General features: G+C 69.8%; 110 protein-coding genes (1 of these 110 running past the window's edge). 48 read left to right on the forward strand and 62 right to left on the reverse strand.

The window, feature by feature from the left end:
• Positions 1–25: 25 nt before the first annotated feature.
• Complete coding sequence (locus FB600_RS05055; RefSeq protein WP_046581949.1) at positions 26–424, reverse strand: VOC family protein; 399 nt, start codon at positions 422–424, stop codon at positions 26–28.
• A gap of 171 nt (positions 425–595) precedes the next feature.
• Positions 596–970, reverse strand: coding sequence for a c-type cytochrome (locus FB600_RS05060; protein WP_052747534.1), 375 nt, complete (start codon positions 968–970; stop codon positions 596–598).
• Positions 971–1,267: 297 nt separating this feature from the next.
• On the opposite strand from FB600_RS05060, the gene FB600_RS05065 reads away from it, so the two are divergent.
• Positions 1,268–2,101: an AraC family transcriptional regulator gene (locus tag FB600_RS05065; RefSeq protein ID WP_181164066.1), complete on the forward strand. Its 834-nt coding sequence runs from the start codon at positions 1,268–1,270 to the stop codon at positions 2,099–2,101.
• 83 nt (positions 2,102–2,184) lie between these two features.
• Positions 2,185–3,282, forward strand: coding sequence for a threonine aldolase family protein (locus FB600_RS05070; protein WP_145756333.1), 1,098 nt, complete (start codon positions 2,185–2,187; stop codon positions 3,280–3,282).
• Positions 3,283–3,334: 52 nt separating this feature from the next.
• On the opposite strand, the gene FB600_RS05075 is transcribed toward FB600_RS05070, so the two are convergent.
• The 5 genes from FB600_RS05075 to FB600_RS05095 form a co-directional block, all read right to left on the reverse strand.
• Positions 3,335–3,706, reverse strand: coding sequence for a DUF779 domain-containing protein (locus tag FB600_RS05075; protein ID WP_013699610.1), 372 nt, complete (start codon positions 3,704–3,706; stop codon positions 3,335–3,337).
• A gap of 52 nt (positions 3,707–3,758) precedes the next feature.
• Positions 3,759–4,199: a tautomerase family protein gene (locus FB600_RS05080; protein ID WP_036034854.1), complete on the reverse strand. Its 441-nt coding sequence runs from the start codon at positions 4,197–4,199 to the stop codon at positions 3,759–3,761.
• 151 nt (positions 4,200–4,350) lie between these two features.
• On the reverse strand, positions 4,351–4,785 hold the full coding sequence (locus FB600_RS05085; RefSeq protein ID WP_046581863.1) for a MarR family winged helix-turn-helix transcriptional regulator: 435 nt from the start codon (positions 4,783–4,785) through the stop codon (positions 4,351–4,353).
• Between the two features lie 157 nt (positions 4,786–4,942).
• Positions 4,943–6,130, reverse strand: a complete 1,188-nt coding sequence (locus FB600_RS05090) for a thiolase family protein (RefSeq protein ID WP_025099398.1) — start codon at positions 6,128–6,130, stop codon at positions 4,943–4,945.
• Positions 6,131–6,457: 327 nt separating this feature from the next.
• The gene (locus FB600_RS05095) at positions 6,458–6,958 is read right to left on the reverse strand and encodes a winged helix-turn-helix transcriptional regulator (RefSeq protein ID WP_046581868.1); all 501 of its coding nucleotides are present in this window, start codon (positions 6,956–6,958) and stop codon (positions 6,458–6,460) included.
• A gap of 125 nt (positions 6,959–7,083) precedes the next feature.
• Between FB600_RS05095 and FB600_RS05100 the strand changes: the two genes are divergently transcribed.
• Positions 7,084–7,470, forward strand: coding sequence for a lysozyme inhibitor LprI family protein (locus FB600_RS05100; RefSeq protein ID WP_046581870.1), 387 nt, complete (start codon positions 7,084–7,086; stop codon positions 7,468–7,470).
• A gap of 118 nt (positions 7,471–7,588) precedes the next feature.
• Here FB600_RS05100 and FB600_RS05105 read toward each other — a convergent pair whose 3' ends face one another.
• Both FB600_RS05105 and argG read right to left on the reverse strand, forming a co-directional pair.
• Positions 7,589–8,131, reverse strand: coding sequence for a hypothetical protein (locus FB600_RS05105; RefSeq protein WP_145756334.1), 543 nt, complete (start codon positions 8,129–8,131; stop codon positions 7,589–7,591).
• A 187-nt stretch (positions 8,132–8,318) separates the two neighbouring features.
• Positions 8,319–9,662 carry an argininosuccinate synthase gene (gene argG, locus FB600_RS05110; protein WP_017921466.1) on the reverse strand — a complete coding sequence of 448 codons (1,344 nt, stop codon included), beginning with the start codon at positions 9,660–9,662 and terminating at the stop codon, positions 8,319–8,321.
• A gap of 343 nt (positions 9,663–10,005) precedes the next feature.
• Here argG and FB600_RS05115 point away from each other — a divergent pair, with 343 nt between their 5' ends.
• The 6 genes from FB600_RS05115 (at position 10,006) to FB600_RS05140 (ending at position 18,397) form a co-directional block, all read left to right on the forward strand.
• Positions 10,006–10,380, forward strand: coding sequence for a hypothetical protein (locus FB600_RS05115; protein ID WP_046581873.1), 375 nt, complete (start codon positions 10,006–10,008; stop codon positions 10,378–10,380).
• A 117-nt stretch (positions 10,381–10,497) separates the two neighbouring features.
• Positions 10,498–11,421 carry a LysR family transcriptional regulator gene (locus FB600_RS05120; protein ID WP_047836880.1) on the forward strand — a complete coding sequence of 308 codons (924 nt, stop codon included), beginning with the start codon at positions 10,498–10,500 and terminating at the stop codon, positions 11,419–11,421.
• 9 nt (positions 11,422–11,430) lie between these two features.
• Positions 11,431–12,105, forward strand: a complete 675-nt coding sequence (locus FB600_RS05125; protein WP_096750079.1) for a response regulator transcription factor — start codon at positions 11,431–11,433, stop codon at positions 12,103–12,105.
• A 308-nt stretch (positions 12,106–12,413) separates the two neighbouring features.
• The gene (locus FB600_RS05130; RefSeq protein ID WP_096750078.1) at positions 12,414–15,668 is read left to right on the forward strand and encodes an efflux RND transporter permease subunit; all 3,255 of its coding nucleotides are present in this window, start codon (positions 12,414–12,416) and stop codon (positions 15,666–15,668) included.
• On the forward strand, positions 15,658–16,863 hold the full coding sequence (locus FB600_RS05135) for an efflux RND transporter periplasmic adaptor subunit (protein WP_098153532.1): 1,206 nt from the start codon (positions 15,658–15,660) through the stop codon (positions 16,861–16,863). The genes FB600_RS05130 and FB600_RS05135 overlap by 11 nt, the downstream gene beginning before the upstream one ends.
• The gene (locus FB600_RS05140) at positions 16,856–18,397 is read left to right on the forward strand and encodes an efflux transporter outer membrane subunit (RefSeq protein WP_098181498.1); all 1,542 of its coding nucleotides are present in this window, start codon (positions 16,856–16,858) and stop codon (positions 18,395–18,397) included. Before FB600_RS05135 ends, FB600_RS05140 begins: the two co-directional genes overlap by 8 nt.
• A 120-nt stretch (positions 18,398–18,517) precedes the next feature.
• Here FB600_RS05140 and FB600_RS05145 read toward each other — a convergent pair whose 3' ends face one another.
• Positions 18,518–19,435, reverse strand: a complete 918-nt coding sequence (locus tag FB600_RS05145) for an AraC family transcriptional regulator (RefSeq protein WP_096750075.1) — start codon at positions 19,433–19,435, stop codon at positions 18,518–18,520.
• A 182-nt stretch (positions 19,436–19,617) separates the two neighbouring features.
• On the opposite strand from FB600_RS05145, the gene FB600_RS05150 reads away from it, so the two are divergent.
• On the forward strand, positions 19,618–20,382 hold the full coding sequence (locus tag FB600_RS05150; RefSeq protein WP_145756335.1) for an SDR family NAD(P)-dependent oxidoreductase: 765 nt from the start codon (positions 19,618–19,620) through the stop codon (positions 20,380–20,382).
• 160 nt (positions 20,383–20,542) lie between these two features.
• On the opposite strand, the gene FB600_RS05155 is transcribed toward FB600_RS05150, so the two are convergent.
• Positions 20,543–21,337, reverse strand: coding sequence for an SDR family NAD(P)-dependent oxidoreductase (locus FB600_RS05155; protein WP_047836874.1), 795 nt, complete (start codon positions 21,335–21,337; stop codon positions 20,543–20,545).
• Positions 21,338–21,494: 157 nt separating this feature from the next.
• Between FB600_RS05155 and FB600_RS05160 the strand changes: the two genes are divergently transcribed.
• Entirely contained in the window at positions 21,495–22,376 is an 882-nt protein-coding gene (locus FB600_RS05160) for a LysR family transcriptional regulator (RefSeq protein ID WP_017918624.1), read from the forward strand.
• A 249-nt stretch (positions 22,377–22,625) separates the two neighbouring features.
• Here FB600_RS05160 and FB600_RS05165 read toward each other — a convergent pair whose 3' ends face one another.
• Positions 22,626–23,801, reverse strand: coding sequence for a porin (locus FB600_RS05165; RefSeq protein WP_046581884.1), 1,176 nt, complete (start codon positions 23,799–23,801; stop codon positions 22,626–22,628).
• 329 nt (positions 23,802–24,130) lie between these two features.
• Here FB600_RS05165 and FB600_RS05170 point away from each other — a divergent pair, with 329 nt between their 5' ends.
• A complete protein-coding gene (locus tag FB600_RS05170; protein ID WP_096750072.1) occupies positions 24,131–24,424 on the forward strand; it encodes a DUF4148 domain-containing protein in 294 nt (97 codons plus the stop codon).
• Between the two features lie 93 nt (positions 24,425–24,517).
• Positions 24,518–24,673, forward strand: a complete 156-nt coding sequence (locus FB600_RS37090; protein ID WP_013699628.1) for a hypothetical protein — start codon at positions 24,518–24,520, stop codon at positions 24,671–24,673.
• Positions 24,674–24,772: 99 nt separating this feature from the next.
• Here FB600_RS37090 and FB600_RS05175 read toward each other — a convergent pair whose 3' ends face one another.
• From FB600_RS05175 to FB600_RS05190, 4 genes are all read right to left on the reverse strand, one after another.
• The gene (locus tag FB600_RS05175; RefSeq protein WP_046581886.1) at positions 24,773–25,462 is read right to left on the reverse strand and encodes a response regulator transcription factor; all 690 of its coding nucleotides are present in this window, start codon (positions 25,460–25,462) and stop codon (positions 24,773–24,775) included.
• A gap of 43 nt (positions 25,463–25,505) precedes the next feature.
• Positions 25,506–26,870 (reverse strand): sensor histidine kinase, encoded by a 1,365-nt coding sequence (locus FB600_RS05180; protein ID WP_046581888.1) that lies wholly within the window; start codon positions 26,868–26,870, stop codon positions 25,506–25,508.
• 49 nt (positions 26,871–26,919) lie between these two features.
• A complete protein-coding gene (locus FB600_RS05185) occupies positions 26,920–27,597 on the reverse strand; it encodes a response regulator transcription factor (RefSeq protein WP_046581953.1) in 678 nt (225 codons plus the stop codon).
• 261 nt (positions 27,598–27,858) lie between these two features.
• Positions 27,859–28,104, reverse strand: a complete 246-nt coding sequence (locus FB600_RS05190; protein ID WP_124076560.1) for a hypothetical protein — start codon at positions 28,102–28,104, stop codon at positions 27,859–27,861.
• A 284-nt stretch (positions 28,105–28,388) separates the two neighbouring features.
• Here FB600_RS05190 and FB600_RS05195 point away from each other — a divergent pair, with 284 nt between their 5' ends.
• Entirely contained in the window at positions 28,389–28,688 is a 300-nt protein-coding gene (locus tag FB600_RS05195; protein ID WP_046581893.1) for a DUF4148 domain-containing protein, read from the forward strand.
• Positions 28,685–29,041 (forward strand): DUF4148 domain-containing protein, encoded by a 357-nt coding sequence (locus FB600_RS05200; protein WP_096750071.1) that lies wholly within the window; start codon positions 28,685–28,687, stop codon positions 29,039–29,041. Before FB600_RS05195 ends, FB600_RS05200 begins: the two co-directional genes overlap by 4 nt.
• A gap of 117 nt (positions 29,042–29,158) precedes the next feature.
• Here FB600_RS05200 and gor read toward each other — a convergent pair whose 3' ends face one another.
• The 5 genes from gor to FB600_RS05225 form a co-directional block, all read right to left on the reverse strand.
• Positions 29,159–30,520, reverse strand: coding sequence for a glutathione-disulfide reductase (gene gor / locus FB600_RS05205; RefSeq protein ID WP_036034812.1), 1,362 nt, complete (start codon positions 30,518–30,520; stop codon positions 29,159–29,161).
• Between the two features lie 235 nt (positions 30,521–30,755).
• Positions 30,756–31,886, reverse strand: coding sequence for a porin (locus FB600_RS05210; protein WP_096750070.1), 1,131 nt, complete (start codon positions 31,884–31,886; stop codon positions 30,756–30,758).
• 323 nt (positions 31,887–32,209) lie between these two features.
• Complete coding sequence (locus FB600_RS05215; RefSeq protein WP_096750069.1) at positions 32,210–32,575, reverse strand: glyoxalase superfamily protein; 366 nt, start codon at positions 32,573–32,575, stop codon at positions 32,210–32,212.
• A 265-nt stretch (positions 32,576–32,840) separates the two neighbouring features.
• Positions 32,841–33,368 carry a chromate transporter gene (locus tag FB600_RS05220; RefSeq protein WP_096750068.1) on the reverse strand — a complete coding sequence of 176 codons (528 nt, stop codon included), beginning with the start codon at positions 33,366–33,368 and terminating at the stop codon, positions 32,841–32,843.
• A complete protein-coding gene (locus tag FB600_RS05225; protein WP_096750067.1) occupies positions 33,365–33,955 on the reverse strand; it encodes a chromate transporter in 591 nt (196 codons plus the stop codon). The genes FB600_RS05220 and FB600_RS05225 overlap by 4 nt, the downstream gene beginning before the upstream one ends.
• 106 nt (positions 33,956–34,061) lie before the next feature.
• Here FB600_RS05225 and FB600_RS05230 point away from each other — a divergent pair, with 106 nt between their 5' ends.
• Positions 34,062–34,946 carry a transcriptional regulator GcvA gene (locus FB600_RS05230; protein WP_036048908.1) on the forward strand — a complete coding sequence of 295 codons (885 nt, stop codon included), beginning with the start codon at positions 34,062–34,064 and terminating at the stop codon, positions 34,944–34,946.
• Between the two features lie 28 nt (positions 34,947–34,974).
• On the opposite strand, the gene FB600_RS05235 is transcribed toward FB600_RS05230, so the two are convergent.
• The 13 genes from FB600_RS05235 to flgB form a co-directional block, all read right to left on the reverse strand.
• On the reverse strand, positions 34,975–36,279 hold the full coding sequence (locus FB600_RS05235) for a solute carrier family 23 protein (RefSeq protein ID WP_098181493.1): 1,305 nt from the start codon (positions 36,277–36,279) through the stop codon (positions 34,975–34,977).
• Between the two features lie 244 nt (positions 36,280–36,523).
• Positions 36,524–37,753 carry a flagellar hook-associated protein FlgL gene (gene flgL, locus FB600_RS05240; protein ID WP_145756336.1) on the reverse strand — a complete coding sequence of 410 codons (1,230 nt, stop codon included), beginning with the start codon at positions 37,751–37,753 and terminating at the stop codon, positions 36,524–36,526.
• A 14-nt stretch (positions 37,754–37,767) separates the two neighbouring features.
• Positions 37,768–39,753 carry a flagellar hook-associated protein FlgK gene (gene flgK / locus FB600_RS05245; protein WP_145756337.1) on the reverse strand — a complete coding sequence of 662 codons (1,986 nt, stop codon included), beginning with the start codon at positions 39,751–39,753 and terminating at the stop codon, positions 37,768–37,770.
• A gap of 122 nt (positions 39,754–39,875) precedes the next feature.
• On the reverse strand, positions 39,876–40,631 hold the full coding sequence (locus tag FB600_RS05250; RefSeq protein WP_098153528.1) for a flagellar brake protein: 756 nt from the start codon (positions 40,629–40,631) through the stop codon (positions 39,876–39,878).
• Between the two features lie 254 nt (positions 40,632–40,885).
• Complete coding sequence (flgJ, locus tag FB600_RS05255) at positions 40,886–41,863, reverse strand: flagellar assembly peptidoglycan hydrolase FlgJ (RefSeq protein WP_098153527.1); 978 nt, start codon at positions 41,861–41,863, stop codon at positions 40,886–40,888.
• Positions 41,863–43,044 carry a flagellar basal body P-ring protein FlgI gene (locus FB600_RS05260; protein WP_096750062.1) on the reverse strand — a complete coding sequence of 394 codons (1,182 nt, stop codon included), beginning with the start codon at positions 43,042–43,044 and terminating at the stop codon, positions 41,863–41,865. The genes flgJ and FB600_RS05260 overlap by 1 nt, the downstream gene beginning before the upstream one ends.
• 5 nt (positions 43,045–43,049) lie before the next feature.
• Positions 43,050–43,748 carry a flagellar basal body L-ring protein FlgH gene (flgH, locus tag FB600_RS05265; RefSeq protein ID WP_096750061.1) on the reverse strand — a complete coding sequence of 233 codons (699 nt, stop codon included), beginning with the start codon at positions 43,746–43,748 and terminating at the stop codon, positions 43,050–43,052.
• A 17-nt stretch (positions 43,749–43,765) separates the two neighbouring features.
• Positions 43,766–44,554: a flagellar basal-body rod protein FlgG gene (gene flgG / locus FB600_RS05270; protein WP_036034786.1), complete on the reverse strand. Its 789-nt coding sequence runs from the start codon at positions 44,552–44,554 to the stop codon at positions 43,766–43,768.
• Between the two features lie 26 nt (positions 44,555–44,580).
• Positions 44,581–45,333, reverse strand: coding sequence for a flagellar basal-body rod protein FlgF (flgF, locus tag FB600_RS05275; protein ID WP_013699648.1), 753 nt, complete (start codon positions 45,331–45,333; stop codon positions 44,581–44,583).
• Positions 45,334–45,363: 30 nt separating this feature from the next.
• Positions 45,364–46,608, reverse strand: a complete 1,245-nt coding sequence (flgE, locus tag FB600_RS05280) for a flagellar hook protein FlgE (RefSeq protein WP_013699649.1) — start codon at positions 46,606–46,608, stop codon at positions 45,364–45,366.
• 34 nt (positions 46,609–46,642) lie between these two features.
• Positions 46,643–47,410 carry a flagellar hook assembly protein FlgD gene (locus FB600_RS05285; RefSeq protein ID WP_096750060.1) on the reverse strand — a complete coding sequence of 256 codons (768 nt, stop codon included), beginning with the start codon at positions 47,408–47,410 and terminating at the stop codon, positions 46,643–46,645.
• 88 nt (positions 47,411–47,498) lie between these two features.
• Positions 47,499–47,924, reverse strand: coding sequence for a flagellar basal body rod protein FlgC (gene flgC, locus FB600_RS05290; RefSeq protein WP_013699651.1), 426 nt, complete (start codon positions 47,922–47,924; stop codon positions 47,499–47,501).
• Positions 47,925–48,021: 97 nt separating this feature from the next.
• Positions 48,022–48,510, reverse strand: a complete 489-nt coding sequence (gene flgB / locus FB600_RS05295; RefSeq protein ID WP_047836852.1) for a flagellar basal body rod protein FlgB — start codon at positions 48,508–48,510, stop codon at positions 48,022–48,024.
• A gap of 216 nt (positions 48,511–48,726) precedes the next feature.
• Between flgB and flgA the strand changes: the two genes are divergently transcribed.
• From flgA to FB600_RS05310, 3 genes are all read left to right on the forward strand, one after another.
• Entirely contained in the window at positions 48,727–50,346 is a 1,620-nt protein-coding gene (gene flgA / locus FB600_RS05300) for a flagellar basal body P-ring formation chaperone FlgA (RefSeq protein WP_145756338.1), read from the forward strand.
• A 136-nt stretch (positions 50,347–50,482) separates the two neighbouring features.
• Positions 50,483–50,809: a flagellar biosynthesis anti-sigma factor FlgM gene (gene flgM, locus FB600_RS05305; RefSeq protein ID WP_013699654.1), complete on the forward strand. Its 327-nt coding sequence runs from the start codon at positions 50,483–50,485 to the stop codon at positions 50,807–50,809.
• Positions 50,810–50,876: 67 nt separating this feature from the next.
• Positions 50,877–51,317: a flagella synthesis protein FlgN gene (locus FB600_RS05310; RefSeq protein ID WP_013699655.1), complete on the forward strand. Its 441-nt coding sequence runs from the start codon at positions 50,877–50,879 to the stop codon at positions 51,315–51,317.
• 162 nt (positions 51,318–51,479) lie between these two features.
• Here FB600_RS05310 and FB600_RS05315 read toward each other — a convergent pair whose 3' ends face one another.
• From FB600_RS05315 to FB600_RS05330, 4 genes are all read right to left on the reverse strand, one after another.
• Positions 51,480–52,733, reverse strand: a complete 1,254-nt coding sequence (locus FB600_RS05315; protein ID WP_145756339.1) for a multifunctional CCA addition/repair protein — start codon at positions 52,731–52,733, stop codon at positions 51,480–51,482.
• A gap of 65 nt (positions 52,734–52,798) precedes the next feature.
• Complete coding sequence (locus FB600_RS05320) at positions 52,799–53,431, reverse strand: glutathione S-transferase family protein (RefSeq protein WP_096750702.1); 633 nt, start codon at positions 53,429–53,431, stop codon at positions 52,799–52,801.
• A gap of 58 nt (positions 53,432–53,489) precedes the next feature.
• Positions 53,490–54,449, reverse strand: a complete 960-nt coding sequence (locus FB600_RS05325; RefSeq protein ID WP_145756340.1) for a complex I NDUFA9 subunit family protein — start codon at positions 54,447–54,449, stop codon at positions 53,490–53,492.
• Positions 54,450–54,622: 173 nt separating this feature from the next.
• Positions 54,623–56,575 (reverse strand): lytic transglycosylase domain-containing protein, encoded by a 1,953-nt coding sequence (locus tag FB600_RS05330; RefSeq protein WP_098153524.1) that lies wholly within the window; start codon positions 56,573–56,575, stop codon positions 54,623–54,625.
• Positions 56,576–56,595: 20 nt separating this feature from the next.
• Between FB600_RS05330 and FB600_RS05335 the strand changes: the two genes are divergently transcribed.
• Positions 56,596–57,198 carry a 5-formyltetrahydrofolate cyclo-ligase gene (locus tag FB600_RS05335; RefSeq protein WP_096750701.1) on the forward strand — a complete coding sequence of 201 codons (603 nt, stop codon included), beginning with the start codon at positions 56,596–56,598 and terminating at the stop codon, positions 57,196–57,198.
• Between the two features lie 26 nt (positions 57,199–57,224).
• On the opposite strand, the gene FB600_RS05340 is transcribed toward FB600_RS05335, so the two are convergent.
• The gene (locus FB600_RS05340) at positions 57,225–57,761 is read right to left on the reverse strand and encodes a winged helix DNA-binding protein (RefSeq protein WP_013699660.1); all 537 of its coding nucleotides are present in this window, start codon (positions 57,759–57,761) and stop codon (positions 57,225–57,227) included.
• A 133-nt stretch (positions 57,762–57,894) separates the two neighbouring features.
• Between FB600_RS05340 and pxpB the strand changes: the two genes are divergently transcribed.
• From pxpB to pxpA, 3 genes are read left to right on the forward strand one after another with little or no spacing between them, the layout of a single operon-like run.
• On the forward strand, positions 57,895–58,551 hold the full coding sequence (pxpB, locus tag FB600_RS05345) for a 5-oxoprolinase subunit PxpB (RefSeq protein ID WP_098153523.1): 657 nt from the start codon (positions 57,895–57,897) through the stop codon (positions 58,549–58,551).
• The gene (locus FB600_RS05350; protein WP_096750056.1) at positions 58,548–59,636 is read left to right on the forward strand and encodes a biotin-dependent carboxyltransferase family protein; all 1,089 of its coding nucleotides are present in this window, start codon (positions 58,548–58,550) and stop codon (positions 59,634–59,636) included. The genes pxpB and FB600_RS05350 overlap by 4 nt, the downstream gene beginning before the upstream one ends.
• A gap of 32 nt (positions 59,637–59,668) precedes the next feature.
• Positions 59,669–60,421, forward strand: coding sequence for a 5-oxoprolinase subunit PxpA (pxpA, locus tag FB600_RS05355; RefSeq protein ID WP_036048879.1), 753 nt, complete (start codon positions 59,669–59,671; stop codon positions 60,419–60,421).
• 525 nt (positions 60,422–60,946) lie between these two features.
• On the opposite strand, the gene FB600_RS05360 is transcribed toward pxpA, so the two are convergent.
• The 9 genes from FB600_RS05360 to FB600_RS05400 form a co-directional block, all read right to left on the reverse strand.
• Positions 60,947–62,095 (reverse strand): TraB/GumN family protein, encoded by a 1,149-nt coding sequence (locus FB600_RS05360; RefSeq protein ID WP_181164069.1) that lies wholly within the window; start codon positions 62,093–62,095, stop codon positions 60,947–60,949.
• Positions 62,088–63,104, reverse strand: coding sequence for a peptide ABC transporter ATP-binding protein (locus tag FB600_RS05365; RefSeq protein WP_046581917.1), 1,017 nt, complete (start codon positions 63,102–63,104; stop codon positions 62,088–62,090). The genes FB600_RS05360 and FB600_RS05365 overlap by 8 nt, the downstream gene beginning before the upstream one ends.
• Entirely contained in the window at positions 63,101–64,096 is a 996-nt protein-coding gene (locus tag FB600_RS05370) for an ABC transporter ATP-binding protein (RefSeq protein ID WP_145756341.1), read from the reverse strand. The genes FB600_RS05365 and FB600_RS05370 overlap by 4 nt, the downstream gene beginning before the upstream one ends.
• A 2-nt stretch (positions 64,097–64,098) precedes the next feature.
• A complete protein-coding gene (locus tag FB600_RS05375; RefSeq protein ID WP_145756342.1) occupies positions 64,099–65,010 on the reverse strand; it encodes an ABC transporter permease subunit in 912 nt (303 codons plus the stop codon).
• Between the two features lie 4 nt (positions 65,011–65,014).
• Positions 65,015–66,025, reverse strand: coding sequence for an ABC transporter permease subunit (locus FB600_RS05380; protein WP_013699668.1), 1,011 nt, complete (start codon positions 66,023–66,025; stop codon positions 65,015–65,017).
• Positions 66,026–66,138: 113 nt separating this feature from the next.
• Positions 66,139–67,755, reverse strand: coding sequence for an ABC transporter substrate-binding protein (locus tag FB600_RS05385; protein ID WP_145756343.1), 1,617 nt, complete (start codon positions 67,753–67,755; stop codon positions 66,139–66,141).
• Positions 67,756–68,147: 392 nt separating this feature from the next.
• Complete coding sequence (locus tag FB600_RS05390; protein WP_373421848.1) at positions 68,148–69,500, reverse strand: MFS transporter; 1,353 nt, start codon at positions 69,498–69,500, stop codon at positions 68,148–68,150.
• 135 nt (positions 69,501–69,635) lie between these two features.
• A complete protein-coding gene (locus tag FB600_RS05395; RefSeq protein ID WP_013699671.1) occupies positions 69,636–69,947 on the reverse strand; it encodes a high-potential iron-sulfur protein in 312 nt (103 codons plus the stop codon).
• Positions 69,948–70,276: 329 nt separating this feature from the next.
• Entirely contained in the window at positions 70,277–71,257 is a 981-nt protein-coding gene (locus FB600_RS05400; protein WP_096750052.1) for an AAA family ATPase, read from the reverse strand.
• Between the two features lie 502 nt (positions 71,258–71,759).
• Between FB600_RS05400 and FB600_RS05405 the strand changes: the two genes are divergently transcribed.
• From FB600_RS05405 to FB600_RS05430, 6 genes are all read left to right on the forward strand, one after another.
• Entirely contained in the window at positions 71,760–72,290 is a 531-nt protein-coding gene (locus FB600_RS05405; RefSeq protein WP_096750699.1) for a hypothetical protein, read from the forward strand.
• 3 nt (positions 72,291–72,293) lie between these two features.
• Positions 72,294–73,100: an endonuclease/exonuclease/phosphatase family protein gene (locus FB600_RS05410; RefSeq protein ID WP_013699674.1), complete on the forward strand. Its 807-nt coding sequence runs from the start codon at positions 72,294–72,296 to the stop codon at positions 73,098–73,100.
• Between the two features lie 235 nt (positions 73,101–73,335).
• Entirely contained in the window at positions 73,336–74,106 is a 771-nt protein-coding gene (locus tag FB600_RS05415; protein ID WP_013699675.1) for a ferredoxin--NADP reductase, read from the forward strand.
• A gap of 394 nt (positions 74,107–74,500) precedes the next feature.
• Positions 74,501–75,361: a sensor histidine kinase gene (locus tag FB600_RS05420; protein WP_098153520.1), complete on the forward strand. Its 861-nt coding sequence runs from the start codon at positions 74,501–74,503 to the stop codon at positions 75,359–75,361.
• Between the two features lie 9 nt (positions 75,362–75,370).
• Entirely contained in the window at positions 75,371–76,033 is a 663-nt protein-coding gene (rqpR, locus tag FB600_RS05425; protein WP_013699677.1) for a response regulator transcription factor RqpR, read from the forward strand.
• A 228-nt stretch (positions 76,034–76,261) separates the two neighbouring features.
• Positions 76,262–77,665 carry an amino acid permease gene (locus FB600_RS05430; RefSeq protein WP_013699678.1) on the forward strand — a complete coding sequence of 468 codons (1,404 nt, stop codon included), beginning with the start codon at positions 76,262–76,264 and terminating at the stop codon, positions 77,663–77,665.
• A gap of 150 nt (positions 77,666–77,815) precedes the next feature.
• On the opposite strand, the gene FB600_RS05435 is transcribed toward FB600_RS05430, so the two are convergent.
• Positions 77,816–78,553 carry a PepSY-associated TM helix domain-containing protein gene (locus tag FB600_RS05435; protein ID WP_046582915.1) on the reverse strand — a complete coding sequence of 246 codons (738 nt, stop codon included), beginning with the start codon at positions 78,551–78,553 and terminating at the stop codon, positions 77,816–77,818.
• Between the two features lie 467 nt (positions 78,554–79,020).
• Here FB600_RS05435 and FB600_RS05440 point away from each other — a divergent pair, with 467 nt between their 5' ends.
• The gene (locus FB600_RS05440) at positions 79,021–80,682 is read left to right on the forward strand and encodes a rhomboid family intramembrane serine protease (protein ID WP_096750050.1); all 1,662 of its coding nucleotides are present in this window, start codon (positions 79,021–79,023) and stop codon (positions 80,680–80,682) included.
• A gap of 123 nt (positions 80,683–80,805) precedes the next feature.
• On the opposite strand, the gene FB600_RS05445 is transcribed toward FB600_RS05440, so the two are convergent.
• The 5 genes from FB600_RS05445 to fliE form a co-directional block, all read right to left on the reverse strand.
• Complete coding sequence (locus FB600_RS05445) at positions 80,806–81,162, reverse strand: EscU/YscU/HrcU family type III secretion system export apparatus switch protein (protein ID WP_013699681.1); 357 nt, start codon at positions 81,160–81,162, stop codon at positions 80,806–80,808.
• Positions 81,159–82,610 (reverse strand): flagellar hook-length control protein FliK, encoded by a 1,452-nt coding sequence (locus tag FB600_RS05450; protein ID WP_145756344.1) that lies wholly within the window; start codon positions 82,608–82,610, stop codon positions 81,159–81,161. The genes FB600_RS05445 and FB600_RS05450 overlap by 4 nt, the downstream gene beginning before the upstream one ends.
• Before the next feature lie 72 nt (positions 82,611–82,682).
• On the reverse strand, positions 82,683–83,015 hold the full coding sequence (locus FB600_RS05455; protein ID WP_013699683.1) for a flagellar protein FliT: 333 nt from the start codon (positions 83,013–83,015) through the stop codon (positions 82,683–82,685).
• Complete coding sequence (fliS, locus tag FB600_RS05460) at positions 83,012–83,449, reverse strand: flagellar export chaperone FliS (protein ID WP_013699684.1); 438 nt, start codon at positions 83,447–83,449, stop codon at positions 83,012–83,014. The genes FB600_RS05455 and fliS overlap by 4 nt, the downstream gene beginning before the upstream one ends.
• A gap of 145 nt (positions 83,450–83,594) precedes the next feature.
• Positions 83,595–83,933, reverse strand: a complete 339-nt coding sequence (gene fliE / locus FB600_RS05465) for a flagellar hook-basal body complex protein FliE (protein ID WP_145756345.1) — start codon at positions 83,931–83,933, stop codon at positions 83,595–83,597.
• 289 nt (positions 83,934–84,222) lie between these two features.
• On the opposite strand from fliE, the gene fliF reads away from it, so the two are divergent.
• From fliF to FB600_RS05495, 6 genes are read left to right on the forward strand one after another with little or no spacing between them, the layout of a single operon-like run.
• Positions 84,223–86,022 carry a flagellar basal-body MS-ring/collar protein FliF gene (gene fliF, locus FB600_RS05470; protein ID WP_096750048.1) on the forward strand — a complete coding sequence of 600 codons (1,800 nt, stop codon included), beginning with the start codon at positions 84,223–84,225 and terminating at the stop codon, positions 86,020–86,022.
• The gene (gene fliG / locus FB600_RS05475; RefSeq protein ID WP_096750047.1) at positions 86,012–87,007 is read left to right on the forward strand and encodes a flagellar motor switch protein FliG; all 996 of its coding nucleotides are present in this window, start codon (positions 86,012–86,014) and stop codon (positions 87,005–87,007) included. The genes fliF and fliG overlap by 11 nt, the downstream gene beginning before the upstream one ends.
• A complete protein-coding gene (gene fliH / locus FB600_RS05480) occupies positions 87,000–87,683 on the forward strand; it encodes a flagellar assembly protein FliH (protein ID WP_098153516.1) in 684 nt (227 codons plus the stop codon). Before fliG ends, fliH begins: the two co-directional genes overlap by 8 nt.
• A 4-nt stretch (positions 87,684–87,687) precedes the next feature.
• On the forward strand, positions 87,688–89,118 hold the full coding sequence (gene fliI / locus FB600_RS05485; RefSeq protein WP_013699689.1) for a flagellar protein export ATPase FliI: 1,431 nt from the start codon (positions 87,688–87,690) through the stop codon (positions 89,116–89,118).
• 2 nt (positions 89,119–89,120) lie between these two features.
• Positions 89,121–89,582 carry a flagellar export protein FliJ gene (fliJ, locus tag FB600_RS05490; RefSeq protein ID WP_013699690.1) on the forward strand — a complete coding sequence of 154 codons (462 nt, stop codon included), beginning with the start codon at positions 89,121–89,123 and terminating at the stop codon, positions 89,580–89,582.
• 18 nt (positions 89,583–89,600) lie between these two features.
• Positions 89,601–90,974 (forward strand): flagellar hook-length control protein FliK, encoded by a 1,374-nt coding sequence (locus tag FB600_RS05495; protein WP_145756346.1) that lies wholly within the window; start codon positions 89,601–89,603, stop codon positions 90,972–90,974.
• Positions 90,975–91,006: 32 nt separating this feature from the next.
• Here the strand turns inward: FB600_RS05495 and FB600_RS05500 are convergent, their stop codons facing one another.
• A complete protein-coding gene (locus FB600_RS05500) occupies positions 91,007–92,704 on the reverse strand; it encodes a GMC family oxidoreductase (protein ID WP_145756347.1) in 1,698 nt (565 codons plus the stop codon).
• Between the two features lie 220 nt (positions 92,705–92,924).
• On the opposite strand from FB600_RS05500, the gene FB600_RS05505 reads away from it, so the two are divergent.
• Together FB600_RS05505 and FB600_RS05510 are read left to right on the forward strand one after the other, a co-directional pair.
• Complete coding sequence (locus FB600_RS05505; protein WP_105820185.1) at positions 92,925–94,598, forward strand: isovaleryl-CoA dehydrogenase; 1,674 nt, start codon at positions 92,925–92,927, stop codon at positions 94,596–94,598.
• Positions 94,599–94,634: 36 nt separating this feature from the next.
• The gene (locus tag FB600_RS05510) at positions 94,635–96,053 is read left to right on the forward strand and encodes a coniferyl aldehyde dehydrogenase (RefSeq protein ID WP_013699694.1); all 1,419 of its coding nucleotides are present in this window, start codon (positions 94,635–94,637) and stop codon (positions 96,051–96,053) included.
• Positions 96,054–96,122: 69 nt separating this feature from the next.
• Here FB600_RS05510 and FB600_RS05515 read toward each other — a convergent pair whose 3' ends face one another.
• Complete coding sequence (locus FB600_RS05515; protein ID WP_013699695.1) at positions 96,123–97,154, reverse strand: serine/threonine protein kinase; 1,032 nt, start codon at positions 97,152–97,154, stop codon at positions 96,123–96,125.
• A gap of 40 nt (positions 97,155–97,194) precedes the next feature.
• Positions 97,195–97,407, reverse strand: coding sequence for a hypothetical protein (locus tag FB600_RS05520; protein WP_017920817.1), 213 nt, complete (start codon positions 97,405–97,407; stop codon positions 97,195–97,197).
• A 422-nt stretch (positions 97,408–97,829) separates the two neighbouring features.
• Between FB600_RS05520 and FB600_RS05525 the strand changes: the two genes are divergently transcribed.
• The 3 genes from FB600_RS05525 to FB600_RS05535 all read left to right on the forward strand — a co-directional run bounded on the left by FB600_RS05525 (position 97,830) and on the right by FB600_RS05535 (position 100,731).
• Entirely contained in the window at positions 97,830–99,095 is a 1,266-nt protein-coding gene (locus tag FB600_RS05525; RefSeq protein ID WP_096750042.1) for an MFS transporter, read from the forward strand.
• A 377-nt stretch (positions 99,096–99,472) separates the two neighbouring features.
• A complete protein-coding gene (locus FB600_RS05530; protein WP_098181482.1) occupies positions 99,473–100,402 on the forward strand; it encodes a DMT family transporter in 930 nt (309 codons plus the stop codon).
• A 143-nt stretch (positions 100,403–100,545) separates the two neighbouring features.
• Positions 100,546–100,731 (forward strand): hypothetical protein, encoded by a 186-nt coding sequence (locus FB600_RS05535; RefSeq protein ID WP_013699699.1) that lies wholly within the window; start codon positions 100,546–100,548, stop codon positions 100,729–100,731.
• 91 nt (positions 100,732–100,822) lie between these two features.
• Here the strand turns inward: FB600_RS05535 and mgrA are convergent, their stop codons facing one another.
• Positions 100,823–101,866 (reverse strand): L-glyceraldehyde 3-phosphate reductase, encoded by a 1,044-nt coding sequence (mgrA, locus tag FB600_RS05540; protein WP_145756348.1) that lies wholly within the window; start codon positions 101,864–101,866, stop codon positions 100,823–100,825.
• 197 nt (positions 101,867–102,063) lie between these two features.
• On the opposite strand from mgrA, the gene FB600_RS05545 reads away from it, so the two are divergent.
• Complete coding sequence (locus FB600_RS05545) at positions 102,064–102,270, forward strand: DUF3185 family protein (RefSeq protein ID WP_013699701.1); 207 nt, start codon at positions 102,064–102,066, stop codon at positions 102,268–102,270.
• Positions 102,271–102,371: 101 nt separating this feature from the next.
• On the opposite strand, the gene FB600_RS05550 is transcribed toward FB600_RS05545, so the two are convergent.
• The gene (locus FB600_RS05550; RefSeq protein ID WP_227742906.1) at positions 102,372–103,211 is read right to left on the reverse strand and encodes a phytanoyl-CoA dioxygenase family protein; all 840 of its coding nucleotides are present in this window, start codon (positions 103,209–103,211) and stop codon (positions 102,372–102,374) included.
• Positions 103,212–103,537: 326 nt separating this feature from the next.
• On the opposite strand from FB600_RS05550, the gene FB600_RS05555 reads away from it, so the two are divergent.
• Positions 103,538–103,894: a hypothetical protein gene (locus FB600_RS05555; RefSeq protein ID WP_096750038.1), complete on the forward strand. Its 357-nt coding sequence runs from the start codon at positions 103,538–103,540 to the stop codon at positions 103,892–103,894.
• Between the two features lie 213 nt (positions 103,895–104,107).
• Here the strand turns inward: FB600_RS05555 and metK are convergent, their stop codons facing one another.
• Entirely contained in the window at positions 104,108–105,292 is a 1,185-nt protein-coding gene (gene metK, locus FB600_RS05560) for a methionine adenosyltransferase (protein ID WP_013699704.1), read from the reverse strand.
• A gap of 279 nt (positions 105,293–105,571) precedes the next feature.
• On the opposite strand from metK, the gene FB600_RS05565 reads away from it, so the two are divergent.
• On the forward strand, positions 105,572–106,456 hold the full coding sequence (locus FB600_RS05565) for a lipid A biosynthesis lauroyl acyltransferase (RefSeq protein ID WP_013699705.1): 885 nt from the start codon (positions 105,572–105,574) through the stop codon (positions 106,454–106,456).
• A 124-nt stretch (positions 106,457–106,580) separates the two neighbouring features.
• Here the strand turns inward: FB600_RS05565 and FB600_RS05570 are convergent, their stop codons facing one another.
• Both FB600_RS05570 and FB600_RS05575 read right to left on the reverse strand, forming a co-directional pair.
• On the reverse strand, positions 106,581–106,961 hold the full coding sequence (locus FB600_RS05570; protein WP_325176287.1) for a HigA family addiction module antitoxin: 381 nt from the start codon (positions 106,959–106,961) through the stop codon (positions 106,581–106,583).
• Entirely contained in the window at positions 106,895–107,173 is a 279-nt protein-coding gene (locus FB600_RS05575; RefSeq protein WP_096750037.1) for a type II toxin-antitoxin system RelE/ParE family toxin, read from the reverse strand. Before FB600_RS05575 ends, FB600_RS05570 begins: the two co-directional genes overlap by 67 nt.
• A gap of 371 nt (positions 107,174–107,544) precedes the next feature.
• Here FB600_RS05575 and dapF point away from each other — a divergent pair, with 371 nt between their 5' ends.
• The 4 genes in view from dapF to FB600_RS05595 are tightly spaced (at most 59 nt apart) and all read left to right on the forward strand, a layout consistent with a single transcriptional unit that may run on beyond the window.
• Complete coding sequence (dapF, locus tag FB600_RS05580; RefSeq protein WP_096750697.1) at positions 107,545–108,411, forward strand: diaminopimelate epimerase; 867 nt, start codon at positions 107,545–107,547, stop codon at positions 108,409–108,411.
• 45 nt (positions 108,412–108,456) lie between these two features.
• The gene (locus FB600_RS05585; RefSeq protein ID WP_096750036.1) at positions 108,457–109,191 is read left to right on the forward strand and encodes a DUF484 family protein; all 735 of its coding nucleotides are present in this window, start codon (positions 108,457–108,459) and stop codon (positions 109,189–109,191) included.
• 11 nt (positions 109,192–109,202) lie between these two features.
• On the forward strand, positions 109,203–110,123 hold the full coding sequence (xerC, locus tag FB600_RS05590; protein WP_036048839.1) for a tyrosine recombinase XerC: 921 nt from the start codon (positions 109,203–109,205) through the stop codon (positions 110,121–110,123).
• Positions 110,124–110,182: 59 nt separating this feature from the next.
• A protein-coding gene (locus tag FB600_RS05595; RefSeq protein WP_096750035.1) for a class I SAM-dependent rRNA methyltransferase crosses the window boundary here: on the forward strand, positions 110,183–111,251 show its 5' portion. Its footprint extends 185 nt past the window's final position; the window shows 1,069 of its 1,254 coding nt (coding positions 1–1,069); its start codon is at positions 110,183–110,185; its stop codon lies off the right edge, out of view.

Genomic DNA, 111,251 nt, shown 5'->3' on the forward strand with positions numbered 1-111,251 from the left:
GCAGTGATGCGGGCCGGCTTGTCGATCAGCGGTAGTGGCCGTGTCGTTCCAGTACCTCGATCTTGTAGCCGTCCGGATCCTCGATGAAGAAGAAGCGGGCGATCAGTTCGCCCTGGCCGTCGCGGAACTCCTTGAGATCCCTCGGCTGCATGCCGAGCGAGATCAGCCGCGCGCGCTCGGCGGCCGCGTCGTCCACCACGAAAGCGACATGGCCGTAGCCGTCGCCATGCGTGTAGGCCGGCTCGCGGCCCTTGTTCCAGGTGAGCTCGAGTTCGGCTTCGGCCTCGGCATTGCGCAGGTAGACCAGCGAGAAATCGTCGAAGTCGAGCCGGTGCGAGGGCAGCAGCCCGAAGGCCGCCTCGTAGAACGCGAGCGAACGATCGAGCTCGCGCACGCGCACCATGGTGTGGATCAGCTTGGCCATGCGGTGCTCTCCTGGAGGCGCGATGCACATGCCGGGTAAGGCGTGGACGCGCGCCGGCGCGCGCGTGAAGTCGGTGCCGTTGCCGCGGCGCATCGGCCGGCGATGATCGGGTGGCGTCTTGCCATGTCTGGCTCCTTTGCGTGAATGGAAGGGCGGGCCGTCACGCGCGCCTCACTTCGGCCCGAGCGTGGCGATGTAGGCAGCGAGGTCGTCGATATCCCGGTCGGACAGGCCCTGCGCCATCGGCTGCATCATCTGGGCGGTGCCGCCGTTGCGCTGGCCGCTCTTGTAGGCGTGCAGGGCGGCGGCCACATAGGCCGCGTTCTGGCCGCCGATCTTCGGGAAGGCGGGCGAGGTGGGCAGGCTGCCGTTCGCGCCATGGCAGGCCACGCAGGCGCCGAATCGGGCCTGGCCCTGGGCGGGATTGCCCACCGCCTGCGCGCCGCCGGCCGCGCCCAGGCAGGCGAGCGCCAGCAGGGCCGGCGCGAGCCGTCGAGACGATGCACCCGCAATACCTGAAGCCGCGCTGCGACGAATTCGAATCATGCTTTGTCCTGTTCTCGTGGGGATGGGCCATGCATGAACGCCAGCGTAGCGAGCGCGGCCGCGGGGCTGGTAATACATGGCTAAATCCTGCCTAGGGGTTTCCCGCATGAACGCCTCGCACGCGCCGGGCTTTGCTGCACGGCAGCGAGGCCTGAGCATCGCTACCCTCGACCCGGTTGCGGAAGCTGGCGGCTCGTTCCCGAATTTTTCGAACTTGACGCGGTGGAAGATGTACCTACAATCGCCCGCATGCCCTCGCGGGCCGTATCGCGTTTCTTTCGAATCACACACATCGAGATGAGAACCTCGCGTGCCTCCCCCAACCAGGCCAGGCTCTGGCGCGAGCCCGGTTTCGCCGACGCGGAACTGCTCAGCGCCAGCTACCGCACCCACCGCTTCCCGCGCCACGCGCACGACGCGTTCGCGATCGGCGTGATCGAGCGCGGCGCGCAGGCCTTCCTCGATGGACGCGGCCGGCGCGCGATCATGCCGGCCGGCAGGCTGTGCGTGATCAATCCTGGGCAGCTTCACGAAGGGCGGCCGGCCGGCGAGGATGGCTGGGACTACCGCATGGCCTATATCCCGAGCGGGGCCCTGCTCGAGCTGCTGCGGCGGGCCGACGAAGGCTTTCGCGGCGAACTGCATTTCCCCGAGCTGGTGATCGACGACGCGCCGACGCTGCGCCTGTTCCTCGAAGCGCATCGCTGCTCCGAATCGTCCGACGCGAGCCGGCTGGAAAAGACCTCACGCCTGAACGCCGCCGTGTTCCAGCTGATCGGCCGGCACGCCAGCCTCGCGCCGATGACGCCGCCCGCGGCGGCCCTGCCCGGCGCCGTGAAGCGCGCCCGCGACTACCTCGATGCCTACCTGGCCGAGAACCCCACGCTCGACACGCTCGCCGAGGCCGCCGGCATGAGCCCGTATCACCTGCTGCGCGAATTTCGCAAGGCGATCGGCGTGGCGCCGCACGCCTGGCTGGTGCAGCGCCGCGTCGAGCGCGCGCGTCACCTGCTGCTGCGCGGCCTGCCGCTGCGGCAGGTGGCGATCGAGGTCGGCTATTGCGACCAGGGCCACCTGAGCCGTGAATTCCGCCGCTTCTTCGGCGTGCCGCCCGGCCTCGCTCGCCGCTGAAATCCGCAAGATTGTCCAAAGCGGCCGGCATCGCACCGGCCATGCTGTGCCTTTCGACCCATCGGCCCCAGGAGGTGCCCACCATGATCGATCTGCGCAGCGATACCTGCAGCCGCCCCACGTCCGCCATGCGCGAGGCGATCGCCTCGGCCGAGGTGGGCGACGACGTCTATGGCGACGACCCGAGCGTCAAGGCGCTGGAGCGCGAAGTCGCCGAATTGCTCGGCAAGGAGGATGCCGTCTACATGGTGACCGGCACCATGACCAACCAAGTCGGCATCCGCGCGCATACCGAGCCCGGCGACGCGGTGCTGTTCGACCAGCAGGCGCACGTCTACATCCTCGAGGGCGGCGCGCCGGCCGCGATCTCCGGCGTGCTGCCGCGCCTGCTGCCCGGTGCGCGCGGCATCTTCACGCCGGAGGACGTGGCAAACGTGCTCGGCGTGTCGCATCGCTTCTTCCCGGCCACCATTCCGGCGCCGCCGAAGCTGCTGTGCCTGGAGAACACGCACAACCTCGGCGGCGGCAAGGTCTGGCCGCTCGACTCGCTGAGGGCCGTCTGCGAACTGGCGCGCTCGCGCGGCCTCGCGCTGCACCTGGACGGCGCCCGGCTCTGGCACGCGACGGCCGCCACCGGCATCGCGGAAAGCGAATACGCGAGGCATTTCGATTCGGTCAGCGTGTGTTTCTCGAAGGGATTGGGCGCGCCGGTCGGTTCGGCACTGGCCGGCTCGCGCGAGTTCATCGCGCGGGCGCGCCGCTTCAAGCAGCAGATCGGCGGAGGCTTCCGGCAGGCCGGCATGATCGCGGCCGGCGCGCTGCATGCGCTGCGCCATCATCGCGAGCGGCTGGGCGAGGATCACGAACATGCGCGGCTGCTGGCCGAAGGCATCGCCGGCCTGCCCGGCATCGCGCTCGATCCCGCCACGGTGGAAACCAATATCGTGCGTTTCGGCGTCAGCTCGCTGCCGGCCGGGCGCTTCGTCGACGAGCTGCATGCGCGCGGTCTGCATGTGCTGGCGTCCGGCGCCGACGGCGTGCGCGCGATTCCCTACCTGAACATCACCCGCCGGCAGATCCAGGAAGCGATCGGCATCATCGCCTCGGTGGCCGAGGCCCACGCGGGCAGCGCCGGCTCGATGGGCGGCCCAACCATGCAGAAGGGCGGCGCCGGGTACTGACAGTGGCGATCGAGCGGGCGGCCGCGTCTCGTCTGTCGAGCCGCCGCCCCCTTCAGCGGCGCATCCCGAGCTGCTCCAATTCCTCGTCGCTGAACAGCCGCGAACGCGTCAGGAAGCGCATGCCGGTCGGCTGCTCCAGCGAGAACATGCCGCCGTTGCCGGGAATCACGTCGACGATCAGCTGCGTGTGCTTCCAGGATTCGTACTGGCTGTCGCTCATGTAGAAGGACATGCCCTCGATCGACCCGAGGCAGACGTCGGAGCCGCCTATGATCAGTTCGCCATCCTGAAGGCACATCGGCGCGCTGCCGTCGCAGCAGCCGCCCGACTGGTGGAACATCAGCTTGCCGTGCTTCTCGCTGAGCGTCTGGATCAGCTTGCGGGCCGCGTCGGTGGCAACGACGCGCGGCGGCAGTTCGGACATGGCGATCTCCTCCGGTGGACACGGCGCCGCGAGAGGCGGCTCCGATGCGGGTTCACTGGCCGATGCCGACGAGATAGGCGCGATCCTCGTCGGGCATGGCCTGCAGCCAGTTCGCCTCCTCGCCGGGCTCGGGCAGTACCCTGCCGTACTCGACCATCTGCGAAGGCGGCACATCGGCAATGTACACCCAGACGGCGCGCGGCTCGGCCTGCGCGGCGCGCGTCACGAGCTCGACGATCGCGTCGAGCAGGCGCCGCTTCTGCTCGGCGTTGCGGCCGGCACGGATCTGCCCGTTCACGTGGATCTGGTCCGACTTCAAGGGACGGCCGCCGAGGAAGTGATCGCCCTCGGCGATCGGCACGAAGATCACCTGCGCGAAAAAGCCCTGCGCGCCGGTGGCCTGGCTGTGCGCCTCGGTGATGCCGGCCGCGATCCGCGCCTTCTGCTGCGCGTCGAGGCGGCCTGCCGCCGCCGATACGACATAGGTTGGCATGACGTACTCCCGATTTCCCGATAGATGGATGTAGCTGCATCTTTCTGGCCATATGATCAGATCGATGCCGATTGGTTGTAGCTACATCTCATGTTACGGTCCGCCGCGCCGGACAGACAGGCGGGGTTAACCCGCCATCCTCGCCGCGCGCCTACTTCGCGTCGCTGGCGGCCTGCTGCAGGGATTCGAGCGCCTGCAGCAGGCGCTTGTTGGCGGGGCCCTTCATGAACTTGCGCACCTCGTCCTCGACCTTGTCCTGCGCCTCGCGCCAGTAGGGCTCGGCGCCGCGCAGCTTGGCGATGCCGCGCTTGCTGAGGCGGGCGACCTTGAAGCGCGCGTCCTCGTCGGACGAGGTATCGACCCAGCCGGCCTCGATCAGGATCTTCAGGTTGCGGGAGATGGTGGTCTTGTCGAGCGCGGCCTCGGCGGCGATCTCGGTGTAGGTGGCCGCGCCGAGCCGCTCCAGCGCGCGCAGCAGGGAGAACTGCGTGATCTTGAGGCCGGCGGGACGCAGCGCGTCGTCGTAGACGCTGGTCAGCGCATTGGCCGAGCGCCGGAATTGCGTGCAGTAGCAGTCTGTGAACATGGTCGGCGGGCGCGGCAATCGAGTGATGTGATTGCGGCCGACACTACACGCGAAGAAAACGCATGTCAAAAACGGCAAGCGCCGCCGGCGCGGCGTCCCGCGAGGCGGCGAGGCCCCGTACAGGCCCCGCCGCCCCGCCGCGCGCCGGCCCGGCGCCTTACAGCGTCTCGAGCGCCAGCGCGATGCCCTGCCCGCCGCCGATGCAGAGCGTGACCACGCCGCGCCGCTGGCCGCGCCGGCGCATCGCGTGGATCAGCCGCGTGGCGAGGATCGCGCCGGTCGCGCCGATCGGGTGTCCATGAGCCACCGCGCCGCCCTCGCTGTTGACGATGTCCTCGGCCAGGCCCAGCGCGCGCAGCGCCACGATCGGCACGGCCGCGAAGGCCTCGTTGATCTCGATCGCCTCGATGTCGCCGATGCTCCAGCCCGCGCGCGACAGCGCCTGGCGCACCGCCGGCACCGGCCCGTAGCCGAACTGGCCCGGCTCGACGCCGGCCACGCCCCAGGCCACCAGCCGGGCGAGCGGCTCGATGCCCTGCTTCTCGGCGAAGGCGCGATCGGCCACCAGCATCGCCGCGGCGCCGGTGTTCAGGCCCGGCGCGTTGCCGGCCGTGATGGTGCCGTCCTTGCGGAAGGCCGGGCGAAGCTGGGCGAGCTTCTCCTGGGTGGTATCCGGGCGGTTGTGCTCGTCCTGCACGAATTCGATCTGCTGCTTGCCGGCCTTGACGTCCAGCGGCACGATCTCGGCCGCGAAATGGCCGGCGCGCTGCGCCTCGGCGAAACGCTGCTGCGAGCGCGCCGCCCAGCGATCCTGGTCCTCGCGCGTCACGTGGTGCTCGGCGACCAGGTCCTCGGTATGCCAGCCCGAATGCTCGCCCGAGAAGGCGTCGAGCAGGCCGTCGAGCAGCACGCTGTCCTGCATGGTCGCGTCGCCCATCCGGTAGCCGCGGCGCGCGCCGGCCAGCAGATAGGGCGCGCGGTCCATGTTCTCCATGCCGCCGGCGATCGCGGCCTCGGCGGTGCCCAGCAGCACCTCCTGCGCGGCCGAGACGATCGCCTGGGCGCCCGAGCCGCAGACGCGGTTGACCGTCAGCGCCGGCACCGCCACCGGCACGCCGCCGTTGACCGAGGCCTGGCGCGCCGGGTTCATGCGATTGCCGGCCTGCACCACGTTGCCGAGCACCACGCTGCCCAGTTTCGAAGGATCGACGCCGGTCTGCGCCAGCACCGCCTTGATCACGTGGGCGCCGAGATCGGTGGCGGGAATGTCCTTGAGGGTGCCGTTGAAGGTGCCGATGGCGGTGCGCAGCGGCGCGGCCAGGATGATTTCACGGTTGAGGGTCACGATTGCATGCCTCCTGCTTGGGCCGGCGGCGCCGGCTGACTCGGTTTCAGGGAACACCACATTCAGTATCGTCATTGTAGTGATTTCCCGGTGTCGCTGCCGTGGCGAGCCGCGAGAGGGTGGCGAACGGGGACGGACCCGGCTGGCGCGGCCGGGCTCGGGCAATCAGGCAAGGGGGACGGCGGCACGAAAGGGATGCCGCACCGGGAGGAACAGGAAAGCCAAGCGCCGGGCCCGGGTCGCCTGGCAGGGCGGGAAACGGGGGGTGAACGCCAGGAAGCTGGCTAATGCAGAGGTGGCTGCGCCGTGCGGAGGTGGCTGCGCCGCTCAGTTCGTCTCGTCGAGTTCGGCGAGCGTCTTCAGGCGCTTGAGCGTGGTCTCGGACGCATGGCGCCCCGGCACGAAGGCATGCGTCTCGCGGCTCAGCACCTTGCCGGTATGACGGTCGATCAGCACCGGATCGACGGCCTTGCCGGTTTCGCGATCGACGAAATCGACGCCCCAGGGATGGCCCTTGACGTGGCGGCGCCCCCAGGCGAACAAGGTGATCAGCACCGGCGCGAGCCCGCGCCCCTTGGCCGTCACGCGATACTCGTCGCGGCTCGATTCGGGCGTGCTGCGCACGCGCTCGAGCAGGCCGCCCTCCACCAGATCGGACAGGCGCTTGGACAGCATGGTGGGCGAGATCTCGAGGCTCTCGCGAAACTGCTCGAAGCGCGTCGAGCCCTGCATCGCGTCGCGCAGGATCAGCAGGCTCCACCATTCGCCGACCTGCTCCAGCGCCAGCGCCACCGCGCAATCCATTCCGGCCAAGCTCTTCCGTTTCATCGCTGTTCCTGCTTCCCGCCCTGGTTCGTGCGGAAAGTATAGAAGATCCGCCCGCCCGCGCCACCGACAAGCTGCCTCGGCGGCACGGGTATCATCGATGGCTCCCCGAACCGATCGGAGCCGACATGCCCTATCCCTCTTGCCTTGCCCGCCTTCGCCCCGGCACGCTGCGCGCGGCCGGCCTCGCGCTGCTGCCGCTGTTGATCGCCCTGCCCCTGGCCGCCCAGGCCGCCAGCTTCGACTGCAAGCAAGCCAGGCAGGCCGACGAGCGCGCGATCTGCGCCTCGCGTGCGCTCAGCGAGCAGGATGTGGAGATGTCGGTGCGCTACGAGATGCTGATGGGGCTGGTGGCGATGGGCACCCGCGGCGACATGGGCGAGGCGCAGCAGCAGTGGCTCAAGCGTCGCGCGCGTTGCGGCGCTTCGCAGTCCTGCCTGGCCACCGCCTATCGCGAGCGGATCGACGCGCTCAAGCAGCAGTATCGCCAGTTGCAGAGCCGCGGGCCGTTCTGAGCAGGCGCGGCGGGCGCCGGAGATCGCCGCCTGTCGGCTGTCGGCGTAAACGCAGACGGCCCCGCCGCGAGGGCGAGGCCGCAGGAAAAGGCGATCGGGGCGGCGCGCCGCCCGGCGCTCATTGCGCCTCGGGCTCGCCCGCTTGCCGGCGCAGCCGCCAGGCCTGGCGCGGCAGCACGATATAGATCGCGCCGATCATGTTCAGCACCAGGAACACCAGCTGTCCCACGGCCATCACCACCGACGCCTTGCCGACCACGGCCTGCAGCAGGTAGGACAGCACGTTGACCGCCATCGACACCACGATGGTCCAGCCCCAGGTGGTGAGACCGAGCATCGCCGCCTGGCCGAAGCTGTAGTCGGGCGGCACGCTGAGCTGGTGCTTGGCGAAGGCGCGTCGTGTCATGTAGCCGATGATCGGGATGCACAGCAGGCTCACCACCAGCAGGACGCCCCCGCCGACGAGCACCAGCGCGCCCATCGAGTTGACCAGCGACGACAGCCAGTTCGCCTCGCCATGCTCGGCGCGCACGATGGAATAGAGCACGAAGCCGCCGGCGACCAGCCAGATCGGCAGCGTGGCCAGCGTCTGGCGCCAGATGCAGGACCACCACAGCGACAGGCGGCGGCCGAAGGACATCTCGGGAATCATGGTGAACATGGTGGCCTCTCTCTTTCGTTCTGCTTGGATTCGGACAGCCGATGCAAGGTCTTGCTCGACACGCGCATGCCCCTGCGCGAAGCCCCGCGACACACGCCTCTGGTGCGCGCGCCGCGGGGCCCGGGTACCGCGAGGCGCGGCGGCCGATGCCCCGGCCGCCGCGCCCGTCGCCAGCTGATTCGCCAGCTTACTTGCCGGCCTTCTCGTCCTGCTTGATCTGCGGCAGGGCCGACGCCTCGCCCGGCGTCAGCAGCCCGACCTGCGAGTACACGCGCAGCTTGTCGCGCGTATCGGTGATGTCGAGGTTGCGCATCGTCAGCTGGCCGATCCGGTCGCGCGGCGAGAAGGTCGAGGCGACCTTCTCCATCGACAGGCGCTCCGGCGCGTAGGTCAGGTTCGGCGAGATCGTGCTGAGGATCGAATAATCGTTGCCGCGACGCAGCTCGATCTTCACCTCGCCGGTGATCGCGCGCGCCACCCAGCGCTGGGCCGTCTCGCGCAGCATGATGGCCTGCGGATCGAACCAGCGGCCCTGGTACAGCAGGCGGCCGAGGCGGCGGCCGCTCTCGCGGTACTGCTCGATGGTGTCCTCGTTGTGGATGCCGGTGACCAGGCGCTCGTAGGCGATGTAGAGCAGCGCCAGGCCCGGGGCTTCGTAGATGCCGCGGCTCTTGGCCTCGATGATGCGGTTTTCGATCTGGTCGCTCATGCCCAGGCCGTGGCGGCCGCCGATGCGGTTGGCTTCCAGCAGCAGCTCGACCTGGTCGGCGTATTCCACGCCGTTCAGCGCGACCGGGCGGCCTTCCTCGAAGCGCACCGTCACTTCCTCGGCGGCGATCTTCACGTCGTCGCGCCAGAACGCCACGCCCATGATCGGGTTGACGATCTTGATGCCCGACTCCAGGCTTTCCAGGTCCTTGGCCTCGTGGGTGGCGCCCAGCAGGTTCGAATCGGTCGAATAGGCCTTCTCGGCCGACATCTTGTAGCCGAAGCCGGCCTTGTTCATGAACTCCGACATCTCGGCGCGGCCGCCCAGCTCGTCAATGAACTGCTGGTCCAGCCAGGGCTTGTAGATCTTCAGGTCCGGGTTGACCAGCAGGCCGTAGCGGTAGAAGCGCTCGATGTCGTTGCCCTTGTAGGTGCTGCCGTCGCCCCAGATGTTGACGCCGTCTTCCTTCATGGCGGCCACCAGCATGGTGCCGGTCACGGCGCGGCCAATCGGGGTCGTATTGAAATACGTGACGCCGGCCGTCGAGATATGGAAGGCGCCCGATTGCAGGGCGGCGATCCCCTCGGCCACCAGTTGCGCGCGGCAATCGATCAGGCGGGCGTTCTCGGCGCCGTATTCGCGGGCGCGTTGCGGGATCGCGTCGTAGTCGGCCTCGTCGGGCTGGCCGAGGTTCGCGGTGTAGGCGTAAGGCACGGCGCCCTTGATCCGCATCCAGTGCAGCGCGGCGCTGGTATCGAGACCGCCGGAGAAGGCGATGCCGACCTTCTGGCCGGTCGGGAGACTTTCAAGAATCGTGGTCATGACGAGGAAACCGATTAAATCGTGATCGAAAGGAGGAGCGCGTAACCCGTAAGTATCGGCGGTGCCTGATTATGAGGCAAGTCTTGTCGCCGGCCCGAATGCCGCCAGGGATATAGGGAAAATCGCCGCCGGGCGCCCGCCCGGCGCGGATCCGGGCCGAACAGGCAGCCCGCCATCCCAATTTGGGACGAGGAAGCCCGCCGTCGGCGGATCGACGCCGGCGGGGCGCTCGGCGCCCCGCCGGTCCTTAAACAAAATTTCATCCGACGATACGGTTGTTTCAGAAATGGCCCCGGCAGGCGGTCCGATAATCGACGCATCGTGACCTGGACAGGAGCCGGAGATGACACGCCCGATGAGTATCGAAATGATCAACGAATACGGAAAGCAAGCCGTGCTGGTCTCGATCGATCGAGCCTCGGTGATCCTCGATCCCGCCGACGTCGACGCGGTGATCCAGTACCTGAGCCTGCTGCGCGCCTCGATGCAGCCGGCCGTGCCGGAGACGCCCTCGCGCTCGGAGCAGTACGTGGTCGAGATGGATCCCTGCTGGTACACCGAGCAGCACGCGCTGTACGGCGGCGCGGTGCTGTTCCTGCGCCATACCGGCCTGGGCTGGAGCGGCTTCGCGCTGCCGCCGCGCAGCCTGGAGCGGCTGCACGAATCGCTGGGCCGCCACCTGGAGGAGCAGCGCGAGACCGCCGGCCTGCCGAACTGAGGCGCGCCGCGCCTCGTGCGCGGCGCGCGATTCTGAAAAAACCTTCATGTTCCGGGCGGCGAGTTGTTAACGCCACGCGCCGATCATGGATGCATCGCAATCGTTGTTCACACAACCATGAACCAGCTCCAGGCGATGCGTGTCTTCACGCGTGTAGTCGATCTAGAAAGCTTCAACCTCGCGGCGCGCCAGCTCGGCATGTCGGCCGCGGCCGTCACGCGCAGCGTCGGCATGCTGGAGGCGCACCTGAACATGCGCCTGCTGAACCGCACCACGCGCAGCCTCTCGCTGACCGAGGCGGGCCGCGAATACCTCGACGGCTGCCGCACCATCATCGAGAAACTCGACGAGATCGAATCGAACCTGGTGCGCGCCACGCGGGACCCGCGCGGCACGCTGCGGGTGGCCGCCTCGATGAGCTTCGCCGCCGGCGGCCTGGGCGAGCTGCTGGCCGCCTACCGGCTGCAGCATCCGCGCGTGGGTTTCGACGTGACCACCTTCGACACCCATATCGACATGGTGGAAGGCGGCTACGACGTCTGCTTCTCCGACGACCGCCGGCTGGTCAGCGCCACCCTGGTGTCGCGCGCGCTGACCACGGTGCGCGAGGTGCTGGTGGCCTCGCCCGCCTATCTCGCGCGCCACGGCACGCCGGCTGACCCGGGTGCGCTCAACGAGCACAGCCTGCTGACGGTGTCCGACGGCACCGCGCGCACCTGGGAATTCGCCGACCGCGACGGCGTGTGCCGCGTCTACACCGGCCAGGCGCTGGCCTCCAGCGGCAGCGCGATGGTGAGGGTGGCCGCGCTCAGCCACATGGGCATCGCCCTGCTGCCCGAGCCACTGGTGGCGGGCGACCTGGCGCGCGGCGACCTGGTCGCCCTGCTCGACGGCCACGCGGCCAACGGCGGCCCGCGCAGCATCTCGATCCTCTACCCGGGCCGCAACTATCTGTCGATGAAGGTCCGCAGCTTCATCGATTTCGCGGTGGGACGCTATCGCGGCGCGGATCGCGCCGCCACCTTGCGCGCCGTCGCCTGATACCGCTCCATGTCGAAGATCCTGACGATCGAGGACGATGTCCTGATCGCCGACAGCATCGCGCGCCAGCTCCACGCGCAGGGCCATAGCGTCGACGTCGCGCGCACCGGCCGCGAGGGCATCGCCAAGGTGATGGCGGGCGACTACGACGCCGTCACGCTCGACCGCATGCTGCCCGACCTGGATGGCCTGGCGATCCTCTCCACCATGCGCGGGGTCGGCCTCGACACGCCGGTGCTGGTGATGAGCGCGATGTCCGAGGTCGACCAGCGCATCGCCGGGCTGCGCGCCGGCGGCGACGACTACCTGGTCAAGCCCTTCTCGCTCGACGAGATGGTGGCGCGCCTGGAGGTGCTGATGCGCCGCCGCCCGCGCAACGCGCACGCCGAGACGGTGCTGCGCGCCAACGGCATCGAGCTCGACCTGGTGCGGCGCACCGCGATGCTCGGCGCGCGCGAGCTGGACCTGCTGCCCACCGAGTTCCGCGTGCTCGAATTCATGATGCGCCACGCCGGGCGCGTGCTCACGCGCACCATGATCTTCGAGGGCGTGTGGGGCTGCCGCTTCGATCCCGGCACCAACCTGATCGACGTGCACGTCGGCCGGCTGCGCCGCAAGATCAACCGCGCCGGCGAGAGCCCTCTGATCCGCACCATCCGCGGCGCCGGCTACATGCTCGGCTGAGCGCCGCGGCGCCATCCTCGCCGCCGACATCACGATGCTCCGCCCGTGCGGGGCATCGTCGTTCTGGTTGCGCGCGCAAGCATTCATCGTCGCTTCATCGGCATGTCACGCATGACGGCCAAGGCCCGGCACGCAAGCGCGCCGCCCTCGCCGCGATCGCGCCGGGCCATGAAACTTCTTTCATGTTTTTAGCGGCAGGCTGTTAGGGCGTGCTCCCCAGAATGCTGTCGTCGGCGCGTGTCCGCGTTTTCCCCAAGCGGCCGCGCCAGCCCCTCACCCGAACGACGCTTTCTACGGAGCAGCATCACATGCTGAAAATCGTCCGGCTCGCCCTGGTCCGGCCCTACACGTTCATCGTGCTGGCGCTGCTGATCCTGCTGGCAGGCCCGCTCGCGGCGCTACGCACGCCCACCGACATCTTCCCGGACATCCGCATTCCGGTGATCAGCGTGATCTGGAATTACGCCGGCCTGCAGCCGGACGACATGTCGGGGCGCATCGTCACGTACTACGAACGTACGCTCGGCACCACCGTCAACGACGTGCAGCACATCGAGTCGCAGTCGTTCCGCAGCTTCGGCATCGTCAAGATCTTCTTCCAGCCGACGGTGGACATCCGCACCGCCACCGCGCAGGTCACCTCGATCTCGCAGACCGTGCTCAAGCAGATGCCGCCGGGCACCACGCCGCCGCAGATCCTCAACTACAACGCCTCGACCGTGCCGGTGCTGCAGATCGCGCTGACCAGCAGCACGCTGGACGAGCAGAAGCTGGAGGACTACGCGGAGAACTTCATCCGCCCGCAACTGCTGTCGGTGCCCGGCGTGGCGATCCCGACGCCCTATGGCGGCAAGACCCGCGAGGTGCAGATCGACCTCGACCCGCAGGCGCTGCAATCGAAGGGCCTGTCGGCGCAGGACGTGGCGCACGCGCTGGCGCAGCAGAACCAGATCATCCCGGCCGGCACGCAGAAGATCGGCCGCTTCGAGTACAACATCAAGCTCAACAACAGCCCGCTCGCGCTCGATGCGTTGAACGACCTGCCGATCAAGTCGGTGGGCGGCACCACCATCTATATCCGCGACGTGGCCCACGTGCGCGACGGCTTCCCGCCGCAGACCAACATCGTGCGCGTGGACGGCCATCGCGCGGTGCTGATGAGCATCCTGAAGAACGGCTCGGCCTCCACGCTCGACATCATCTCGGGCGTGAAGGCCAAGCTGCCGCTGATCGAGCAGACCCTGCCGCCGGGCCTGAAGCTGGTCACCATGGGCGACCAGTCGACCTTCGTGAAGGGCGCCGTGAGCGGCGTGGCGCGCGAGGGCGTGATCGCCGCGGCGCTCACCTCGCTGATGATCCTGCTGTTCCTCGGCTCCTGGCGCTCGACCCTGATCATCGCCGCCTCGATCCCGCTGGCCGTGCTCTCGGCGATCGCGCTGCTGGCCGCCACCGGCGAGACCCTCAACGTGATGACGCTCGGCGGCCTGGCGCTGGCGGTCGGGATCCTGGTGGACGACGCCACGGTGACCATCGAGAACGTCAACTGGCACCTCGAGCAGGGCAAGGACACGCGCAGCGCGATCATCGACGGCGCGCGGCAGATCGTGATGCCGGCGCTGGTCTCGCTGATGTGCATCTGCATCGTGTTCGTGCCGATGCTGATGCTCGACGGCATCTCGCGCTTCCTGTTCGTGCCGATGGCCAAGGCGGTGATCTTCGCGATGATCTCCTCGTTCGTGCTGTCGCGCACCTTCGTGCCGATGCTCGCGCAATACCTGCTCAAGCCGCATGCCTCGGCCGGCCACGCCTCGGGCGAGATGGCCGCGATCATGGACTCGCACGCGGGCCACGCCGGCGCGCACGACGTGCCGCCCTCGCGCAATCCGCTGGTGCGCTTCCAGCGCGCCTTCGAGCGCCGCTTCGAGGCGGTGCGCGCTTCGTACCGGATCCTGCTGGGGCTGGCGCTGACGCGCCGCAAGCCCTTCGTGACCGGCTTCCTGTGCGTGGTGGCCGCCTCCTTCCTGCTGGCGCCCTGGCTCGGCCGCAACTTCTTCCCGACCATCGATTCGGGCGAGATCTCGCTGCACGTTCGCGCGCCGGTCGGCACCCGCGTGGAGGAGACCGCCGCCGAGTTCGACCGCATCGAGAACACCATCCGCGGCGTGATCCCGCCCGCGCAGCTACGCGAGGTGATCGACAACATCGGCCTGCCCAAGAGCGGCATCAACCTGACCTACAACAACAGCGGCACGATCGGGCCGCAGGACGGCGACATCTTGATCTCGCTGTCCGAGGATCACGCGCCCACCGCCGGCTACGTGCGCAAGCTGCGCGAGCTGCTGCCGCGCGCCTACCCCGGCACCAGCTTCTCGTTCCTGCCGGCCGACATCGTCAGCCAGATCCTCAACTTCGGCGCGCCGGCCCCGGTCGACCTGCAGGTGGCCGGCCCGAACCAGGCCGCCAACCTGAAGTACGCGCGCGAGCTGTACCGCCGGATGCGCCTGATCCCCGGCATCGCCGACACGCGCATCCAGCAGGCCACCACCTATCCGCAGTTCACGGTGGCGGTCGACCGCACGCGCGCCGACCAGCTCGGCATCACCGAGCAGGACGTCACCAACTCGGTGGTCGCCACCCTGGCCGGTACCAGCCAGGTGGACCCGACCTACTGGCTCAACCCGAGGAACGGCGTGTCCTACCCGATCGTGGCGCAGACCCCGCAATACCGCATGACCACGCTCTCGGCGCTGCAGAACCTGCCGGTGACGGGCGCCAGCGGCGACTCGCAACTGCTCGGCGGGCTGGCCACCATCACGCGCGGCATCGGCGACGCGGTGGTCTCGCACTACAACATCGAGCCGCTGTTCGACATCTACGCCACCACCCAGGGCCGCGACCTCGGCGCGATCGCCACCGACATCGACGGCATCGTCAAGGCCACCGCCCACGACCTGCCCAAGGGCTCGACCGTCACGCTGCGCGGCCAGGTGCAGACCATGAACGGCGCCTTCGCCGGCCTGCTGCTGGGCTTGGTGGGCGCGATCGCGCTGATCTACCTGCTGATCGTGGTGAACTTCCACTCCTGGGCCGATGCCTTCGTGATCGTCTCGGCGCTGCCCGCTGCGCTGGCCGGCATCGTCTGGATGCTGTTCACCACCCACACGCCATTGTCGGTGCCGGCGCTGACCGGCGCGATCCTCTGCATGGGCGTGGCCACCGCCAACTCGATCCTGGTGGTCAGCTTCGCGCGCGAACGCCTGGCCGAAACCGGCAACGCGCTGGCCGCCGCGCTCGAGGCCGGCTTCACGCGCTTTCGCCCGGTGCTGATGACGGCCCTGGCGATGATCATCGGCATGGCGCCGATGGCGCTCGGCCTGGGCGACGGCGGCGAGCAGAACGCCCCGCTCGGCCGCGCCGTGATCGGCGGCCTGGCCTGCGCCACGCTGGCCACGCTGTTCTTCGTCCCCGTCGTGTTCAGCCTCGTGCATCGGCGCGACGCGCACCAGCACGACGGCACCCGCGCTTCCTCCTCTTCCGCGTCCGGAGCTTCCCATGTCCACTGAGATCGAAATCAAGTCGCCGAAACGGCTGCCCAACCTCAAGCTGGTCGCCGCGGTCGCCGCGCTGGTCGCGCTCGGCATCGTGGCCACCGGCATCGCCGGGCGGGTCCACGCGAAACAGGAACTGACCGGCTGGTCCGCCGCGCAGGCGGTGCCGACCGTGGTGGCCTACACGCCCTCGAGCGGCGCCGACGGCACGTCCCTGGTGCTGCCGGGCCATCTGTCGGCGTTCGAGAACGCGCCGATCCACGCGCAGGTGTCGGGCTACCTGCATGCCTGGTACGCCGATATCGGCGCGCACGTGAAGTCCGGCCAGTTGCTCGGCCTGATCGACACGCCCGAGCTCGACCAGCAGTTGCAGCAGGCGCGCGCCGACCTGCAGAGCTCGCTGGCCAACGAGAAGCTGGCGGCCTCCACCGCCGCGCGCTGGACCCGCATGCTGGCGCAGGATTCGGTCTCGCAGCAGGAAACCGACGAGAAGACCAGCGACCTGGCCGCCAAGCAGGCGATCGTCGCGGCCAACCAGGCCAACGTGCGGCGCCTGGAGGCGCTGGAAGCCTTCAAGCGCATCGTCGCGCCCTTCGACGGCGTGGTCACCGCGCGCAAGACCGACATCGGCCAACTGATCTCGGCCGACCAGGGCACCGGGCCCGAGCTGTTCGCGGTATCCGACGTGCACCAGTTGCGCGTCTACGTGAGCGTGCCGCAGAACGAGGCTGCCGCGATCCATCCCGGCATGAACGCCACGCTCACCGTGCCCGAGCACCCGGGCGAGACCTTCCACGCGAAACTGGTCGACACCGACGATTCGATCGCCGGCGCCACCGGCACCCTGCTGGTGCAGTTGATGGTGGACAACCAGGACGGCAAGCTGATCCCCGGCGAATACACCGAGGTGCATTTCGCGCTGCCCGCCGGCAGCAGCCACGCGCTGACGATTCCCGCCAGCTCGCTGATCTTCCGCCAGGCGGGCCTGCAGGTGGCGGTGGTCGGCAAGGACAATCGCGCGGTGCTCAAGCCGGTGACGATCGGCACCGACTTCGGCACCCACGTGCAGATCGCCACCGGCCTCGCGCCCGACGATCGCGTGATCGACAATCCGCCCGACTCGCTGTCCAACGGCGACCCGGTGCGGCTCGCGCCGCCGGTCGGCACGGTCGCCTCGACGACCGGCAAGACGGAGCAGGCCAATGGGTAAACGTCGGCTCTGCGCGATGCTGGCCGGCGTCGCCTTTCTTTCCGCCTGCTCGTTCGCGCCCGTCTATCACGCGCCGCGAACGGCGCTGCCGACCACCTTCAAGGAAGCCGGCGGCTGGCAGACCGCGCAGCCGGCCGACCGCATCGAGCGCGACGGCTGGTGGAAGGCGTTCCGCGATCCGGCGCTCGACAAACTGGAGATCCAGGTGGCGGCGGCCAACCCCGACGTGGCCGCCGCCGTGGCGCGCCACGACGAGGCCAGCGCGCTGTTCGACCAGGCCCGCTCGGGGCTGTTTCCGACCCTCGGCCTGGGCGCGCAGATCTCCAGCAACCGCGCCTCGGCCACGCGCCCGCTGCGCGGCGCGACCCAGCCCGACATCTACGGCGCCAACACGCTGGATGCCGGCTTCGACTACGACCTCGACCTGTGGGGCAAGGTACGCAACGAGGTGGCCGCGGGCCGCGCCGACGCGCAGGCCGCCGCCGACGACCTGGCCTCGGTGCGCCTGAGCCTGCAGGCGAGCCTGGCCACGGCTTACTTCAAGCTGCGCGGGCTGGACCAGCAGCAGAAGCTGCTGGCCGACACGATCGACACCTACCAGCGCGCGCTGAAGCTGACGCTGAGCCGGCACGCGGGCGGCATCGCCTCCGACCTCGACGTCTCGCGCGCACGGACCCAGCTCGATTCGGCGCGCGCCTCGGCCGAGGACGTGCGCGCGCGCCGCGCGCTCTACGAGCATGCGATCGCCACCCTGGTCGGCGTGCCGGCCTCCGCGTTCTCGCTGGCGCCGGACCTGACGGTGGCCTACCTGCCCGCGATCCCGGCCGGCATCCCCGCCACGCTGCTGCAGCGCCGCCCCGACGTGGCGGCCGCCGAGCGGCGCATGGCGGCCGCCAACGCGCGGATCGGCGTGGCGCGCGCGGCCTTCTTCCCCGACATCACGCTCGGGCTGATCGGCGGCTACCAGAGCTCGGGGCTCGGCCACTGGCTCAGCGCGCCCAACGAGATCTGGTCGATCGGGCCGAGCCTGGCGCTGACGCTGTTCGACGGCGGCCGCCGCCAGGCGATCACCGACCAGGCCCACGCCAAGCTGGCCGAGAACGGCGCGCAGTATCGCGCGGTGGTGCTGGCCGCCTGCCAGCAGGTGGAGGACAACCTCGCGCTCACCCATCACCTCGGCGACGAGGCCGACCGCGAGCAGGAAGCGCTCGACGCGGCCGAGCGCACCTTGCAGTTGTCGATGTCGCGCTACCGCGATGGCGTGGTCAGCTACCTCGACGTGGTGACGGCGCAGACCACCGAGCTGAACACGAAGATCACCATGCTGGAGCTGGATACGCGCCGGCAACTGGCGGCGGTGGGCTTGATCGCGGCGCTGGGCGGCGGGTGGTCGGTGGATCGGGCGGCGACGATGGCCGCGACGACCGACAAGGCGAACGCGGCGCCAGGCGCAAAGCCGGCCACGCCGGTGCCGGCGGCGATGCCGGTTTCGACCACGCGGCCGAACCTGGCGACGGCGCGCTCGAGCAGCTAGATCTCGCGCGACATGTGTGGTGCGTGTCGCGTTTTCAGGCACCCGTCGCGAGGCGGGTGCCGTTTTTTTGGCCGGCATGCGCCGCTCGGCGCCCGAATCGCGCCGGCGCGTCCGCCGCCTTCAGATGCCACCGTCGAACATCGATTCGGACCAGGCAAAGGCCGCCCTCATCTGCTCGACTTCCTGCGTCGGCGAACGACCGAACATGCGCTTGAATTCGCGGCTGAACTGCGAGGGACTTTCATAACCGACCGAGGCCGAGGCCGCCGCTGCCGTGAGACCCCTTCGGATCATCAACAGCCGCGCCTGGTGCAGCCGGGTCGACTTGAGGTACTGGATCGGCGTGGTGTGGGTGACCGCCTTGAAGTGCCGATGAAAGCTCGGCACGCTCATGCCGCTCTCGTGACAGAGGGATTCCACGTCGATCGGCTGGCCGTAATCGGCATGGATGCGGCGCAGCGCCCGCGCGATCCGCGAGAAATGGCCGGTGGACGCGAGCGAGGCGCGCATCGCGTCGCCCTGCTCGCCGGTCAGCACCAGGAAACAGATCTCCCGCAGCGCCAGCGGCGCGACGACCCGCGCCTCGAGCGGCGAGCCCAGCGCCTCGAGCAGCCGGAGCAGGGTCGCCGAGAGCCGCTGGTTCAACGGCGTGGAATAGATGCCGCGCGGCATCGCGGGCGGCTTGCGGCCCGGCGCGTCGACCGCCAGCATCAGCTCCGCGGTGAGCCCCGGGTCGAGACGCAGCGTGACCGCGAGCAGCGGCGCCTCGGGACTGGCCTCGGTTTCGGTGGAGAACGGCAGGGGCACCGAGAGCACCAGGTAGTGATTCGCATCGTAGAGAAACACCTCGTCGCCCAGGAAGCCGCGCTTGCAACCCTGGCAGACCAGCACGATGCTCGGCTCGTACAGCACCGGCGTGCGCCCCAGCGAACGGTTCGAACGCATGAAGCTGACTCCCGGCAGCAGCGAGGCCGTATAACCCTCGTTCGGCGCCAGCCGCCCGATCAACTCGATGATGCGCGCTTGCCTGCCCGGCATGGTTCCTCCGATGGATTCGACGACGACTATAGCCGATGCCCGCGAGCGGCATGCCCGTTTGATAGTTATGGGCAAGACTGCGAGAGCGGCTGCCATGGCCGACCCGGGATGCCGCCGATACATTGGCCTGCACGGCGTCGAACCGATTTCCGGTTCGCTCGCCCCACCACATTTTCGAGGACATGGACATGCAGGACATCAATGAATTCGCCGGCAAGGTCGCGATCGTCACCGGCGCGGCCAGCGGCATCGGGCGCGCCATCACCGAACTGCTGGCGGCACGCGGCGCACGCGTGATCGCCGAGGATATCGACCCCGCCGTCGAGGCCATGGCCGGCCCCGGCGTCGTGCCGCTGGTGGCCGACATCAGCATGGACGGCAGCGCGGAGAGGGCGGTGGCCCTGGCCCTGGAGCGGTTCTCCCGCCTCGACCTGCTGGTGAACAACGCGGGCATCATCATCAACAAGCGGGTGGTCGACATGTCGCGCGCGGATTGGGAGCGGATCATGGACGTCAACGCCACCGCCGCCTTCCTGCATTCGCGCGAGGCCATGAAGGCCATGATCCCGCAGGCGCGCGGGGCGATCGTCAACGTGGCGTCCTATGCGTCCTACTTCGCCTTCCCCACCATCGCCGCCTACACGGCGTCCAAGGGCGCGCTGGCGCAGTTGACGCGCACCCTCGCCCTGGAGGCGATCGAGCACGGCATCCGCGTCAACGCGGTGGGTTCCGGCGACGTGCTCACCAACATCCTCAACACCGTGGCGGCCGACGGCGACGGCGTTGCCGCCCTGGCCGCGCATGGCGCGAGCGCGCCGATCGGGCGGGCCGCGGCGCCGGAGGAAATCGCCGAGGTGGTGCTGTTCCTGGCTTCCGAGTGCGCCAGCTTCATGGTCGGTTCGGTGGTGATGGCCGACGGCGGCATGAGCGTGAAGGTGGGCGCCTGAGCATCGCGACGCGCCGGCAAGGCCGCTGGCCCTCGGGCCGGTGCCGCAAGCCTTGGCGGCGACGTTGTCCTTCAAGGGCGCGCCCTTGATCGAAATCGGCAGCCTGCGGCACCGACACCGGCTGCGGCGATCGCCGCTTTACCCACCCGGGAGCAAGGCGTCAGGAGATGGACCGCAGCACGCCCCCGTCGACGCGCAAGGCCGCGCCGGTCGTCGCCGACGCCTGCTCAGACGCCACGTAGACCACCATGTTCGCCACCTCCTCGGTCGTGGAGAAACGCTGGATCAGCGTGGTCGGGCGCATCGTTTTCAGGAATTCCTGCTCGGCCTGGGCCGGCGTGATGCCGTGCTCCTCGGCGGTCGCCTTCATCCAGCCGGACAGGCCCTCCGAGCCGGTCGGGCCAGGCACCACGGCGTTCACCGTGACGCCGCTGCCCGCGACCAGTTCGGCCAGCCCGCGCGACACCGCGAGCAGCGCCGTCTTGCTGACGCCGTAGTCGATCATTTCCTTGGGGATGTTCAAGGCCGATTCGCTGCTGATGAACACCACGCGCCCCCAGTTGCGCGCCGTCATCCTCGGGAGATAGTGCCGCGACAGACGCACGCCGCTCAGCACGTTGAGCTGGAGCAGGTCGAGCCATTCCTGGTCGGTCTGGTCGAAGAAGTTGTTCGGCCGGGCGGTGCCGGCGTTATTGACCAGGATGTCGGCGTCCGGCGCCTGGGCAACCAGGTCGGCGCAGCCCTGCGCCGTGGCGACGTCGGCGGCCACGCCGGTCAATTCGGCACCCGGCAGCAGAGCCCGCATCTCGCGCAACGCGGCGTCGACGCGTGCCGGCGTGCGGCCGTTGATCACCACCGATGCACCGGCGCGCGCCAGCCCCTCGGCGATCGCCCGGCCGATACCGGCGGTGGAGCCGGTCACGATGGCCCTGCGGCCCTTGAGTTCGATATGCATGTCCTGGATTCCTGTCAGAAAGTTGAGGCGTCAGCCTGCGTCGCCGGCCATGCCATGGCACGACGTCCCTCACCGAAGTCGGTGTCAGAGGCATGGTAATTACTCACGATGAAGGCGATAATCCGTTTAAATTCGATAAGACTTATTCCCAAATAGAATGGATCGATTTCACGAACTGAACGCCTTCATTGCGGTGGTCGAAACCGGCGGCTTCTCCGCCGCGGCGCGCAAGCTGGGCGAGTCGCAATCGGCGGTCAGCAAGGCGGTCAACGCGCTGGAGAAACGCCTGGGCGTCGCCTTGCTCCATCGCAGCACGCGCAAGGTGAGCCTCACGGATCAGGGGGCGAAATACTACGAGCGCACCAAGCCATTGGTGGACGAGATCGAGGTGGCGGACCTCGAATTGACCAGCAGCAGCCTGGATGCCTCCGGGCTCGTGCGGATCGCCGCTCCCTCGACCTTCGGCCGCCTGCACGTGCTGCCGTTGATCCCCGCGATGCTGTCGCGCCATCCCGGTCTGCAGGTCGACGTGGTGTTGTCCGACGCGGTGCGCGACATGGTCGAAGACCGTATCGACCTTGCAGTGCGCGTCAGCCCGGTCAGCGATCCGGATTCCGTGGTCCGGCGGGTGGCGGGCACCTCACTGGTCTGCGCGGGTTCCCGTGACTATTTCGCCCGGCACGGAACACCGAAGACGCCTGCCGATCTGGGCGGCCACAACTGCCTGATCTACGGTGAAATGAGAGAGTGGCCGTTCATCGGGCCGCAAGGCCGCTTCACCGTGCCGGTGCATGGGAATCTTTCGTCCAACAGCGTGGAGACGATCCTGGCCGGCGTCGCGGCCGGGCTCGGCATCGCGATCTTCCAGCGTGCGTCGCTGGTGGGGGAATTCCGGCGTTCGGATGTGGTGACCATCCTCGACGAATTTATCGACGAGCGCCGCGACGTCAGCCTGGTATGGCCCAAGCGCCGGTTCGTGCCAACCCGCGTGCGCCGTGCCACCGATTTTCTCGCGACCGCGCTTGCCGAGCGGATCTAGCGGCGCGAGTCGGATTCGCATGATTGCGAACATAAAAAAACCCCGCGACGCATCCGCGTCACGGGGCCAAAGATCACCGCCCAAACCGTCCCGACATCGCTGCAACCAGTGCCGGGACGGCGGCGGGAACCGCACTACCGGCGCACCCGGTCGCTCACCGGATGCGCCGCCACCCAAGCGCGCGAATCGATCGATCCTCGCGCCGGGCCAGGCCGCGCGGCCTGGCCGGCTTGAACCGGCGAGGACCGGTCAGAACTTGTGACGAATGCCGGCCGCCACCACGGCCTGGCGATCGTTGCCCGAGGCGGCGAGGTTGAAGATCCCCGCATTGCCCAGCACGGCCACGCCGTCGGCGCCCGTCACGCGCTGGTACACGCCCTCCAGGTAGAGGTCGGTACGGCGCGACAGCGCGTAGTCGGCCTGCAGCATGAACTGGTTCCACTTCGGCGCGATGCTGCGGCCGGCGTTGTCGAAGCGGCCCTGCGTGAAGGTGTAGGAGCCGCCCAGCGAGAGCGCCGGCGTCAGGAAGTAGCGCGCGTTCAGCTCGTAGTTGCTGAAGGTCAGCAGCTGGCCGTTCACGCTGCCGTACGAGCCGCCCTGCGAAAGCTCGCGCGGGTCGTTCAGGATCGTGCGCGTGTAGACGAAGCCCACCGTGGCCTTGTCGAACGCGTAACGCGCGCCGGCGCCGAAGGTGCGCCAGCGCCCGCCCACCAGCATCGAATCGCCGTCCGAGCTGCTCAGCGCGCCGCCGGTGTTCTGCGGCGTGTTCACGCCGCCCGGCTGGTTCGACTGCAGGTAGGCCACGGCCAGGTTGACCGGGCCGTTCGCGTATTGCGCGCCGAGGCTGTAGGCGTTGTTGTTGCTGAACTGGCCGCCCGCGTTGCTGAAGGCGTAGGCGCCGCCGAACGTGAAGCCGCCGTAGTTCGCGCTGCGGAACTTCACGGAGTTGTTCATCCGCGTGTCGTTGGCGAGGTTGTCGTTGTCGTAGGGATGGTCGGCGATGTTGCCGCCGAAGCCCGAGCCGGTGGCCGACAGCGGCGCCACGAAGTCGACCAGGAAGTCGTACTGGCGGCCCAGCGTGACGGTGCCCCATTGCCGGCTCGCGAGACCGACCCAAGCCTGGCGGCCGAACTCGTCGCCGCCGTTGCCGAACTTGCCGTTGGCCACGTTGAAGCCGTTCTCGAGGGTGAACACGGCAGCCAGCCCGCCGCCCAGGTCCTCGTTGCCGCGCAGGCCCCAGCGCGAGGTGCTGACGTTGCCGCTCTGCACGCCGTAGGTCGGGCCCGCGCCGCCCGAGGATTTCTGGTTGCTGATGTAGTCCAGGCCCGCGTCGATCGTGCCGTACAGCGTGACGCTGCTCTGCGCATGCGCGGCGGTCGAAAGCAGACACGCGAGCGCCGCCGGGATTGCCAGATATTTCTTCATGATGGTTTCGCTAGAGTGGGTCGGTCTTCTCGCACCGCCGGCTGCGTGTGGGAAAGCCGATCCGTCCGCGATGCGATGGCGCCAATTTAGGCAGCGGGCGTGACAGCGCCGTTATGAAAACGGCCTGAAAAATGAAACCTTTTTCATCCACGCGATATGCCGGCTTCATGTCGATGCCGACAGCCCCCGGGGCGCTGCATGAATTTCTTTTCACCCTGCGTATGCCGATCCGCTATCGCCCCCCCTCTATGCTTGTCCTCAACCCGCTGCGTCACGTCGAGATGCCGCGACGGGGATGAAACCAGTCATTGATCATGAGGACAACGAAGATGAACACCACCAAGCTAGTCGCGACGACCCTGCTCGCCGCCTTCGCCGCGCTTTCGATTCCCGCCTTCGCGCAGACCAGCGCCCAGCCGATGCGGATGACGCCGGCCGCCACCAAGGACGGCGTGCCGGGCGCGGCGACCAACAGCCAGTGGGCCGCCGCCAATGGTCAGTGGGTCGCGCCCTATGGCCAGCCAGTGCACGAGAAGACGCGCGCCGAGGTCTACCAGGAGCTCGTGCAGGCCGAGCAGGACGGCCAGCTCCAGTACCTGAACTCCACGCTCTACGCGCACTGATGTGTGCCGCCTTGCGGCCGGCCCCGGCGTCCCGCTCAGGCCGCCCGCGCCGTCCGCAGCGACGCCGCTCCCTACCTGACTCGCTCGCCAATCATGAAGCTTCGTCCCCTCCTGCTGCGCTCCACCCGTCTCGCGCTGCTCGCCGTCGCCGCCGGCGCCCTGTTGTCCGGCTGCGCCGCCGCGCGGCCCAATGGCCCCGGCGACTGCGTCGGCCCGCCCGATTTCTGCGTGCCTTTCTTCGGTTCGTGATTCGATCCGTCAATGCGCGAGGGGCGCGCTGCCGTCGGCAGTGCGCCCCTCGTGTCCATGCATGATGTCGCCGCTTGGTGAAGCGGCCGCGCCGCGCGCTCAGGCGTCCGGCAGGCTCACCTGGTAGCCGTAGCGGCTCACCGTATCGATCCTGACGTCGGGCAGGTGCCTCGCGAGCTTGCGGCGCAGCCGCGACACCACCAGGTTGACGCTCGACGGATCGACATCCTCCTTGTCCTGCCACACATAACGGATCAACTGGTCGCGCGGCACCGGCGCGTTCGGATGGCGCATCAGGCATTCGAGCAGCAGGAACTCGCGGCGCGTCACCGCCAGCCGCAGCTTGCCGTCCTTGAGCTCGCGCGACAGCGTCTCGAAGCTCGACGAAGCGGAGGGCGCATGCGGGCCTTCCGCCTCGCGCGGCCCGGCCAGGCGCTGCAGGGCCTGCAGGCGCTCATGCAGCTCGATGAAGGAATAAGGCGCGCCGAAGCAGGCGTCGGCGCCGGCGCGCAGCGCGCGGATCCGTTCGCTCGCCGAGGCATGGCCGAGCAGCACCACCAGCGCCGCGCCGCCGCCGTCGGCCACGAAGCGCGGCAGCATGCCGATCAGCGCGGCGTCGGCGCCGGGCTCGAAGGCGGTCACCACGATCGCGTCGAAGGCTTCCTGCGAGGCCAGGAACAGGCCGTCGCGCAACTCGTCGGCGCGCTGCAGGCTGTGGCCACTCTCCTGCAAGGCCTTGTGCAGCCAGGACGCTTCCGGATGCGGCGACGTGACGAGCAGGACACGCATGCTCAGCAGGCCCCCCGGTGGCAGGCAGCAACACGAGCGATCCTCATACCAGCGACCTCGACCAGCATTCGATCGTGACGCGCGTGCCGGGCTCGGCGCTGCCGATGCGCAGCGTGAAGTCATGCACGTTGAGCACCGTCGAGACGATGCTCAGGCCCAGCCCCGAGCCGGCCAGGTGCCCGGTGCGGCGGCTGCGGTAGCGGTGCTGCAGCACGGCCTCGCGCTCGTCGGGGGCGATGCCGGGGCCGTCGTCGCTGACGTCGATCTGCGGCCCCTGCAGGCGCTGGCGCAGCTCGAGCCGCACCGTGCCGCCCGAGGCCGAATACTTGAGCGCGTTGTCGAGCAGGTTGGTGAGCGCCTCGAACAGCAGCGCGCGATCGCCGTGCACCGCGTCGACGCGTTCGGTGCGAACCTCGAAGCGGATATCGCGGCTCTCGGCCAGCGGCTCGAACAGTTCGCCGATATCGATCACCAGCGCCTGCAGGTCGACCTCGGCGAAACCGCCGCGCCGCTGCAGCGTGCCGATCTCGGCGATCCGCAGCATGGCGCGAAAGCGCCCGAGCAGCGCATCGGTCTCGTTGCGTGCGCGCGAGACCAGGCTCGCCATCGCCGCGTCGTCCTGCGTGCCGGCGCGCTCGGCCGCGTGCGCGAGCAGCGTATGCACGTGCGCCAGCGGCGTGCGCAGGTCGTGCGCGATGCCGTCGCACACGCCCTTGACCTCGTGCATCAGCCGCTCGACCTCGGCCAGCATGTGGTTGACCAGGTGCGAGAGCATGTCGATCTCGTCGCGCCCGCCCACCGGCAGGCGCTGGGCCAGATCGCCGCGCGCGATGCGCTGGGTGACCTGGCGGATCGCCTTGATGCGCCGCATCTGCCGCACGCTGAGGATCAGCCCGCCGAGCAGGCCCGCGCCGAAGCAGAGCACGCCGCCCACCACCAGCGCGTTGATGATGGCCTCGCGGATCCGCAGGATGTGGGTGAGGTCGCGCGCCAGCACCAGCCGATAGCCGTTGGGCCGCGTCTCGGCCATCGCGCGCACCACCGGCGCCACCTCGTCGCCGGCGATCTTCAGCGTATGCGAGAGCGTCTGGCCGGTGCGGTCGGTCTGCAGCCCTGCCGGGAACTCGAGCACGTCGCCCGCCACGTGGCGGCCGTCCGGCGCGAACAGGCCGTAGTAATTGGTGTGCATGCGCTCGTGTTCGAGGCGGCGATGGATCGCGCCGGGCAGGTTGGTGTCCGCCATCGAATTGAAGTAGATCATCTGCCAGTCGATCACCACGTCGGTCTCGCTCTTCATGTCGTGCGTGATCTGCGTGGCGATCACGCCGAGCAGCAGCATCACGGACAGCGAGAACATCACCGCGTAGACGGTCACCAGCCGGAACGTGCTGGAATACCAGCGCGGCATGCCGGTCCCGCCGGCGACCCGGCTTGCTTGTTCGATCACGATGGGCGTCTCAGGACAGGATGTAGCCGGCGCCGCGCACGGTGCGGATCATCGGCGCGACCTCAGGTGGATCGATCTTCTTGCGCAGGCGTCCCATGTGGACGTCGATCAGGTTGGTGCCGGGATCGAAGTGGTAACCCCAGACCGCCTCGAACAGCATGGTGCGCGTGATGGTCTGCCCGGCGTTGCGCATCATGTATTCGAGCACGCGGTACTCGGTAGGCAGCAGCGCGATCTCCACGCCGTCGCGGCTGGCCTTGCGGCCGATCAGGTCGAGCGCGAGCGGGCCCACCGTGAGCGAGGTCTCCGATTGCGCGGGCGCGCTGCGGCTGCGGCGCAGCAGCACCTCCAGGCGCGCGGCCATCTCCTCCGGATCGAAGGGCTTGGTGAGGTAGTCGTCGCCGCCGGCGCGCAGGCCGCGCACGCGTTCGTCCACATCGCCCAGCGCGCTGAGCATCAGCACCGGCGTGCGCACGCCGATGCTGCGCATGGTGGTGACGATGGTCAGGCCGTCCACGCCGGGCAGCATGCGGTCCAGCGTGATCACGTCGTACTCGTCGCTCAGCGCGCGCGCCATGCCGTCCCGGCCGTTGGCCACCCATTCCACCGCGAAGCCGCGATCTTTCAGTTCGCCGACGATTTCATTCGCGGTGATTTCATCGTCTTCGATGGTCAGGACTCGAAACATTGTCGTGCCGCCGGCCGCGAACAGAGGCGGCACCGGCGATTCGTGATGAGAGGAGAGGAATGTTGCCATATCCGGCCCGGGCGTTGAGCGGCCGTCGCGCATCGACAGCCATCAGCGCAGGCTACACGCGCGCGCGTGTCGCCCGGGTATCGGGTTCATTAAACATTCTTCATCCGGCGCGCGTAAACCGCCGCCGCGCCCATCGCACGCGGTGCGCGGGCGCTTCCCGCGAGACGCGATCGAGACCGAAAGCGGCTCGTCTCAAGTGGGATGATCGAGCGCCGGCGCGGGCGTGCCGGCCGGCGCTTGTGCGACGTTGCGCCGCATCTCCCCGCCGGAGCGGCGTCGCGCGTCCTCGATCGCGCGATATTGGCGCTCGACCCTCGCGTGATCGAGCACCACGTCGGCGATCGGCCCGCCGCTGCCCTGCACTTTCGCCTCGGCCAGGCTCGCCACGCAGAGCGCGACGGCGGCCAATCCTATCGATCCGATGGTTCGTCCGTTCACGCCAATCTCCTCCTGTCCTGGGTCCGGAGCCCGCGTCATCGATCGATGCGCGCCGCCATGCCCCGCACCATACGCCGACGCACCTGAACGAACGCTGGCAGCGAGGTGAAAGATATTTCAGCGAGGGCGCGCCGCCGCGAATGAAGGAAGTTTCATGTGCGCTCCACCGTTTCGACAAGCGCCCTCCACTAGCCTGCATTCCGTGATCACGACGCCTTTCGCGCCGGATCGGATGACCAGGCCGGCAGGTCGCCGGCGCCCAACCCGTCTAGAGGAACGACATCATGAAGCACCGCGCATCGACTCTGAAACACGCCCTGCTCTGCGCCGGCCTGATGGCCGTCGGCATCGCCGCCCACGCCGCGCCGCTCACGCCGCAGCAATGCGGCGACTATCCGTTCGTGAAGATGAAGGGGCCGGTCACGCATGCGCAGATCGTCAACGAGCTCTCGGAGCTGGAATCGGTCGGCTACCAGCCCTCGGCCGGCGACGACAGCAACTACCCGGATGACATCGACAGCGCCCAGGAAAAGCTGATGCAGAAGTACCAGCGCGACTGCGTCAAGCACGGCGCGGCATCGTGAGATGCGCGGCGCGCATCGGGCGCGCGATGGGCGCCGCGCTGTTCGCGGCGGGCCTGATGCTCGGCGCCACGATGGCCGCCGCGCAGGCAATGCCGCTCAGCGCGCGGCAGTGCCGCGACTATCCGTTCGTGAAGGATGGCCGGGCGCTCACGCACCGGCAGGTGATCGGCGAACTCGCCGAGCTGGAGGCCGCAGGCTATTCGCCCGAGGCGGCCAACGACAGCGATTTTCCCGATGCGGCGCGCGCCGCGCATCAAAGGCTGATGCGCGAATACCGGCGCGACTGCACGGGGCGGCTGCTCGGCAGGCCGATAGCGGCGCAGCAAGGCGAGGGGCCCAGCGCTTCGCGCTGAGCCACGCCCGCTTCGCGCGCAGGTCATTTCGTCGTGCAAGACATTGGACGCAGGGTCCAGGTTGCGAATTCGCCACGGGGCGCATGCCGCGGCACGCGCCCCGTGGCCTGCCCGTGCTCAGGCCGGATCGGGCGAGCGGGTGCGCAGCGTGACGAACTCCTCGGCCGCGCTCGGGTGGATGCCGATGGTCGCGTCGAACTGCGCCTTGGTGGCGCCCATGCGCACCGCGATCGCGATGCCCTGGATGGTCTCGGCGGCGTCGCGCCCGATCATGTGCGCGCCGACCACGCGCTGCGTGTCGCGCACCACCACCAGCTTCATGAAGATCTTCTCGTCGCGCCCCGTCAGCGTGTGCTTGAGCGCGCGGAACGAGGTCTTGTAGATGTCGAGCGCGCCGTACTCGGCGCGCGCCTCGGCCTCGCTCAGGCCGACCGTGGCCAGCTCCGGCTGGCTGAACACGGCCGAGGGAATCGCGCGGTGATCGGCCTCGATGCGCTGCTCGCCGAACAGGTTGGCCGCCAGCAGCGCGCCGTCGCGCGTGGCCACCGGCGTGAGCTGCGGACGCGAGGTGACGTCGCCGATCGCGTGGATCGAGGGCACGTTGGTGGCCGAGTAGGCATCGACGCGCACCGCGCCGCCCTTCTCCAGCTCGACGCCGGCGTTCTCCAGGCCCAACCCCGCCGTGTTCGGATGGCGGCCGGTGGCATACAGCACCGCGTCGTAGGGGCCTTGCGGCGTGCCGTCGACGTCGAGCGTGAGCGAGCCGTCGGCATTGCGCGTGATGGCGCGCACCTGCGCCTGCGTATGGATCGCCACGCCGTGCTTGCTGATCTCCTCGTGCAGCACGCGGCGCAGGTCGTCGTCGAAGTGGCGCAGGATTTCCTCGCCGCGATAGTAGAGGTCGACCTTCGAGCGCAGCCCGTTGAAGATGCCGGCGAACTCCACCGCGATGTAGCCGCCGCCGACCACCGCCACGCGCCGGGGCAGCTCGGGCAGGTCGAGCGCCTCGCGCGAGGTGATCGCGTGCTCGATGCCGGGAATCTCCGGCAGGGTCGGCCAGGAGCCGGTCGCCACGCCGATGTGGCGCGTGCTGTAGCGCTTGCCGCCGACCTCGACGGTATGCGCGTCGACGATGGTGGCGCGCCCCTCGTGCATGCTCACGCCGGCATCGTTCAGCAGCTTGATGTAGATGGCGGAGAGCCGGTTGATCTCGCGGTCCTTGGCGGCGATCAGGGTCGGCCAGGAGAATTCGCCCTCGCCGAACCGCCAGCCGTAGCCGGCGGCATCCTCGACGTCGTCGGGGAAATGCGAGGCGTAGACCAGCAGCTTCTTCGGGATGCAGCCGCGCAGCACGCAGGTGCCGCCGATCTGCTCCACCTCGGCGATGCCCACCCGGGCGCCGAGCGAGGCCGAGATGCGGGCGAGCCGCACGCCGCCGGAGCCCGCGCCGATCACGAAGAGGTCATAGTCGTAGTCCATCGAAATGCTCCGGCAGATTTGGAATCGGCACGATAGCAAGTTTTCGGGAAACGCGTGAGACAGGGCCGAGGCGCCGGCCGGGGCCCGGCTGGCGACGCCGCCGGTTTTCTGCTGGCGGGCTTCGGCGCCGATTTCGGTGGCCGATTTCGGCGCCCGTAAACGACATCGCCCCGGTCGCGACGCGAATCGCGACCGGGGCGGTGGAAGCGGCGCCGGCAGTCAGCCGGCGCGCCGCTCAGAAGATGTTGCGCAGGCCGATCGAGACGCCGGTCTGGTTGTTGCGGCCCGGCAGTTCGACCACCGAGGCGCCGGTCGCCTTGTTGAAGTCGACCGTGCCGTAGATCTCGGTGCGCTTGGACAGCGCGTATTCGGCCAGGCCGACGATCGCGTAGCGATTGCCGCTGCCGAGCACGCCGCTCGAGATCGTCGCGTTGCGCGAGTGATCGTAGTAGAACGCGCCGGTCAGCGTGATGGTCGGGCTCGCCTGCCAGGCCACGCCGGCGTACGGGCCGTCGTCGATCCGGCCGGTGCCCTTGAGCGAGCTGATGCCCGGCACGATGGCCTGCTGGGCCAGCGTCGAATCGACGAAGCCGGTATCGTCCTTCGAGCGCAGGTATCCGGCGTAGAGCTTGACCGTGCTGAACGCGTAGACCGCGCCCACGTGGTAGATGGTCTGCTTGCGGTTCGAGTTGTCGCTGTTCTGCTGCATGCCGGCGGCCACGTTCAGCGGGCCGAAGGCGTAGCCGAGCGTGAAGCCGTACATGTTGCCGGCGCCGACGTGGCCCGGCACCTGGCCCGAGAAGCCGTTCGCGCCGGTCGAGGTCGAATCGGTGCCGAACGAGTACATCGCGCCGACCGACAGGCCGCCGAACTTGCCGTTGTACTTGACGGCGTTGTCGGCGTAGAGGCCCGCGCCGAGCGCCACCGGCAGCCAGGCGTTCTCGAAGTAGTTGCCCACCGTCAGCGGGTCGTAGGTATCGGCCAGCAGGTCGAACAGCAGGGTCTTCTGGCGGCCCAGCGTGACGGTGCCGTACTGGCTCTGCAGGCCCACGTAGGCCGCGCGGTTGAACAGGCGCGAGCCGCCCGCCATCGAGCCGTCCTGCAGGTTGATGCCGCTTTCGAGGTTGAAGATCGCCTTCAGGCCGCCGCCGAGATCCTCGACGCCCTTCAGCGCGAAACGGCTGTTGGTGATCGCGCCGTTCGTCATGTAGAAGCGATTGTCGTTGTTCGCGTTCGAGTTGGTCAGGTAGCGCAGGCTGACGTCCGCGACGCCCCACAGCGTGACCGAACTCTGCGCGTGCGCCTGCGTGCCGGCGAACGCGAGCATCATGCCCCCAACCAATCCCGCGAATCTGGTCTGCTTCATGAGCGATCCTTTTCTTTATCGTTGACGGTGTCGTTATGGTCCGGGCGCGACGGCGCGCGGCCGGATGCGCGTCGCACGCTTCTGGCGCGGACGGCGTGGGCCGCATCATAAGACGGAGGCTGTAAGGAACAAAAAAGAATCGCGCCGCGCCGCGCCCGGCTGTCGCCCGCGCGCAACGCACTGGGGCAGGGCCCGATTGCGGCGGGCCGCGAGGCGCGTCAGGTTTGCGGCAATGCAGCACGCGATGCGCGGCAGCCGGGGCCGCCGCCGTGCATCGCCGCGGATCGTGGCTCGATATCCGTCGTCGATCGGTCCTCGCCGGATCAATCGCGCTTCAGTTCGGCGAAGCGCAGCCGGTTGCCGAAGGGATCGGCCACCGTCAGTTCGCGCCCCCAGTCCTGCTCCTCGATGCCCGGGCGCGCATAGCCGTATTGCTTGCCGATCAGCTCGGCGTGCAGCGTATCGATTCCCTCCATCGGCACGAATACCGTCGAACCCGGCGTGGCATCGCCGTGATGCTCGCTCAGGTGCAGCTCGAGCTCGCCGCGCTTGAGCGCCGCGTAGAGCGGCAGGCCGGGCTCGAAACGATGCTCCCAGAGCAGGTCGAAGCCGAGGAAGTCGAGGTAGAACTCGCGGGCCTTGGCCTCGGAGAAGATGCGCAGGATCGGGATCGCCGGACTCAGTTTCATGCTGGCCTCTTGGAGAGGGATGCGCGCAGCGGGCAATGCATCGGAGACCAAAGCAAGGCCCGCTCGACGCCGGGCCTGCATCTTAGCGCGGATCGCGCGGCGCACCGGCGGCGGATCGATAGCGAACCGGCACCGGATCGGGCAACCGATCGGCATCGCCGCCGGCGCGTGGCGCGGGGCGCGGGGCGCGGGGCACGGGGCACGGGGGGCGCGCGGCTCGATATCTGGCTCGATATCTGGCTCGGTGCCAGGCTCGGAACACCGCTCATAACCAGGCGCTGGCCAGCCCGATCAGCGCGCCGCCGCCGAGCAGCCAGAGCGGATGCAGGCGCGTGCGCCAGGCCAGCACCGCGCAGGCCGCGGTGATCCCCCATTGCAGCGCCGCGTGGTTCGAGGCCTGCGAGATCAGCATCGCGCTGGCCGCCACCAGGCCCGCGGTGACCGGCATCATGCCCTGCTGCACGTAGCGCCGCCACGGCCGGTCGCGAAAGCGTTCCCAGGCGTGCAGCGCCAGCATGGTGACCGCCGAGGACGGCCCGAACTTGGCCAGCGAGGCCACCAGCAGCCCCGGCCAGCCCGCCACGTGCCAGCCCACCAGCGACACGATCATCATGTTCGGCCCCGGCGCGGCCTGCGCCAGCGCGAACAGCGCGGTGAACTCGGTGGCCGGCATCCACTGGTGGATCTCGACCACCTGCCGCTGCATCTCGGGGAGGATGGTATTGCCGCCGCCGAAGGCCAGCAGCGAGAGCTGCGAGAAGATCAGGGCCAGCGCCCCCAGCGTGTGGCTCATCGTGCGTCTCCCGCGGCCTGCATGCGCCCGCGCGCGGCCAGCCAGATGCTGATCGGCGTGAGCACCAGCATGGTGGTCAGCAGGGGCAGCCGCAGCAGCGCGATCGCCACGAAGGCCAGGGCCGCCACGCCGGCGGCCGCCGGCACCTGCCGCAAGGGCCGCGCGACCTTCAGCGCCATCGCGATCAGCAGCCCCGCCGCCGCGGCCGCCAGCCCGCCGAACAGGTGCTGCACGCGCGGGTCGCCCTGGGTCCTGGCGTAGATCACGCCGAGCGCGACCACCACCAGGGTGGGCCCGGCGATCAGGCCGAGCAGGCCCGCCAGCGCGCCGGGCACGCCGCGAAAACGCATCCCGACCGCCACCGACAGGTTGATCACGTTGCCGCCGGGCAGGAACTGGCAGAGCCCGAGCAGGTCGGTGAATTCCTCGGCCGTGAGCCAGCCGCGCTGCTCGACCACGGCGCGCCGCACGAAGGGCAGCGCGCCGCCGAACGAGACCAGCCCGAGCCCGAGAAAGCCGAGGAACAGCTCGGCGATGCCGACCTCGCGCGGCGGCGCCGGGCGGTCCTGTGTGAGGGGGGAAGACATGCGGAAAATCCTGGGGAGAGTGCCATCGATGCGGCGAGAGTACGCCCGATCGCGACCCCGGCAAAACGATTTCTCGGCTCGCGTCTTGTGATCTACACTCACAAGCATGACGCGTCTACTCCCCCCTTTTCCGGCGCTGCGGGCCTTCGAGGCCGCTGCCCGCCACGAAAGCTTCAGCGCCGCCGGCGACGAGCTGCATGTGACTCACGGTGCGATCAGCCGCCAGGTGGCCGCGCTCGAGGCCTGGCTCGGCCGGCCGGTGTTCCATCGCCACGGCCGGCGCGTGCGGCTCACCGAGGAGGGCCGCCGCTACCTGGCGACCCTCTCCGAGGCCTTCGATCGCATCGCGCAGGCCAGCGAGCAGTTGCGCGAGGCCGGGCCCGCCCATGTGCTGCGCATCAACGCCCAGGCGACCATCGCGATGAAGTGGCTGCTGCCGCGGCTGTCGCGCTTCCAGCGCGAGATGCCCAACGTGGAGCTGAAGCTGTCGACCTCGGACGCGCCGCTCGACACGCTCGACGGCCAGTTCGACGTGGCGATCCGCAGCGGCCCGGGGCGCTGGCCGAACCGCGCCAGCGGCCACTTCCTCGACGAGACGGTGCTGCCCGTGTGCAGTCCGAAGCTCCTGCGGCAGATGCCGATCGCCTCGGCCGAGGATCTCGCGCGCCATGTGCTGCTGCATTCGGATACGCGGCCCTCGGCCTGGCGCGACTGGTTCGCGGCGGCCGGCACGCCGCTGCGCGCGCGCAAGCGGCAGTCCTTCGATCACTTCTACCTGGCCCTGCAGGCCGCGGTGGACGGGCTGGGCGTGGCGCTCGGCCCGCTGCCCCTGCTCGACGAGGAGCTGGCCAGCGGCCGGCTGGTCGCGCCGCTGGCGGGCCCGCGCATCGCCACGCGGCGCTACTGGTGGATCGCGGCGCGCGAGGCCTCGCCGCCGGTATTGAAGTTCTGCGCCTGGCTCGACGCGCAGGCCCGCCGCGCCGAAGCCTGAAGCGCGGCCGGCAGGCCCGCGCCGCCGCTCACACCACCGGGCCCGGCTCCTTCTCGCGGCGCAGCAGCGCGTGCAGCAGGATCGCGCCGAAGGTGGCGGTGCCGATCCCGCCCAGCGCGAAGCCGCCCAGCTTCAGCGAGAAATCGCCGGCGCCGAGCACCAGGGTGACGGCCGCCACGATCAGGTTGCGGTTGTCGGAGAAGTCGACCCGGTTCACCACCCAGATCCGCGCGCCGGTCACGGCGATCAGGCCGAACACCACGATCGACACGCCGCCCAGCACCGGCCCCGGAATGGTGCTGATCAGCGCGCCGAACTTCGGCGAGAAGCCCAGCACGATCGCGATCAGCGCCGCCACCGCGAACACCAGGGTCGAGTAGATGCGGGTGACCGCCATCACGCCGATGTTCTCGGCATAGGTGGTCACGCCGGTGCCGCCGGCGCTGCCCGACACGATGGTGGCCAGCGCGTCGCCGATGAAGGCGCGGCCGACGTAGCGGTCGAGGTTGTGGCCCGTCATCGCGCTGACCGCCTTGATATGGCCGAGGTTCTCGGCCACCAGGATCACCGCCACCGGCGCGAGCAGCAGCATCGCGTGCGGGTCGAACACCGGCGCCGTGAAATGCGGCACGCCGAACCAGGCCGCGTGGCCGACGATCGAGAAATCGATCGGCTTGCCCAGGCCCAGCCCGTTGGTGACCACCGCGTAGATCGCGTACGCGATCAGCAGGCCGATCAGGATCAGCAGGCGCTGCATCATGCCGCGCGCGAACACCGCCACGCCGCCCACGCACAGCACGGTGACCAGCGCCATCACGCTGTCGAAGGTGCTGGCGCTCACGCCCTTGACGGCGATCGGGGCGAGATTGAGGCCGATCACGGCGACGATCGCGCCGGTCACCACCGGCGGCATCAGGGTCTCGATCCAGCGCGTGCCGATCGCCGAGACGATCAAGCCGATCACGCCATAGGCCAGCCCGCAGGCGACGATGCCGCCCAGCGCGAGCGGGATGTTGGCGTTCATGCCGCTGCCGCCGTAGCCGGTCACGGCGATCACCAGCCCGATGAAGGCGAAGCTCGAGCCGAGGTAGCTCGGCACGCGCCCGCCCACCAGCACGAAGAACAGCAGGGTGCCGATGCCCGACATGAAGATGCAGAGGTTCGGATCGAAGCCCATCAGCAGCGGCGCGAGCACGGTCGAGCCGAACATCGCCACCACGTGCTGCACGCCCATCGCCACCATCTGCGGCCAGGGCAGCCGCTCGTCGGGCGCGACCACGCGATCGGCGCCGCGCTCGGCCACGCGCCAGCGCGGGAAATAGGAATCGGCCATCGCGGGCTCTCCTGTCGGAAGGGGGGGCTTGTCGGGAACGGTCGGCGCGCGCGGCGCCGCCGGGGCGGATCAGGCGCGAGTGTACGAAGCGCGAACGCCGCTGACAAGAAGGGATGACACAGGGATGATGCGCGCTGAGGGTTGAAGCCTGGCTGGAGGCGGAGCGCGGCGGAAACGGGAGGGACGGCGGGGACACCGCGCGGCGCCGGCCGAGCCGGATCGGGCCCGGCCGGCGCCGCGGAACTCAGTTCAGATACTGGAACAGCGAGAGGTTCTGCACCTGCGAGAAGGCCTTCTGCGCGGCCGTCAGCGCGTTCTGCACCTGCAGCAGCTGCGAGATCGCGGTCGGCATGTCGGCCTGCTGGAGGTCGGACAGCGAGTTGGTGGCCACCAGCGCATTGCTCGAGGTGATGGTCTGCATCGCCTTGACCTCGGTTTCGCGGCCGCCCACCGAGGCCTGCACGGTGGTGATGTTGGCCAGCGAGTTGTTGACCTTGGTCAGCGCGGTCGACATCGAGTTCACGAAGCTCGCGGTGGCGGCGCCGTCGCTGCCCACCGGCGCCTTGAGCGCGGCGATCGCCGCGTCGAGCGCACCGAAGATGTCGGCCCCGGCGGCCGGCGCGGGCGTCAGCGAGAAGCTGTCGCCGGCGTTCGGCGAACCCGAGATCACCAGGCTCTGGCTGCCGACCTGGATCGCGCTGCCGGCCTGGTAGGCCTGCGCGGCGCCGGTGGTCGGCGGCGTGGTGGAGTTGTCGGTCACCGTGTAGGTGGGTGCCGTCGAGGTGCCGCCGAAGGTGATCGTGTAGGCGTGGTTGTTGGTCGAGTCGCCCGGCTTGCCGGCCGTCACCGCGCCGATGGTGCCGGTGCCGGTGTTGCCCGCGGCGCCGGTCGGCACCGGCAGGCTGCCGGTGGAGGGCACCGAGAGGAACACGTTCACGCCGCTGTCGCCCTGCGCCACGCTCAGCGTGTCGGAGATCTGCACGTTGCGCTGGCCGGTGTCGCCCGAGAAGGTCACGCCGCCGGCCGGCGAATTGGTGAACGGCTGCGACGAGCCCTGGAAGCCCGCGAAGATGTAGTTGCCGGCGCCGTCGGTGGTGTTGGCCAGGCTCAGCAGCGTGTCGCGCTGGCCCTGCAGCTGCGAGGCGAGCGCCGCGCGGTCGCTGTCCGACATGGTGCCGTTGATCGCGCTGCTCAGGCGCGAGACGATCGAGTTCAGCGTGCCGGTCACGCTCGAGAGCGTCGAATCCTCCAGGCCCAGCGCGGAGAGCGCGGTGTTCTGGTTCGCCGAGTATTGCGAGAGCGTGGCCGAGGTGGCCGACAGCTGCACCGCCTGCGCGGCGCCCAGCGGATTGTCGGCCGGCGTCTGCAGCAGGTTGCCGCTCGCCACCTGCTGGTACAGGGTGGAGATCTGCGACTCCTGGTTGTTCATCAGCTCGATGTTCTGCGTATAGAACTGCGAGGTGGCGATGCGCATGATGATCGATTCCGTCAGTTGAAGATGCCGAGCAGCGTGCTGAACAGCGTGGAGGCGGTCTGGATCACCTTCGCGTTGGCCTGGTACATCTGCTGGTACTGCATCAGGTTCACGGCTTCCTCGTTCTGGTTCACGCCCGACACCGATTGCTGCTGGGTGGTGATCTGGCTGACCACGCCGGCCTGCACCGAACTCCTGGCCGACAGGCTCGCCGCGGCGTTGCCGACGTTGTTGACGTAGGAGCTGTAGGCCGCGCTCAGCGTGGTGCTGCCGCCGTCGAAGGCCTTCGAGGTGGCCAGCGCCGACAGCAGTTGGGCGTTGCGGCCGTCGTTGGTGCCGCTGCTGCCGCCCTGGATGGTGAAGGTGTCGCCGTCCGCGGGCGCGCCCGAGACCGACACCGTCACGTTGTTCATCAGGTTGGTGTCGGTCGGCGGCTGGACCGTGCTGGTGATGGTCAGCGTGGCGCCCTTGCTGGCGTCGTAGGGCACCTGGGTGTTCGCGTCGGTGATCGCCACGGTGGTCGGCGGGGTGGTGCCGATGGTCACCGTGGTGCCGGCCTGGAACCCCGTCAGCGACTTCGAGGCCGCGTTGTAGGTCAGCGTGGTGGTCAACGAGGGAATCTGGTAGCCGGTCGTGACGCTGCCCGCGGTGATCGCGCCGGTGCCCGTGTTGGTGGCGGTCTTCTGCGCGAACACCGGCGCGCCGGAGGCGATGGTCGCGCCGCTCACCACGCCGAAGCTGTTCAGCGCGCCGCGGGTGGGCTCGATGGTGAACGAATCGCCCGGTTGCATGGTGCCGGTGGCCGACAGCTTCAGGCCGCCGAGCGTGGCCGGCAGCGAGTTGGCGGTGCCCACCACGGTGCCGGTGGTCTTGTTGGTCAGCGTGTAGGTGCCGTTGTTGAAGGACAGCGTCAGATCGCTGGTCGGCGGCTGCTGGGCATTGTCGAAGGCCGCCGTGAGCGTGGCGTTGCCGGTGTTGTTGGCATTGGTGATGGTGGTCGGCGTCGGCAGGTTGAACAGGTTGCCGCCCACCTTGCCGTTCAGGTCCACGCCCAGCGCGTTCTGCGCATTGGTCTGGGCCGCGAAGCTGACCGCGATCGCGCCGAGCTGCGCCTCGGCCGGATCGAGCGTCTGGGTGCGGAACTGCAGCGCGCCGCCGATCGAGCCGCCGGTCACGCTGCTGTCGGGCACCACGGTGGTGGTGGCCGCGCCGTTGACGGTGCCCTGCACCGTCAACGACAGCTCGCTCGGGTCCGCCGCCGAGGGCGCGGTCGACAGTTGGTAGCTGTTGTTGCCCACCACCAGCGGCTGGCCGTTGCCGATCGAGACGTTGTAGTTGCCGTTGACCTGGGTGACCTGCACGCCCACGTACTGCGACAGGCTGGCGACCGCCTGGTCGCGCTGGTCGAGCAGCTGGTTGGGCGGCTGGCCCTGCGAGCCGGCCGCCGAGATCTGCTGGTTGAGCTGGGCGATCTGCGCGGTCAGCGCGTTGACGCTGGTGACCGAGCTTTGCAGCTGCTGGTTGACCTGGGTGCGCAGCGCGTCGAACTGCGCGCCGGCCGCGTTGATCTGGGAGGCCAGCGTCTGGCCGGCGGCCAGCGCGGTCTGCTGGGTGCTCTGGTTGCCGGCGTTGTTGGCGACCGTCTGCAGGCCCGAGAAGTAGCTGGAGATCGCCGCGCCGATCCCGGCCGACGGATTGCCGACGTAGTTGTTCAGCGTCGCGACCAGGGCCGAGTACGAGCTCAGCGCGCTGGCGGTGGTGTTGGCCGAGTTGAGCTGGTCCGACAGGTACTGGCTGAACTGTCGCTGCACCGTGACGGTGGTCACGCCGCTCGGGCTGAAGCCGTTCGGCGTGTACTGGCCGTCCGATTCGGCGAACACCGGGCGCTCGACCGAGTAGCCCGGGGTCGCCTGGTTGGAGATGTTCTGGCCGGTCGTGTTGATACCCCAGAGCGCGGCGTTGATGCCGCTGAGTCCGAGGTTCAGGAGATTGCTGGACATGAGTGCCGGCCGCGAACGGCCTCCGGGAAAGGGACACCCGGTATAACGGCCGCGCGCGGCGGAAATTGAGGCCGCGCGCGAGAAAAACCGCGGCGCCGGGAGCCGCCGACGATGACCGGAAATTACGCGCGCGCGAGCTGGCGGCGCTTCACTTCGAGCTGGGTGATCAGGCGCTGCAAGGTGTTCTCGGCGGCGCCCGGCAGCGACACGAAACGGAAGCCGAGCTGGTAGCGGCGCGCGCCGTTGGGCGAATCGGTGATGCGCTGCGAGACCAGTTGCAGGTCGAGCGCGAGCTTGCCGTGGCCGGCCAGGTTCAGCTCGACCTCGGGCAGGGTCACGCCCGGCTCGAGCGTGGCGGCGCGTTCGTCCACGGTGCGCAGGCCGATGCCGCCCAGCGAGAGGTTGTCGATCTCGAACACGAAACCCTCGCCCTCGGGCAGGGTGCCGCGTGCCACATAGGGCTCCAGCACCGGCGCGTCGACGCGGAAATACTCGCGGCGCTGCACGAAATAGAGCACTTCGGGAAACTTGGCCTGGAAGGCCGGGCGGCCCTCGTAGCTGATCTCGCTCGGGGTGCCGATGGTGAATTCGACGCGCACGCCGTCGGGCAGGGCCTCGAAGGCGCCGTGCGAGGCGCCCAGCAGTTGCGCGTTGTGCGCGTCCACCGCGCCCCAGTCGAAGGTAAACGTTCCCGAGCCGACCTGGACGTCGAGCACGCGCGTGACGATCTGCCCGCCCGGGTAACGGACCGTGAGGAAATCCCCCCGGTTCAAAAGATTGCGCAACTGCACGCCGATTTCGAGCGGGTTGCGACGGCCGTAATCGGGGACGGAATCGTCATCCGCCGATGTTTCGGTCAGTGCTGCTTCGGTCTTCATTGTTGGCTTGCCGGATGTCGTCTGCTTGGCGCCCGGCTTGCCCGGACGCGGTGGCCTGCCCGCGGCTTGCGCGGCCGCTGGTCTCTTGGCGCGCGAGCCCTGCCGGCCCGCAGCGTCAGCGCAAGAGTGTAGATCGAAAACATCCTGAGATCTTTGGCGAATCGTAAATTCGAAACGCCGGCTACCCGGAAATGGGGAGGAGGGAACCCGGCCGGGCCGCCCGGCCCGCGTCGCAAGCCAGGCCCGGCGCGGGTTCAGACGATCTGGCGCAGGATCGAGATGAGCTTCTTCGCGTAATGCGGGTCGGTCGCGTAGCCGGCGCGCTGCATGCCGGTGGCGAACTTCTCCGGGGTGGTCGAGGCGCTCACCACGCCGGCGTAGCGCGGATTGTTCTTGAGCATGCTGGCGTAGTCGGTCATCGCGTGCTCGTAGGAATCGTAGGCGCGGAACTGCGCCACCACGCGGCGCGGCTGGCCGCCCACGTACTCGGTGGTGACCGCCGACACGGTGCGCCCGGTCCAGTTCTTGGTGGCCTTGATGCCGAACACGTTGTAGCTGCTGCTGCCGTCGCGGCCGCGGATCTCGCGCTTGCCCCAGCCCGATTCGAGCGCGGCCTGGCCGACGATGAAGCGCGCCGGGATGCCGGTGGCCGAGCTGGCCGCCTGCGCGGCATCCGCCACCTTCCCGACGAAGGCGTCCTGCTCGGGCGAGGTGCCGTTGCCCTTGACGGGCGGCGTCAGCGAACTCGCGCCGGTATAGGCGCCCGCGCCGCCGAGCCGGCCCTTGCCACGCGCGTTGGCCAGCGCCTGCGCCAGCGCGTTGGTGGCGGCCATGCCGCCCTCGTCGCCGCCCATCGCCCCCAGCGCGCCGCTCAGGCCGCCCGCGGCATTGCCGCCGGCGCCGCCGGTGTCGGTGATGTGCGCGGCGCGCATCATCTGCTTCATCAGCGCGTCGGCCACGCCGATCCCGCGCGAGGCCATCTGCTGCGAGAGCTGCTGGTCCAGCATCGAGGTGTAGAGCTTGGAGGTGTTCGAGTCGAACACGCCGTCCTGGGGCGTGGCATCGCGCATGCTCTTCAACATCATCTGCGAGAACATCGCGTCGAACTGGGTGGCGACCTGCTTCATGCCGGCCGCGGGCGAGGCGTCGGCCTGCCGGCGCAGCGAGTCGAAACCCTGCACGTCCAGCGCGAAGCGCTGGGTCAGGTCGTTGGCATTCGGGAAATTGGCCATCAGATGATCTCCAGGTCGGCCCGCAGCGCGCCCGCGGCCTTCATCGCCTGCAGGATCGACATCAGGTCGGCCGGTGTGGCGCCGAGGGAATTGAGTGCCTTGACCACGTCGGCGAGGTTCGCGCCGGCGGTCACCAGACGCATCGCGCCGTTGTCCTGCTTGAGCTGGATCTGCGACTGCTGCGCCACCACGGTCTGGCCGTTGGAGAAGGCGCCCGGCTGCGAGACCACCGGCTGGGTGTTGACCACCACCGACAGGTTGCCGTGCGCGACCGCGCAGCTTTGCAGCGTCACCATCTGGTTCATCACGATCGAGCCGGTGCGCGCGTTGAGGATCACCTTGGCCGCGGCGCGGTCCGGGTTCACCTCGAGGTTCTGCAGGCGGGCCATGAAGGCGACCTGCTGGGCCGGATCGGCCGGCGCGGTGAGCTGGATGGTGCGCCCGTCGAGCGCGGTGGCGATGCCGGGCCCGAAGCTGGCGTTCACCGCGGTGACGATGCGCTCGGCGGTGCCGTAGTCCATGTCGTTCAACTGCAGCTGCAGCGTGCCGTTCATCTGCGCCAGCGCGTTGGGCACCGAGCGCTCGACGATCGCGCCGCCGGCGATGCGCCCCGCCGCCAGCTGGTTGACCTGCACGCGGCTGCCGTTGGCGCTCGCGCCGGCGCCGCCCACCGCCATGTTGCCCTGGGCCAGCGCATAGACCTGGCCGTCGGCGCCCTTGAGCGGCGTGAGCAGCAGGGTGCCGCCGCGCAGGCTCTTGGCGTTGCCCAGCGAGGACACCGTCACGTCGATCGCCTCGCCCGGCCGCGCGAAGGGCGGCAGGGTCGAGGTCACCATCACCGCCGCGACGTTCTTGAGCTGCAGGTTCGACAGCGAGGCGGTGCCGCCCGTCGAGGTGCCGTTGTTGATCGAGATGCCCAGGTTCGCGAGCATGTTCGCGAGCGTCTGGGTGGTGAAGGGCGTCTGGGTGGTCTGGTCGCCCGTGCCGTCCAGGCCGACCACCAGGCCATAGCCGATCAGCGGGTTGTCGCGCACGCCCTGCAGCTGGGCCAGGTCCTTCAGGCGCTCGGCGTGCGCCGGCGCGGCCGGCAGCGCGGCGGCCAGCAACAGCGCCAGCGCGAGCCGGAACAGGCGGGCCAGCGGGCGCGCAAACGGGCGGCGCGGGATCGAGGCGTGGTTCATGCGGCTCACCACGGCGCGACGTTGAGGAAGAAGCGTTGCAGCCAGCCCATGGTCTCGGCCTCGTTGATGTAGCCCTTGGCCGAGTACTCGATGCGCGCGTCGGCCACCTGGGTCGAGTAGACCGAGTTGGCACCCGAGATCGAGTTGGGATTGACCACGCCCGAGAAGCGCACGAACTCGTTGCCCTGGTTGATCAGCATCTGTTTCTCGCCGCTCACCATCAGGTTGCCGTTGGGCAGCACGTTGGTGACGGTCACCGTGATGGTGCCGCTGAAGGTGTTGGCGGCGGTCGCCCCGCCGGTGGCGGTGAACTTGTTGCTGCCGCTGGCCGACAGGTTCGCCTTGTTGAACAGGCCGCCGAGGAAGCCGGCGGTCGGCACGTTGAAGTCGGTCGAGCCGCCGCGGTTCGCGTTCGCCCCGGACGACTTGGTGGCGTTGACGTTCTCCGCGATCATGATCGTCAGGATGTCGCCGATGTTGCGCGGGCGCTGGTCCTCGAACAGCGGCCGGCCCGCGTAGCCCGGGTTGTAGATCGAGCCCGGCGCCTGCATCTGCGGCGGCACCGGCGGCACCGCCGTCATCGGCTGCTGGGTGATCGGCTGGTGCGGGATCTGCGCGCAGCCGGCGAATGCCGCCGCCAGCGCCAGCGCCGCGGCCCGGGAGGCAAGCCCGGGCACCACCCGGAAAGGACGAACCTGCTTCATGACGACCTGCCCTGCCCTTAGCTCTTCATCTGCGTGACGGTCTGCAGCATCTGGTCGGAGGTGGTCACGGCCTTGCTGTTGATCTCGTACGCGCGCTGGGTCTGGATCATGTTGACCAGTTCCTGCACCACGTTCACGTTCGAGGACTCGACATAACCCTGGTTCAGCGAGCCGGCGCCGTTCAGGCCCGGGGTGGTCACGTTCGGCACGCCCGACGAGGTGGTCTCGGCGAACAGGTTCTGGCCGAGCGCCTGCAGGCCTTCCGGGTTGATGAAGGTGGCGATCTGCATCGCGCCGATCTGCACCGCGTTGGTCGAGCCCGGCTGGGTGACCGTGACCACGCCGTCCGAGCCGATCGTCAGCGACTGCGCGTTCTGCGGCACGGTGATGGCCGGCAGCACCTGGTAGCCGCTGGAGGTGACCAGCTGGCCCTGGTTGTTCGGGTGGAACGAGCCGTCGCGCGTGTAGGCGGTGGTGCCGTCCGGCATCAGCACCTGGAAGAAGCCCGAGCCGTCGATCGCGATGTCGCGCGAGTTGCCGGTCTGGGTCAGCGCGCCCTGCGTGTAGAGCCGCTCGGTGGCGACCTGCTGCACGCCGGTGCCCAGTTGCAGGCCCGAGGGCAGCTCGGTCTGCTGGGTCGAGTTCGCACCGGGCTGGCGCACGGTCTGGTACAGCAGATCCTCGAACACCGCGCGCGAGCCCTTGAAGCCGTTGGTGCTCACGTTGGCGAGGTTGTTCGAGATCACGTCCATCTGCGCCTGCTGCGCATTCATGCCGGTGGCGGCGATGTAGAGGGATCGATTCACGGTAGTTCTCCTGGGGGGCGCGCCGCTCAGCTGAAGCTGAGGATCTGGTTGGCCGTCTGTTCGTTCTGGTCGGCGGTCGAGATCAGCTTGGTGTGGAGCTGGAACGCGCGCGCGTTGTCCAGCATCGACACCATCGCGGCGACCGGATTCACATTGCTGCCCTCGAGCGACTCGGCCGCCACCGTCACGTTCGGGTCGGCATCGGCCGGGTTGCCGTCGGTGGTGCGGAACAGGCCGTCGTCGCCGCGCGTGATGGTGGACGGATCGGGATTGACCAGCTTGAGCTGGTCGATCATGGCGATCGCCGAGGGCGGGTCGCCCGCGGCCAGCACCGAGACCGTGCCGTCCGGGCCGATCGTCACCTTGGCATTGGGCGGGATCGCGATCGGGCCACCGCCGCCCACCACCGGCAGGTTCGAGGCGTTCACCAACTGGCCGTTCTCGTCCACGTGCAGGTTGCCGGCGCGCGTGTAGGCCTCGCTGCCGTCCGGCGCGAGCACCGACAGCCAGCCCGGGCCCTGCACCGCCACGTCGAGCGGATTGCCGGTGCGGGTGATCGGCCCCGGCGTGTAGTCGGCGCCCGGCGTCGAGTCGAGCACGAAGGTGCGGGTGGTGGTCGGGTTGCTGGCCTCGCCGAAGTTCATCGGCACGGCCCGGTAGGTCGCGAGTTGCGCGCGAAAACCGGTGGTCGAGGCGTTCGCGAGGTTGTTCGCGATCACGCTCTGCTGCTCGAGGGCCTGGCCCGCGCCCGTCATCGCCGTATAGATCAGTCGGTCCATGGTGATCCGTCAGTTCTCGCGCGCCGCGCCTTAGAGGTTGATCAGCGTCTGGTCGACGGCCTGCTGCGTCTTGATGGTCTGCGCATTGGCCTGGTAGTCGCGCTGCGCCGTGATCAGGTTCACCAGCTCGCCGGTCAGGTCGGTGGTCGAGGCTTCCGTGGTGCTGCCCTTCAGGGTGCCGTGGTTGGTGCTGCCCGGCACGCCGACCTGGGGCACGCCCGAGGCGCTGGTCTGGATGTACTGGTTGCCGCCGATGCTGGTCAGCCCTTGCGGGTTGTTGAAGTTGACCACCACCACCTGGCCCAGCGTCAGGGTCTGGTTGTTCGAGTAGATGCCCTGGATGGTGCCGTCCGCGCCGACCGAATACGAGTTCAGCGTGCCGGTCGGGTAGCCGTCCGCGTTCAGGTTCGCCACGCCGCTCTTGGACGCGCCGAACTGGGTCGAGCCGCTCAGGTTGATGTTGATGGTCTGGGCGGTGGCGCCGTTGGTGTTGTTGACCGCCAGCGCGAAGGTGTTGGTCACCGCGGTCGGGTTGCCGTCGGTGCCCACCGTGCCGATCAGCTTGCCCGAGCTGTCGAACTTGGCGGTGCCCATGTCCTGCGGCGCCGCGCCGTTGGCGCCGGCCCACACTTCCCAGCTGCCGGTGGTAGTCGACTTCACGAAGTAGAGGTCGACGTTCTCGCTGTTGCCCAGCGAATCGAAGGCCGGCACCGACTGGTGCAGCGTGTAGGTGGTCGGGTCGTTCGGATTGAAGGCCGCGGTGCTCGACTGCGACGTGTCCGAGGTGCTCAGGTTGAACTGGCCGGTGATCGAGCTGGTCGCCTTCGGCGCGAGATTGCCCTGCGGCGCGGTGAGCGGCACCAGCGCGCCGGTGTTGATCACGCCGTTGGCGTTCACGGCATAGCCCATCAGCTGCGCGCCGGCCGCGTTGACGATGTTGCCGTTCTTGTCGGCGTTGAAGGTACCGTCACGCGTGTAGGTGGTCACGCCGTTGTTGGTCACCTGGAAGAAGCCGTTGCCGTTGATCGCCATGTTCAGCGGGTTCTGGGTGGTGGTGAAACCGCCCTGCTGGAACACCTGCGCGACCGCCGCGAGCTGGGTGCCGATGCCGATCCCGTTGGCGACCGCGGACGACACCGAGTTCGCGTACATGTCCGTGAACTGCGCGGTGGCGGCCTTGAAGCCGGTGGTGTTCGCGTTCGCGATGTTGTTGCCGATCACGTCGAGGTCGTTCGACGCGCCCTGCAAACCGCTCAAGCCCTGTTGGTAACCCATGTTGGTCTCCGTCGGCGCGTGGCCGGGTCAATAGTCAGGAAGAGGAATTCGAGTTGTTGTTCGACGAATCCGAGCCCGAACCGGAGCCCGAGCCGTTCGAGGCCGAGGCCGACGGGAAGATCGCGCCGATCGCCGACAGGCCGACCGTGGTGCCGTTGGACAGCGCCAGGCCCGGCGTGCCGTCGGCCTGGCGGATCACGCCCTGCACCTGCGCGACCGTCATGGTGGTGGCGCTGGCGGTGTTGCCGCTGGAATCGGTGTAGGTCGCCTTGATGGTGTAGTTGCCATCCGGCAGCTTGGCGCCGGTGCTGTCGGTCGGCGTCCAGGTAAACGGCACCGTGCCGGCCTGCTGCGCGCCCTCGTTGATGGTGTTGACCACCTGGCCGGCCGAGTTGGTGACGGTGATGGTCAGGTTCGAGGCGGCCGTGCTGAGCTGCACGCCGAAGGCGGTGGTCGCGCCGCCCGAGAGGCTCAGCGTGTTGCCCGGGGCCAGCACGTTCGAGCCGACCAGCATCGCCGCCTGGGTCTGCTGGCCCGCCGTGATCTGCGAGGACAGCGAGGTCAGCGACGAGTTGAGCTGGGCGATGCCGCTCACGGTGTTGATCTGCGCGAGCTGCGAGGTCATCTGCGAGCTGTCGACCGGGCTGGTCGGATCCTGGTTCTGCAACTGCGTGACGAGCAGGGTCAGGAAGGTCTGCTGCAGATCCGCCGCCGACGTGTTGCTGCTGTTGGCGTTCATGGTGTCGGTCGGCGTGTTGTTCACCGTGGTGCCGTTGCCGCCGATCGTGCTGGAGGAGCTCATCTCCGGGTTGCCTTTCGCGAGGTCGCTCGCGGATACGCTGGTTCGGGTTGGGAAGTCTTGCGGTCGGTGTCGAGGGCGGCGCCCGGCTTCAGGAGCCGATCGTCAGCGTCTTGAGCATCAGCTGCTTGGCGGTGTTCAGGGTCTCGACGTTGGCCTGGTACGAGCGCGAGGCCGAGATCATGTTGACCATCTCCTGCACCGGATCGACGTTCGGCATGGTCACGTAGCCGTTCGCGTCGGCCGCCGGGTTCGACGGGTCGTAGTTGGTCTTCATCGGCGAGGGATCGTCGATCACCTGCTTGACCTGCACCCCGCCCACGCCCTGCCCCGAGCGGGTGCGCGCATTGCCGACCGGCTGGGTCTCGAACACCACCTGCTTGGCGCGGTAGGGCTTGCCGTCCGGGCCCGTCACGCTGTCCGCGTTGGCCAGGTTCGACGCCGTGACGTTCAGGCGCTGGGATTCGGCGGACATCGCCGATCCGGCGACGTCGAAGATGTTCATCAGCGAAGGCATGTGGGCTCCTCGGGTACGGCTGGGGTTGCGTCGTGCTCGGCGCGGCTGCGCGGCGGATGACGGGACGATGACATCGGGCTCGGCTCGGGCCGCCGGCTCAGCTGCCCGACTGGATCGCGGCCAGCATCGCCTTGATCTGGCCGCTCACCAGCGTCATGCCGGTCTCGAAGTGGACCGTGTTGTCGGCGAACTGCACGCGCTCGGCATCGAGGTCGACCGTGTTGCCGTCCAGCGACGGCTGGCTCGGGATCCGGTAGGCGGCGCGGCCATAGTCCTCGACCGGCCCGCCGGTGGCCGTCAGGCGCGTGTCGCCGCTCATGTGGCCGGGCTCGGTCGACACCAGGGTCATGCCGCTGGTCACGCCGGCCGGCTGCGCCAGCGGCAGGCGGGTGGCGTTGTCGGTGGTGGCCTGGCCGGCCTGCTGCTTGAGGGCACGGCCGAGCGTCGCGCCGAAGTCGACGTCGCGGGCCTGGTAGCCCGGCGTGTCGGCATTGGCGATGTTCGACGACAGCAGTTCCTGCCGGTACGCGCGAACGTCGAGCGCCTGGCGGCCGAATGCGAATTCGGCGTCGAGTTTGTCCAGCATCGTGCGGTCCTCCAGCTGAGAGCGGTGCCGCGCCCCGGACCCGCGCGAGGAACGCGGCGGGCGCAGGGACGCTTTTCGATGACAGCCATCGTAGGCGCGCAAGGCAAGCGGCAATCGGACGAATAACCGGCAAAGCCCCCCTCTATTCATCGTTTGTCCGGGGTGGCGCCTGCCTAGAATGCGATGCCGTACCAACGGTTTTTCGAGGAGGCGGCGATGGCGACGGACGCAGGCCCGGTGAGCGGATCCGGCAAGGCGGCGCGGGCGCTCGGCCGCCGCGCGCTGCTGGCGCTGGCGCTGGCCGCGCTGCTGCCGGCCGCGGCACTGGCGCAGAGCGCCGGCGCCGACGGCATGATCGTGATCCCCGGGCGCGGCGAATCGGCCGAGACGGCGCTCGCCAACGCGAACGCGCATGGCGTCAACACCCCCGCCCCGCGTGGCTCGACCAGTCTCAACAGCTACAGCGCCGCCGAGCTGCGCGGCGCCTACGGCGGCGGCAGCGCCGTCGCGAACGGCGCCACCTCGGCCAACGACATCGTGCTGGCCGGCAGCGCGCCCGGCGCCGCGCCGCGGCCCGCCATGGCGGCCGGCGCGAATCCGAATCCAGGCGGCATGGCCGGCACGCGGGCCGTCGAGGTCCTGTCGGGCGGCGAGGCCGCGATGCGCGCGGCCGCCTCGGCCGATCCCGACGCGAACCGGCCCGAGCCGCCGCTGTATCCGAGCCGTCGCGCGAACCCCGGCGCCCAGCCCGCCAACAGCCCTGCTCGTCCCGGCGCCGCGCAACCGTCCCAGGACGCGGCGACCTATGCCGCCGACTACGCCGCCGGTTACGCGGCCGGCATCGCCGCCGCCCGCCGCGCCGCGCAGGCGGCGCCGGCCGGCCCGGCCGCCGCGGCGCCTGCCGCTTATCGATCCGCCGTCTATCGCGCGCCCGGCGGCGCCGCTGCCGTGCCCGCCCAGGCCGGCGCCTCGCTGCGCGCCGCCTTCGCCCCGTCGCCCGCCGCGCGCGCCCAGCAGGTCGCGCCGGTGGTCGCCCAGGACGTGGCGCCGCCGCATCCGGCCGGGCCGGCCGCGATGGCCACCCTGCGCCAGCCGGTAGCCGGCATCCTGCGCGTCTCGACGCGCGCCGCCCTGCCGCCCGCCGGCGACACCGCCGCCGCCACGACCGGCGCCGCGCCCGCCCAGGCCCAGGCCGCGCCGCCGGTACCCGAGGGCCAGCAGGATCCGGAAGCGATCCGCCAGGCCGCGCTGGCCTTCCTGCGCCAGCAGACCGCCGGCCTGCCGGGCAAGGCGATCGTCACGGTGGCGCCGGCCTTCCCGCGCGGGCTGGCCGCCTGCACCGGGCTCGAGCCCTTCCTGCCGACCGGCGCGCGTCTCTGGGGCCGCACCACGGTGGGCGTGCGCTGCGCCGGCGCGAAACCCTGGACGCTCTACCTGCAATCGAAGATCTCGGTGCAGGGCACCTATTACGTGGCGGCCCGCGCGCTGTCGCCCGGCGAGGTGCTGACGGCCGCCGACCTGGTCGCCCGCGACGGCGACCTGACCCAGTTGCCGCTGGCGATCATCACCGATCCGGGCCAGGCGGTCGGGGGTACCTCGCTGGTACGCGTGGCGGCCGGCCTGCCGCTGCGCCAGGACATGCTGCGCAGCGCCGCGTCGGTGACGATCGGCCAGACCGTGCGCGTGGTGGCGGCCGGCAAGGGTTTCACGATTTCGTCGGAAGGCAGCGTGATGAACAACGCGGGGCCGGGCCAGCAGGTGCGGGTGCGTCTCGCGGCGGGCCAGATCGTCACGGCGGTGGTGAAGGATTCGGGAACGGTCGAGATTCCGTTATGATGGGTGCCGCCAGCGCGGCCAGTAAGACTGCAAAAGAGTGCAAACTTTTGTTTCTGAAAGCATTTACTGAAGATCGAGCGCTAAAGTTCGGCTCCGTCCTGCCGTTATCTCGCTCAAATCGTTCAGGAAGCCCATCGTGAAAATCGATTCCACCCCCGCCACGAACGTCCGCCCGGCGTCCTCCGACGCCGCTTCGTCGCGCAGCCAGGCCGCCGCCCCCGCGGCACCGGTGGCCGACGCCGCGCCCGCCACCGGCGGCGATGCGAACGTGAACCTGTCCTCCGTGTCGACGAACCTGCAATCGCTGGCCTCGTCGGGCTCGGCCGATATCGATACCGCGAAGGTGGCGTCGATCCGCGATGCGATCCGCAACGGCTCGCTCTCGATCGACACCGGCAAGATCGCGGACGGCATCCTGCAGACGGCTCGCGAGCTGGTGCAGACGCCGGTCAAGCTCGGCTGAGGGCGGCGGGGGGCGACCGCAATCGGCACGCGGATGGTCCGCGCGCCGGCGTTTTGAGCGAGACGCAATGAAAGAAGCACTGCTGGCGACGATCAACGACGAGCACGCGACGGTGGAAGCCTTCGCCTCCCTGCTCGCCTACGAGCAACAGGCGCTGACGGCGGCCTCGCCGGCCGATACGCTGCCCGACATCATCGAGCGCAAGACCCAGCTGGTCGAGCGTCTGGCCACGCTCGAGAAGCAGCGCGACGTGCAGCTCGCCGCGCTCGGCTATCCGGCCGGCCGCGTCGGCATCGACGCCGCCTCGGAGCGCGACCCGAGCGTCGCGAGCCGCTGGAAGCTGCTGCGCGAGGCCACCGAGCGCGTGCGCCACGCCAACCTCAACAACGGCATGCTGATCCGCATCCGCATGGACTACAACGAGCGCACCCTGCAGGTGCTGCGCGCCCAGCCGGCGCGCGCCGGCCTGTACGGCCCGGACGGGCGCGTGTCGGGCGCGGCGCGCTGAGATCGCTTCCCCCAGAACCGTCACGCGCGGCATCGGCCGTGGGTGACGGTTTCGTTTTTTCCCCGCTTGAATCTCGATGAAGCGCGCCGGTCAGGCGCGCGGCTCAGTCGCGACCAGGTCGAATGGGCCGCGCCGCGCGGATCGCCACCGCCGGCGCGCCGCTCATTCGCCCGCGTCGGCGTCGATCGAGAGCTCGGCCGCCACCGCCGCGATCCGCGCCCGATGCACCGCCTCGCGGATCCCTTCCGGATTGCCGCGCAGCCCGGCCGCCACCTGGCCGGCATCCACCGAGCGCGCGGCCAGCAGCGCGCGCCGCAGGCGCTCGGCCTGCGGATAGGGCTGCGTCTCCAGCCCGAGCCGCCCGCGCGCATCCGATTCGCAGGCCTGCAGCATCTCGGCGAAGCGGCCGGGCTTGCGCAGCGCGTCGGCGCGCTCCAGCAAGCGCACCAGCGCGGCCGCGCCCATCTTCATCACCTGGTGCAGGTTGCCGTGCTCGCGCGCCACCAGCAGGGCCAGGTCGCGGCATTCGTTCGGCACGCGCAGGCGCTCGCTCAAGGGCTTGAGCAGATCGACGCTGCGGCCTTCATGGCCGATATGGCGCGGCAGCACGTGCTCGGGCGTGGTGGCCTTGCCGAGATCGTGGGTCAGCGCGGCGAAGCGCACCGGCAGCGTGTAGCCGTGCCGCGCCGCGTAGTCGACCACCATCATCACGTGCACGCCGGTATCCACCTCGGGGTGGTAGTCGGCGCGCTGCGGCACGCCGAACAGCGCGTCGACCTCGGGCAGGATGCGCGCCAGCGCCCCGCATTCGCGCAGCACCTCGAACATCCGCGAGGGTTTCGCCTCCATCAGCCCGCGCGAGAGCTCCTGCCAGACCCGCTCGGGCACCAGCGCGTCGACCTCGCCGGCCGTCACCATCTCGCGCATCAGCGCGAGCGTCTCGGGCGCGACCGTGAAATCGGCGAAGCGGGCCGCGAAGCGCGCGATCCGCAGGATCCGCACCGGGTCCTCGACGAAGGCGGGGCCGACGTGGCGAAAGCGCTTCGCGGCCAGGTCGGCGCGGCCGTCGAACGGATCCACCACCGGCCCGACCAGGCTGCCGTCGGGGCTCACCTCGCGCGCCATCGCGTTGATGCTCAGGTCGCGGCGCGCCAGGTCCTCCTCGAGCGTGACGTCGGGCGCGAAATAGAACTGGAAGCCGTGATAACCGGCCGCGGTCTTGCGCTCGGTGCGCGCCAGCGCGTATTCCTCGTGGGTGCGCGGATGCAGGAACACCGGGAAATCCTTGCCGACCGGGCGATAGCCCTGGGCCGCCAACTGCTCGGGCGTCGCGCCGACCACCACGTAGTCGCGATCCTGGACCGGCACGCCGAGCAGTTCGTCGCGAATCGCGCCGCCGACTGCGTAGATCCTCATGACATCACCTCCTTGCCGCGGCGCGCGGCACCGGGCCGCCGCCGCATTCCCTGGTCCATCGTCGCTCAGTGATCGAACACGCGCGTCTCGTGACGCGCCTCGTCGGCCCAGGCCGCCACCGCCGGCACCGCGAGCATGCGCTCGACATACCCCGCCGCGACCTCGGACAGCGGCGGCGCATAGGTGACGAAGCGCATCACCACCGGCGCGTACATCGCGTCGGCGATGCCGAAGGCACCGAACAGGAACGGCCCGCCCGAGGCGGCGAGGCAGTCGCGCCACAGCGCGTCGATGCGCGCCACGTCGGCCAGCGCCGCCGGCGAGGCCTCGCGGCCCGGCAGGGTGGCGCGGATATCGAGCGGCATCTCGGCGCGCAGCGCGACGAAGCCGGCATGCATCTCGGCCGACACGCTGCGCGCGCGGGCCCGCGCGGCCGGCTCGGCCGGCCACATGGCCAGCGCCGGATGACGCTCGGCCAGGGTCTCGGCGATCGCCAGCGAATCCCAGATCGCCAGGCCGTCGTCGTCGATCAGGCAGGGCACCTTGCCCGAGGGCGATACCGCGCGGATCCGCGCGCTCGTCTCGGGCGTGCGCAGCTCGATCAGCGTCTCGTCGAAGGGGATCCCGAAGTGCCGCATCAGCACCCAGGGCCGCATCGACCAGGAGGAATAGCTCTTGTCGCCAATGATCAATTGCATGCTCGAACCTTGCTGCTTCATCAAAAATAAGTGGATCGGGGGCGACGCCCTGCCGCGCTCAGCGACGCGCGCGCCAGGCATCGTGGCGCATGCCGCCGGCGCCGAGGTAGGACGGCGCCACGCTCTCGATGCTGGCCGGCCGGATTCCCAGCTCGGGTGCGAGCGGCCCGCTCGCCAGGTTGGGCACGCGCATCGAATCGAGGTTGTCGCGCGTGATCACCGGCTCGCCGGGCAGGCACTCGAACAGGCGCGCCTGCCACCGCGCCAGCGCGTCGGGCAGGCGCAGGATGCGTGCCTCGTGCCCGACCAGCACGCCGCAGTAGCGCACCAGTTGCTCGAGCGTGTAGACCTTCGGGCCGCCCAGCTCGTAGGTCTTGCCATGGGCCTCGCGCAGCCCGCTGACGCGACTCAGCGCCTGCGCGAGGTCGCCGACGTAGATCGGCTGGAATTGCGCGTCGGGCATCGCCAGCGGCAGCACCGGCAGGCTGCGCTGCAGCCGCGCGAAGGTGCTCAGGAACGCGTCGCCGGGGCCGAATACCACCGAGGGCCGCAGCACCGTGACCGCCAGCGCGCCGCCGGAAGCGGCCGCCGCCGCATGCAGCGCGGCCTCGCCATCGCCCTTGGAACGCTGGTACATGCTGGGCCCGCGCGAATCGGCACCGAGCGCGCTGACCTGCACCAGTTGCGGGACGCCGGCCTCGGCGCAGGCCGCCGCCAGCGCCGCCGGCAGCGACACGTGGGCCCGCCGGAACCCCTCGCCGTAAGGCTTGCCGTGGCCGCCGTGCAGGACGCCGACCAGGTTGACGGCCACCTGCGCGCCGGCCACGAAGCGCGCCAGGCTGCGGGTATCGAAGCTGTCCAGCTCGACGATCTCGACCGGCAGCGTGGCGAGATGGCGGGCATGCTCGCGGCGCCGCGCGGCGATCCGCACCGGGCGGCCGTCGCGAACCAGGTTCGCGACCAGGCGGGCACCGATGAAGCCGGTACCGCCGATCAGGGCGAGGGGCGGGCGATCCATGGGCGAGCCTCCGTCAGCTGTCGACTGCGCGCCGCGACGATCGGGCTGCTGCCTGCCCTGCCTCGACCGCGCGAGCGCGCGCGGGAAACGAATCGCGGGCCGCGATCCCGCCGCGGCCCGCGCGAAAGGTAAGGCCCGGCTCGACCCGGCAGGTGGCCCGGGCCGGCCCCGGCTCAGGGCGAGACGAAGCCGAGCCGTGCCTTCAGCGACTGCGGCTTGCCCTCGAACAGCGCCGCGTAATAGGTGGTGTTCGACAGCACGTTCTTCACGTAGTCGCGCGTCTCGTTGAAGGGGATGGTCTCGGCGAAGATCGCGCCCTCGACCGGCTGGGTCAGCACCTGCCGCCACTGGCGCGGGCGTCCCGGCCCGGCGTTGTAGCCGGCCGTGGCCAGCACCGCCGAATCGTCGAACTTCTGGTAGATGTCGGACAGGTACCAGGTGCCGAGCTGGATATTGGTGTCGATGTCGTGCATCTGCGCGCGCGAGAGACCGCCCATGCCCAGCTTCTTGGCCACCAGTTGCGCGGTGGCCGGCATCAGCTGCATCAGGCCGCCGGCGCCCGCCGAGGAACGCGCGCTGGTGATGAAGCGCGATTCCTGTCGGATCAGGCCATAGGCCCACTCGATATCGAGCCCGCTGGTGGCCGCGTAGCGCTCCACGATCGGCCGATACGGCGAGGGATAGCGCAGCGTGAAGTCGTGCATCGCGGTGGTGCGATCGGCCGTGTTGACGGTGCGGTCGAGCATGTCGATGCGCTTGGCGTATTCGGCTGCGGCCAGCAACTGGCGATCGGTCATGCCGCGCAGCGGCCAGTTCCATTCGCGGTTGCCTTCCAGGCGCAGGTTCAGCGCGTAGAACCGGCGCGCCAGCGCGAAGCCGGGCACCTGGCTCATCGCGTCGACCTCGGCGTCGCTGACGACGGTGCGCGGCGGGATCACGGTCTTCTGGCCCAGTTCCTCGGCGGCCAGTTGGCCGTAGAAGTCGAAGCGGCCCGCCACCTGCTCGAAGTCGCGGTTCGCACCGCCGACGTCGCCGGCCTGCTTCAGCGCGCGGCCATGCCAGTAGAGCCAGGCCGGCTGGGCGCGCAGCTCGTCGGGCATCTGGTCGATGGCCCAGCGCACCGAGGGCCAGTCGCCGGCCAGCAGCGCGGCGCGCACGCGCCATTCGTAGCCGGGCACCGACAGCGGCGCGCCGCCCGACTGCTTGTAGTACTGCAGCGCCATCGGCGAGCGCTTGAGCGCCGCCTGCATGCCGATCTCGCCCCAGGCGATCGCCTGCTCCGGCTTGGAGAGCTGGGTGAGCGTGCCCATCATGCCGGCCGCCTGGTCGGGATCGTTGCGCGCCATGCGCGTGATCGCGATCAGCGCCAGCTGGCGCGAGACGGCATCGCTGCCGACGCCGCGCGCGAGGAACAGCGGCGGCGCGCCGGCGGCCTGGTCGAAGCCGGCCGGGCGCGGGCCGAGCACGTCGACGATCTTGCCGGCGGTGGTGGTGTAGTTCTGCTCGAAGGCCAGGCGCGCCTGGGTCCAGACGTCGTCGGACGAGAACTGCTGGTTGACCGCCAGTGCCGAGATCAGGTCGACGCAGGCATCGCCGTAGTTCTTCGGCTCCACCAGCAGGTGGCGCGCCATGTCGGCGACGTTCTCGCCGCGCGAGGCGCGCGACTCGAGCGAGTAGCACTTCACCTGGGTGTCGTCGTCGAGCACGAAGCGCTTGTACTGCTCGTCGAAGCCGCGCCAGTCATGACGCGCGCCCAGCACCAGCAGGTAGTCGTTGCGCATGCGGTCGGCGATCGCCTGGCCGTCGTAGCGCTGCAGGAAGGACAGCACCGGCGCGTCGGGCGCGTCGATGCGGGCCTTGCCCGAGCTGTCGAACAACTGCGGCTTGATCTGGAAATACTCGAGATAGGACGGCGCCGGATAATTCGGGATCATCGCGGCGAGCTGCGCGGCGCGGGCCGGGTTGTTGGCGCGCGCGGCCTCGCGTAGCTGGACGAAGACCTGATCGTCGTTCGACGTGACGTCGTCGACGGGTTGAGCGGCACACGCGGCGGCGCCCGCGGCCAGTACGACCGCCGACAGCGTCATGGCGGCCGCGCGATATACTCGGACGAGGCTGGTTGACATCGTTTTTCATGGAGCACGAAGTGAGCGAAAGCATAGCACGCCCCCCCGTCGCCAATCGCAAGCAGGCGCTGCGCGAAACGCTCGCGCCGCTGCGTCGCGCGGCGAGCGGCGAGGCGGCCGCGAATGCCGCGCTGGCGCGCCGGATCCTCGATCTGCTCGGCAAGCATCCGCTGCTCACGGTGGGCTTCTACTGGCCGCTGCCGGGCGAATTCGACGCACGCGCCACGATCGCCGAATGGCTCGCCGACGACCATCGCCGCCGCGCCGCGCTGCCGGTGATCGCCGAGCCCCATACGCCGCTGTCGTTTCGGCGCTGGACCCCGGACGCGCCGATGCGCACCGGCCATCACCGCATTCCCGAGCCGGCCGAGGGTGAGGCGCTGGTGCCGGACCTGCTGCTGATCCCCTGCGTCGGCTTCGACAAGCAGGGCTTCCGGCTCGGCTACGGCGGCGGTTACTATGACCGCACGCTGGCGGCTTGGCCGAACGAGGCGCTGCCGGTGACGATCGGCGTGGCCTACGAAGTGTCGGCGCTCGACGCGCTGCCGCGCGAATCGCACGACCGCCCGCTCGACTGGATCGTCACCGAACGCCACGCCTATCGCTCGGGCGCGGCGGACTGAGCCGCCCGCCTTTCCTTCCTCCCCGCCTACAGCGAGGCGGCCGCGCGCGCGGCCGTGTCGTAGAGCCCCGAGGCATTGCGCAGCAGTTGCGCGGCCTCGCCGATCTGCCGGTTGGTCAGCCCGCTCTCCTTGAGCGTCTCGATCAGGCAGCGCTCGCGCACCTCGCGGTACTGCTCGCAGAGCGCGCGCCCGGCCGGCGTCACCGAGAACAGCACCTCCTTGCCCGACTTCTCGCCGCACACGTAGCCGCGCGCGGCGAGCTTCTTCAGCGCGTAGGTGGCAACGTGCGTATCCTCGATATTCAGGACGAAACAGATGTCGGCGAGCTTCTTCTTGCGGTCGCGATGGCCCACGTGGTGCAGCAGCGAGACCTCGATCGCGGTCATGTCCTTGGCGCCGGCCGCGTCCATGCAGCGGACCATCCAGCGATTGAACGCATTGCTCGCCATGATCAGCCCGTATTCGAGCTCGGACAGCTCGACGCTGGTCTCGGAGACGAGATGTTCGGACGAAACGATCTGGGCGGGCGAGCGGGGCGCTTTGTCTGGCACGGCGGGAACCATCGAGGGCGGGGAATGGCCGCAGTGTACGCCAGATGCGCGCGATTACCGCCGTAACACGCCCTCCTTGTCGATAATTTATCGATAAATTATTGATGATGTATCATCCGCAGCAATCGATGCCCGTGAGCCGCCCATGACTGCTCCCCGTCTCTACCCGCTAGGCGATACCGCTCTCGTCTGCGAAGCGCCGCCGCCCGCCACGCTGGACTGCCAGCGCCGGATCTGGGCGGTCGCGGCGCTCGCGCGCGGCTGGCCGCAGGTGCTCGACGTGGTGCCGGGCATGAACAATCTCACGGTGGTGTTCGATCCGTTCGAGACCTCGGCGGCGGCGCTGCTGCCGCGGCTCGAGGCCGCCTGGCGCGAGGCCGATCCCGATACCGCGCCGGGCCGCGAGGTCGAGATCCCGGTGATCTACGGCGGTGAGGCCGGCCCCGATCTCGCGGCGGTCGCCGCGCATACCGGGCTGGCCGCGCGCGAGGTGGTCGAACGCCACGCGGCCGGCAGCTACATCGTGTTCTTCATCGGATTCCAGCCCGGCTTCGCCTATCTCGGCGGGCTCGAGGCGGCCCTGCACACGCCGCGTCGCACCGCGCCGCGCCTGGAGGTGCCGGCCGGCTCGGTCGGCATCGGCGGCGCGCAGACCGGCATCTACCCGGCCAGCGCACCCGGCGGCTGGCAACTGATCGGCCGCACCGCCCTGCCCCTGTTCGATCCCGCGCAGACGCCGCCCACCCTGCTGCAGCCGGGCGACCGCGTACGCTTCACGGTGCGGGAGGTGCAGGCATCATGAGCCAGGGCCGCGCTTTCGCCGGCATCGAGGTGCTGCGCGCCGGGCCGCTGTCGACGGTGCAGGACACCGGCCGGCGCGGTTTTCGTCACCTGGGCGTGGCGCTGGGCGGCGCGCTCGACACGCTGGCGCTCGAGGTCGGCAACCGGCTGGTCGGCAACCGCCCCGAGGCGGCCGCCATCGAGATCACGCTCGGCCCCGCCAGCTTCCGCTTCCCGCGCGCCACGCGCATCGCGATCACCGGCACCGGCTTCGGCGCCACGCTCGACGGCCGGCGCGTGCATGCCTGGTGGAGCCTGCCGGTGGCCGCCGGCCAGACCCTCACGCTGCAGGTCGCGCAGCACGGCATGCGCGGTTATCTGTGCGTGGCGGGCGGCATCGACGTGCTGCCGGTGCTCGGCTCGCGCAGCACCGACCTGGGCTCGCGCTTCGGCGGCCTGGGCGGGCGCGCGCTGCGCGACGGCGACCGCCTGCCGGTCGGCCAGCCCGGCGCCCCCGCGCCCGCCTGCCTCGCGCCCGAGGCGCAGGAATTCGGCGTCAAGGCGCCGGCCTGGTGCGCCTCGCTGATGCCGAGCGAGGCGCTGCCGCGCCGCCCGCATACGCACGCGTCCTGGCCCACCCCGGTGCGGGTGCTGGCCGGCCCGCAATACGGCGGCTTCGCGAGCGCCTCGCAGCAGGCGCTGTGGGACGAGGAATGGCGCGTCACGCCCAACAGCAACCGGATGGGCTACCGCCTGGCGGGGCCGGCCCTGCTGCGCGAGGCGCGCGAGGAACTGCTCTCGCACGCGGTGCTGCCGGGCACCATCCAGGTCCCGCCGAACGGCCAGCCGATCGTGCTGATGCACGACGCCCAGACCACCGGCGGTTATCCGCAGATCGGCACGGTGATCCGCGCCGATCTCTGGAAGCTCGCCCAGGCGCGCCTGAACCTGCCGATCCGCTTCGTGCCGACCACCGTCGAGGCCGCGCGCGAGGCGCTCGCGGCCGAGCGCGCCTATCTGCGCCAGATCGACGTGGCGATCGCGCTGCGCGACGAGGCGCACCAGCGGCAGCGCCGGGCGCTGGCGGCCGGCACCCGGGCCGCCTGACGGCTCCCCTCACCCCTCATGACGAGAACATCATGGAAATCGATCTGAATGCCGATCTCGGCGAGGGCTGCGGCTCCGACGAGGCGCTCCTGGACCTCGTCACGTCGGCGAACATCGCGTGCGGCTGGCACGCGGGCGGCGCGCAGGCGATGCGCGACTGCGTGCGCTGGTCGGTCGAGAAGAATGTCTCGATCGGCGCGCACCCGAGCTTCCACGACCCGGAGAACTTCGGGCGCAAGGAGATGGACCTGCCGGCGAGCGAGATCTACGCCGGCGTCCTCTATCAACTGGGTGCGCTATCTGCGATCGCACAAGCCGAGGGCGGACGCATTGCCCACGTCAAGCCGCATGGCGCGCTCTACAACCAGGCCGCGCGCGACCCGCGCATCGCCGACGCGGTGGTGGCGGCGATCCACGACTTCGACCCGTCGGTGGCCGTGTTCGGCCTGGCCGGCAGCGGCTTCGTGGGCGCCGCGCGGCGCCTGGGCCTGGCCGCCGTGGAGGAGGTGTTCGCCGATCGCGGCTACCGCGCCGACGGCTCGCTGGTGCCGCGCAGCGAGGCCGGCGCGATGGTGGAGGACGAGGACGAGATGCTGGCGCGCACGCTGGAGATGGTGCGCGGGCGGCGCGTGCGGGCGGTGACGGGCGAGTGGGTGCCGCTCAATGCGCAGACGGTCTGCCTGCACGGCGACGGCCCGCATGCGCTGGCCTTCGCGCGGCGTATCCGCAATGCGCTGGAGCACGCGGGCGTGACGCTGACGGCGCCGGGCGCGGCGCATGCCTGAATGGCGCGCGACCGCGGCGCGCCGGCGCCGCCTGCCGGTGCGACAAACTCACGGCAAACGTCACCGCGAGAATCATAGTCACCAATGAAAAAAGCGCCCTCGGGCGCTTTGCTTTTTTAAATCGCGTTGAATAGCGAATTCAAATGCCATTTGAATGACGCCATTCAAAATCGTGACATTCGATAATGTCGGCATGATTTACCGACCTGAAACTGGCTTAAAACACGTCCGCCGCCCGCCGGCTCTGACCACGGCCGGCCGGGCGGCGGAACGCCCAATTTCAACCACGCTCGAAGCGTGCCTCGTATTTCTTAGTCGTTGGCCTGGCGTACTGCCGGTGGCCTTTGCCGGCACGTCAAACACGTGCCGGCAAAGCCTTCCTCGCGCTTCTTATAGTGCTACTACCCCGTAGTGTTTTGTACTTTCCGGTGTCAATCCCGTTGTGGATTGGAGAATAGTTTTGACAATGTTTCATGTCAATCGTTAAACCGCGAAAATCGGTAAAAGTGTGGGTTTTCCCCATCATCAACCGGCGTCCACGCGAAATCCTTGCCGCTTTAACAATTCGATCACACCTTTGGGGCCGCCCAGATGTAACGCGCCGATCGCCACGAACAGCGGCCGGTTCGGGCCCGCCAGCGCGATCGCGCGCGCGGTGAAGCGGCGGTTGCGCTCGTAGACGATCTTGTTGTCGATCGCCGCGGCCAGCGGCCGCGAATGCGCGAGCCGCTCGGTCTTGGCGTTGGCCCAGGCCGATACCGCGTCGGCGTCGCCGATGCGCCACAGCCGGTGCAGGGCCTTGATGTCGGCGGCGTTCTGCGCCGGCGTCTGGGTGATGTCCTGGGCCAGCATCTCCCGTTGCTCGGCCAGCGTCAGCCCGGTGAAGGCGCGCATCTGCTCGGCCAGCGTCTCCAGCCCGACCACGCGCGCGCCCTTCTTCTTCAGGAACACGTTCTGCAGCTGCGCCTCGGTGCCGTATTCGGTCTGCAGCCCGGCCGACAGCGAGTCGTAGGTCTCCACCACCAGCGCGGCCAGCCAGGGCCGCATCCGGCGGATCCCGTCGAGCGCCGCAGGATTGCCGCGCAGCCGGCCGGCGAGGCGCTGCCACAGCGGCTCGGGCAACAGCTTCGGCAGGCAGGGGTAACGGCAACTGCCGTATTTCGAGACATCGTCGGCGGACTCGAGCAGGTCGTCGGGCGACAGCTCCAGCGCGAGCACCGGCGAGGCGGCCAGCGCAGCCAGGATGGGCCGGCGGAACGGCTGGGCGGGCGGATAGTCGGCCGGATCGCCGACATGCAGGGTGCCGAGCAGGTAAATGGTGGTCTTGCCCTTGCTGGCCACGTAGAAGGGCATGCGCGCCGGCTGGGCGCGCACCGCGCCGCTGGAGACGGTCGGATCGGGCGGCGGCGAATGGAAACCGGGCAGCGACAGGCTGGGCGGCATGCGCGCGCCGTTGAGCGGCGCGTGCACGGCGCCGCCCTGCGCCAGCGCCTCGCCGGCCGGCCAGGCCAGCCCGGCCAGCAGGCAGGCGCCGGCCAGCATCGCGCCGGCCACCGCCCGTGCGCGCCGATGCGAGGCACGCCGCCGCATCCGCGCGCCGCGCGCGCCACCCGCCTGCGAACGGCGCGCGGCCTGTCCCGCGCCACGCGCCCCCGCCGCCCTGGCTTCAGGCATTCCCGTCACCGACCTCCTCGGCACGATGGCAGGCCACCTGCCGCCCATCGACCTCCCGCAGCGCGGGCACCTCGGCGCGGCACCGCTCGATCGCGTACGGGCAGCGCTGGTGGAACGCGCAGCCCGAGGGCGGCTTGAGCGGCGAGGGCAGCTCGCCTTCCAGCTTGATCTGGATGCGCCGGTCCGATTCGAAGATCGCCGGCGTGGCCGACATCAGCGCGCGCGTGTAGGGATGGCGCGGCCGCGCGTAGAGAGTGGCCTTGTCGCCGAGCTCGGCCACCGCGCCGAAGTACATCACCATCACGTCGTCGGCCACGTGCTCGACCACCGACAGGTTGTGCGAGATGAACACGTAGCTGGTGCCGAACTGCTGCTGCAGGTCCATGAACAGGTTCAGGATCTGCGCCTGGATCGAGACGTCCAGCGCCGAGACGGGTTCGTCGGCCACCACGATCTGCGGATCGAGGATCATCGCCCGCGCGATCGCCACGCGCTGGCGCTGGCCGCCCGAGAACATGTGCGGATAGCGCTTGGCGTGCTCGGGCCGCAGGCCGACGGTGCGCATGATCTGCGCGATGCGCCCGGCGCGCTCGCCCGCCCCCAGTTTCGTGTTGATCGCGAGCGGCTCGCCCAGCGTCTGCTCGACGGTCTTGCGCGGGTTGAGCGAGGCGAACGGGTTCTGGAACACCATCTGCACGCGCCGGCGCAGCGCGGCGATGGTCTCGCCGCTGGCGCCCGCCACGTCCTCGCCGTCGATGCGCAGATGGCCGGCGGTGGGCGTCTCGATCATGGTGAGCTGGCGCGCCAGGGTGGACTTGCCGCAGCCCGACTCGCCCACCACCGCCAGCGTGCGGCCGCGCGCGAGCGTGAAGGACACGCCGTTGAGGGCCTTGACGGTAGCCTGGCCGAACATGCCGCGGCGCACCGAATAGTGTTTCGCGAGCCCGTCGGCGACGAGCACCGCGTCATCGCGGCCGACGGCGCGCGGTTCAGCGTGGACTGCATTCATCGTGCGCCTCCCGACGGATCGATCGCTTGGAGATTCAAGGGCTTGATACAGCGCGCGCGCATCGCGGCGTCGCCGGGCACCAGCTCGGCCAGCGCCGGGCGCGCCGCGTGGCAGGCCTCGACCACGTACTTGCAGCGCGGCGCAAACAGGCAGCCCGAGGGGCGGTCGTCGCGCCCCGGCACCATCCCGGGCAGCGCGGCCAGCCGTTCGGCGCCGACGTTGTGCTCGGGGATCGCCGCGAGCAGCGCCTCAGTATACGGGTGATGCGGCGCGGCGAAGATGTCGGGCACGCGGTTGGTCTCGATGATCTCGCCGGCGTACATCACGGCCACCCGCTGCGCCACCTCGGAGACCACCGCCAGGTCGTGCGAGATCAGCACCAGGGCCATGCCGCGCTCCTTCTGCAGCGACACCAGCAGGTCCATGATCTGGGCCTGGATGGTCACGTCGAGCGCGGTGGTCGGCTCGTCGGCGATCAGCAGCTTGGGATTGCAGGCCACCGCCATGGCGATCATCACGCGCTGGTTCATGCCGCCCGACATCTGGTGCGGGAAGGTGTCGATGCGGTTCTTCGCATCGGGGATGCCGACCTGGTCGAGCAGTTCGAGCGCGCGCTTCTTCAGCGCATCGCCGCGCAGCCCCTCGTGCAGCTTCAGCACCTCGCGGATCTGGTAGCCGACCGTGTAGCTCGGGTTCAGGCTCGACAGCGCGTCCTGGAACACCATCGCGATGTCCTTGCCGACGATGCGCCGGCGCTGGCGCGGGCTGGCCTTGAGCAGGTCGATGCCGTCGAAGCTGACCTCGTCGGCGGTGACGATGCCGGGCGCGTCGACCAGGCCCATCAGGGCCATCATGGTCACGCTCTTGCCCGAGCCCGATTCGCCCACCACGCCCACCACCTCGCCGGGCGCGACCGACAGGTTGATGCGGTCCACCGCGGGCAGGCCGTTGAAGTTGACGGCCAGATTGCGGATGGTCAATAGATCGTTCATGTTCAGGCCATCCGTTTCAGTTTCGGGTCGAGCGCGTCGCGCAGGCCATCGCCGAGCAGGTTGATGGCCAGCACCGAGATCAGGATCGCCAGGCCCGGCATGGTGACGATCCACCAGGCGTTGTCGATGTAGTCGCGCGCCGAGGCCAGCATCGCGCCCCACTCGGCCGCGGGCGGCTGCACGCCGAGGCCCAGGAAGCCGAGCGCGGCCGCGTCGAGGATCGCCGAGGAGAAGCCCAGGGTGGCCTGCACGATCAGCGGCGCGGTGCAGTTGGGCAGCACCTGCGAGAACATCAGGCGCAGCGTGCCGGCGCCGGCCACGCGCGAGGCCGTGACGTATTCCTTCTGCAGCTCGCCGAGCGCCGAGGCGCGCGTGAGGCGCACATAGCCGGGCAGCGCCACGATCGCGATCGCGAACATGGTGTTGGTCAGGCCCGGGCCGATGATGGCCACCACCGCCACCGCCAGCAGCAGCGAGGGCAGCGCCAGCAGCACGTCCATCACGCGCATCACGGGCGTGTCGGCCCAGCGCTGGAAGAACGCCGCCACCAGGCCCAGCACCACGCCGGGAATCAGCGCCAGCACCACCGACACCAGGCCGATCCAGAACGACAGGCGCGCGCCGTACATCAGGCGCGAGAGGATGTCGCGGCCGGCCTCGTCGGTGCCGAGCACGAAGCGCCAGTTGCCGTCGTCGAGCCAGGCGGGCGGGATCTTGACGAAGTCGCGGTATTGCTCGATCGGGCTGTGCGGCGCGATCAGCGGCGCGAAGATCGCCACCAGCACCAGCAGCAGCACGATCAGGCCGGCGCCCACCGCGCCGCGGTTGCGGGCGAAGTGATGCCAGAATTCTTGCAGCGCGAGCAGGCGGCCGCCGGCGGCGACCGACGGCAGCGCGTCGGGGAGTTCGCTCATCGAATCACCTCGTATGGCGGATGCGGGGGTTGAGCACGCCGTAGAGCAGATCGACGACGAGATTGACGATGATCACCAGGGTGGCGATCAGCAGGATGCCGCCCTGCACCACCGGGTAGTCGCGGCGGCTGATCGCGTCGATCAGCCACTTACCCACGCCCGGCCACGAGAACAGCGTCTCGGTGAGCACCGCGCCGGCCAGCAGGGTGCCGATCTGCAGCCCGATCACGGTGACCACCGGGATCAGCGCGTTGCGCAGCGCATGCACCACCACCACGCGCGCCGGCGACAGGCCCTTGGCGCGCGCGGTGCGGATGTAGTCCTCGCGCAGCACCTCGAGCATCGAGGAGCGCGTCATGCGCGCGATCACCGCCAGCGGGATGGTGCCCAGCACGATCGAGGGCAGGATCAGGTGGCTCACCGCCGAGCGGAACGAGCCCTCGTCGGGCGCGAGCAGCGCGTCGATCAGCATGAATCCGGTCACGTGCGGGATGTCGTATTCGACCGCGATGCGGCCCGACACCGGGGTCCAGCCCAGGGTCGAGGAGAACACCATGATGAGGATCAGGCCCCACCAGAAGATCGGCATCGAATAGCCGGTCAGGGCGGTGCCCATCACGCCGTGGTCGACCACCGTGCCGCGCCGCAGCGCGGCGAACACGCCGGCGGGCAGGCCCACCAGCAGCGCGAACAGCAGCGCGCAGATCGACAGCTCGACGGTGGCGGGAAAGCGCGCCATGAACTCGCCCATCACGCTGGTATTGGTGATGATCGACAGGCCCAGGTCGCCATGCAGCGCCCGGCCGAGATAGTGGAGATACTGGGCCGGCAGGGGCTGGTCGAGGCCGAGCCGGTGCATCGCCTCGGCGTGCATCGCCGGGTCGACACCGCGCTCGCCCATCATCACTTCGATGGGATCGCCCGGTATCAGGTGGATCAGCGCGAACGCAAGGATGGTGATGCCGATGAAGGTCGGGATCACCATGCCGATGCGGCGCAACACAAATCGCAACATGGCGGGTCTCGGAAAATCGTGGGGATGAAATGCGACCGGCGACGGGGGGCAGGCCCCCCGTCGCCGGGTCAATTATCGTGCAGTCGGTCCAACGTCGCGATGCCGGGCGCTGCTTACTTCACGCCGACGCCGTCGAAGCGGATGTAGCCGAGCGGATCGATGCGCTGGTCGACCACGTTCTTGGTGGTCGGTTGGTAGACCGTCGAGTTCGCGATCGGCGAATACGGCACCTGCTGCGCGAAGATCTGCTGCGCCTGCATGTAGATCTTGGTGCGCGCCTCCTGGCCGCTGGTCACGCGGCCCTTCTGGATCAGCGCCTCGAAGGACTTGTCGCACCAGCGCGAGAAGTTGTTGCCGTTCATCGCGGTGCAGCCGAGCAGGGTGCCGAGCCAGTTGTCCGGATCGCCGTTGTCGCCGGTCCAGCCGATCAGCATGGCGTCCTGCTCGCCCGAGTGGGCGCGCTTGATGTACTCGCCCCATTCGTAGCTGACGATGTTCGCCTTCACGCCGATCTTGGCCCAGTCGGCCTGGATCATCTCGGCCATCAGCTTCGCGTTCGGATTGTAGGGACGCTGCACCGGCATCGCCCACAGCGTGATCTCGAAGCCGTTCGGGAAACCGGCCTTGGCCAGCAGCGCCTTGGCCTTGGCGGTGTCGTGGGGCGGCATCTTCAGGTTCTTGTCGAACGACCACTGGGTCGGCGGCATCGGCGCGTCGGCGGCCTGGCCGGCCCCCTGGTAGACCGACTCGATGATCGCCTTCTTGTTGATCGCCATGTCGAGCGCCTGGCGCACCGCCAGGTTGTCGAGCGGCTTGTGCTGCACGTTGTAGGCCAGGTAGCCGAGGTTGAAGCCCGGCTGCGAGGGCATGTCGAGGTTCGCGTCGGCCTTGAGCGTGGCGATGTCGGCCGGGCGCGGATAGCTCATCACCTGGCACTCGTTGCGCTTGATCTTCTGCACGCGCACGCCGGCGTCCGGCGTGATCGAGAAGATCAGCTTCGAGATCTTCACGTCACCCTTCTTCCAGTAATCCGGGTTGCCATCGAAGCGGATCGTGGCGTCCTTGGTATAGCTGCGGAACACGAAGGGGCCGGTGCCGATCGGCTTCTGGTTGATGTCGGGCGCCTTGCCGGCCTTGAGCAGTTGGTCCGCATACTCGGCCGACAGGATCGAGGCGAATTCCATCGCCATGTTCTGGATGAACGGCGCGTTCGGCTCGGACAGCGTGAAGCGCACCGTGTACGGGTCGACCTTCTCGATCTTGGTGATCAGCTTGTCCAGGCCCATGTCGGTGAAGTACGGGAAGCTCACCGGGTAGGCCTTGCGGAACGGCTGGTTGGTGTCGAGCATGCGCTCGAAGGTGAACACCACGTCGTCGGCGTTGAATTCGCGCGTCGGCTTGAAGTAGTCGGTGGTCTGGAACTTCACGCCATGACGCAGGTGGAAGGTGTAGGTCTTGCCGTCCGGCGAGACGTCCCACGATTCCGCGAGGCCCGGTTCGACCTTGGTGCCGCCGCGCACGAACTCGACCAGGCGGTTGTAGATGGTGAAGGTCGCTGCCGAGAAATCGACACCCGTGGTGTACTGGGCCGAATCGAAGCCGGCCGGGCTGCCTTCCGAGCAGTAGACAAGCGTCTTGTTCGGGATCTGCGCGTGCGCGGCACTCGTGATGCCCAGCGCTGCCGCTGCGACGCCCGCCATCGCGGCGCGCAACAGACGATCTGATTTCATTGTGATATCTCCAGGTCTCGTGCCGGCTGGCGCCGGCGTGCGGCCGATCTTACTTGAGCTTTCACGCCCGGAACAAGCCGGCCGGATCAAGCGCCGGCCCAGGCTTGCGCGGTGATTTCCGGCGTGCTTGGCGGCCCGCCGCGGCGGGCGCGGCGCGATGAAGCACCGGAAGCGGCGCTGTTCGGCGCTGTTTCGTCGGATCGCTAAACAAGCGGTGACGGATACGCCGCGCCCGCGACGCGGATCGAACCGGCACGGCAGCAGGCGGCGACACGCGCCCCGAGCCCGCCCGATCGCCGGCCGGGCCAGCCCGGCGCGGGCCTGGCGCGGGCTCGGGCGTGAATCCGCCGGCGCCCGGCCACGGCCGCGCCGGCCGTCGCGCGGCCCGCGCCTCAGTCCCCCGAGCCCGGCGCGCGGCGCGGCATGCAGGCCACCGCGATCACCGACAGCGCGAGCCCGGCCATCACGTAATAGGTCGGCGCAAGCGGCGTACCTGTCGCCTTGATCAGCCAGGTGACGATGAACTGCCCGAATCCGCCGAACAGCATCACCGCGACGTTGTAAGCAAGCGACAGCCCGGTGGAGCGGACCTGGGCCGGGAACAGCTCGGCGATCATCGCGCCGAACGGCCCGTAGTAGCCCGACAGGGTGATCGCCAGCAGCCCCTGCACCAGCACCAGCCGGCCCACGCTGGGCGCCGCGTCGAGCCAGATGAACAGCGGGTAGATCAGCACCAGGGTGGCGACCAGCGACCACAGCGAAAGCGTCTTGCGCCCGATCCGGTCAGACCAGGCGCCGGCCAGCGGCGTGAGCACCGTCAGCAGCAGGCCGCCGACGATCACCGCGTAGAACGATTCGGCATAGGGCAGCTTGAGCTGCTTGACCGCGAAGGTCGGCAGGTAGCTGATCAGCACGTAGATCGTGACGGTCAGCGCGATCACCGAGCCCAGCCCGCAGAGCACCTCGCGGCCGTGCTGCGCGAACACCTCGCCGAGCGTGACGCGGCGCGCGCTGGCCTTGCTGGCCAGGAACACCTCCGAGTCGGCCAGGTGGCGGCGCAGGTAATAGCCGATCGGGCCGATCAGCAAGCCCAGCAGGAACGGCACGCGCCAGCCCCAGGCATGCAGCGCCTCGCTCGACAGGCCGTGCGTGACCAGGGTGCCGACCAGCGCGCCCACCAGCAGCGCGGCCGACTGGCTCGACATCTGCCAGCTGCCGTAGAAGCCGCGCCGGCCGCGCGGCGCCGCCTCGATCAGCATCGCGGTGGCGCTGCCGAATTCGCCGCCGGCCGAGAAGCCCTGCAGCAGCCGGCCGAACACGATCAAGAGCGGCGCGCCGATGCCGATCGCCGCGTAGGTGGGCGCGGCCGCGATCAGGAAGATGCCGGCCGTCATCAGCAGGATCACCAGCGACAGCGCGGCCTTGCGCCCCGCGCGATCGGCATAGAGGCCGAGCACGATGCCGCCGATCGGCCGCATGAAGAAGGCCACCCCGAAGGTGGCGGTGGTCAGCAGCAGCGAGGCGTATTCGCTGGAACTCGGGAAGAACAGCTCGGCGATCACCACCACCATGAAGCTGAACACCGTGAAGTCGTACCACTCGAGCGCATTGCCGATCACGGCGGCGATCACCGCGCTGCGTCCGGGGCCGGGGCCATTCACGGCCGGTTGGGTCGCCTGCTGCCTTTCGCTTGCCGAACTCATGCGTCTCCCTCTCCCGCCGGGGGTATGCGCCATGCGCCGCATGGGCGTGGCGCGGTTGTGGTGCAGCGAGTGTAGGGGAGCGACGAAGCCGATTACAAGCGGCACAAAAAAACCCGGCGGGCGGGCTGCCTGCCGGGTTTCTGGTTCGAGGCCAGGGGCGCGCGCGGCGCCCGGCGCTCAGGCCATCTTGCTGAAGGCGCTGCACCAGCCCTTGGCGGCCACGTCCTTGCCGGGGAAGGCGACGCAGGCGGCGGAAGTCGACCCCTTCTTGCCCTGGTACATCGAGCAGGCCGCGCAATCCTGCCCGGCCGCGTATTTCGGGAACTTGCTCTTGTCGACCTTGGTGGCGTCGGCCTTGTAGCCGAGCGCGGCCGCGGTGGGATCGGTCTCGGCCAGCATCGGCGCGGCGAAGGCCTCGCGCGAGGACAGCGCGAGCGCCGATACCGCGCCGACACTGGTGATCAGGAAACTGCGACGGGACGTTTTCATGGGGACGTGCTCCAGCTTCTCTTCATGGGGAATGGCCGCTCTGACGGCGGCACCGGCGAAGCATAACGCCGCCGCCGCGGATCTGCGCTGCCGAATCCCGGAGATAAGGAATCGCTGAAGCCGGGGCGGGCGGCAAGTCGCGCGCCTTGCCGGCCACCATGCGATGCCGAGGCGACAGGCTCGCGACGGCGGCGCCCGCCCGGAGCCCGGCGTTGTGCGACAGAAGGTCGCGCAACGGCGCGGCGAAGCAGAACGGAAGCCGCCGGCCGAACCTCGCCCTTCGTCCGTCGCTCCCGCCGCCTCGTCGATGCCGCACGCGGCCTTCGCGCTCAGAAGCCGATCGGCCGCCGCCTCGGCATGCCCTCGTCGGCGCGGATGTCGCGCGCCTCCACCGCGTCGCGCCCGTCGAGCCGCGCCGCGCCGAACGCATGCAGCAGCGCGCGGCGCATGGTGCGCGGCGGCACCGCCGCCAGCGCGCCCAGCGCGGACTCGCCGAGCATCTCGGGAAAGCGCCGGCCCCAGGCATGCGCGCCGCGGATCCCGGCATAGATGGTCTGCGCGATGCGCCGCGCGCCGGCCTCGTCGGGCGGGGGGATCTCGTAGACGTTCATGCGGTTGAGGATCGGCTCGGGGATCGAGGACGCGTCGTTGGCCGTCGCGATCCAGATCACGTTGCCGGCATCGATCGGCACCTCGGCGAACTCGTCGACGAAGGCGCTCGCGGTGTCGTGCTCGAGCAGCGCGTAGAGCGCGCCGAGCGGATCGTACTGGGCATCGTTGCCGGCCTTGTCGATCTCGTCGATGGCGATCACCGGGTTCGAGTAGCTGCCGTGCACCAGCGCGTCGAACACCTTGCCCGGCTTGGCGTTCTTCCATTGCGAGGAGGCTCCCGACAGCACCCAGCCGGCGGTCAGCGAACTCATCGGCACGTAGTGGTAGGCGGTGCCGAGCATCTGCGCCAGCGCCTTGGCGAAGTGGGTCTTGCCGATCCCGGGCGCGCCCAGCAGCAGGATCGGCATCAGCTCGAGCCGGTCCTCGGTCTCCAGGCACAGCGCGATCTGCTTGCGCAGGTCCTCCAGCGGCCCCGCGAAATTCGGCAGCGCCTCGGCCAGCGCGTCGAAGGCCGGCATGCGCGTGGGCTTCACGCAAAAGCGCAGGTTGCCCGTCTTCAGCATCTTCTCGTAGGTCGCGCGCAGGGCCTCGCTGGCCCCTTCGTTGAGATCGTTCAGCGCGGTCTCGACCCGATCGAGATCGTACACGCGGCTGAACGAGGCCACCGCCAGTTCCTGCTTCACCATCGCCGTCGTCATCACACACCTCTCGCTTGCCACGCCCGGTCGCCCCGGGCTCGCCGCCGCGCCGGCGCCGACACTAGCAGCGCCGCGCGGCATCAGACCCCACGCCGCCAGTGTTGGACAGACAAAAGTGGCGTGCAAGCCAGCACTCCTCGTGCTCTGCTGCTGATCGCGGCGCGCGCTGCACGGCGCGGCAAGCGCGCGTATCATCGACGATTCACCGTCGCGTGCCGGCCGCCGCCTTGCGCCGCGCCGCCGGCCCCTGCTGCCCCGACAGGAATCGCCGATGACCGAGCTTTCGCTGCCCGATCCGCTTGCCCACCCGCGCCTCGCGCGTCCCGCGCGCCCGCCGCGCGGCCGGAACCCGAATCGCGCGCGCCCGGTCAGACACGCTTTCGGCAGCGCCGCCTTCCCGATCTCCTCGATGCTTCGTTCCTTCGCGTTCAATATCGCGGCCGGCCTTCCGGGCTCGGCCGCGATCCCGTTGCCGCGCCGCCGGCCGGCCGCTCCCGCCCGCATGTCGAATCCGTTGACGCCGCTGACGGTGCGTGCCGCCCTGCGCGGCGCGTTGCTGGCCGCCTGCCTGGCCTCGAGCCTGGCGCCGCTCGCCGCGCGGGCGCAGGCCTCCACGCCGGCCGCGCCGCAGTCGATCGACTGGGAGATCCGCGTGCTGCACGATGGCCAGACCGTCGACACCTTCCACCAGACCACCACGGTCGGCCAGTCGCGCACCGATACGCACGACTATCCCGTCACGCTGGGCGCGGCCTGCGCCGGCAAGGAAGCCTCGATCGTGGCGGCGGTCAAGCCGCGGCGCTCGCGCACCGTGACGGTCGCGCCGCTCTATGTCGAGGGCGACACGGTCACGCTGCAGATCGACGCGCAGGAAACCCTGGACGACGGCGACGGCTGCTCGCTCGCGCCGCGCCAGATCTCGGCCAGCCACCCGGGCCTGGCGGTCCATGCCGAGAGCTGGACCGACTGGGCGCCGGCCGACAAGAAGGCGCGCCTGCTCTACCAGGTCCGCGCCCACGTGGTGCAGGGCTGATCCATGCACGCGCCCCAGGCCCTGCCGTTCGCCGCCCCGCAGGCGGCCCCGAACGAGATCACCGCGGTCAGCTGGAACCTGCACAAGGGCCGCTCGCCGCTCGGCTTCACCGCCTGGAACGCGATGCGCCGCTGGGTCGAATCGACCCACGCCGACATCTACTTCCTGCAGGAGGCGATGGCCAAGCGCATGCCGCGGCCGATGCTGGCCTCGGGCTTCGGCGCGCCGATGGAGGATCCGGTCGACGACATCTGGCATTGCCAGGCCACCGAGATCGCCCGCGCGCTGGATTGGCAGATCGCGCTCGGCCCCAATGTGTTCAAGCCGTCCTGGCGGCACGGCAACGCGATCCTCTCGCCGCATCCGCTGGACCTGGGCGGGCGCTGGGACATCTCCGCGCATCGCTTCGAGCGGCGCGGCCTGCTGGTGGCGCGCGCCACCCTGGCCGGCGCCGCGCCGATCACCCTGCTCTGCGCCCACCTGGCGCTCACGCGTGCCGCGCGGCTGCGCCAGATGACCTGGATCGCGCACTGGATCGAGCATCATGCCCAGGACGGCCCGCTGGTGCTGGCCGGCGACTTCAACGACTGGCGCAACGATTCGGTGCCGCTGTTCGGCGAGATCGGCCTGTCCGAGGTCGCCACCCTGCTCGGCGAATCGGGGCGCACCTTCCCGGCCTTCTCGCCGGCGCTGGCGCTCGACAAGATGTTCGTGCGCGGCCTGACCCCGCTGGAGTGGCAGGCGCCGACCGACGACACCGCCTGGCTGTCCGACCACCTGCCCTATATCGCGCGGCTGCGCCTGGACTGAAGCGCCGCGCCTCGGCAATGGGCAGGAATCCGAAAGCTCCCGCCCCGTTTCCCGGGGCGGATTTCCGCGCGCCCACCGGGGTCAAGCGCGCGCGGCGCCCAGGCAGGGTAAAATACGGGGTTCTCCAAACGTCTGTTAACGGGTAGGCGTGCACTTTTAGAGAGTGACGCGCCCGCCATCGGCCGGTCTGCGGATCGGGCCGGTGCCCTCGGTTTCCGTCTCGTATCCGTATTCCATGAGCAAATTCGATACCGCTACCGTCCTGTCCGTCCACCACTGGACCGATACGCTGTTCAGCTTCACCTGCACCCGCGACCAGGGCCTGCGCTTCAACAATGGTGAATTCACCATGGTCGGCCTTGAGGTCGAGGGCAAGCCGCTCGCGCGCGCCTACTCGATCGTCAGCCCGAACTACGAGGAACACCTCGAGTTCTTCAGCATCAAGGTGCAGGACGGCCCGCTCACCTCGCGTCTGCAGCACCTGAAGGTGGGCGACCCGGTCCTGATCGGCAAGAAGCCCACCGGCACCCTGGTCGCCGACAACCTGCTGCCCGGCAAGACGCTGTGGCTGCTGTCGACCGGCACGGGCCTGGCGCCCTTCATGTCGATCATCCGCGACCCGGACATCTACGACCGCTTCGACAAGATCGTGCTGACCCATACCTGCCGCCTGAAGGGCGAGCTGGCCTACATGGACTTCATCAAGCACGACCTGCCGGGCCACGAGTACCTGGGCGACATCATCAAGGAAAAGCTGGTCTATTACCCGACCGTGACGCGCGAAGCCTTCGACAACGAGGGCCGCATCACCGACCTGATCGCCACCGGCAAGCTGTTCACCGACCTCGAGGTGCCGCCGTTCTCGCCCGAGAACGACCGCGTGATGCTGTGCGGCAGCACCGCCATGCTCAAGGACACCACCGAGCTGCTCAAGCAGGCCGGCCTGGTGGAAGGCAAGAACAGCGCGCCGGGCCACTACGTGATCGAGCGCGCCTTCGTCGACTGATCCCCGACGGCCTCGCGCCCTCGGCAAGAACCGGAGCCTCGCGCTCCGGTTTTTTTATGCGCGCGTCATATGGTTTAGTTACATTTTCGGCGGTCAGTTACAAACCCTTGCGATTCGTCCTACGGTCAAGCGAACAAAAATCTGTCGAATCTGACGAGCTTGCCTGTCGGATATTTCCGACACGGGCGTCAGGATTTTGATCTGTTTACCCGGAACGATCCCCGCCCGGCGCGCCTTTCCCATTTATTCTGAGTTATGATTCGCGGCGTCTTGACACTTCTTGACATACTTGCCAAGGGTCAAACCAAGTATTACTGAATGTAACTTTTGTTACCCGATCGGGCCTCCACCGAGGTCGTCGCTGATCGAACCTGTTCTCGCCGGAAGGAACGTCATGGACATGCCGCGTATCGCAGCCGCCTCAGCGAGCGCCCTGCCCGAGCCGGGCCCCGCCCCGGCACGCTCCGCCAATGCCCTCGCCGTGATTCCCACCGCAGCCGCCAGCTCGCCGTCGCCCGTTGCTCCTGCCCCGGATGCCCGGCTGGCCGCCTTTTCGGCCGAACTCGCGGCCGAGCTCGCCGCCGCCGACGAAACCGCCCGCCGCCGGCTCGCCCGCGAGCTGCACGACGGCCTCGGCGCCGACCTCACCGGCCTGCGCTTCGCCTTCGCCAATCTCGACACCTGGCTGCCCGAGCAGGCGCCCGAAGGCTGCCGGCGCGCGCTCGCGCTGGCCCAGCAGGCGCTCGACGCCGCCTTCGATTCGTACCGCCGCGCGCTCGACGAGGCCGCGCCCGCGCTCGATGCCGGCCTGGTCGGCACCCTGTCGGGCTGGGTCGGCGCATTCGGCGCGCGCACCCGGCTGCGCACCAGCGTGGTCTGCGCGGCCGACGCGCGGCTCGCGCAACTGGCCGGCGACAACGCCCTTGCGGTGTTCCGCGTGGCCCAGGAAGCGCTCGCCAACATCGCCCGGCATGCACGCGCCCAGGCCGCCGACGTGCGGCTCGAGGCCGGCGCGACGCATCTCGAACTGATCGTCGCCGACGACGGCCGCGGTTTCGCGGCGGCCGGCGCCGATCGCGACGCCGAGGCCCCGGGCGGCCGCGGGCTGGGCCACATGCGCGCGCGCTGCGCCGCGTTCGGCGGCACGCTCGCGCACCAGCCGCGCGAGGGCGGCGGCACCGTGCTGCGCGCGCGCTTCGCCTGGGATGCGCTGCTGGCCGCGCCGCGCGCATCGGCACATGCCTCGGGCTGCTGAGGAGACGCGATGGCGCTGAATCTGTTGCTCGTGGACGATCACGCGATCGTCCGCCAGGGAATCCGGCAACTGCTGCTCGACCGCCGCGTGGCAGACGAGGTGGCCGAGGCCGAATCGGGCGCCGAGGCGCTCGCGGCCGCCGACAAGGGCAGCTTCGACGTGATCCTGCTCGACATCTCGCTGCCCGACATCAACGGCGTGGAGGTGCTCAAGCGCCTCAAGCGCAAGCTGCCGTCCACCCCGGTGCTGATGTTCTCGATGTACCGCGAGGACCAGTACGCGGTGCGCGCGCTGAAGGCCGGCGCGGCCGGCTACCTGTCGAAGACGGTCAATGCCGCGCAGATGATCTCGGCGATCCAGCAGGTGGCGGCCGGCCGCAAGTACGTGAGCCCGGCGCTGGCCGAGGCGCTGGCCGAATACGTCTCGTTCGAGAACGAGCCGCTGCCGCACGAGAAGCTGTCCGACCGCGAATACCAGACGCTCTGCATGCTGGCCTCGGGCAAGCGGCTCACCGACATCGCCGTCACCCTCTCGCTGTCGGTCAAGACGGTCAGCGTCTATCGCACGCGCCTGCTCGAGAAGATGAAGCTGTCGAACAACGCCGAGCTGACTTTCTACGCGATGAGCAACCGCCTGCTCGAGATGGCGCCGCCCCCCCCGGCCGGCGCCTGAACCCGCCGCCGCGGCCCGCCGTCTCGCCGGCCGTCCCAGGCTACTGCGCCGCCGATCCCCGCCCTTCCCGACGCGCCCGCGCATCGCGCGCAAACCCCTGTTTTCATTAGACGAATGTAGGTGCAACCCGGATAGGGCAACCGAAACGGATCGGCTAGAATGCCGGGGTTCCACCGACCATAACCATAATCCGCAGCCGTCGGCCGCGACTCACGTCATTCAATCCGCATGTCACTTCTTCGCAAGAAAAACGTCGACCAGATGATCGCCGGCGCCCAGCGCGCCGGCCTCAAGAAGGCGCTCGGCGCCGTCGACCTCACCTTCCTCGGCATCGGCGCCATCATCGGCACGGGGATCTTCGTGCTGACCGGCACGGGCGCGGTCCAGGCCGGGCCGGCGCTGATGGTCTCGTTCATCGTGGCGGCGATCGCATGCGGGCTGTCCGCGCTCGCCTACGCCGAATTCGCCTCCACCATCCCGGTGGCCGGCTCGATCTACACCTATTCGTATGCCACGCTCGGCGAGCTGGTGGCCTGGATCATCGGCTGGGACCTGATGCTCGAATACAGCCTTGCCGCCTCGGCCGTGTCGGTCGGCTGGTCGGGCTACGCGCAGTCCCTGCTCAAGGGTTTCGGCGTGGTGCTGCCCACCGTGCTCACCGCCGCGCCCAACTCGGTGCCCGGCGTGACCACCTACTTCGACCTGCCCGCCTTCGTGGTGATGATGGCGATCACCACCCTGCTCTCGGTGGGCATCCGCGAATCGACGCGCGTCAACAACCTGATGGTGTTCATCAAGGTGGCGGTGGTGCTGCTGGTGATCGCGGTGGGCGTGTTCCACGTGACGCCCGCCAACTGGACGCCGTTCATGCCGCATGGCTGGTCGGGCGTGTTCGGCGCGGCGGCGGTGATGTTCTTCGCCTTCATCGGCTTCGACGCGGTGTCCTCGGCCGCCGAGGAGGTGAAGAATCCCAAGCGCGACCTGCCGATCGGCATCATCGCCTCGCTGGGCGTGTGCGCGGTGCTGTACGTGACGGTCGCCGCGGTGGCCACCGGCATCGTGCCGTCCTCGCAATACGCCGGCATCACGCACCCCATCTCCTACGCGCTGCAGGTGGCGGGCCAGAACTGGGTGGCCGGCTTCATCGACCTGGGCGCCGTGCTCGGCATGCTGACCGTGATCCTGGTGATGACCTACGGCCAGACCCGCATCACCTACGCGATGTCGCGCGACGGCCTGCTGCCGGCCGTGCTCTCGCGCGTGCATCCGCGCTTCCAGACGCCGTTCCTGGCGACCTGGATCATCGGCCTGCTGTGCGCGCTGATCGCCGCGCTGATCCCGCTCAACGTGCTGGCCGAGCTGATCAACATCGGCACGCTGGCGGCCTTCTCGATGGTCTCGATCGCGGTGATCGTGCTGCGCCGCACGCGCCCGGACCTGCCGCGCGCGTTCCGCTGCCCCGGCGTGCCGGTGGTGCCGGTGCTGGCCGTGGCCGCGTGCGTATTCCTGATGCTGAACCTCAGCGCGGTGACCTGGAAGGCCTTCGGCATCTGGCTGGTGATCGGCCTGGTGATCTACTTCGTCTACTCGCGACGCAACGCGAAGATCGCCCAGGGCGGCGCGCAGCACTGAGCCTCGCCTCCCGCCCATGCCCGCCGCCCGCTCGCGCGGGCGCGGCGCCCACGAAAAAGGCTCGTCGTCGACGAGCCTTTTTGCTTGATGCGGCCGGATCCGCCGCCGCCGCGAATCCTGCTGCGGGTGCCGCCGCGAAGCCGCCGCCCTTCAGCTCAATCCCGCCAGCAACGCCGCCGTGATCGAGCCGGCCACCAGCACCACGCCGATGGTGCGGCGCTTGTTGAGCTCGGTCCACAGCAGCACGCCGGTCAGCGAGAGCAGGATCATCGAGCCGGCGATGGTGTCCATCAGCAGCACCCAGAAGATGTTCATGCCCACGCCGCGATGCAGGTTGGTGAGGGTGGTCATCAGCGAGTTGTCGCTGCGCTTGAGGAAGATGGCCTGGCTGCCGACCCAGTAGTCGGCCACCACGTTCGCGCCCGGCTTGAACAGCGTGATCTGCCAGTGCTCGGGTTGCATCACGCTGCGATCGCCCCATTCCACCGGCTGCGCCGCTTCCTTGCGGATCCGCGTGCGGCCGGCGTCGAACTTCAGCTCCTTGATCAGCCAGGCCTCGAGCCTGGCGGGAGACTTGGGCGCCGGCACGGGCAGGGGCATCTGCACCTCGCTCACGCGCGGCGCGCCCGGCGAGATCTTCAGCGGCGGCGCGCGATGGTTCATCACGAAACCGGTCACGCCGAACATCAGGCCCAGCACCGCGCCCCACAGCCCCACCCAGCCATGCACCTTGCGCAGCCACTTGATGAAGGTCGCGCGCCGCGAGCGCTGGCGCCGCGCGGCCAGCTCGGCCTCGGCCAGCGGGCGGGCCGGGCCGGCCGACGCCCCCGCGTAGCGCGTCGCCACGCCGGAAGACAGCTTCGGTTCGATCGATTCGGGCGCGTTCACGCTCACTCCAATGCCAATACGACAAGGGCGGCCCGCGACGCTGGTCGCTTGGCCGCCCTCTACTTCAAATGAGAATCGCTATCATTACATAAAGCCCGGCGGGACTCAATCGCCGCCTGCATGCCGGGCTCCGAAACAATGCGTCGGGGTCCGAACCAGCCGCGCGCGGCGCGCGCCTCGCTCGCGTTCCGAAGCCGCCGTACCGGCCCCGAAAGACGGGCGTTTCCGTCCTGCCGGGGCGGCATCGTCATGGTTTGTCGTGACAGGGCCATGTCGCGGCCAGGAAATTCGTTATCCGATGCATCGCGAACGCGCGCGTTGATGCCGGCGGCGCTAGAATCCCGACATCATCCGGACGTGCCGCGCCTTCGACGGGGATTCATCGAGACGCGCCGCCGCCACGCAAGCCATGCGGCATACCAGGCGTCCGGACCACAAAGACGACAAAAAAACGGGGCCAGCTCTTCATGAACGACATCGCATCCGCGCCGGGTGGTCCACCGCTCGCGCCCGCCGTCACGGCCGCGCTCGGCGCGGCGGCGGCGCCAGCCAGCCTGCCCGCCGCCGCGCCGGGCGACGTCGACAGCTTCCGCATCCGCTTTTCCGTGCAGACGCGCGCCGCCGATCCGCGCCGCCACGCGCGCCACGGCGGCTTTCCCGGCAGCGGCACGTTGAGCTTCGGCGCGGCCACCGGCACGCTGTCGCTGGACGGCAGCACCGGCGGCTGGATCGGCGCCCAGCCCTTCCACCTGGCGATCCCGCGCGCGCAGATCTTCGATGCCAGCAGCGCCGGCAAGCGCATCTTCTTCGATCTCCACACCCCCGACGGCGTGCTCGGCATCGCGCTGCAGGCCGCCGACGCGGCCGCCGCCGCGAGCATCGCCGAGCGCCTGCCGATGCAGGTCACCTCCACCTTCGCCGCCGAACTCGACGCGCACGCGCGCTTCAGCGACCTGGTGCAGTCCCGGCCGGTCGCCTGGGCCACCTGGGGCCTGGTGGCGGCGAACCTGCTGCTGTTCGCGGCGATGGTGCTCAACGGCGTCTCGCCGCTGCAGCCCGACATACCGGCGATGATCCGCTGGGGCGCGAACTACGGCCCCGACACGCTGGACGGCGACTGGTGGCGCCTGCTGACCAGCAGCTTCGAGCACTTCGGGGCGCTGCACCTGGCCGTCAACCTGCTGGTGCTGGCGCGTTTCGGGCCGCTCGCGGAACGGCTCTACGGCAGCTTCCGCTTCCTCTCGCTGTACCTGTTCGCGGGCGTGATCGCCAGCATGACCAGCGTGCTGTGGGACCCGATGCAATGCGCGGCCGGCGCCTCGGGCGCGATCCTCGGCGTGTTCGGCGCGCTGCTGGCCTGCCTGCTGCGCCGGCGCCGCGAGCTGCCGGCGCTGGTGCACGACCACCAGCGCTCGCTGGCGCTCGGCTTCGTCGCCTACTGCCTCTACAACGGCTTCCTGCATCCGGCGATCGACAACGCCGCCCACCTCGGCGGCCTCGCGGCCGGCTTCGCGGTGGGCCTGGCGCTGGCGCCGCCGCTCGACCCGGCCGCGCGCGAGGCGACCGCCGGCGCGAACGTGACCACCGCGGCCGGGATCGGCGCGCTGCTGGTGATCGCGCTGGCCTACCCGCTCACCCATCCCGGCCACGGACGCCAGCAGGAGCTGCGTTTCGCCCGCGAATACATGGCGATGACGGGCGCCTCGGCCGAGATCGGCAACGCGCTGGCGACGCTGCAGCGCGAGCCGCTGGGCACCGAGGCCGAGCGGCTGGCGGTGTCGAACCAGGTGATGACCGATATCGTGCCGCGCTGGAGCAACCTCTACGCGGTGCTGTCGAGCCTGCCGCTGCCGGACGGCTCGCCCTACCGCGCGCTGCGCGACACCAGCCTCGGCATGCTCGACAACGCGCGCCGCATGGCGACCAGCTATGCGCTGGTGCTGGTGCGTCCGCGCGAGGAGGGCGAGGCGATGCTGGAGAGCTACCGCGCGCTGCTGCTCGACCAGCACGCGCGCGCCAAGGACCTGCGCCAGGAGGAGCTGGCGCTGCGCAATACCAGCCGCTTCACGCATCGCCACGGGCCGGCGCTCGCGCCGGTGCCGGGCAGCGCCGCGGCGGCGCGTTCGTAGCGGTCGGGGCCGCGTCGCGACGGAAGCCCACGCCTCGCTTCATCCCGCCTCAGCGGCCCGCTCGCAGTGGGTGATTCCGCGAGGCCGATCAACCCGGCAAGCCCGCCCTCGTCTCATCCACTTTCAGCGACGCGGCTGCGGCAGCGCCGGAAACTCGCCGCCCGGCTCGGGCTTGCCGCCGGGACCGGCCGCCGCGCCCTCGGCCTCGCGCGGCTCGGCGCGCTCCAGCGCATAGAGCCAGGCCAGCAGCTCGGCCACCGCCTGGTAGAGCGCCGGCGGAATCCGATCGTCGAGATCGACCTGCATCAGCAGCGACACCATCTCCGGCGCGGTATGCACGTACAGGCCTGCCTCGCGGGCGCGCGCCACGATCATCTCGGCAACCAGCCCGTAACCCTTGGCGACCACCCGCGGCGCGGCATCGCCGCCCTTCGGGTCGTAGACCAGCGCGGCCGCGCGCTTGCGCTTGTCGCCGCTCATCGCCAGAGCCCGTCGTCGAGGAAGCCGAATTCGTCGATATCGTCGAAATCGCCGAGGTCGTGCTGCTTTGCGGCGGGACGCGCCGCGCCGGCCTGCGCGTGCGCCTGGCCCTGCTCGTAGGCCGCCGCGGCCGCGCGCGAGGCGGCGCTGTCGAAGGGATCGGGCACGCTGTCGACGGCGCGGATCGTCAGGCCGCCGAGCTCCAGCCCCGAAGCCTGCAGGCGCTGGCGCAGGGCCTCGCCGTGGGCGCTGAGGCGCGCCGCGCCGGCGTCGTTGGCGCGCAGCCGCGCCACCAGCTGGCTGCCGGTCAGCACCAGTTCCGCATCGACCGCGCCCAGCGTCGGCAGCGACAGCATCAGCCGCGTGCGCCAGGCCAGCGGCGCCTCGCCGGGCTGCGTGCCGCCCGCGTCGGGCTCGACGCTCCAGTCGAGCCGCGCGCCGGGCCAGGCCTCGCCGCTCCAGCGAAACTGCTGGGTCGCGAGCAGGTCGAGCTGCTGGCGCACCAGCGGCAGCGTGGCCGGGTTGACGGTGGCCATCGCCGCCGAGCCGTTGGCGCCATTGGCATCGCCGACCAGGGCCGCGCCCGGCTGGCTGGTGGCGGCGGCCAGCAGGCGGCTCGCGCCCTCCTCGGCCGCCTGCGAGGCATAGGCGAGCGCGCCGCTCGCGCCGAACTGGCCTGCCGCTGGTGGGCGGGCAGACGGCGCATCCGGCGCGGCCCCGCCGCCGGCGCCCGCGGGCGTCGCGCCACCACCGTCGGCAGCCGCGCCGCGAGGCGCTGCACCGCCCGGCGATGCGCCGCCCTCGCGTGCCGCCGCCTGGGTCAACTGGTTCTGGGGTTCGCGCGCGAGGTCGGCCATCCCGCGCTGGCCGGCCAGCCACTGCGCGAGATGGGATTCGTAGAACAGGCCGCTGTCGGCCACCGAGCGCGCCAGCGCGGCGGCCAGCGCGGCGATCGCCGCCTGGGCGATCGACGGCGTGAGCGGCGCGGCCGCCTGGGCGCCGTCGGCGGTGCCGGTGGCGCCGGCGGCATTCGCCGTCGCGGCGGTACCCGGCGCGGCGTTCGCGCCGGCGGCATTGGCGGCCGTCGCGGCAGCGCCGCCCGCCTGGGCGGCAGCGCCGGCAGCCGGCGCGCCATCGCCCGCCAGCAGGTCGACCAGCGCGGGCGGCGCGTCCAGCAGGGGCAGCTTGCCGACCACCACCGGCGTGGCATCGCCGCCATGGCGCGAGATCGCGTCGAGCGTCAGCGCCACGCTCGACAGCGCGGTCTGCGCCGAGGGCGCGGGCGGGCTCGGCGCCGGCAGCGGCAGGTTGGTCGGCGGCGCGCCGCGCGCCGCCCCGGTCGGGATGCCGACCTGGGTGGCCGGCGCCCCGGCCGACACGCCGCCCTCGAGCAGGCTGTCGATGCGGCTGGCGAGCATGGCGGCGGTAACCGCGTCGATCCCGGTCATGATGAGTCCCCGCGCGGCCCGAGCCGGCGTCCGTGTCTGTCTGCGTCTGGTGGTGTGACCGCCCCGCCGCGGCTAGCGCCGCGCCTGGTAGATGTCCTTGAGCATGCGCGTCGAGCGGCCCGCGTCGAACAGCGCGGACAGCCGCGCCACCTCGGGGCTGGCGAGATCGCGGATGGCGGCGTCGTCGGCCAGGATCCGGCGGATCAGCGCGTACTTGTGACCGCGCTCGCTCGGGTCGAGCATCACCCCTTCCTCGGCCGCCTTGAGGCCGTCGACCAGCGTCTGGTATTCCGCCTGCAGCCCGTCGACCGCCAGCCAGTCGGCACCGCGCGCGGCAGCCAGCATCCGGCCGGACACTTCCGCGATCGCCTCGTAGCGGGCGAGATAAGCTGCCTCGCGACTCATCGTACGGCTTCCGGCTGCGCCTGCCCCGCCATCATGCGGGCCACTTCCGGGGCAATCCCGATCCAGGCTTCCTCGAGCGTGGCCAGCAGGCCGTCGACCTCGGCCAGCATGGCCTCGCTGGCGCTCACGTTGGCCTCCAGCAGCCGGCGCAGGATATAGGCATAGAGCGCGTTCAGGCGCTCGGCGATCTCGCCGCCCGCCTCGACGTTGAGCGAGGCCTGCAGGCCGCTCTCGACGATCTGCATGGCCTTGCCGATCGCCTCGCCGCGCGCCGCGACATTGCCGGTGTTCAGGTGCAGGCGGGCGTGGGCGATCGCCTTGCGGGCGCCCTCGTAGAGCATCGCGATCAGGCGATGCGGGGACGCGCCCATCACCCCTGTCTCGACGCCGACGCGCGCGTAGGCACTGGCTCCAGCGTGTCCTGGGGAAAACATGACGGCCCTCCTGTTGATGCGATCGTGACGTGTGGCGCGACGCCCGTCGAAACGGCATGCGTAACGCTGTGTAATACCGGCGTTATCGGTAATGACGGGGAAAGCTTTAGCGCGAAGTCAGCGCGAGGGGGGTGCGCCGACGGGGTCAGACCGACATCTGCATGATGTCGTTGTACGCGCTGACGAGCTTGTTTCGGACCTGCAGACCGAACTGCAGGCCGATGTTGGCCTTCTGCGAATCGATCATCACGTCGTTGAGGGACACGTTCGGCGCGCCCAGCTCGAAGGCCTTGGCCTCGCCGGCCGCCTTCATCTGGGTGTCGCTGATCCGGTCCAGCGAGGCCTTCAGGGCCCCCGCGAAGCCGCTGGCGGTGGCGGCGCCGGTGCCGGCGGCCGTGGCCGCGGCGCTCGCGCCGCTCGCCTGGGCGGCCATCGCCTGCATCTGTTGCAGCGCCGAAGCGATTCCGTTGACGGGCGCGGTCATGGGGTCTCCACAGAAGATACGGATGGGAAACCGGCAAGGGGCCCCGGCGGGCCCGGCCCGATCCAGCCCCGAATCCGCGCCGAAGGCCGCCGCAAAAAGCGCGGCGCGACGACGCGATGCCGGATTGCGAGCAAGGATAGCAAGCGCGGCGGCGCCCAAAGCGGGCGAAGTACGGGGAAAACTCGGCTCTGTTCCCGCGATCGGAGCCGCCCGCGCGCCGGAATAATCGCATCGTGTCATTGTCCGTCCGCTCGGCCGAGCGGCAGCCCGCTGTGGAGAAACCCGAAGCATGGATTCGCAGGCCAACTCGCTGATCAATCCCGACGCGCGCAACGCCGTCGCCGGCACGCCGCCCAACGCGGCCATGGCCGCCGGTGCGCTGCCTGGCGCCGGTGCGGGCGCGGCCGGCGCGGATTTCGGGCTGGGCGGCTTCGCCGAGCGGCTGTCCGGCTTCCCGAACCTGTCGCGCATGCGCACCAACCCCAAGCTGCCGTTCGTGATCGTCACCGCGCTGGCGATCGCGGCGATCGTCGCGCTGGTGCTCTGGAGCCGCGCCCCCGACTACAAGGTGCTCTACAGCAACCTGTCGGACCGCGACGGCGGCGCCATCATTGCTGCCCTGCAGCAATCCAATATTCCCTACCAGTTCACCGATGCCGGCGGCGCGATCCTGGTGCCCGCCAGCATGGTGCACGAGACGCGCCTGAAGCTGGCCTCGATGGGGCTGCCCAAGGGCGGCTCGGTCGGCTTCGAGCTGATGGACAACCAGAAGTTCGGGATCAGCCAGTTCGCCGAGCAGGTCAACTACCAGCGCGCGCTGGAAGGCGAGCTGGAGCGCACCATCGCCTCGATCAACGCGGTGCGCGCCGCGCGCGTGCACCTGGCGATCCCCAAGCCCTCGGTATTCGTGCGCGAGCGCGAGGCGCCCAGCGCCTCGGTGTTCGTCGACCTGTACCCGGGCCGCGTGCTGGACGACGGCCAGGTGCTGGCGATCACGCGCATGGTCGCCTCGGGCGTGCCCGACATGCCGGCCAAGAACGTCACCATCGTCGACCAGGACGGCAACCTGCTGTCGCAGCAGCAATCGGCCGCCGGCCTCGACGCGAACCAGCTCAAGTACGTCCAGCAGGTCGAGCGCAACACCCAGAAGCGCATCGACGCGATCCTCGCGCCGATGTTCGGCGCCGGCAACACGCGCGCCCAGGTCAGCGCCGACGTCGATTTCTCGCGCGCCGAGCAGACCTCGGAAAGCTTTTCGCCCAACGGCACCCAGCAGCAGGCCGCGATCCGCAGCCAGCAGACCTCGAGCTCGACCGAGATGTCGCAAAGCGGCGCGGGCGGGGTGCCCGGCGCGCTGTCGAACACGCCGCCGCAGCCGGCCTCGGCGCCGATCACCGGCGCCAGCGGCGCGGCCGGCACGCCGCCCACGCCGATCAGCGACCGCAAGGATTCGACCACCAACTACGAGCTCAACAAGACGGTCAGCCACGTCGAGCAGGCCACCGGCGGCATCAAGCGCCTGTCGGTGGCGGTGGTGGTCAACAACCTGCCGGTGGCCGACGCCAAGGGCCACGTGACGATGCAGCCGCTCAGCGCCGACAAGCTCAGGCAGGTCGAGCAGCTGGTGAAGGACGCGATGGGCTTCGACGCCAAGCGCGGCGACTCGGTCAACGTGGTCAACAGCCAGTTCACCGAGCTGGCCGATCCGCTGGCCGACGTGCCCTGGTGGCGCACGCCGGACATGATCGCGATGGCCAAGGACATCGCCAAGTGGCTCGGCATCGGCGTGGCCGCCGCCGCGCTGTACTTCATGTTCGTGCGCCCGGCGATGCGCCGCGCGTTCCCGCCGCCCGAGCCGGCCGCGGCCAGCGCCGGCGCGCTGCCGGGCCCGGACGAGCCCGCGCTCGACGGCCTGCCGGCGCTCGAGTCGAGCCTCGGCGCGCAGGCATCGCCCGAGGCGGCGCTGCTCTCGTTCGAGGCGGACAAGCAACGTTACGAACGCAACCTCGACTACGCGAAGATGATCGCCCGGCAGGATCCGAAGATCGTCGCGACCGTCGTGAAGAACTGGGTGACCGATGAGCGCTGAAGGCCTGATGAAAAGCGCGCTGCTGCTGATGTCGATCGGCGAGGAAGAGGCGGCGCAGGTGTTCAAGTTCCTGGGCCCGCGCGAGGTCCAGAAGATCGGCCTGACCATGGCCGCGCTGAAGAACGTCACGCGCGAGCAGCTCGACGAGGTGCTCAAGGAATTCGTGCAGGAGGCCGAGAAGCATTCGGCGCTGTCGCTCGATTCCGGCGAGTACATCCGCTCGGTGCTGACCAAGGCGCTCGGCGAGGACCGAGCCGGCGCGATCATCGACCGCATCCTGCAAGGCAGCGACACCAGCGGCATCGAGGGCCTGAAGTGGATGGACTCGGGCGCGGTGGCCGAGCTGATCAAGAACGAGCACCCGCAGATCATCGCCACCATCCTGGTGCACCTCGACCGCGACCAGGCCTCCGAGATCGCCTCCTGCTTCACCGAGCGGCTGCGCAACGACGTGCTTCTGCGCATCGCCACGCTCGACGGCATCCAGCCGGCCGCGCTGCGCGAGCTCGACGAGGTGCTGACCGGCCTGCTGTCGGGCAGCGACAACCTCAAGCGCAGCCCGATGGGCGGCATCCGCACCGCCGCCGAGATCCTGAACTTCATGACCAGCTCGCACGAGGAAGCCGTGCTCGCCAACGTCAAGGCCTACGATCCGGACCTGGCGCAGAAGATCATCGACGAGATGTTCGTGTTCGAGAACCTGCTGGACCTGGAGGACCGCGCGATCCAGCTGATCCTCAAGGAAGTCGAGTCGGAAACGCTGATCGTCGCGCTCAAGGGCGCGCCGCCGCCGCTGCGCCAGAAGTTCCTGGCCAACATGTCGCAACGCGCGGCCGAGCTGCTCGCCGAGGATCTCGACGCGCGCGGCCCGGTGCGCGTCTCCGAGGTCGAGCAGCAGCAGCGCAAGATCCTGCAGATCGTGCGCACCCTGGCCGAGAACGGCCAGGTGGTGATCGGCGGCAAGGCGGAAGACGCCTATGTCTGAGCGTGCTCGCGGCGCGGCCTCGATGACCGCCTACCAGCGGTGGGAGATGGCCTCGTTCGATCCGAAGCCGCCCGCGCCGGCCGTCGGGGACGACGGCGAGGCGGCCGCCGCCGCGCTGGCCGCCGAACTGCAGCGGGTGCGCGATGCCGCCCACGCCGAAGGCATGGCCAGCGGCCAGGCCGAGGGCCACGCGCTGGGCTACCGCGCCGGCCACGACAGCGGCTATGCCGAGGGGCTCGAGACCGGGCGCGCCGAGATGCGCGTCGAGGCCGGGCACTTCGCGGCGCTGGCGCGCGGCTTCGACGAGGCGCTGCACGGCGCGCGCGACACGCTGGCCGACCAGCTCGCCCAGCTCGCGCTCGACATCGCCCAGCAGGTGGTGCGACAGCACGTGCAGCTGGACCCCGGCACCGTGCTGGCCGCCGCGCGCGAGGCGCTCGCCGCCGAGCCGGCCCTCGCCGGCGCGCCGCAACTGGTGGTGAGCCCCGCCGACCTGCCGGTGGTCGAGGCCTACCTGCAGGAAGAACTCGACGCGCTGGGCTGGAGCGTGCGCACCGACCCGGCCATCGAGCGCGGCGGCTGCCGCGCCCAGGCCGCCTCGGGCGAGGTCGACGCGACCCTGCCCACGCGCTGGGAGCGCGTGGCCGCCGCGCTCGGCCGTTCGAGCGAGTGGTGAAACCATGAGCCGCGCGCCCGACCTCCTGCTCGACGACGCGGCGCCCGCCGTGTCGAATCCGCATCTGGCGCACTGGCTGGAGCAGCTCGGCGCGCTGCGCGAACGCAGCGCCCGCGCGCTGCCGCTGCGCCCCTGCGGGCGCCTCACGCGCGCCGCCGGCCTGGTGCTGGAAGCCACCGGGCTGCGCCTGTCGGTGGGTGCCGAATGCACCATCGAACTGCCGCCCGGCAGCACCCTGCCGGTAGCCGAGGCCGAGGTGGTCGGCTTCGCCGGCGAACGCCTGTTCCTGATGCCGACCACCGAGGTGGCCGGGGTGCTGCCCGGCGCGCGCGTCTGGCCGCTGGAACGCGCGCCGATCGCCGATCCGCTGGCCGGCGCCAAGCGCCTGCCGGTCGGCTGGCAGATGCTGGGCCGCGTGGTGGACGCCTCGGGCCGCCCGCTCGACCGGCTCGGCCCGCTCGCCTCGGAACTCGACGCGCCGCTGTCGGCGCCGACCATCAACCCGCTGGAGCGCGAGCCGATCCATCACGTGCTCGATGTCGGCGTGCGCGCCATCAACGCGCTGCTGACGGTGGGGCGCGGCCAGCGCATGGGCCTGTTCGCCGGTTCGGGCGTGGGCAAGTCGGTGCTGCTCGGCACCATGGCGCGCTACACCAGCGCCGAGGTGATCGTGATCGGCCTGATCGGCGAGCGCGGCCGCGAAGTGAAGGAATTCATCGAGCAGATCCTCGGCGAGGACGGCCTGGCGCGCTCGGTGGTGGTGGCCGCGCCGGCCGACGTGTCGCCGCTGCTGCGCATGCAGGGCGCCGCCTACGCGACCTCGCTGGCCGAATACTTCCGCGACCAGGGCAAGCACGTGCTGCTGCTGATGGATTCGCTCACGCGCTACGCGATGGCGCAGCGCGAGATCGCGCTGGCGATCGGCGAGCCGCCGGCCACCAAGGGTTACCCGCCCTCGGTGTTCGCCAAGCTGCCGGCGCTGGTGGAGCGCACCGGCAACGGCCCGGAAGGCGGCGGCTCGATCACCGCCTTCTACACGGTGCTGACCGAGGGCGACGACCAGCAGGACCCGATCGCCGATTCGGCGCGCGCGATCCTGGACGGCCATATCGTGTTGTCGCGCCAGTTGGCCGAGGCCGGCCACTATCCCGCGATCGACATCGAGCAGTCGATCAGCCGCGCCATGACCTCGCTGATCGACGAGCGCCATCTCGATCGCGTGCGCCGCTTCAAGCAGATGCTCTCGCGCTACCAGCGCAATCGCGACCTGATCGCGGTGGGCGCCTACGCGGCCGGGCGCGATGCCCAGCTCGACCGCGCCATCGCGCTCTACCCGCGCATCGAGGCCTTCCTGCAGCAGGGCTTTCGCGAATGCGCGCCGTTCGAGTCCTGCCTGGCCGGGCTCGACGCGCTGTTCCAATACGAAGGAGGCTGAGCATGGCCGCGACGTTCCCGCTGCAGATCCTGCTCGATCGCGCGCAGGAAGACCTCGACAACGCCACCCGGGCGCTCGGCCACGCGCAGCGCGAGCGCGGCTCGGCGCAGGACCAGCTCGACGCGCTGCTGCGCTATCGCGACGAATACCACGCGCGTTTCGCGCTGGACGCCCAGGCCGGCATGCCGGCCGGCAGCATGCGCAACTTCCAGTCCTTCATCGACACGCTGGACGCGGCGATCGGCCAGCAGCGGCGCATCGTGGCCGCCGCCGAGGCGCGCGTGGACGCGGCCCGCCCCGAATGGCAGGCGCGCAAGCGCACCCTGGGTTCCTACGAAATCCTGCAGAAACGCGGCCTCGCGCAGGATCAGCAACGTGCCGCGAAACGCGAGCAGCGCGACGCCGACGAACATGCGGCGAAGGTGCTGCGCATGCGCGCCGACCCGGCGCATCCCTCCAAGTAACCCGATCGAGACACCGCCATGCCCGCCCTCTCCCTGACCGCATCGCTGCTCGACGCCGCCACTGCCGCCAACCAGGCCGGCTCCGGCTCGCGCGCGAACGATGCCGCCGGCGCGTCCTCGTCGACGCCGTTCTCGCAGACCCTGCAGCAGAGCGTGGCGAACCAGCAGCCGCAGCCGAAACCGGCTGCGACGACGGCCGCCACCGATCCGTCCTCGGGCGACGGCAAGGTGCGCGGGCATCACGGCGGACACAAGCACGCGGACGGCAGCGACGATGCGGACGACGGCCAGGACGCGCAAACCGCGGCCACGCCGGCCGACGCCGCCGCGCTGGCGGCGGCTGCCGCCGTGCAAGCGCAGTTGCAGGCGCGCCAGGACGCGGCCGGCGGCAGCGGCGACGGCGCCGCCGACGCGGCCGCGCGAGCGCTGGCCGCCGCCAATGCGAACGGCACCGCCAATACCGACGCGGCCGATGCGAAGGCCGATGCCGCCGCGCAACTCGCCGCCAATGCCGCGGCGAACGCGGCGGCCGCCGGCGCGGGCACCGGCAATTCGGTCAGCGACGCGCTGCATGCCGCGCTCGATCGCCTCTCCAACGGCGGCGTGGGCGCCGCGGCGATTCCCTCGGGCCGCGCGGGCTCGGCCGGCGGCGAGGCCGGCGCGCACCTGGCCAGTGCCGGCGCGGCCGCCGGCAGCGCGATCGCGCATGGCGCCGCCGAGCGCAATCCGAATGCCGCGATCTCGTCCTCGGAATTCTCGAGTGCGATGAGCGCCGCCACCGCTTCGGCCGGCAACGGTCAGCACGGCGACGCGGCCGCCGTCGCGCAGCCGGACCAGAACGCGCTGCAGGCCACGCTGGCAGCGGCCGCGCAGCAAGGCTCGCCGCTCGCCCAGGCCGGCACCGCGACCGCCGGCGCGGCGGCCGCCGAGGCCAGCCTGGCGCCGCGCGTCGGCTCGCAGGAATGGGGCGACGCCTTCAGCCAGAAGGTGGTGTTCCTCTCGAACGCGCATCAGCAGACCGCCGAGCTGTCGCTGAACCCGCCCGACCTCGGCCCGCTGCAGGTGGTGCTGCGCGTGGCCGACAATCACGCCCACGCGCTGTTCGTCTCGCAGCATCCGCAGGTGCGCGAGGCGGTCGAGGCCGCGCTGCCGAAGCTGCGCGAGGCGATGGAATCGGGCGGCCTGAGCCTGGGCAGCGCCAACGTCAGCGACGGCGGCGGCGGATTCGCGCAGCAGAACGCGCAACAGCAATCGTCGGGCGCAGCCGGGACGCGACGCGCGGGCGCCGCGTACGGCGCGTCGTCGGGCGACGACGCGCTCGCCGGGCCCGCAGGCCCGACGTCCAGCGTCGCGACGCAGCAGCGCGTCGGGATGGTCGATACCTTCGCGTAAGCGCCTCCGCCCGGTTTCCTCCAGCCTGGCGCTCAGTTGCCGGCGGCGGCGCGAACCGCGGCCGGCGCGGGCGCCTGCGCCTGCATCGTTCCGGCGGCCGTCGTCGGCGCCACCGCGAGCGGCGCAGAGCCGCTCCGGCGCGCGGCCGCGATGAACTCCGCGGCGCGCTCGCCGATCATCACCGAAGGCGCATTGGTGTTGCCGCCGATCAGGGTCGGCATCACCGAGGCGTCGACCACCCGCAAACCTTCCACGCCGCGCACGCGCAACTGCGTATCGACCACCGCGCGCGCATCGCTGCCCATCCGGCAGGTGCCGACCGGGTGGTAGATGGTGTCGGCGCGCTCGACGATGGTGGCGCGCAGTCTTGCATCGTCGTCCGAAGGATCGGTATAGAGCTCGCGCCCGCCTTGCGAGGCCAGCGGCTCGGCGGCGAGGATCCGCCGCATCGCCTTGGCCCCCGTCATCAGCAGGTCCAGGTCGCGCTCGTCGCTGAAGAAGCGCGGGTCGATCAGCGGCGCCTCGCGCGCATCGCCGCTCGCCAGCTCGACCGTGCCGCGGCTCTTGGGGCGCAGCGCGCAGACGTGCAGCGAGTAACCGAAGCCCCAGTGCATATGGCGGTTGTGATCGTCGACCAGCGCGGTGCAGAAATGCAGCTGCAGGTCGGGGCGATCGAGCCCCGGCTCGCTCTTGAGGAAGCCGCCCGCCTCGGCCACGTTGCTCGACATCATGCCGTCGCGCTTCGAGAACCAGCGCAGCAGTTGCGGCGTCATCTTGGCCAGGCCGCGCAGGCAGATGCCCACCAGCTCCGAGGAATCGACGCGCTTGTTGATGATGAAGTCGATATGGTCGATCAGGTTGCGGCCGACCTCGGGCGCGTCGTGCAGCACCTCGATGCCGTGGCGGCGCAGTTGCTCGGCCGGGCCGATCCCCGAGCACATCAGCAGTTGCGGCGAGTTGAACGCGCCGGCCGCGACGATCACCTCGGCGCGCGCGCCGATCGTCTCGAGCTTGCCGCCGCGCCGCGCCAGCGTCACGCCGTTCGCGCGGCGGCCCTCGAAGCCGATGCGCAGCACGGTCGCGTCGGTGATGATGTCGAGATTGGCGCGCGGCTGGTCGTAGAGATAGGCACGCGCCACGCTGCAGCGCGCGCCGTCGCGATGCGTGACCTGGTAGAAGCCGACACCTTCCTGCTCGGCGCCGTTGAAGTCGTCGTTGAGCGGATATCCGGCCGCGTGCGCGGCATCGATGAATCGTTGTGCGAAGGGATTCCGGAATCGCAGGTCGGATACCGTCAGCGGGCCGTCGGCGCCATGCCACTCGTTCGCGCCGCGCTGGTTGCCCTCGGCGCGCCGGAAATACGGCAGCACGTCGCGCCAGCCCCAGCCGTGGCAGCCCAGCGTTTCCCATTCGTCGTAGTCGAGCGGATGGCCGCGTGTGTAGATCATCGCGTTGATCGCGCTCGAGCCGCCCAGCCCGCGCCCGCGCGGCTGGTAACCGCGCCGCCCGCCCAGCCCTGCCTGCGGCACCGTCTCATAGCCGTAGTTGGTGCCGATCCTGTACGGCACCAGCGCGGCGATGCCGACCGGCATGTTGACCAGCAGGTTGCGCTGGTTGCTGCCGCCGGCCTCGATCAGGGCGATGCTGGCGTCGGGACAGGCGTCGGCCAGGCGCGCCGCGAGGCTCGCGCCGCCCGATCCGCCGCCGACGATCAGATAGTCGTACTGCATGTCATGTCTCCTTCATGTCATGGTCAGCGACCCGTGCCGATGCGCATCCAGCACTTGTAATGTTCGCGCATTGTAGGAACGCGGCGCGCGCCGCGGCGCATCGAATCAAGAGCGATTCCTCTAAACGGGGCCGCCGTCCGGCCTTAAGATGGCCGGATTCGCCTCGCGCGGCAGCGAGCGACGCCAAGCCGTCGCCGGCCGCGAAATGGGAGACACAGGCATGGATCAGCACGTTCCGGCGGCGACGCATCGCGTCACCAATCAGGCCCCGCCGCTCACCGACTACAACGCGTTTGAAACCGATCTCGCGCTCGCGGCCGCCGTCGAGCGGCACGGCGCGGGCTGGCATCAAACGGCGCTCTCGCGGCACGGCGCGGCGCTCACCACCGCCGACACGCTGGCGCTGGCCGAACTCGCCAATCGTCATACGCCCGAGCTGTCGACCCACAGCGCGCGCGGCGAGCGCATCGACGCGCTCGAATTCCACCCGAGCTGGCACCAGTTGCTGGCCCTGTTGCGCGGCGAGGGCCTGCATGCGCTGCCCTTTGCCGAGCCGCGCGCCGGCGCGATGGCCGCGCGCTGCGCCGGCTACTTCCTGCACGCCCAGCTCGAATCGGGCTCGCTGTGCCCGCTGACCATGACCTTCGCGAGCATCCCCGTGCTCAAAAAGGAACCGGCCCTATTCGAGACGCTGCGCGAGCGGCTCTATACGCGCGAGCACGACCCGCGCGACATGCCGCTGGCGGGCAAGCGCTCGATGATGATCGGCATGGGCATGACCGAGAAGCAGGGCGGCTCGGACGTGCGCAGCAACGAAACGCGCGCCTGGCCGCTCGGCGCGGGCGGGCGCGGCCAGCCCTATCGCCTGGTCGGCCACAAGTGGTTCTTCTCCGCGCCCCAATGCGATGCGCACCTGGTGCTGGCGCGCACCGACGAGCACGCCGGCATTTCCTGCTTCTACGTGCCGCGCTTCTCGCCCGACGGCAGCAAGAACGCGGTGCAGGTGCAGCGCCTCAAGGACAAGCTCGGCAACCGCTCGAACGCGAGCAGCGAGGTGGAATTCCTCGATGCCTACGGCGTGATGGTCGGCGAGGAAGGGCGCGGCGTGCCGACCATCATCGAGATGGCGAACATGACGCGGCTCGACTGCGTGATCGGCAGCGCCGCGCTGATGCGGGCCGCGCTGGTGCAGGCAATCCATCACGCGCGGCACCGCAGCGCCTTCGGTCGGCAGCTGGCCGAGCAGCCGCTGATGCGCAACGTGCTGGCGGACCTCGCGATCGAATCGGAGGCGGCCACCATGTTGTTCATGCGCCTGGCCGACGCGGTCGAGCACGACGACGGCAGCTCGGCCGAGGCGCGCGGCTGGCGCCGCATCGTCACGCCGGCCGCCAAGTTCTGGGTCTGCAAGCGTGCGCTCGAATTCACCGGCGAGGCCATGGAAGTGTGGGGCGGCAACGGCTACGTCGAGACCGGGCCGATGGCGCGCTTCTATCGCGAGGCGCCGGTCAACTCGATCTGGGAAGGATCGGGCAACGTGATGTGCCTGGACGTGCTGCGCGCCGTCGAGCGCGAGCCCGAATCGGCCGCGGCCCTGGTCGCCGCCTGGCGCGAGGCGGCCGCCGGGCATCCCGAGCTGCTGCGCGCGATCGACCAGTTGCTCGATGCCTTCGCGCTGCCGGCCGAGGAACGCGAAGCCTCGGCGCGCCGCATCGCGCAACGCATCGCGCTGATCGCGCAGGCCTCGCTGCTGATCCGCCACGCACCGGCCGCGATGGCCGATGCCTTCATCGCGACGCGCCTGGGCGCCGCGAGCCACGACACGGGACGCGTCTACGGCACGCTGCCCGCCTTCGACCACGGCGCGCTTCTCGCGCGCGCGTTCCCGGCCTGACGTTCGGCCGCCAGCCTGCCTGCCAAGGAGCAGACGATGAAGAACGACCTGCCCGGACTCGCCACGCTCGACGCGCTGCTGCACGACCAGCGCGCCGCCTACCTGCGCGCGCCCTATCCCTCCTGGGACACGCGCGCGGGCCACCTGCGCGCGCTGCGGGCGATGCTGATCGACAATGCCGACGCGCTGGCCGAGGCGATCAATGCCGACTTCGGCCATCGCGCCAAGCAGGAGGTGCTGCTCTCCGAGATCTGGATGGCCAAGGAGGAGATCGACGAGGCGCTGCGCCACGGCAAGCGCTGGATGCGGCCGCGCCGCAAGCCGATGAACAAGTGGTTGAAGCCGGCGCGCGCCACCGTGATCCCGCAGCCGCTCGGCGTGGTGGGCATCGTGGTGCCCTGGAACTACCCGGTGCTGCTGGCCGCGGGCCCGCTGATCTGCGCGCTGAGCGCCGGCAACCGCGCCATCGTCAAGATGTCGGAACTGACGCCGCGCACCTCGGAACTGTTCGAAGTCCTGATCGCGAAGACCTACTCGCGCGATCACGTGGCCGTGGTCAACGGCGATGCGGAGATCGGCGCGGCGTTCAGCAAGCTGCCCTTCGACCACCTGCTGTTCACCGGCTCGACCCAGGTGGGCCGCCACGTGATGCGCGCGGCCGCCGAGCACCTGACGCCGGTCACGCTCGAGCTGGGCGGCAAGTCGCCGGCCATCGTCGGGCCCGGCGCGCGCTTCGACAACGCGGTCGACGCGATCGTCGCGGGCAAGACGCTCAACGCGGGCCAGACCTGCATCGCGCCCGACTACGTGCTGGTGCCGCGCGGCAAGGAGGAGGCCTTCATCGAGCGGGCCCGCGCGCGCGTGGCGCGGCTCTACCCCGATTTCGCGCACAACGCCGACTACACCTCGATCATCTCCGAGCGCCACTTCGCGCGGCTCGACCGGCTCGCGGCCGAGGCGCAGGACGGCGGGGCCACCCTGCATCCGCTGACCGAGGCGCCCTGCGATCCGGCGCTGCGCCGCTTCGCGCCGGTAGCGATCACGCGCGCGCCCGACCAGTCCGCGCTGATGCAGGAGGAGATCTTCGGGCCGCTGCTGCCGATCGTGCCCTACGACACGCTCGAGCAGGCGATCGCCTACGTGAACGCGCGCCCGCGCCCGCTCGCGCTCTACCTGTTCGAGGAATCGCGCGCCAACATCGATCGCGTGATGCGCGACACCATCTCGGGCGGGGTCTCGATCAACGAGACGCTGATGCATATCGCCTGCGGCTCGCTGCCGTTCGGCGGGGTCGGCGCGAGCGGGATGGGCGCCTATCACGGCTACGACGGCTTCGTGACCTTCTCGAAGATGAAGCCGGTGCTCACGCAGGCGCGCTTCAACGCGCGCAACCTGCTCGCGCCGCCCTACGGCAAGCGCTTCGGGGCCCTGATCAAGCTGATGCTGAGGTTCTGAGCGAAGGATCGCCGGGAGAGATCGCGGTCGTTGTGCATGCAACGGCCGGCTCCCGGCCTCGAGACCGGATCAGACCGGCCAGAGCGGCCCTTCCTGCATCGCGCCCACCTGCTCGCGCAGCTCGAGCACGCGCTCTTCCCAGTAGCGATGGGTGTTGAACCAGGGGAAGGCGGCCGGAAAGGCCGGGTCGTCCCAGCGGCGCGCCAGCCACGCCGAATAATGGATCAGCCGCAGCGTGCGCAGCGCCTCGACCAGGTGCAGCTCGCGCGGATCGAATTCGCAGAAGTCCTCGTAGCCGGCCAGCAGGTCGGCCAGCGCGCTGGACGCGCCGGCGCGGTCGCCCGGCAGCAGCAGCCAGAGATCCTGGATCGCGGGCGCCATGCGGCTGTCGTCGAAGTCGACGAAATGCGGGCCGGCGTCGGTCCACAGCACGTTGCTCGGATGGCAGTCGCCGTGCGCGCGCAGCAGGCGCGTCTCGCCGGCACGCTCGAAGGCCGCCTCGACCCCTTCCAGCGCCAGCGCCAGCACGGTCCGGTAGGCCTCGCGCAAATCGACGGGGATGATCTCGTTGGACAGCAGGTAGTCGCGCGAGTCGTAGCCGAAGCTGCGGATATCGAGCACCGGCCGCTCGGCATAGGCCTGGGTGGCGCCCACCGCGTGGATCCGGCCGATGAAGCGGCCCAGCCATTCGAGCGTGTCGCGCCGGTCCAGATCGGGCGCGCGGCCGCCGCGGCGTTCGAACACCGAGAAACGGAAACCCTCGAATTCGTGCAGCGTGCGGCCCTCGAAGGCGCGCGCCGGCACGGCGGGAATCTCGCGCGCGGCCAGCTCGGCGACGAAGCCGTGTTCCTCGAGGATGGCCGCGTCGGACCAGCGTCGCGGCCGGTAGAACTTGGCGACGATCGGCTGGCCGTCCTCGATGCCGGCCTGGTAGACGCGGTTCTCGTAGCTGTTGAGCGCGAGCAGGCGCCCGTCGGTGCGCAGGCCGGCGGGGATCAGCACGCTGTCGAGCGCGTCGAGCACGCGCTCGGGCGTGAGGCCCGCAAAAGGAAGGCCGGCGCTGTCGCCGGCCGGGGTGGGTTCGGAATGGTCGTCGTGCATGGCCCGCATTGTGCCGCGCGCCGCGCCGCTTGACGAGTTCTCAGTGAATCGCGGCGCCCGCGGGCAGCACGGATTCTCCGGTGTCGATCAGGTCCTCGAGAAAGAAGGGCTCGGTGTTCAGTTCCTTCGAATCGCCCGGCACGCCCGCGTACCAGGTCACCATCGCCATGTCACCGAGGATGCGCTGGACGATGCCGCGGGCGCCCTTCGGTACGGCGATATGCGTAGTGCAGACAATCGAACCGACATGCATGATGTTTCCCCACTCAAAACCGACCGGATCGCCGGCCGCGAATACTGGAATGCGCCGCCCGGGGGCGGGACGCGTTTCCATTGTTAACCGATTCGCACTTCGATGGAATCGCGTCGCATGAAAACAAAATCGCGGCCAGCGCCGCGATTCGCCGGGTCGCCCCCCATTAGGGGGACGCTTCGGCCGCGCCGGAAAACGCTGCCAGCGCACGGCAATCATAACCCGAGTGCCGTGACGCTCCAGCAGAACACAAAAACATGCACTCCGCATGACGTTCGCAGCGGCTGACGCGCCCGCGCGACAGCAACGGCAAACCCGCCGCGCGCGCCGGCCGCCGCGGCTCGCGCGAGTCGGCGGCAACCGACGCGTTTCGGGCAAGCGGCGTATCGTTGCGGTTTGTCCGTTGCAGGGAGACCCCCAGCGTGAGCGCTTCACCCGGATCGCCGGAATCGGCCGCAAACAGCCGCCCGGCGCAGCCCGCCCCGACCGCCCCCTATCTCGAGCGCGGTTCGCGCGGCTACTGGCACGCGAGCATCGCCCTGCTGTTCGCCGGCTACGCAACCTTCTCGCTGCTCTACTACGTGCAGCCGCTGCTGCCCGAATTCTCGGGCGCCTTCGGGGTGAGCCCGGCGCAGAGCAGCCTCTCGCTGTCGTTCGCCACCGCCGCGCTGGCGCTGGCCATCTTCGTGGCCGGCTTCGTCTCCGAAGGGCTCAGCCGGCATCGCCTGATGACGCTCTCGCTGACGCTGTCCTCGCTGTTCACGCTGGCCGCCGCCTTCGTGCCGCATTGGCACGCGCTGCTGGTGCTGCGCGCGCTGACCGGCATCGCGCTGGGCGGCGTGCCGGCCGTGGCGATGGCCTACCTGGCCGAGGAGGTGCATCCGGATGGGCTCGGCCTGGCGATGGGGCTCTACGTGGGCGGCACCGCGATCGGCGGGATGGCCGGGCGCGTGATCACCGGCGTGCTGGCCGAGCTGTTCGGCTGGCGCATCGCGGTGGCGGGGATCGGCGTGCTCGGGCTCGCCGCGATGCTGGCGTTCCGCGCGCTGCTGCCGCCCTCGCGTCATTTCACGCCGCGCCGCGGGCTTGGCCTGGCGCATCATCGCAGCGCGCTGGCGCGGCACCTGCGCGGCCGCCGCGAGCTGCCCGTGCTGTTCCTGATGGCCTTCGTGCTGATGGGCAGCTTCGTCACGCTCTACAACTACATCGGCTATCGCTTGCTGGCGCCGCCCTACGCGATGAACCAGGCCACCATCGGCGCGATCTTCGTGGTCTACCTGGTCGGCGTGTTCGCCTCGCCGTGGTCGGGCCGCATGGCCGACTCGATCGGGCGCGGGCGCGTGCTGATCGTCGGCATCGTGATGATGGGCCTGGGCGTGGCGCTGACCCTGCTTGCCCCGGTCGCGGCGATCGCGGCCGGCATCGCCTGCATGACCTTCGGCTTCTTCGCCGGCCACTCGGTGGCGAGCGGCTGGGTCGGCCGGCTCGCCAGCCAGGGCAAGGGGCAGGCCGCGGCGCTCTACCTGCTGTCCTACTACCTCGGCTCGAGCGTGATCGGCTCGCTCGGCGGCCACGCCTGGAGCGCCTCGGGCTGGGGCGGCGTGGCAGCGCTGGTGGGCGCGCTGCTGGCGGTGGGCCTGGTCGCCGCGAGCTGGTTGCGCTCGCGCGAGCGCGCCGGCGCCGCCTGACGACGATCGCGGCGCCGCCGCGCGTGTAGCGGGCACGACGCGAGGCCGACTCGCATTCGCCACTTGCCGAGCCCGGCCCCGATACGCTAACGTGGCGTGTCATCCGTCCTTTTCGTTCATCGAACCATGCGGCCTGCCTTGCCCGCCCAGCTCACCGATTGCCTGCCGCCTTCCGCGCGGCGGCACGGGCGCGCGCAAGCGGCACCGCCACCTCCTGTCGATCCGCCGCGCATCGGCGCGCCGCCGCCGCATCGCGCGGCACGGCGCGGCTGAACCGCGCCGCAGCTTTCCCATCGGTCCCGTTCGTCCTGCCTGCGCGTCATTCGCGCGGCGGCGTCGCGCGCGGCCGTTTCCGGTTCCGATCGACAGGACACATCATGCGATTCGCACAAGGCGCGCTCGTCGCGCGTTTCACGACTTCCTCCTTCGTGCTGCTGTGGAGCAGCGGCGCGATCTTCGCCGAACTCGGCGTGCGCCACGCCTCGGCGCTGGCCTTCCTGATCGCGCGTTTCGCGCTCGCCTCGCTGGCGCTGGCCGCGATCGGCCTGGCGCGCCGCCGCTGGCTGCCGCCGGCTGGCGGGCGGCGCATCACGGCGCTGATCGGCCTGCTGATGGGCCTGTATTCGATCGCCTACCTGCTCGCGCTCGAACACGGCATCACCCCCGGCATGCTGGCCACCTTGCTCGGCGCGCAACCGATCCTCACCCTGGCGCTGGTCGAGCGCCGCTGGTCGGTGCCGCGCCTGGCGGGCCTGCTGCTCGCGCTGACCGGGCTCGCGCTGGTGGTCTGGCACGGCCTGGACGGCGGCGGCGTGACGGCGGGCGGCGCGGCGATCGCGCTGGCCGCGCTGCTGGCGATCACCACCGGCGCGCTGCTGCAAAAGCGCAGCGGCGTGGCGCCGGCCGATGGCCTGGCGATGCAGACCGCGATCGGCCTGGCGATGAGCTTGGCCTGCCTGCCGCTCGCGCCGGGTGACTCGCTCGTCGCGGCGCTGCGCTTCGACGCCAGCCCCGCGCTGCTGATCGCGGTGCTGTGGCTGGGCCTGGTGATCTCGGTGGCGGGGCAGATGCTGTTCTACCGGCTGATGCGCGACGGCGACGCCGTCAACGTGACGAGCCTGTTCTACCTGGTGCCGGTGGTCACCACGCTGATGGATGCGATCGGCTTCGGCCACCTGCCGGGCCGGCTCGAGATGCTCGGCATGGCCGCGATCCTCGGCGGCCTGGTGCTGGTGTTCCGGCATGCGCCCGATCGTGCGCTGCGGCAAATGAAAGCTCATGGAAATACTTCGGAAAGCGAAACATGAAACCGTGGGCGCCGATCGTTGCCGGGAGGTGTTTCTTCGGATTCGCAACAATCCGGAAGGCGAAATTCGGCGTTTCCTTACCTATACTCGAATCAACCGCGCGCGAATCACGCGCGGATGACAGATCGAGACGGGAGACGGACATGGGCTACTTCACGATCGGCGATTTCATCCTTCTGATTCCGATGGCGCTGGCCGGGGCGCTGTTCCTCGGCGCGGTGCCGTGCGGCACGCACAATATCCGGCACAACGTGCTGCGCGTGCTGGGTGCCGCGCTCGGGGTCGGCGTCGCACTGCTGCTGGTCGAGGGATTGCCGGCGCTGATCTAGCGGCACCGGCTGAACGCTCGATGAATCGACGACGCGCGCCCGGCGCGCGTCGCCTCCGGCCTTTATTGCGCCGCAATGGCGCGGGCCCCGATCAGATCTCCTGGTCGGTGGACGGCTTTTCCCACAGATTGATCCCGCCTTCGGTCGCGTAACGATCGATCTCGGCCAGCTCCTCGGCCGTGAAGTCGAGCCGCTTCAAGGCGCCGACGTTCTCGCGCACCTGCTCGGCCCGGCTCGCGCCGATCAGCGCCGAGCTCACGCGGCCGCCGCGCAGCACCCAGGCCAGCGCCATCTGCGCCAGGCTCTGGCCGCGGCGCGCGGCGATCTCGTTGAGCTTGCGCACGTGCTCGATATTCCGCGCGCTCAGGTGCTCGGCCTTCAGCGAGCCGCCGCCCGGCTTGTTGACGCGCGCATCGTCGGGAATCCCGTTCAGGTATTTCGAGGTCAGCAGGCCCTGCGCGAGCGGCGTGAAGGCGATGCTGCCGGCGCCGGTCTCGTCGAGCGCGTCGAACAGCTCGCGCTCGGGCCAGCGGTTCAGCAGGTTGTAGGCGGGCTGGTGGATCAGCAGCGGCACGCGCTCCTCGGCCAGCAGACTGGCGATCTCGCGCGTCTTGGCGGCCGAGTACGAGGACACGCCCACGTACAGCGCCTTGCCCTGCTTCACCGCCGTGGCCAGCGCGCTGGCGGTTTCCTCCAGCGGCGTATGCGCGTCGAAGCGATGCGAATAGAAGATGTCGACATAGTCGAGGCCCATGCGCGCGAGGCTCTGGTCGAGGCTCGCCAGCACGTACTTGCGCGAGCCGCCGCCGCTGCCGTAGGGGCCCGGCCACATGTCCCAGCCGGCCTTGGTCGAGATCAGCAGCTCGTCGCGATAGGGGCGGAAATCCTCCTTCAGCAGGCGGCCGAAGTTGATCTCGGCGCTGCCGTAGGGCGGCCCGTAATTGTTGGCGAGATCGAAATGGGTGATACCGAGATCGAAGGCGGTGCGCAGGATCTCGCGCTGCGTGGAGAGCGGCGTGGTATCGCCGAAGTTGTGCCATAGGCCGAGCGACAAGGCCGGCAGTTTCAGGCCCGACTTGCCGCAGGTGCGGTACGGCATGTCGGCATAGCGTTCGGATGCTGCTTCGTAGGCCATCGAGAAATCCCCTGTCGAGTCGAAGAAAGCCGCCTGGCGCGGGGCGTGGAGCGCGCGGACGGGGCGGACGGGAAACGCGAGCCGCCCATGGTAGCGGGCCCGACGCGTTCGCGCAGCCTCGTCGCGACGGCATGGACGCGATCGCGCCGCTAACCTACACTGCGGCGTCCTGATGATTCGTTACAGCGAGGAAAACCATGACCCGAGCGATCTCGGTCGCGCTGATCGTCGGCGGCATCGTGCTGCTGTATTTCGGCGGCCAGTCCTTCCATTCGTTCAACGACAGCCTGTCGCGACTGTTCACCGGCTCGCCCGCCACCAAGACGATCCTGCTGATCGCCGGCGGCACGGTGGCGATGCTGGCCGGGCTGATCGGCCTGGCGATGCCGGGCGGCAGGCGCTGAGGAGGATGGGTACGCGCCTGTCGCGCGTCGAAACGAAAAACGGGCGACCGATCCTGGATCGGCCGCCCGTTTTCGCATGGAGCCTGTCGCCGGCTCGCGCCTCAGAGCCGCACGTCGGGCTTCGAGGCCGAGCGCGAGCCCGGCAGCGGGCGATTGCTTTCGGCGTGATAGGTGTAGACCAGCGAGAACTTCACCTGGTCGCTGCGATTCTGCCCGGCCGAATGCAGCGTGTTGCAGTGGAAGAACACCACGTCGCCGGGGTTCAGCTCGGGGCAGACCGCGCGATCGATCAACGCGCGATTGGCCGGCAGGTCGCCGCGGAAGAACTTCGCCTCGTCGAAGGCCTCGGCGCCGAACTCCGCCGTGTGCGAACCCGGCACCAGCCACAGCGCGCCGTTGGTATTCGTCTCGGCGCCCACCGCGAGCCATACCGAAACCAGGTCGGCGCGCTCGAAGGCCCAGTAGCGGAAATCGCGATGCCAGCCGGTCAGGCTGCCGTACATCGGGTGCTTGGTCATCATGCAGTTGTGGTGCACGCGCGAGAGCAGCGTCGCCTCGCCGAAGTAGGCCTGCATCCAGGCGGCGATCTCGGGGGCGGTGGCACGCTGGGCGAACTCGGGCGCGCGCGAGTGGGCATCGAGCAGGCGCCGCACGGTGCGCCCGCCCGGCGCGTCCTTCGATTCGGGGGCGCCCGGGTAGCGCAGGTCGGCCTCGAACTCGAGCGGCTCGGCGGCCTCCCGCAGCTGCCGCTCAGCGACGGCCTTCAGCGCCGCGCAGGTCTCGGGCGCGACCAGCCCCCGGGCGATCACGTAACCGTGCTCGCGCAAGTCGGCGATTTGCGCGCGAATCATCTCGGACTGCGGTGAGGACATGGGTGGCTCGACGTCGTTTTTATGAATCGATGATTGTAAGACGGCGGGGATTGATCCGGAACCCGGCATTGTCGGCGACAGGGATATGTCGGGCCGGCTTGCGCGGCAGCATGGCGGGGCGCCGGAGCGCGGAACTGTCGCGCGGCCCGGGCGACTAACCCGGCGATGCGCGTGCCGCGCCGTCCTTGGGCCGGAATCAGGGTTGTCTCGACTTCTGGGCGTCACGGATCGCCGGTAGGCTGGCGGCGCCTGTCATTTCGACCGGCGCGGCCTATTTTGGCATCCGCTACCATGCAGCGGCACCTTGCCTGGGGCCCATCCACTCAGGTGTCGGAAGCCGGTCGCGCGACTGCGCGCAGCCGATCCGGCACTTTTACGAGCCAAGTCACACCGACATGTCCTTCAGTCTCACCTCCCGCCTGAACCGCGCCGCCAAGCGTCTCGCCCCGCTCGAACCCCGCCGGATCGTGCGCGCGCTGCGCCACCATCACGCCCGCACGCGCGCGCTGGCGAACCGCGCGATCACGCAGGCCGCGCCGCGCCTGGGCGGCCTGCGCAGTTGGCTGCACGCGTTCCTGGCCACCATGCGCGCCCACGCGAGCGAGCGCCGCCTCGGCCTGCCCGCGCTGCTGCGCAAGCCCTCCTCACTGCGCCTGCTCACGCTGCGCCGCGCCAACGGCCCGCGCCGGCGCGTGAATCGCCCGCGCCGCCTGTCGGCCAGCGCCGGCTGGTTCGCGTTCGGCGCACGCTGAAGCACGGTTCCGGGCCGACGGCCCGGGCAGCCGCCGGGCATGCCGCCTGCGCGGCATTCCTCATACCGATTGTCGTCGTGGCGGCGGGCGTGTTCCTGCCCTGTTGCCCGCGCCCCTCATTCGCGCCCTCGTCCGCACCCGTGATGGGCAATAAAAAACCCCGGCCGGGCCGGGGTTTTTTCATCTGCCGTCACGGACGGCGGAGCACAACGCTCAGACCGCGACAGCCGGTTCGACGCCGGCCGCTTCGGCCAGCGCGAGCGCCTTGTCGGTCGCTTCCCAGGTGAATTCCGGCTCGGCGCGGCCGAAGTGGCCGTAGGCGGCGGTCTTCTCGTAGATCGGGCGCAGCAGGTCCAGCATCTGCACGATGCCCTTCGGACGCAGGTCGAAATGCTCGCGAACCAGCTTGGTGATCGTGTCGTCCGACACCTTGCCGGTGCCGAAGGTGTTGACCATCACCGAGGTCGGTTCCGCCACGCCGATCGCGTAGGAAACCTGGATCAGCGCGCGCGAGGCCAGGCCCGCGGCGACGATGTTCTTGGCGACGTAGCGGCCCGCGTAGGCGGCCGAACGGTCGACCTTGGACGGATCCTTGCCCGAGAACGCGCCGCCGCCGTGCGGGGCGGCACCGCCGTAGGTGTCGACGATGATCTTGCGGCCGGTCAGGCCGCAATCGCCTTGCGGGCCACCGATCACGAAACGGCCGGTCGGATTGACCAGGAACTTGATGTCGCCCTTGATCAGCTCGGCCGGCAGCGTCGGCTTGATGATCTCCTCGATCACGGCTTCGCGCAGTTGCGGCAGGTCGATGTCCGGCGCGTGCTGCGTCGACAGCACCACGGTGTCGATCGCGTGCGGCTTGCCGTCGACGTAGCGGACCGTGACCTGCGACTTCGCATCCGGGCGCAGCCAGGGCAGGCGGCCGTCGCGGCGCAGGTTGGCCTGGCGCTCGACCAGGCGGTGCGACAGGTAGATCGGCAGCGGCATCAGTTCCGGCGTTTCATCGCACGCGTAACCGAACATCAGGCCCTGGTCGCCCGCGCCCTGGTCGAGGTTGTTGTCGTGCGCGCGGTCCACGCCCTGCGCGATGTCCGGCGATTGCTTGTCGTAGGCGACCAGCACCGCGCAGCCCTTGTAGTCGATGCCGAAGTCGGTGTTGTCGTAACCAATGCGACGGATCGTATCGCGCGCGATCTGGATGTAGTCGATGTTCGCGGTGGTGGTGATTTCACCCGCGAGCACGACCAGCCCCGTGTTGCACAGCGTTTCGGCGGCAACGCGGGAGTATTTGTCTTGCGCGAGGATGGCGTCGAGGATCGCGTCGGAGATTTGGTCGGCGACCTTGTCCGGATGGCCTTCGGAAACGGATTCGGACGTGAAGAAGAAGTCGTTTGCCACTTTGTTCAAGCTCCTTGGTGGTTACGGTTGCATTCACGTAGCCAGCTTCGGTTGCTTGTTGAAGTGGCGACGCTTTAGCGGATTCCTTTGATCCGGATGAGCCTGTAGACCCGTCCGGCTTCGCCCCGCAAGTTGTCAGTTAACTCGGCGAAGCCCGTATTATATCGGCTTTCTCCCTTTGTCACACAAGAGCGCCGTGGTGTTTCCGCCGATCCTCATTCTGAATTCATTTCTTTATTCGCCGGCCTTTCGCGCCGCCGCGGCAGCGCGGGGTCGCGCATGCTAGCGCGCCTGGGAACGCAATTCGCGTTGCTGCTGCTCAAGCTGTTCGCGCTGCTTCCCTATGGCGTGACGGCCCGCTTCGGCGATGGTCTCGGCTGGCTGCTCTATCGCATCCCGAGCCGGAGAAAACGCATCGTACATACGAATCTGAAACTCTGCTTTCCCGAGTGGAGCGAGGCGCGGCGCGAGGAAATCGCCGGCCGGCACTTCCGTCATGCGATTCGCAGCTACGTCGAGCGCAGCGTGCAATGGTTCGGCTCGGAGAAGAAGCTCGCCAGGCTGATCGAGGTGGACAGCGCGATCGACCTGACCGATCCGGACCTGCCGCCCACGCTGTTCCTGGGCCTGCATTTCGTCGGCATCGAGGCCGGCTCGATCTGGCTGAACCGCTCGCTGCAACGCACCTGCGGTTCGTTGTACCAACCATTCTCGAACCCGCTGCTGGAAGCCGAGGCCAAGCGCGCGCGCGGCCGCTTCGACGCCGAGATGGCGAGCCGCGCCGACAGCGCGCGCATCGTGCTGCGCTGGCTGCGCGACCGCAAGCCGGTGATGCTCGGCGCCGACATGGACTACGGCGTGCGCAATTCCACCTTCGTGCCCTTCTTCGGGATTCCTACCTGCACGCTGACGGCCGTGGGCCGGCTGGCCAAGACCGGGCGCGCGCAGGTGGTGCCCTTCATCGGCGAGGTGCTGCCGAACTACAAGGGGTATCGCCTGCGCGTGTTCAAGCCCTGGGATCACTACCCGACCGGCGACGACGATCTCGACGCGCGTCGCATGAACGCCTTCCTGGAGGAGCAGATCCCGCTGCTGCCGGAGCAGTACTACTGGGTGCACAAGCGCTTCAAGACGCGGCCGCCGGGCGAGCCGGGGTTCTATTGAGCGTCGCGCGCGACGGGGCACGACCCCGCGCTGGTCGGACGAATCGGCTGGGCAAGGCAAGAAGGCCGGGATGGGCAATCCCGGCCTTCTTCGTTTGGGGTTGCCCCGCGCCGCGGGCCAGGGCTCAGGCGCGAGCCCGAATCACCTTGGGCATGCCTTTGGCGCGAGCCTGCGCCAGATCGTAGGCGAGTTGCTCGGCGAGCCAGAGATCGGCCCGGCCGCCGTTCTCGATGCCGAGCCAGCCCTCGATGCGCAAGGCCATCTCCGGCGAGATCGCGGCCCGGCCGTTGAGCACGCGCGACAGCGCGGCCCGCGTCACGCCCAGCTGGGCCGCGGCCTCGGTGACGGTCAGGCCGAGCGCGGGCAGCACGTCTTCGCGCAGCGTTTCGCCGGGATGCGGTGGATTGGAAATGCGCGTCATGTCGCGAACCCTGTCGGTCAGTGATAGTCCAGGTAGTCGACGAGGATCGCGTCCTCGCCGTCGAATGCGAAGATCAGCCGCCAGTTGCCGCTGACCCTGACGGAGAAATACCCGCCCAGCTCGCCGCCGAGCGCATGCAGCCGCCACCCGGCGAGATTCATGTCCCGCGCGCAACAGGCGATATCGAGGCGCATCAACTGACGCCGAAGCCGCGATGCATGGTCGGGCCGAATACCTGCCTTGCTGCCGTAAAGGAAAAACGCTTCGAGACCCTGGTGACGCCACGACTTGATCATGGACCTCCCGATCTATGTCCGTGCCGGCGCCATCGCCGGCGGCCATTCATCGGGAAACGAAGGAATCTGTCCAGGCCGCGTGTGCAGCGAGCAGCCACACTATACGCAACGCCATGGTCCCCAGTCAACGGCCAAGAGCGGCCATTGTGCGTGTCCAGCCATCTCGTAATCGCTCACCCCCTGCGCGCTGGCCATCCGGCCAGGCGTCGCCGCGAAAAGGCCGCGCCGTCCCTCGCGTCCACCCCGCCCCCCATTGCCGGCCGGCACTCCATGTATCATTCACGCTCAGGCTGGCGCGCGTGTTCGCGAACCGCGCGGCGGGGCCGCCCAGGCCCACCCAGTCCCGTTTCGACAGGCAAACCTGGAACACCGTGAAACTTCCGTTCACCAAGATGCAAGGCGCCGGCAACGACTTCGTCGTGCTCGACGGCACCGCCGGCGATCTCGGCCTCACGCCCGAGCGCGTGCGTACGCTCGCCGATCGCCATTTCGGCATCGGCGCCGACCAACTGCTGCTGGTCGAGCGGCCGAGCCTCGACGGCGTCGATTTCAAGTACCGGATCTTCAATTGCGACGGCGGCGAGGTCGAGCATTGCGGCAACGGCGCGCGCTGCTTCGTGAAGTTCGTGCGCGACAAGGGCCTGACGGACAAGACCACGGTGCGCGTGCAGGTCAAGCACGGTGTGATCACGCTGAGCATGCAGGACAACGGCGAGGTGGTGGTCGACATGGGCTCGCCCGTGTTCGAGCCGGCCCGCGTGCCGTTCGACGCGGCCGGTCTTGAGGGCCGCCGCGACGGCGCCGATACCGTCTACCCGCTCGAGGTCAACGGCGCGACGCGCTGGATCTCGGTGGTCTCGATGGGCAATCCGCACGCGGTGCAGCTGGTCGACGACGCCGAGGCCTTCGCGGTGCTGGAAGACGGTCCGGTGATCGAACGCCACGCGCGCTTCCCGCAGCGCGTCAATGCCGGCTTCCTGCAGATCGTCTCGCGCCGTGAGGTGAAGCTGCGCGTCTACGAGCGCGGCGCCGGCGAGACGCTCGCCTGCGGCACCGGCGCCTGCGCCGCGGTCGCGGCCGGGATCCGGCGCGGCCTGCTCGATTCGCCGGTGGCCGTCCAGACCCACGGCGGCACCCTGACGATCCACTGGGACGGCGCGCGCGACCAGGCCGCGCCGCTCTACATGGCAGGCCCCGCCGTCACCGTGTTCGACGGCGCCATTGAACTGGCCGACTGACCGCCACGCCCCCGAACCCCAAGCGCACCGGAACCCTGACGCCTTATGAACGAACGCGACGTCGCCGACTACCTGCTGGCCAACCCCGAATTCTTCGCGCGCCACGCGGAGCTGCTCGCCTCGGTCAAGCTCGCGAACCCGCACGGCAAGGCCGCGATCTCCCTGCAGGAACGGCAGATGGAGATGCTGCGCGACAAGAACAAGCTGCTCGAGCGGCGGCTCGCCGAGCTGCTGCGCTACGGCCACGAGAACGACGGCCTGTCGACCAAGTTCAACCACTGGATCGCGCGCGTGATCGCCGAGCGCGACGCGCATGCGCTGCCGCGCGCGATCGCGGGCGGGCTGGCCGAGGTGTTCGACGTGCCGCAGACGGCGCTGCGGATCTGGGACGTCGCCGATAGCTACGCGCAGGCCGAATTCGCACGCAACGTCGGCGAGGAAGTACGGCTGTTCGCCAACAGCCTGGCCACGCCCTATTGCGGCGCGAACTCGGGCTTCGAGGCGGCGCAATGGCTGGCGCCGGTCGAGGCGCAGCCGGCCGCGGCCCTGGCAGACGGCGCCGAGGCGGCAGAGGCCGGCGCCCGGCCCTCGGGCGCGGCCGAATCGATCGCGCTGATCGCGCTGCGCGCCCCCGAGGCCGGGGAAGGCGCCCCCACCTTCGGCCTGCTGGTGCTCGGCTCGCCCGACCCGCGCCGCTTCCACGACGGCATGGGCACCGATTTCCTGACGCGCATCGGCGCGCTGGCCAGCGCCGCGCTCACGCGCCTGCTGCCGCACTGAACGAGCGCGCCATGACCGACGATCCGATCGCTGCCTACCTGTCGTACCTGCAGCACGTCAGGCAGCTCTCGGAACACACGCTGCGCGGCTACGCGCACGAACTCGACGCGTTGCTCGCGTTCGCCGACGGCCGCCCGCTGGCGAGCCTGGGCGCGGCCGACATGCGCGGCGCGGTGGCGCGCGCGCATGCGGGCGGCCTGTCGGCGCGCTCGATCGCGCACCGACTGTCGGCCTGGCGTGCCTTCTACCGCTGGTACGCGCTGCGCGTGGAGATGCCGGCCAACCCGGTGGCCACGGTGCGCGCGCCCAAGCGGGCGAAGACCTTGCCCAAGGCGCTGTCGGTGGACGATGCCAACACGCTGATGGAGTCGCCGTTCCCGGATACGCCCGAGGGCCTGCGCGACCACGCGATCCTCGAGCTGTTCTATTCCTCCGGCCTGCGCCTGGCCGAGCTGGTCGGCCTCGACGTGCACTACACACAGGCCGACGGCTACCGCTCGGCGAGCTGGCTGGACCGCGAGCAGGCCGAGGTCAGCGTGCTCGGCAAGGGCGGCAAGGAACGCAAGGTGCCGGTCGGGCGCAAGGCGCTCGAGGCGCTCGACGCCTGGCTCGCGGTACGCGCGGGCTGGGTGCGCGCCGATCCGCATCCGCTGTTCCTCTCGGTGCGCGGCAAGCGCATGTCGCCCGGCGTGGTGCGCGAGCGCGTCAAGCGCGCCGCCCTGGTGGCCGGCATTCCCGCCAACGTCCATCCGCACGTGCTGCGCCATTCGTTCGCCACCCACGTGCTGCAGTCCAGCGGCGACCTGCGCGCGGTGCAGGAGCTGCTCGGCCACGCCAGCATCTCGGCCACCCAGGTCTATACCTCGCTCGACTTCCAGCATCTCGCGCGCATCTACGACAGCGCGCATCCGCGCGCGAAAAAGCGCGACTGACGCGCGCCGCGCCCTCCTTGCCCCGCCGCGTGCCCCACGCGGCCCGATTCGATACCGACATGCATACCGTTACGCTCAAGCCGTCGAAAGACAAATCCCTGCTGCGCCGCCATCCCTGGATCTATGCCAATGCGATCGAGCGCGTCGACGGCAAGCCCGCCGCCGGCGCCACCGTGCTGGTGCGCTCGCACGACGGCCGCTTCCTGGCGCGCGGCGCGTTCAGCCCGGAATCGCAGATCCGCGTGCGCGTCTGGAGCTTCGACGAGGCCGAGCCGATCGACCACGCCTTCTTCAAGCGCCGCGTGCAGCGCGCGGTGGCCCATCGCCAGGCGATGGTGAGCGACACCGAGGCGGTGCGGCTGGTGTTCGGCGAGGCCGACGGCCTGCCGGGCCTGATCGTCGACTACTACGTGGCCGACGGCCTGCCGGCCGAGCTGCCTGTCGGCCAGTCGCCCGCGGCCACCCCGCCCTCGGCCGAGCGCCGCGGCCAGCTGGTCTGCCAGTTCATGGCGGCCGGCGTGGAGGCCTGGAAGGAGGCGATCGTCGCGGCGCTCGCGGCGGCCACCGGCTGCCCGAACGTCTACGAGCGCTCGGACGTGTCGATCCGCCAGAAGGAAGGCCTGGAGCAGGTCACCGGCGTGCTGGCCGGCGACGCGCCGCCGCCGACGCTGATCGCCCGGGAGAACGGCGTGCGCTACCACGTCGACGTGCCCAACGGCCACAAGACCGGCTTCTACGTCGACCAGCGCGACAACCGCGCCCTGGTCGGCCAGCTCGCGCGCGAGCGCGAGGTGCTGAACTGCTTCTGCTACACCGGCGGCTTCTCGCTGGCCGCGCTGGCCGGCGGCGCCCGCCGCGTGGTGTCGATCGACTCCTCGGGCGACGCGCTGGCGCTCGCGCAACGCAACGTGGCCGCCAACGGCCTGGACCCGGCCCGCGCCAGCTGGCTCGACGCCGATGCGTTCAAGACCCTGCGGCGCCTGGCCGACGAGGGCGAGCGCTTCGACCTGGTGGTGCTCGATCCGCCCAAGTTCGCGCCGGCCCGCGAGCACGTCGATCGCGCCGCGCGCGCCTACAAGGACATCAACCTGAGCGGCTTCCGCCTGCTGCGCCCGGGCGGCCTGCTGT

Origin of the sequence: Burkholderia sp. SJZ089, from assembly GCF_007828315.1 — a bacterium.
GTDB lineage: Bacteria > Pseudomonadota > Gammaproteobacteria > Burkholderiales > Burkholderiaceae > Burkholderia > Burkholderia gladioli.

Bases quoted from the DNA above. Each gene is read 5' to 3' on its own strand.
- FB600_RS05055 (WP_046581949.1), bottom strand. From the start codon at position 424: ATGGCCAAGCTGATCCACACCATGGTGCGCGTGCGCGAGCTCGATCGT.
- FB600_RS05060 (WP_052747534.1), bottom strand. From the start codon at position 970: ATGATTCGAATTCGTCGCAGCGCGGCTTCAGGTATTGCGGGTGCATCG.
- FB600_RS05065 (WP_181164066.1), top strand. From the start codon at position 1,268: ATGAGAACCTCGCGTGCCTCCCCCAACCAGGCCAGGCTCTGGCGCGAG.
- FB600_RS05070 (WP_145756333.1), top strand. From the start codon at position 2,185: ATGATCGATCTGCGCAGCGATACCTGCAGCCGCCCCACGTCCGCCATG.
- FB600_RS05075 (WP_013699610.1), bottom strand. From the start codon at position 3,706: ATGTCCGAACTGCCGCCGCGCGTCGTTGCCACCGACGCGGCCCGCAAG.
- FB600_RS05080 (WP_036034854.1), bottom strand. From the start codon at position 4,199: ATGCCAACCTATGTCGTATCGGCGGCGGCAGGCCGCCTCGACGCGCAG.
- FB600_RS05085 (WP_046581863.1), bottom strand. From the start codon at position 4,785: ATGTTCACAGACTGCTACTGCACGCAATTCCGGCGCTCGGCCAATGCG.
- FB600_RS05095 (WP_046581868.1), bottom strand. From the start codon at position 6,958: ATGAAACGGAAGAGCTTGGCCGGAATGGATTGCGCGGTGGCGCTGGCG.
- FB600_RS05100 (WP_046581870.1), top strand. From the start codon at position 7,084: ATGCCCTATCCCTCTTGCCTTGCCCGCCTTCGCCCCGGCACGCTGCGC.
- FB600_RS05105 (WP_145756334.1), bottom strand. From the start codon at position 8,131: ATGTTCACCATGATTCCCGAGATGTCCTTCGGCCGCCGCCTGTCGCTG.
- argG (WP_017921466.1), bottom strand. From the start codon at position 9,662: ATGACCACGATTCTTGAAAGTCTCCCGACCGGCCAGAAGGTCGGCATC.
- FB600_RS05115 (WP_046581873.1), top strand. From the start codon at position 10,006: ATGACACGCCCGATGAGTATCGAAATGATCAACGAATACGGAAAGCAA.
- FB600_RS05120 (WP_047836880.1), top strand. From the start codon at position 10,498: ATGAACCAGCTCCAGGCGATGCGTGTCTTCACGCGTGTAGTCGATCTA.
- FB600_RS05125 (WP_096750079.1), top strand. From the start codon at position 11,431: ATGTCGAAGATCCTGACGATCGAGGACGATGTCCTGATCGCCGACAGC.
- FB600_RS05130 (WP_096750078.1), top strand. From the start codon at position 12,414: ATGCTGAAAATCGTCCGGCTCGCCCTGGTCCGGCCCTACACGTTCATC.
- FB600_RS05135 (WP_098153532.1), top strand. From the start codon at position 15,658: ATGTCCACTGAGATCGAAATCAAGTCGCCGAAACGGCTGCCCAACCTC.
- FB600_RS05140 (WP_098181498.1), top strand. From the start codon at position 16,856: ATGGGTAAACGTCGGCTCTGCGCGATGCTGGCCGGCGTCGCCTTTCTT.
- FB600_RS05145 (WP_096750075.1), bottom strand. From the start codon at position 19,435: ATGCCGGGCAGGCAAGCGCGCATCATCGAGTTGATCGGGCGGCTGGCG.
- FB600_RS05150 (WP_145756335.1), top strand. From the start codon at position 19,618: ATGGACATGCAGGACATCAATGAATTCGCCGGCAAGGTCGCGATCGTC.
- FB600_RS05155 (WP_047836874.1), bottom strand. From the start codon at position 21,337: ATGCATATCGAACTCAAGGGCCGCAGGGCCATCGTGACCGGCTCCACC.
- FB600_RS05160 (WP_017918624.1), top strand. From the start codon at position 21,495: ATGGATCGATTTCACGAACTGAACGCCTTCATTGCGGTGGTCGAAACC.
- FB600_RS05165 (WP_046581884.1), bottom strand. From the start codon at position 23,801: ATGAAGAAATATCTGGCAATCCCGGCGGCGCTCGCGTGTCTGCTTTCG.
- FB600_RS05170 (WP_096750072.1), top strand. From the start codon at position 24,131: ATGAACACCACCAAGCTAGTCGCGACGACCCTGCTCGCCGCCTTCGCC.
- FB600_RS37090 (WP_013699628.1), top strand. From the start codon at position 24,518: ATGAAGCTTCGTCCCCTCCTGCTGCGCTCCACCCGTCTCGCGCTGCTC.
- FB600_RS05175 (WP_046581886.1), bottom strand. From the start codon at position 25,462: ATGCGTGTCCTGCTCGTCACGTCGCCGCATCCGGAAGCGTCCTGGCTG.
- FB600_RS05180 (WP_046581888.1), bottom strand. From the start codon at position 26,870: ATGCCGCGCTGGTATTCCAGCACGTTCCGGCTGGTGACCGTCTACGCG.
- FB600_RS05185 (WP_046581953.1), bottom strand. From the start codon at position 27,597: ATGTTTCGAGTCCTGACCATCGAAGACGATGAAATCACCGCGAATGAA.
- FB600_RS05195 (WP_046581893.1), top strand. From the start codon at position 28,389: ATGAAGCACCGCGCATCGACTCTGAAACACGCCCTGCTCTGCGCCGGC.
- gor (WP_036034812.1), bottom strand. From the start codon at position 30,520: ATGGACTACGACTATGACCTCTTCGTGATCGGCGCGGGCTCCGGCGGC.
- FB600_RS05210 (WP_096750070.1), bottom strand. From the start codon at position 31,886: ATGAAGCAGACCAGATTCGCGGGATTGGTTGGGGGCATGATGCTCGCG.
- FB600_RS05215 (WP_096750069.1), bottom strand. From the start codon at position 32,575: ATGAAACTGAGTCCGGCGATCCCGATCCTGCGCATCTTCTCCGAGGCC.
- FB600_RS05220 (WP_096750068.1), bottom strand. From the start codon at position 33,368: ATGAGCCACACGCTGGGGGCGCTGGCCCTGATCTTCTCGCAGCTCTCG.
- FB600_RS05225 (WP_096750067.1), bottom strand. From the start codon at position 33,955: ATGTCTTCCCCCCTCACACAGGACCGCCCGGCGCCGCCGCGCGAGGTC.
- FB600_RS05230 (WP_036048908.1), top strand. From the start codon at position 34,062: ATGACGCGTCTACTCCCCCCTTTTCCGGCGCTGCGGGCCTTCGAGGCC.
- FB600_RS05235 (WP_098181493.1), bottom strand. From the start codon at position 36,279: ATGGCCGATTCCTATTTCCCGCGCTGGCGCGTGGCCGAGCGCGGCGCC.
- flgL (WP_145756336.1), bottom strand. From the start codon at position 37,753: ATGCGCATCGCCACCTCGCAGTTCTATACGCAGAACATCGAGCTGATG.
- flgK (WP_145756337.1), bottom strand. From the start codon at position 39,753: ATGTCCAGCAATCTCCTGAACCTCGGACTCAGCGGCATCAACGCCGCG.
- FB600_RS05250 (WP_098153528.1), bottom strand. From the start codon at position 40,631: ATGAAGACCGAAGCAGCACTGACCGAAACATCGGCGGATGACGATTCC.
- flgJ (WP_098153527.1), bottom strand. From the start codon at position 41,863: ATGGCCAATTTCCCGAATGCCAACGACCTGACCCAGCGCTTCGCGCTG.
- FB600_RS05260 (WP_096750062.1), bottom strand. From the start codon at position 43,044: ATGAACCACGCCTCGATCCCGCGCCGCCCGTTTGCGCGCCCGCTGGCC.
- flgH (WP_096750061.1), bottom strand. From the start codon at position 43,748: ATGAAGCAGGTTCGTCCTTTCCGGGTGGTGCCCGGGCTTGCCTCCCGG.
- flgF (WP_013699648.1), bottom strand. From the start codon at position 45,333: ATGGACCGACTGATCTATACGGCGATGACGGGCGCGGGCCAGGCCCTC.
- flgE (WP_013699649.1), bottom strand. From the start codon at position 46,608: ATGGGTTACCAACAGGGCTTGAGCGGTTTGCAGGGCGCGTCGAACGAC.
- FB600_RS05285 (WP_096750060.1), bottom strand. From the start codon at position 47,410: ATGAGCTCCTCCAGCACGATCGGCGGCAACGGCACCACGGTGAACAAC.
- flgC (WP_013699651.1), bottom strand. From the start codon at position 47,924: ATGCCTTCGCTGATGAACATCTTCGACGTCGCCGGATCGGCGATGTCC.
- flgB (WP_047836852.1), bottom strand. From the start codon at position 48,510: ATGCTGGACAAACTCGACGCCGAATTCGCATTCGGCCGCCAGGCGCTC.
- flgA (WP_145756338.1), top strand. From the start codon at position 48,727: ATGGCGACGGACGCAGGCCCGGTGAGCGGATCCGGCAAGGCGGCGCGG.
- FB600_RS05310 (WP_013699655.1), top strand. From the start codon at position 50,877: ATGAAAGAAGCACTGCTGGCGACGATCAACGACGAGCACGCGACGGTG.
- FB600_RS05315 (WP_145756339.1), bottom strand. From the start codon at position 52,733: ATGAGGATCTACGCAGTCGGCGGCGCGATTCGCGACGAACTGCTCGGC.
- FB600_RS05320 (WP_096750702.1), bottom strand. From the start codon at position 53,431: ATGCAATTGATCATTGGCGACAAGAGCTATTCCTCCTGGTCGATGCGG.
- FB600_RS05325 (WP_145756340.1), bottom strand. From the start codon at position 54,449: ATGGATCGCCCGCCCCTCGCCCTGATCGGCGGTACCGGCTTCATCGGT.
- FB600_RS05330 (WP_098153524.1), bottom strand. From the start codon at position 56,575: ATGTCAACCAGCCTCGTCCGAGTATATCGCGCGGCCGCCATGACGCTG.
- FB600_RS05340 (WP_013699660.1), bottom strand. From the start codon at position 57,761: ATGGTTCCCGCCGTGCCAGACAAAGCGCCCCGCTCGCCCGCCCAGATC.
- pxpB (WP_098153523.1), top strand. From the start codon at position 57,895: ATGACTGCTCCCCGTCTCTACCCGCTAGGCGATACCGCTCTCGTCTGC.
- FB600_RS05350 (WP_096750056.1), top strand. From the start codon at position 58,548: ATGAGCCAGGGCCGCGCTTTCGCCGGCATCGAGGTGCTGCGCGCCGGG.
- pxpA (WP_036048879.1), top strand. From the start codon at position 59,669: ATGGAAATCGATCTGAATGCCGATCTCGGCGAGGGCTGCGGCTCCGAC.
- FB600_RS05360 (WP_181164069.1), bottom strand. From the start codon at position 62,095: ATGCCTGAAGCCAGGGCGGCGGGGGCGCGTGGCGCGGGACAGGCCGCG.
- FB600_RS05365 (WP_046581917.1), bottom strand. From the start codon at position 63,104: ATGAATGCAGTCCACGCTGAACCGCGCGCCGTCGGCCGCGATGACGCG.
- FB600_RS05370 (WP_145756341.1), bottom strand. From the start codon at position 64,096: ATGAACGATCTATTGACCATCCGCAATCTGGCCGTCAACTTCAACGGC.
- FB600_RS05375 (WP_145756342.1), bottom strand. From the start codon at position 65,010: ATGAGCGAACTCCCCGACGCGCTGCCGTCGGTCGCCGCCGGCGGCCGC.
- FB600_RS05380 (WP_013699668.1), bottom strand. From the start codon at position 66,025: ATGTTGCGATTTGTGTTGCGCCGCATCGGCATGGTGATCCCGACCTTC.
- FB600_RS05385 (WP_145756343.1), bottom strand. From the start codon at position 67,755: ATGAAATCAGATCGTCTGTTGCGCGCCGCGATGGCGGGCGTCGCAGCG.
- FB600_RS05390 (WP_373421848.1), bottom strand. From the start codon at position 69,500: ATGCGGCGCATGGCGCATACCCCCGGCGGGAGAGGGAGACGCATGAGT.
- FB600_RS05395 (WP_013699671.1), bottom strand. From the start codon at position 69,947: ATGAAAACGTCCCGTCGCAGTTTCCTGATCACCAGTGTCGGCGCGGTA.
- FB600_RS05400 (WP_096750052.1), bottom strand. From the start codon at position 71,257: ATGACGACGGCGATGGTGAAGCAGGAACTGGCGGTGGCCTCGTTCAGC.
- FB600_RS05405 (WP_096750699.1), top strand. From the start codon at position 71,760: ATGTCGAATCCGTTGACGCCGCTGACGGTGCGTGCCGCCCTGCGCGGC.
- FB600_RS05410 (WP_013699674.1), top strand. From the start codon at position 72,294: ATGCACGCGCCCCAGGCCCTGCCGTTCGCCGCCCCGCAGGCGGCCCCG.
- FB600_RS05415 (WP_013699675.1), top strand. From the start codon at position 73,336: ATGAGCAAATTCGATACCGCTACCGTCCTGTCCGTCCACCACTGGACC.
- FB600_RS05420 (WP_098153520.1), top strand. From the start codon at position 74,501: ATGGACATGCCGCGTATCGCAGCCGCCTCAGCGAGCGCCCTGCCCGAG.
- rqpR (WP_013699677.1), top strand. From the start codon at position 75,371: ATGGCGCTGAATCTGTTGCTCGTGGACGATCACGCGATCGTCCGCCAG.
- FB600_RS05430 (WP_013699678.1), top strand. From the start codon at position 76,262: ATGTCACTTCTTCGCAAGAAAAACGTCGACCAGATGATCGCCGGCGCC.
- FB600_RS05440 (WP_096750050.1), top strand. From the start codon at position 79,021: ATGAACGACATCGCATCCGCGCCGGGTGGTCCACCGCTCGCGCCCGCC.
- FB600_RS05445 (WP_013699681.1), bottom strand. From the start codon at position 81,162: ATGAGCGGCGACAAGCGCAAGCGCGCGGCCGCGCTGGTCTACGACCCG.
- FB600_RS05450 (WP_145756344.1), bottom strand. From the start codon at position 82,610: ATGACCGGGATCGACGCGGTTACCGCCGCCATGCTCGCCAGCCGCATC.
- FB600_RS05455 (WP_013699683.1), bottom strand. From the start codon at position 83,015: ATGAGTCGCGAGGCAGCTTATCTCGCCCGCTACGAGGCGATCGCGGAA.
- fliS (WP_013699684.1), bottom strand. From the start codon at position 83,449: ATGTTTTCCCCAGGACACGCTGGAGCCAGTGCCTACGCGCGCGTCGGC.
- fliE (WP_145756345.1), bottom strand. From the start codon at position 83,933: ATGACCGCGCCCGTCAACGGAATCGCTTCGGCGCTGCAACAGATGCAG.
- fliF (WP_096750048.1), top strand. From the start codon at position 84,223: ATGGATTCGCAGGCCAACTCGCTGATCAATCCCGACGCGCGCAACGCC.
- fliG (WP_096750047.1), top strand. From the start codon at position 86,012: ATGAGCGCTGAAGGCCTGATGAAAAGCGCGCTGCTGCTGATGTCGATC.
- fliH (WP_098153516.1), top strand. From the start codon at position 87,000: ATGTCTGAGCGTGCTCGCGGCGCGGCCTCGATGACCGCCTACCAGCGG.
- fliI (WP_013699689.1), top strand. From the start codon at position 87,688: ATGAGCCGCGCGCCCGACCTCCTGCTCGACGACGCGGCGCCCGCCGTG.
- fliJ (WP_013699690.1), top strand. From the start codon at position 89,121: ATGGCCGCGACGTTCCCGCTGCAGATCCTGCTCGATCGCGCGCAGGAA.
- FB600_RS05495 (WP_145756346.1), top strand. From the start codon at position 89,601: ATGCCCGCCCTCTCCCTGACCGCATCGCTGCTCGACGCCGCCACTGCC.
- FB600_RS05500 (WP_145756347.1), bottom strand. From the start codon at position 92,704: ATGCAGTACGACTATCTGATCGTCGGCGGCGGATCGGGCGGCGCGAGC.
- FB600_RS05505 (WP_105820185.1), top strand. From the start codon at position 92,925: ATGGATCAGCACGTTCCGGCGGCGACGCATCGCGTCACCAATCAGGCC.
- FB600_RS05510 (WP_013699694.1), top strand. From the start codon at position 94,635: ATGAAGAACGACCTGCCCGGACTCGCCACGCTCGACGCGCTGCTGCAC.
- FB600_RS05515 (WP_013699695.1), bottom strand. From the start codon at position 97,154: ATGCACGACGACCATTCCGAACCCACCCCGGCCGGCGACAGCGCCGGC.
- FB600_RS05520 (WP_017920817.1), bottom strand. From the start codon at position 97,407: ATGCATGTCGGTTCGATTGTCTGCACTACGCATATCGCCGTACCGAAG.
- FB600_RS05530 (WP_098181482.1), top strand. From the start codon at position 99,473: ATGCGATTCGCACAAGGCGCGCTCGTCGCGCGTTTCACGACTTCCTCC.
- FB600_RS05535 (WP_013699699.1), top strand. From the start codon at position 100,546: ATGGGCTACTTCACGATCGGCGATTTCATCCTTCTGATTCCGATGGCG.
- mgrA (WP_145756348.1), bottom strand. From the start codon at position 101,866: ATGGCCTACGAAGCAGCATCCGAACGCTATGCCGACATGCCGTACCGC.
- FB600_RS05545 (WP_013699701.1), top strand. From the start codon at position 102,064: ATGACCCGAGCGATCTCGGTCGCGCTGATCGTCGGCGGCATCGTGCTG.
- FB600_RS05550 (WP_227742906.1), bottom strand. From the start codon at position 103,211: ATGCCGGGTTCCGGATCAATCCCCGCCGTCTTACAATCATCGATTCAT.
- FB600_RS05555 (WP_096750038.1), top strand. From the start codon at position 103,538: ATGTCCTTCAGTCTCACCTCCCGCCTGAACCGCGCCGCCAAGCGTCTC.
- FB600_RS05565 (WP_013699705.1), top strand. From the start codon at position 105,572: ATGCTAGCGCGCCTGGGAACGCAATTCGCGTTGCTGCTGCTCAAGCTG.
- FB600_RS05575 (WP_096750037.1), bottom strand. From the start codon at position 107,173: ATGATCAAGTCGTGGCGTCACCAGGGTCTCGAAGCGTTTTTCCTTTAC.
- FB600_RS05585 (WP_096750036.1), top strand. From the start codon at position 108,457: ATGAACGAACGCGACGTCGCCGACTACCTGCTGGCCAACCCCGAATTC.
- xerC (WP_036048839.1), top strand. From the start codon at position 109,203: ATGACCGACGATCCGATCGCTGCCTACCTGTCGTACCTGCAGCACGTC.